Genomic DNA, 111,953 nt, shown 5'->3' with positions numbered 1-111,953 from the left:
CCGAGCCCGCCTCGGCCATGTTGAGGGCGACGAGTTCGGGCAGGCGGCGCTCCATCTCCTCGGCCATGCGCAGCAGCGCCGCGGCCCGCTCGGCGGGCTTCATCCGCGGCCAGGGCCCCTCGTCGAAGGCCTTCCGCGCCGCCGCGATCGCACGGCGCACGTCCGCGAGCGAGGCCTGGGGGACCTCCGCGATCGGCTCCTCCGTAGCGGGATTCCGTACGACGACGATCGCGTCGGAGCCGCCGTCGGTCCGGCGGCCGTCGATGTAGAGCTGCGAAGAGAACGAGTTCGCCGTCGTCATGAGCCGTCTCCTGCGGTTGTCTTGTTCCGGAGTCCGTGATGTCGAGCGGTGGGCAATCGCGGGCCGGGTCAGGCCTGTGCCGGTACGGCGTCGATCAGGGCGAGGCTCGAACGGGCGTACGCGGCGCGGCGTTTGGGGCTCACCAGGAAGCTCGGGGGAGCGAAGTGGCCGACGTCGCGGGGGAGTGAGCCGGCGCGGTCGGCGAGCATCGCCTTCGCGTCGGCGGTGGTGCCGCAGAGCGCGATCTCGGCGAGCATCTCGTCGGTGACGGCGGTGGCCATGGCGTCGGTGTCGCCGGCCCCGAACGCCTCGCGCAGGCGCGCCACCGGTTCCTCCCAGCCGTGGTGGGCGACGAACGGGTCGTACGTCTTCACCGTGAGATAGAAGGCGATCATCCGGCGGGCGTCGGCGATCGCCCGCTCGGGAGCGGCGTCGTCGACGGCGGTGATGATCCAGCCGTGCTCGACGGGAGGTACGGTGCGCGGGCTGTCGGCCGTGCCCTTCTCCACCGCCGGACGCACGACGTCGTTCCACCAGGAGCGGGTGAACAGGCCGTGCCCGATCACGCCGTCGGCGACCCGGCCCGCGGTCCGCGCCATGCGCTTGTTGAAGGCGGCGAGCAGGATCGGGATGTCGAGACGGCCGAGCACCGGGGCGCGGACGTCGGCGTCGGTCGAGTAGAACTCGCCCGAGTAACGGACCCTTTCGCCGTTCTCCGCGTGCAGCCAGGCGCGGACGGCGCCGACGGTCTCGGCCACCCGCTCCACCGGACGGTCGGCGGGAACGCCGAACCAGTCGCGGTTGATCCGGAACGCCGCGGTGCCCAGCCCCAGGAACAGCCGGCCCGGCGCCCGGGCGTGCAACTGCCGCAGCGCGGTGGCGTGGGCGTAGGGGGTGCGGGCGAACGCGTAGGCGATGGCGGGGCCGACCAGTGCCCGCTCGGTGCTCGCGACCATCTCGGCGAGCGTCGTGTACGCGTCGTGGTCGACGAAGTCCCCGGTGCAGAACGCGCCGACGCCGGCCTGCTCGGCCTCGCGGGCGATGTCGGCGCCGGGCCACGGCATTCCGAAGCGCATCAGTGCCTCCTTAAAAGTGCACTCTTTTTCGGAGCGTACGGGAGTGTCAGCGCAGCGTCCACTGTCTGCGCGGCACCGCGGAGCGGTCGACCGCGGCCTTTCCGGCCGGGTTGCCGATCTGGGTGTACGACAGCCCGGTGCGCAGCGCCTGGGTGCGAGTGGCGTCGAGCGACTCCCAGACGGCCCGGACGGTGCCCTGGATCGCGGCGGGCGGTTTGGCGGCGATGATGCGGGCGAGCTCGTCGGCCCGCTCCCACAGTTGCTCGCGCGGGAGCACCTCGCTGACCAGGCCGATCTGCAGGGCGCGGGCGGCCGACAGGCGTTCGTCGAGACCGAGCAGCGCGATGCGCAGGGTCTCGCCGAGCGGGATGCGCCGGGCGAGGCCGATCGGCTCGAGTGCCGCCGTGAGTCCGTAGCTGACGTGCGGGTCGAAGAAGGTGGCGTCGTCGGAGCAGATGAGGATGTCGGCCTCGTTGAGCCAGTAGAACGCACCGCCGGCGGCCATGCCGTGCACCGCGCAGACCAGCGGTTTCCACACCTGGTTGAGCTTGGGCGACAGGTACTCGCCGGGGTCGGTCCGGCTCCAGACGTTGGGGTGGCGGTCGATGCCCTCCTTGACGTCCATGCCGGTGCAGAAGGCGCGCTCGCCCGCGCCGCGCAGCACCACCACGTGCACGTCGTCGTCGGTCTTGACCGTCCGCCAGATGAGCTCGAAGTCGTCGAGCATCTCCTGGTTGAAGCCGTTCATGACCTCCGGTCGGTTCAGGGTGATCGTCGCGACGTGGTCGGTCACCTCGTACAGGACGGTCTTGGGCTCCATCCGGCAACTCCTCTTGTGGGTCGGCCGATCCGCACGCACTTCCCGTGGGTGTCGAAATAGAGTACAACCAATTGCATGACCGAAGCCGTTCTGTTGTCAGCCTGCCGCACCGCCATCGGCACCGCTCGCAAGGGCGCGTTGCGCGAGGTGAGTGCGTTCGACCTCGCCACCGCCGTCGTCCGCGAGGCCGCACAGCGGGCGGGCCTGCCACCGGAGAGCATCGACGACGTCGTGCTCGGCGAGTCGCTGGCCGGCGGCGGGGACATCGCCCGCTACGCCGCGCTGGAAGCCGGGCTGACGCACGTACCCGGCCTGGCGCAGAACCGGCACTGCGCGTCCGGGCTGGCGAGCGTGGCGACCGCCGCGGCGAGCGTGCGGGCCGGGATGGACCGCGCGGTGATCGCCGGCGGAACCCAGTCGACCTCGACGGCGCCGGTCGCACGGCGGCGGATCCCCGGTACCGAGGACTGGCAGGACCCCTGGAGCTCGCCGTCGCACGTGTCGACGCCGGACGCGCCCCACAACGACATGTCGGTCCTCGTCGGCTGGAACACCGCCCGGCTGCTCGGCATCTCCCGCCAGGAGATGGACGCGTGGGCGCTTCGCTCGCACGAGCGCGCGATCCGGGCCATCGACGAGGGCCGCTTCGTGGACGAGATCGTCCCGGTCAAGGTCACGGACCGGGACGGGGCCGCGTCGGTGTTCGACGTCGACGAGCACCCGCGGCGCGACACCAGCATGGCGAAGCTGGCGGCGCTGAAGGCGCTGCACCCCGAGATCGAGGGCTTCTCCATCACCGCGGGCAACTCCAGCGGCGTGAACGACGGCGCGGCCGCGGTGGTCGTCGCCGACGCCGGACTCGCGGCCGAACACGGCCTCACCCCGCTCGCGACGGTCCGCGCCTGGGCCAGCGTCGGCGTCGACCCGGTGGAGACCGGTCTCGCCCCGATCCGGGCGATCCGCAAGGCCCTCGACCGCGCCGGGATCGGCGTCGACGACGTCGACCTGTTCGAGGTCAACGAGGCCTTCGCGGCGGTCGCCGTGGCCACCACCCGTGAGCTGGGACTGGACCCGGAGCGGGTCAATCCGTTCGGCAGCGGTTGCAGCCTCGGGCACCCGATCGCGACGACCGGGGCGCGGATGGTCACCACCCTCGCCCACGAACTGCGCCGCCGCGGCGGCGGTACGGCGGTCGCGGCGATGTGTGCCGGCGGTGGCATGGGCTCGGCTCTGGTCCTGACGGCCTGAGCGGCCGTGATCGAAGACCTCGGCGTCGACGGACTCCGGTGCCGATGGGCGGACGGCGTGCTCCGGCTGACCCTGGACCGTCCAAAGGCCCGCAACGCCCTCACGATCGCGATGCGGCGCGGCCTGATCACCGCGATCCGGGCGGCGGACGCGGACCCCGCAACCCGGCTGGTCGTCCTCACCGGCACGGACCCGGCCTTCTCCGCGGGCGTCGACCTCAAGGAGTCCCTCGGCGGCGGCCACGGTTCGCCGCCCGGCGCCCGTACGGACCCGGCGGCCGCGCTGCGGGCCGCCCGCACACCGGTGCTCGGTGTGATCAACGGGCCCTGCTACACCGGGGCGTTGGAGCTGGCGCTGTCCTGCGCCTTCCTCGTCGCCTCGGAACGGGCGCGGTTCGCCGACACGCACGCAGCGGTCGGCCTGCTGGCGGGCTGGGGAATGAGTGCCCTCCTGCCGCGGGCCGTGGGGGCACGGCTGGCACGGCAGATGATGCTGACCGGCGAACCCGTCGACGCAGAACAGGCGTTGCGGGCCGGGCTGGTCAACGAGGTCGTGCCGCACGACCGGTTGGCGGTGCGCGCAGGGCAGATCGTGGACGGGATCCTCGCCGCCGAGCCGACCGCCGCCGGCACCACCCTCGAACTGCTCGCCGCCGGCGAGGGCGCGACCTTGGCGCACGCCCTCGCCCTGGAGGCCGAGGCGAAGCTGCGCCGACGGACCGATGTGGCGCAGGTGGCCCGCCGGTTCGCGGCCCGGACCGGCCGGCGAGACGCAATCTGATCGGCCGGCGTGGGTCCGGCCAGGGAAGGAGACCGATGAACGGCGTTGATGTGGCGCGATACGCGCTGCGTGCGGTGATCGGCGGCACGATGATCGCGCACGGGGTGCGGCACGGCCGCACACTCGAGGGTACGGCGGGCTGGTTCGGGTCCGTCGGGTTCCGCAGACCGCGGCTGCAGGCGGCGGCCAGTGCCGTCGTCGAGATCGGGGCGGGCGCCGCTCTGGTGGCCGGAGCGGCGACCCCGCTGGCGGCGTCGGCGGTCGTCGGCACGATGGGGGTGGCCGCGCGCTCGGTGCACCTGCCGCACGGGTTCTTCGTGGTGAACGAGGGCTGCGAGTTCGTCCTCAACCTGAGCACGGCGTCCGTCGCGCTGGCCGCGCTCGGGCCGGGACGGTTCAGCGTCGACCGGGCGCTCGGGCTGGACGAACGGCTCGGCGGCCCGCAACGCGCGGCGCTGGCCGCAGGGTTGGGACTCGCCGCGGCCGCCACCCAGCTGGCGGTCTACTGGCGTCGCCCGGAACCCGAGCCCGAAGAGAATTAGAGCGCCTCTATTTCCGATGTGAGCGAAGGAATCCGTGACAGTGCTGCTCGATCGCGATAAACCGTATACTCTTTTCCCGTCTCGGGTTGGGACAGTCACGACGAGATCCGCGGAGGAACTGCGATGAAGCCGCGCGTGGGGCAGACGCTCGTCAGCACGGTCGACGCGACGACGGTGGTCGTCGTCCGTTGGCCGGAGAAGGACCTGGAGGTCACCTGTGGCGGGGCGGCCATGGTCGATCCACGTGGGCCGGAGGCCGGAGCGATCGGCACCCCCGACCCCTCGCAGATGGGCGGTTCGCAGCTCGGCAAGCGCTACGCGGACGAGGAACTCGGCGTGGAAGTGCTCTGCACGAAGTCCGGGCAGGGCACGCTGGCGCTGAACGGCGTACCGCTGCCGCTGAAGGCCGCCAAGCCGCTGCCGGCCTCGGACTGAGCGGGGGCGATCCGGCGATGAACGTGTCGATGCTGCTGGACATGGCAGCCGAGGGCTTCGGCGAGCGGGTCGTGGTCGGGCGCGCGGAGGACGGGCTGACCGCCTCGGGACTGCGTGCGCTGTCCGCCGGTGCAGCGCGGTTGGTGCGCGCGGCCGGCGCCGACGCGATCCTCTATCTGGCGGTCAACGGCCCCGCCTTCCCGGTCGCGCTGTTCGCAGCGGCCCGGGCCGGGGTGCCGCTGGTCCCGGTCAACTACCGGCTGGGCGGCGAGCAGCTCGACGCCCTGCTGGCCAACCACCCCCGCGCGCTGGGCATCGCCGAGCCGGAGCAGGCCGACGCCCTGCGCCGAGCCGGAGTGCCGGCGGTGAGCCCGGCGGAATGGCTGGCGGCCGCCGCCGGCAGCGACACCGAGAACACCGAGACCATCAAGAGCACTGAGAAGGCCGAGAACACCAAGAACACTGAGAAAGCCGAGCACGCCGAGGACACCGAGGACGAGCCCGCGGACCCCGATTCCCCGGCGGTGCTCATCTACACCAGCGGAACGACATCGGCGCCCAAGGGCGTGGTCCTGCGCCACCACCATCTGGTCTCCTACGTGCTCGGCACGGTGGAGTTCGCAGGGGCGGGCGCCGACGAGGCGGCACTGATGAGTGTGCCGCCGTACCACATCGCCGCCGTGTCGAACGTGCTGACGAACCTGTACGCGGGCCGTCGTGTCGTCACCCTCGAACAGTTCACCCCGGACGGCTGGCTCGACCTCGTACGGCAACAGCGCATCACGAACGCGATGGTCGTGCCGACGATGCTCGCAAGGATCATGGACACCGAGGGACTCGACCGGTCGGTGCCCTCGCTTCGGGCACTCGCCTACGGCGGGGCCAAGATGCCGGTGCGGGTCATCGAGACCGCGCTGCGCGCGTGGCCGCGCGTCGACTTCGTCAACGCCTACGGCCTGACCGAGACCTCCTCCACGATCGCGGTCCTCGGCCCGGAGGAACACCGGGCCGCCGTCGCGAGCGACGATCTGGCGGTGCGGGCCCGCCTCGGGTCGGTCGGCAGGCCGGTGCCGTCGGTCGAGCTGGAGGTCCGCGACGAGACCGGCGCGGTCGCCGCGGCGGGGGAGCCCGGGCAGATCTGGGTGCGGGGCGAGCAGGTCTCGGGCGAATACGCGGGCCAGGGTCCGAGCGTCGACGAGCGGGGCTTCTTCCACACCCGTGACCAGGGCCGTCTCGACGCCGACGGTTACCTCCACGTCGAGGGCCGGGTCGACGACACCATCATCCGCGGCGCGGAGAACATCGCCCCCGCGGAGATCGAGGACGTCCTGCTGCGGCACCCGGACGTGCTCGACGCCGTCGTCGTGGGCGTCCCGGACGAGGAGTGGGGCCAGCGGATCGAGGCCGTGGTCGTGCCCCGCGGCGGCGCGAACGTCGACACCGAGGAGTTGCGGGAGTCGATCCGCGCCACCCTGCGCGGGTCCAGGACCCCCGACCGCATCGCCTGCTGGCCCGAGCTTCCCCGCACCCCGACCGGCAAGTTGGTGCGCCGCGACATCGTGGCGGGACTGACGGCCGACGAGACGGCGGAGCGTCAGCCGACCGGCGGCTCCTGACCCCGGCCCGCCCTTCATGCCCGTCAGCCGGAGGCGACGTCCGTCGTCCGGAGGCACCGCAGACAGCTCGCCCCGCCCATGGGCCCGACCGAAGGACAAGGCAGTGCCGATCCCTGATGACCGACCGCTTCCGGTCCGGCTGCGCCGGGTGCTCTCCGCGGTGCCGGAAGCGACCGCGTTGACCTTCGAGAACCGCGACTATCCCTGGGCGTACCTGCGGCGCGCGGTCGACGACCTCGACCGGCTGCTCGCCGAGGCCGGCGCACCCGACGCGCACCGGATCGGCATCGTCCTGCGGAACCGGCCGGGACACCTGGCCGCGCTGGTGGCGGTCCTCGCCACCGGCCGCCAGGTCGTGACACTGAGCCCGTTCCACGGGGAGGTGGCCCTGGGCGAGGACATCAGGACCCTCGCCCCCCAGGTCGTGGTGGCCGGCGCCGAGGACTGGGCCCGTCCCGGGGTGCTCTCCGCGGCCGCCGAGGTGGCGGCCGTACCCCTTCAGACCGGTGAGGAGGACCGGCCGCTCGAGGCGCGCGCCGCCGACTGGACGCCCGCGCCGCGTGCGGCGGAGCGCGGCGACGTCGCCGTCCTCATGCAGACCAGCGGGACCACCGGTCGTCCCAAACGCGTCGAGCTCACCTACCGCAAGCTCACCGCCGCGTTCGAGGCGTCGGGTACGCCGGTCGCCTCGGACGAGGTGCGGTTGCGCACGCATCCGTCCATCCTGTGGACCTCGCTGGTCCACATCGGCGGTCTGTACTTCGCGATCGCCAATGTGGCGGCCGGGTTGCAGACCGCGCTGCTGGAGCGGTTCGACGTCGAGAAGTGGGCCGCGCTCGTCCGCCGGACCCGGCCGCGGCGCGTCCGGCTGGCACCCACCCCGCTGCGGATGGTGCTGCAGTCGGATCTGTCGGCCGACGTGTTCGAGGGAGTGGAAATGGTGTCGTCCGGCACCGCTCCGCTGCCCCCCGAGGACGCCGAACGGTTCACCGACCGGTTCGGGGTCCCGGTGCTGTCGGTGTACGGCGCCACGGAGTTCGCCGGAGCGATCGCGGGCTGGGACCTCGGGCTCCACCGGGAATGGTGGACGGCGAAGCGGGGCAGCGTCGGGCGCGCCTTCCCGAGCATCGCCCTGCGCGTCGTCGACCGTACGACGGGCGAGCCGGTCTCCGCCGGTGCCGTGGGGGTGCTGGAGGCGAAGGGCGCCCAACTGCCCGGTGACGGCTGGGTCCGTACGACCGATCTCGCCAGCCTCGACGACGACGGGTTCCTCTACATCCACGGACGCGCCGACGACGCGATCAACCGGGGCGGCTTCAAGATCGTCCCGAGCGTCATCGAGGACGCGCTGCGGGCGCATCCGGCCGTGCGTGACGCGGCCGCGGTGGGCATTCCCGACGAACGGCTCGGTGAGGTGCCGGTCGCCGCCGTGACGGTCCGGCACGGGGCCGTCGGGCCCTCCGAGGCCGAGCTGCGGCAGTGGCTGACCGAGCGGCTGGCCCGCTATCACCTGCCCACCGAGATCAAGGTCGTCGACGAGCTGCCCCGCACCCCGTCCATGAAGGTCAGCCGGCCGGACGTGCAGGCGTTGTTCGAACCGGCCCGGCGCACCACGGCCTGACCACGACAGGAGCGAGCCGATCGTGAGCATCGCCGCGAGCAGCGCGGAACTGGTACGGGACCTGACCACACGTACGTCGGCGGCCGTCCGCGGCTGGGTCCCCGAAGCCACGGTGCGGGGTGTCGAGCCGCTCACCGGCGGCACGTCGAGCCTGACCTACGTGGCCGAACTGTCCGGCGTTCCGGCCGGATACGAACGGGTGGTCCTCAAGGTGGCCCCGCCCGGACTGCCACCGGTCCGCAACCGGGACGTGCTCCGGCAGGCGAGGCTGATGCAGGCCCTGGCGGGCCGGCCCGGGGTACGGGTGCCGGCGGTGCTGTTCTGCGACGCGGGCACACCGCCCTTCGTGGCCATGGAGCTCGTGCCCGGGCAGTGTGTCGAGCCGGTGCTCGCGCCGCGCGGCACGGTGCCCGCCGACCTGGTGCGGGCCCGCGCCTTCGACGCCGTACGGATGCTTGCGGCCCTGCACCGGGTCGACCCGCGCGGCACCTCGCTCGCGGCCGAGTCGGTGTGCTCGCCCGATGCCGAAGTCGACCGCTGGACGCGGGCGTTCACGACCGTTCCCGACGACCTGCGCACGGGATACGAGACGGTCGCCGACCGGCTGCACGCCATGCGCCCCGACGCGATGGCACCGGTGGTCACCCACGGCGACTACCGGCTCGGCAACACGCTGTGCGAGGCGGACCGGATCACCGCGATCATCGACTGGGAGATCTGGGCGCTGGGCGACCCCCGCATCGACGTGACCTGGCTGACCTTCTTCACCGACGAGGCGCGCCACCCGGCGTCCCTGTCGGACGAGCCGACCGGGATGCCGGGCAAGGCGGAGCTGGTCGAGGCATACCAGGAGGCACGGGGCGAGCGGCTGCGGGACCTGGCGTGGTTCGAGGCGCTGACCAAGTACAAGGAGTCCGCCGCGACCGCGCTGCTCATCAAAAGGGCCCGGAAGACAGGCCGGTTCACCGAGATGCACCGGCGCATGCTGCCCGCACTGCCGGTGCTCCTCGACGAGGCGCTGGAACTACTGGGCTGACCGGACCGTCAGCCGTCAGCGCGGGGCCATCCGGATCGCTCCGTCGAGACGGACCGTCTGGCCGTTGAGGTACGGGTTCTCCAGCATCTCCACGGCCAGACGGGCGAAGTCGTCGGGGGCGCCGAGCCGCTTGGGATGGGGCACGGTGGCGGCGAGGCCCTCGCGGATGTCGTCGCGCAGCCGGGCGAGCATCGGGGTGTCCATGATGCCCGGGGCGATGGTGTTCACCCGGATCTGACGGCTCGCCAGGTCACGGGCGGCGACCAGGGTCATGCCGTGCACGCCCGCCTTGGACGCGCTGTAGGAGGTCTGCCCGATCTGGCCGTCGAACGCCGCCACGGACGCCGTGAGGACGACGGCGCCGCGGTCGCCGTCGTCGAGGACGTCGTTCTCGGCGATACGGGAGGCGGCCAGGCGCAGCACGTTGTAGGTGCCGATCAGGTTGATCCGGACGACCTCGGCGAAGGTGTCCAGGTCCGCGGGCGCACCGTCCTTGTCGAGGATCCGGGTACGGTCACCGCCCCGGCCGGCACAGTGCACGACACAGCGCAGCGGCCCGTGCTCCCGCGCGGCGTCGAGGGCGGCCTCGACCGCGGACGCGTCGGTGACGTCCGCGCGGACGAACCTGGCTGCGTCACCGAGGTCGGCGACCGCCTTGGCGCCCTGCTCCTCGGAGATGTCGGCGATGACCACACGGCCGCCGCGGTCGGTGATCCGGCGTGCGGTGGCCAGACCGAGCCCGGAGGCGCCACCGGTGACCAGCGCGGAGGAACCGTCGATGCGCATACCTACCCCTTACAGACCGAGGGACCTGCTGATGATGGTCTTCATGACCTCGCTGGTGCCGCCGTAGATGCGGGTGACACGAGCGTCGGCGTACAGCCGGGCGATCGGGAACTCGAGGATGTAGCCGTAGCCGCCGTGCAGTTGCAGACAGCGGTCGACCACACGGCCCTGTACCTCGGTGCAGAACAGCTTGGTCTTGGCCGCGTCCACGGCACTCAGCTCGCCCGCGACGAGCCCGGTGACCGCCGCGTCGAGCATGGCCTGGGCGGCCTCCAGTTCGGCGGCCATGGCGGCGAGTTCGAACTTCGTGTTCTGGAAGTGCGCGACCGGCTTGCCGAACACCATGCGTTCGCGGACGTAGGAGACGGTCAGATCGATCGCGGTCCGGGTCTGGGCGACCGCGCCCACCGCGATGGCCAGCCGCTCCTGCGCCAGATTGCGGCCGAGCTGCGAGAACGCGGCCCCCTCCGCGCCGAGCAGGTTGGCGGCCGGGACCCGGACGTCGGCGAAGGACAGTTCCACGGTGTCCTGCGTGGCCAGCCCGATCTTGTCCAGCTTGCGGCCCACGGTGAACCCGGGCATGCCCTTCTCCACGACGAGCAGCGACAGGCCGGACCGCCGGTTCTCCGGATCGGTGGAGGTGCGGGCCACGACGATCACCAGGTCGGCGTGGTGGCCGCCGGTGATGAAGGTCTTGGCCCCGTTGAGCACGTAGTGGTCGCCGTCGCGGACCGCGGTCGTGGCGATGCCCGCCAGGTCCGAGCCCGTGCCCGGCTCGCTCATCGCGATCGCCGTGTAGAGCTCGCCCGAGGCCAGCCGCGGGAACCAGCGCTCCCGCTGCGACTCGTTGGCCAGCCCCGTGAAGTAGGGGACGACCACGTCCAGATGAGTGCGCAGGCCGCCCAGCGTCACACACGCGCTGGCGCACTCCTCCTGGATCACGACGTTGTAGCGGTAGTCGTCCTGCCCGCCGCCCCCGTGCTCCTCCGGTATCGCCGTACCGATGATGCCGAGCTTGCCCAGCGAGGTGAACAGCTCACGGGGGACGAGGCCGGCCCGTCGCCACTCCTCGTACACCGGGACCACTTCACGGGTGAGGAAGTCGCGGACCAGGAGGCGGAAGTCCTCGTGGTCCTGGGTGAACAGCGTGCGGCGCATCGGCATCCCCCTCCAGCGTGGGCGAATTGAGTATACGCATTTACCTCGACGCGGGCTACTCTAAGGGAAGTGCCGGGTCTTACGGTGAGACTGGTGCACTGAATTGACCGCAACTTCCGTACGAAGGAGGGGACGTGTCGGACGAGGTGCTCGTCGAACGTCGTGGCGCCGTCCAAGTCGTGACGATCAACCGGCCCACCGCGAAGAACGCCCTGACCGCAGCCGTGGCCCGGGCCGTGGCCGACGCGGTCGACGAACTCGACGCGTCGGACGAGCTGCGGGTCGGAGTGCTCACGGGGAGCGGCGGGACGTTCTCCGCGGGAATGGACCTGAAGGCGTTCCTGCGGGGGGAGAGGCCGTCGATCGAGGGCCGGGGACTGTGCGGGATCACCATGACCCCGCCGCGCAAACCGCTCATCGCCGCGGTCGAGGGCTGGGCGCTCGCCGGCGGGTTCGAGCTCCTGCTCGCCTGCGATCTGGTGGTCGCCGCGCGCACGGCCCGGCTGGGAGTGCCGGAGGTGAAGCGGGCCCTCGTCGCCCGCGCGGGGGCGGCCCTGCAGCTGCCGCGACGGGTCCCCTTCGCCATCGCGCTGGAACTGCTGCTGACCGGCGAGCCGATCGGCGCCGAACGGGCCGCCGGGATCGGCCTCGTGAACCGGCTCACCGACGAGGGCGGCGCCCTCGACGGCGCGCTCGAACTCGCCGCGACCATCGCGGCGAACGGTCCGCTGGCGGTGGCGGCGACCAAGCAGATCGCACGTTCCACCGCGGACTGGACCCTGGAGGAGTCCTGGGCGAAGCAGTCCGCGATCACCGACCCCGTGTTCGCCTCCGAGGACGCCCGGGAGGGCGCCACCGCGTTCAAGGAGAAGCGGCCGCCGGTCTGGAAGGGGCGCTGACATGGGCACGGGACCTCTGGCGGGTTGCCGGGTGGTCGAGCTCGGCGGCATCGGTCCGGGCCCGTTCGCCGGGATGTTCCTCGCCGACCTCGGGGCCGAGGTGGTCCGGGTCGACCGGCCGGAGAGTCTCGACGAGGTGGGCGTGGGCGGCCCGTTGGGCGGCCCCACGGACGTCATGAACCGCGGGAAGCGGTCGGTGCTGCTGGACCTGAAGCACCCGGCCGGTCTCGCCGCCGTACTCGAACTGGTCGGGCGCGCCGACGTGTTGGTCGAGGGGTTCCGCCCGGGCGTGACCGAACGCCTCGGCATCGGACCGCACGCGTGCCTGGCGCGCAATCCCCGGCTGGTGTACGGCCGTATGACCGGATGGGGCCAGGTCGGACCGCTGGCCGCCGCGGCCGGACACGACGTCAACTACATCGCCCTCACCGGGGCGTTGGGCGCGATCGGGACCGCGGGCGGGCCGCCGCAGATCCCGCTCAACCTGCTCGGCGACTTCGGGGGCGGCGGCTGCTACCTCGTGATCGGTGTGCTGGCGGCCCTGTACGCCGTCGAGCGGACGGGACGGGGGCAGGCCGTCGACGCGGCCATCGTCGACGGCACCGCCCACCTGCTCGCGAGCACCTTCGCCAAGTTCGCCCGCGGCGCGTGGACCGACGAGCGGGGAGTCAACCAACTCGACGGCGGGTGCCCCTTCTACGCCGTCTACGAGACCGGGGACGGCCGGCACATGGCGGTCGGCGCGCTGGAGCCGAAGTTCTACCGGCGCCTGGTCGGCCTCCTGGAGCTCGACGTCGACCCGGACCGGCAGTACGACCGGTCCACCTGGCCGGAGCTGCGGAGCCGTCTGGAGAAGCGGTTCGCCGAGCGGACCCGGGACGCATGGGCGCAGCTGTGCGAGGGGACCGATGCCTGCGTCGCCCCCGTACTGGGCCTCGGCGAGGCGTCCGCCCACCCGCACCTGGCCGCACGCGGGAGCCTGGTCGCCAGGGACGGCGTCGTACAGCCGGCCGCGGCACCGCGGTTCTCGCTGACGCCGTCGAATCCCGGCGCCCCGCCGCCGGCCCTCGGCGCCGACACCCGCGCCGTGCTCGGCGACTGGGGAGTCGGCGGCATCGACGAACTGCTCGACAGCGGCGCCGCCGTACAGACGCCCGTCGACTAGACGAGCACCATCACGGGTCTGGGCCGCCACCAAAGGACCGGGCCGACCGATCGAGAGGATCCGTTCATGAGGGACGCCGTCATCGTCGACGCGGTGCGCGCACCGATCGGCAAGCGGAACGGCTCGCTGTCCGAGACACATGCCGCAGACCTGTCGGCACTGGTGCTCAACGCGCTCGTGGACCGCACCGGGGTGGACCCGGGCACCGTGGACGACGTCGTCTGGGGCTGTGTGACCCAGATCGGCGACCAGTCGAGCAACATCGGCAGGTTCGCCGTCCTCGCGGCCGGATGGCCCGAGCACGTACCCGGGGTGACGATCAACCGGGCCTGCGGATCGAGTCAGCAGGCGGTGGACTCCGCCGCGCACGCCGTCATGGCGGGACAGTACGACCTCGTCGTCGCCGGCGGTGTGGAGACGATGACCAGGGTCCCGCTCGGCGCACACCGGACAACTGGCCAGCCCTACGGGCCCGCCGTCCTGGCCCGCTACGCGGGGTCCGAGCTCAACCAGGGCCTCGGAGCCGAGCTGATCGCCGAGCGGTGGGGCCTCAGCCGCAGGCAGCTCGACGAGTACGCCGCCGGCTCGCACGCCAAGGCCGCCGCGGCGATCGACGAGGGCGTCTTCGACGACCATGTCGTGCCGATCGAGGTCGAGGGCACCAAGTTCGCGGTGGACGAGGGGCTGCGGCGGGGCACGTCCGCCGAGACGCTGGCCGGCCTCAAGCCGTCGTTCAAACCCGACGGCGTGATCCACGCCGGGAACGCCTCCCAGATCTCCGACGGGGCGGCCGCGCTGCTCATCACGACCACCGAGCGGGCCCGCGAACTGGGCCTCACCCCGATCGCCCGCTATCACAGCGGAGCCGTCAGCGGCGCGGACCCGGTCACGATGCTCACCGGCCCGATCCCCGCGACGGAGAAGGTGCTGCGCCGAACCGGGCTGTCCATCGACGACATCGGGGTCTTCGAGGTCAACGAGGCGTTCGCGCCGGTCCCGTTGGCCTGGCTGGCCGAGACCGGCGCCGACCCCGAGCGGCTCAACCCACTCGGCGGAGCCATCGCCGTCGGGCACCCGCTCGGCGCCTCCGGAGCCATCCTGATGACCCGGATGCTCGCCCGGATGCGGCAGCGGAACCTGCGCTACGGCCTGCAGACCATGTGCGAGGGCGGCGGCACGGCGAACGCGACGATCATCGAACTGCTGCGCTGACGGCGGTAGCGCACACGGAACGGGCGGCGCACGCGGAAGGGGCGGTGGCGCACGCGGAAGGGGCGGTGGCGCACGCGGAAGGGGCGGTGGCCCGGCCACCGCCCCTTCCGTATACCTGCGACCTGCCTCCGACCTGCCCCCGATCAGAACTGCGGCTGCTGCGGCCGCCGTTGGACGATCGCGCCGGCGTCGACGCGCATCTGCATGCCCGTGACGTAGCGGGACTCGTCGGACACGAGGAACAGCACCATGTCGGCGATGTCGCTCGGTTCGACGTACGGCAGGCCCATCGCGGTCATGACGTGGAACGCGGGCAGGGCGTCGTCCCGCGTCGGGTTCTCCAGGTCCGGGCGGAATTCCCGGTACATCTGCTCGTTGTTGAGCATGTCGGTGTTGCAGTTCGTCGGGTGCACCGCGTTCGCCCGGATCCTGCGCGGGGCGAGCGCCACGGCCAGGTCGTTGACGAACGCCGCCACCGAACGCTTGGCGAACGAGTAGCCGAGCTTTCCGAAGTCCGGCCTGCTCGTCATGTCGGCGGAGGGCATCATCGCCGCCGTCGAACCGGTCGCGACGACCGAGCCCCCGTCGGGCAGATGCGGCAGCGCGGCCTGGATCGCGTTCACCACGCCGTTGAAGTTCACGGCGACGACGTCCATGAACGCCTGCGCCTCGGCGCGGCCGAGAGGACAGATCCCGGCCTGCGCGACCACGGAGTCGAGCCGGCCCAGCTGCGCCACGCCCTCGGCGACCGCGTTCTGCAACGCGGCGGTGTCACGGACGTCCGCCGGCAGCGCCACGATCCGGCGGCCCAGCTTCTCCACCAGACGTACGGTCTCGTCCAGGTCCACGCGGCCGGCGAGGGGGTAGTCGACGCTGTCGATGCCCTCGCAGATGTCGATCGCGATGATGTCCGCGCCCTCTTCGGCGAGCCGCACGGCCTGTGCGCGGCCCTGTCCCCGAGCGGCTCCGGTGATGAAGACGACTTTGTCCTGTACCCGGCCCATGCGGGTCTCCTCTCTGATTGCTCCGGCGTTGCTGTTCCGGCGTGGGGCGGGCCCCTACCAGCCGATGAGCTGGTCCAGCAGGAGCGAGGTGGTCGAGAAGTAGTCGCCGTAGCCGCCCCGGAAGAACAGCAGCGGTGTCTTCGCCGACTCGACGCGCAGATCGTGGACCTGTCCGACGACCAGGAAGTGATCGCCGATCTCGACGACCTGCTCGATCACGCAGTCCACCCAGGCGACGGCTCCGTCCAGCACGGGACTTCCCGAGGCGGACGGCTCCCAGGTGACCCCGTCGAACCGGTCGGTGCCCCGGGCCGCCAGCTTCCGGCTCACAAGCTCCTGGTCGGAGGCGAGCACGTTGGCGCAGAAGCGCCCGACGTCGAGGATCTTCGGCAGGGTTCCCGAGGAACGGTCCGCCAGGAACGACACCAGGGGCGGATCGAGGGAGACGGAGGTGAAGGACCCGACGACCATCCCCTCCGGCCGCTGATCGGCCCCCTGAGTGGTGATGGCGACCACGCTGGTGGGGAAGTGCCCCAGCACGTCACGGAACCGCCGTCCGTCGATCGCGCCGTCCGGCTGGCTCATCCGACGTCCTCCCAACTGTTGTTGCCGTGCACGAGCGGTTCGTCAGATCCCGATCCGCATCGGCGGCGACAGCTCCAGACCCATCCGGGCCAGGGTGTTCGCGTGATACGTCGAACCGGGAACGTGGATCATGTGGTTGAGTCCCCCGTGCGCGTCCCGCCAGAGCCGCTGCAGCGGGTTGTTGCGCCGGAACGCGTTCCCGCCGGACCGCGCGACGATCTCGTCGAGGGCCGAGACGGCCCGCCACGCGCAGCGGATCTGATTGCGCCGGATCTCCGACCGGTCCTCGACGCTCACCGGCTTTCCGGCATCGACGAGGTCGTAGATCCGGCTGATGCCGTCGATCAGCTGCACCCGGGACGCGGCGATCTCCGCGGCCGCCTCTCCGGCGGCGGAAAGCACATACGGATCGTCACGGATCTGGACCCCGGTCACGGAGACCCGCTCGCGCTGCTGGCTCACATGAACGGCCAGCGCGCCCTCGCACATTCCGATGACGGCCGACGTGATCCCGAGCGGGAACATCGAGGTGAAGGGCAGTTTGTACAGGGTCTCGTCGGCGCCGTTGCGTTCCGCGGCCACCGCGTCCTGGACGTCCTCCTGGTTGATCGCCCTGTGCTCGGGGATGAACGCGCCGTTGACGACGACGTCCTTGCTGCCGGTGCCGGACAGGCCGACCACGTCCCAGGAGTCGTCGATGATCTCGTAGTCCGACCGTGGCAGGACCACGTGCAGCACCGTTATCGGCTGCGCCGGCTTGCCCTTGCCGTCCCCGAGCAGCGCCCCCAGGAAGTCCCACTGACAGTGGTCGGCTCCAGAGGAGAACGGCCAGCGCCCGCTGAGGACGTATCCGCCCTCCACCGGGTCGGCGATGCCGTTCGGCATGTACGGCGACGCTATCCAGGTGTCGGGGTTCTCGCCCCAGATCTCCTGCGCGAGCCGCGGGTCCATCTGCGCGGCCTCCCACGGATGGACCCCGACGACGCCGGCCACCCAGCCCGCCGCGCCGTCGTGCCGTGCCACCGCCATGATCGCTTCCGCGAAGTGACGGGGATGCGCGACGTCGCCGCCGAACTTCGCGGGCTGCAACATCCGCATCACGCCCGACGAACGCAGCAGAGCGACGGTCTCGTCGCTCAGCTTGCCGAGCTTCTCGTTCTCGTCGGCGAGCGCCGCCAGCTTCGGCCCGAGCTCCTCGACACGGTGGACCACTTCATGCGCCATGCCGCATACCTCCTGCTTCTCGGTGGATCACGTACGGGCGTCCGCAGCGGGCGCCTTGCGGGTGAGGAACTCGAGCACGACGCGCTCGAAGTCGTCCTTGCGCTCGACCTGCACCCAGTGCCCGCAGTGGGCGAAGGTGTGGAGCTCGATCTCGGGCAGCCACCGGTTGGCGAAGTGGGCCTGGTCGTAGGGGAGCATGCGGTCGTCGCGGCCCCAGAGCATGAGCGTCGGGGTGGTGAAGCTCGCGGCGCGCGTCCACAGCGGCGTGTACGTCTCGCGCCGACGGGGGTCGAACATCGAGCCGAAGATCGCCTTCATACGTCCGATCACGCCCTCGGCGGTGGCGTTGCGCATGCGTTCGTCGACAAGCTCGTCGGTGATCAGTCGCGGGTCGTGCACCATCGTCCTGATCCACGCGACCATGCGCTCGCGGGTCGGATCCTCGAGGAACTCGAACAGGCGCGAGAAGCCCTCGCTCGGCTCGGCGGCGAACATCCCGACGGACAGTCCGCCCGAGCCCATGATGGCCATCCGCCGTACCCGCTCGGGGAATTGGGCCGCAAGCTCCGCGGCGACCGCGCCGCCCATGGAGTTGCCGACGAACACCGCGGAGTCGATGCCCAGTTGGTCCATCAGGCGTGCGATCCACCGGGCCGCGACCACCGGATAGACCTCGTCCAGCTCGGGCAGCCGGGTTCCGCCGAAGCCCGGCAGGTCGGGCATGACCGTCCGGAACGTCTCGGCGAAAACGGGCAGGTTGTACTGGAAGTTGGACCAGGCACTGACACCCGGCCCCGACCCGTGAAGCATGATCAGCGGCTCGCCCTCGCCCGCCTCGTGGTAGGCGAACGTGAGCCCTTCGACGTCCTTGGTCACCAACGTCGATTCATAGGTTGCACTCGTCATCGTCGTGGCCCTTTCAGGCAGAGAAGAGATCGGTGCGACGACGGTCGCGGGGCACGGCACGTCCCGGCATGCCCCGCGACCGTCGTCCGCTCACGGAGTCAGGCCCGCCGACGGCGAGGTGGACAGGAACTGACCGCCGGGGCCCACGTCGAGGACGTCGCCGTACCAGGTCTGGCCGAACTCCAGCTCGGGCAGCTTCCATTCGAGCGCTTCCCAGTCCGGGTCGAAGATGTGGTAGCCGCCGGAGTAGAGCTCGATGCGGTGGCCGGAGCCGGGGTCGTGGATGTACAGGTACATCGCCTGACCGATTCCGTGCTTGCCCGGGCCGGCCCCGTAGGCGATGTCGAGATCGCGGATCTGGTCGGCCGCCGTCAGGATGTCGTGGAAGTTCTCCACGTTGAACGCCACGTGGTGGAACTGGCCCGGCGCGTCGTCGGCGCACACCCCGATGGCGAGGTCGTGCACCTGCGGCGTCACCGACAGCCAGGACGCCATGAGGATGTCCGGGGCCTGCGGAATCCGGGCGAACTCACGGCGCTTGAAGCCCAGTGACTGGCGCAGCCAGCCCTCTGCCTGGTTGACCGTGCTCGCGCTGGTCTGCAGGTTGATGTGGTCCAGACGGCGCACGCCGAGCCCGCGGCGGCGCGAGCTGTTGCTGGGGATCTTCGAGCGGAGCGACTCCTCGGCCTCGGGCCTGTCGATCTCGTAGTACAGCTCGAAGGGGTGCTCACTGCCCGGCACCAGGAAGCGGACGGCCTCGCCCCGGCCGGTCTCGTGCCCGGCGGCAAGCTCCAGTGTCTGTAGGCCCTGCTCGGTGAACTGCTTGTGGAACAGCTCGACGTCCTGCTTGCGCTTGACGCGGAAGCCGTACGCGTTCACCTGGGCCTCGGCCTGCTGGGTGAGGACGAGGGAGTGGTGGACGAGTTCCTGGTAACCGCGCAGATAGGCCACGCCACCCACCTGCTCGACGACCTCCATGCCGAGCAGGTCCCGGAAGAACCAGAGCGAGCGCTCCAGGTCCGGCGTGCCGAGGTTGATGATGCCCGCGTAGGCGATCTGCGGACCCGGGTCGTAGTCGGGCTGAGTCATCTGCGCTCTCCTTCGAGTCGATAGTCAGCAACGGGAGTTGGTAGGAGCGAGCGGGGCGTGGGTGGCGGGCTCATGCCTCGGCGCGCAGCGTCAGCGCGATGTCGGTGAGCATGTCCTCCTGGCCGCCGACGAGCCTGCGGCGGCCGGCCTCGACGAGGATGTCGCGGGTGTCGACCTTGTAGAGCTGCGCCGCGTGCTCTGCGTGCCGCAGGAAGCTGCCGTAGACACCGGCGTAGCCGATCGTGAGGGTCTCCCGGTCGACCCGCACCGGCCGGTCCTGCAGCGGGCGGGCGAGATCGTCCGCCGCGTCCTCCAGCTGGAACAGGTCGCAACCGGTCTCCCAGCCGAGGAGGTTGGCCACCGCGACGAACGGCTCGATCGGCGCGTTCCCCGCGGCCGCGCCCTGGCCGGCGAGCGAGGCGTCGACCCGGAAGGCGCCCTCCTCGACCGCTGCGACCGAGTTGGCCACCGCGAGGGAGAGGTTCTCGTGGGCGTGGATGCCGATCTGCGTCGCCGGGTCGAGGACGTCCCGGTAGGCGCGGACCCGGTCCCGGACGTCCTGGGTGGTGAGCCGGCCGGCGGAGTCGGTGATGTACACGCAGTGCACCCCGTACGACTCCATGAGGCGGGCCTGCGCGGCGAGTTCGGCCGGGCCGATCATGTGGCTCATCATCAGGAAGCCCGAGACGTCCATGCCGAGCTTGCGGGCCTCGTCGATGTGCTGCGCCGCGACGTCCGCCTCGGTGCAGTGGGTGGCGATCCGCACCGAGCGCACGCCGAGCTCGTAGGCCCGGCGCAGTTCGGCGATCGTGCCCACCCCGGGCAGCAGGAGCGTGGTGATGACCGCGCGCGAGGCGTTCGCGACGGCGGCCTCGATCCACTCCCAGTCGGTGTTGCTGCCGGGCCCGTAGTTGAGGCTCGCGCCCGCCAGACCGTCGCCGTGACTGACCTCGATGGCCGCGACGCCGGCGGCGTCGAGGGCCGCGACGATCCGGCCGACCTGCTCGGGGGCGATCCGGTGGCGGATGGCGTGCATGCCGTCCCGGAGGGTGACGTCCTGGACGTAGACCTTCGTGGTCATGCCGCCACCTCCGCGGGCCGTTCGGCTATCCGTTCCGCGACGCGCTTGGCGGCGGAGGTCATGATGTCGAGGTTGCCGGCGTAGGCGGGCAGGTAGTGCGCGGCCCCCTCGACCTCCAGGAACACCGACACCTTGGTGTCGACCGGACCGGCCCCCTCAGGCACGAGGGTCGCCACCTCGTCCGCCTCGACGGGGGTGAACTGCACCTCCTGCACCAGCCGGTAGCCGGGAACGTAGGCCGCCACCTCGGAGACCATCCGCTCGATCGAGGCGCGCACCTCGTCGTGGTCGGCCCGGCCGATCAGACAGAAGACGGTGTCGCGCATGATCAGGGGCGGCTCGGCCGGGTTGAGGATGATGATCGCCTTGCCCCGGCGGGCACCGCCGACCGCCTCGATGGCGTGCGCGGTCGTCTCGGTGAACTCGTCGATGTTCGCCCGTGTGCCGGGCCCCGCGGAGCGCGAGGCGACCGACGCGACGATCTCCGCGTACGGCACCTCGGCCACCCGCGAGACCGCCGCGACCACGGGGATGGTGGCCTGGCCGCCGCAGGTGACCATGTTGATGTTCGGGGCGTCCAGGTGCTCGTCGAGGTTGACCGGCGGGATCACGTACGGTCCGAGCGCCGCCGGGGTCAGGTCGACCAGCCGTCGCCCATGGGGTTCGAGCAGCCGCGCGTTCGCCTCGTGGGCGGCCGCGCTGGTGGCGTCCAGGATGATCCGTACGTCCTCGAACTCGGGCATCTTCAGCAGCCCCGCCACACCGTCCGACGTGGTCGCGACGCCCATCCGGGCGGCCCGGGCGAGGCCGTCGGAGGCGGGGTCGATGCCCACCATCGCGAGTACCTCGAGGGTCGGTGAGGTGCGCTTGATCTTGATCATCAGGTCGGTTCCGATGTTGCCGGAGCCGACGATCGCGACTCCCACGCGATCCGTCATGAGTCGTCCTCTCCAGAGAAGCGTGCGGTGACCGTGCCCAGTGGCTCGATCGCCACCTCGAAGACGTCGGACGGCCGCACCGCGACCATCGGTCCGAGGGCGCCCGAGAGCACCAGGTCGCCGGCCCGCAGCGGGGAGCCGAACTCGACGGCGGTGGCCGCGAGCCAGGCCAGCGCGTTGAGCGGATCGCCGAGACAGTCGCGCCCGGTGCCCTTCGACACGACTTCGCCGTCCCGCCGCATCGTCATGCGGGCGTCGGCGGGTTCGAAGGAGTCCAGGGGCAGTCCGCGGTCACCGATCACGAACACGCCGGAGGAGGCGTTGTCGGCGACCGTGTCGGTGATGCCGATCCGCCAGTCGGCGATCCGGCTGTCGACGATCTCCACGGCGGGGAAGGCCAGTTCGACCGCGGCGCGCACCTCGGCCAAGTCCTCTGCGACGGGGATGTCGCGGCCGAGGAGGAAGGCGATCTCGGCCTCGGCCTTCGGCTGCAACAGCCGACGGTAGGGGACGACTTCGCCGTCCGCGTACCGCATGTCGGCGAAGAGTACACCGAAATCGGGCCGGTCGACCCCGACCTGCGACTGGACCGCCTCGGAGGTCAGCCCGATCTTGCGGCCGATCAGACGGGCGCCGGCGGCCAGCCGTCGGGCGGTCACGGCCTGCTGCACCTCGTAGGCCAGAGCGATGTCGCTCGGGCCGATCAGGTCGACGACGGGCGGGCACGCCCGGCCCGAACCGCTCGCCCGTTCCAGGCGTTCGGCCGCGGCGCGCACGGCATCCGCCCGCGCGCTCACGAGGCCCTCCCGGAGTTCCTGCCGGTGTCCGGGACGGACGCGGCCGGGCGGCCGAGCCCCCGCGAAGCGGCGTCGATCAGCCGTTTCGCGTCCTCGACCAGGATGACTTCGTCCATTGCACTTCCAACGTCTTCGTCCATCACGGCGCCATCGTTCCGTCTGCGACCCGACGACGGACGCTCTGTGTCCGCTGAGCGGGACAGCATCGATCACGCGGCCGGGACGGGGTGGGTGGTGGCCGTGAGACGCCGGGATATCTCCGCGGCGGTCCACATGACCCGGTACTTGAGCTCGTCGACGCGCACCCGTTCGCGGGGACCGCACACGGAGATCGCCGCCACTGCCGTGTCGAGTTCGAGGATCGGCGCGGCGACGCACGCGACCCCGGGTACGACCTCACCGATCTCTGTTGAGTATCCGCAGTTGCGGATTCTGACCATTGCTGCCTCGAGGGCCTCGTGGGTCCCGATGCTCGCGGGCGTCCGGCGGCACAGACTGCCCTTGAGGTACTGGTCGACCACCGCTCTGGGGGAGTAGGCCAGGAGCACCTTGCCGACCCCGGTGCAGTGGGCGGGGAGCCGGCCGCCGACACGGGACGGCAACGTGCTGCCGAACGCCCCGCCCACCTTCTCCAGATAGACGACGTCGTGCTCGTCCAGCAGCGCGAGGTGCACGACATGCCCGGTGGACGCGCGCAGTTGCTGCAGGAAGGGCCGGGCGACGTCGGTGATCCGGGTGCGGTGCACGACCAGGCTGCCGATCTCGAACATGCGCAGACCGAGCGTGTACTCGTTGTCGTGCCGTTGGAGCCACCGGGCGCTGACCAGCTGTTGGAGGATCCGGTGCACGGAGGAGCGGGGAAGGCCGCTGCGGGAACTGATCTGCCCCAGGGTCAGCATCCCTCCGGATCGCTCGAAGACGCCCAGGATCAGGACGACCCGATCGACCATGCTCGCCGGACCATCGGACATGTGCGACCTCCTTGTGCACACCTCACGTCGCCCGATTGCTGCACCTCCTTGTGCCGCCAATCGGACGACTGACTCCCATAATGCTCCGCAGCCCAACAAATCAGTAGCCCTAATAGGCATTGACACTGCCGTCGATGGCAGCCACCATCCGTGCAGTACGCGATGGTGTCAGGCGGCTCCGCCCAGGGATGGGGCAAGGAGCGGCCCGGTCGCGGCACTGTCACTCGTGCCGTGCTTCACGACGACTCAGTCGGATTCCGGATCACTAATTACCGTGGGCGAGGCCGTCGGCCTCCGCGGGTCCGTTCCCTACGTGGAGGTCAATGGTGACTCTCAATGAGGACAACCACGACGAGACGTATGACGTCATCGTCGTCGGATCGGGCGGAGGCCTGGTCGGAGCCTATGTGGCGGCGTCGCGCGGCCTGCGCACGCTCGTCATCGAGAAGACCGACCTGGTGGGCGGCACGACCGCCTACTCCGGTGCGGGTCTGTGGTTTCCGGGCTCCGCGCCGCTGCGGCGGGCCGGCGTCGAGGACGACGTGGAGGACGCGAGGACGTATCTGCGCAGCGTCGTCGACGACAGCTCCCGGGAGCGGCTCCAGGACGCCTATCTCCGGGCGGGCGCACAACTGATCGACGAGCTGGAGAAGAACGAGTGGTTCCAGTCGTTCGTGTACGGCCCCGTGCCGGAGTACTACCCGTCGGCCCCCGGTGCTTCCCCCGCCGGGCACACTGTCTTCCCGCCGCCGCTTCCCGTCGCCGACCTCGGAGAACACCTCCGGCTGATGCGCACCTCCATCCCCGCCGAGCGGTGGGGCATCGACGAGGGCCCGGTCCTCAGCGGTGGCCGCGCGTTGATCGGCAGGGCGCTCGCGGCGTTCCTGGAGACCGGTAACGGCACGCTCCGCCTCAACACCGCGTTGGAAAGCCTGGTCGTCGAGCAAGGCAGGGTCGTCGGCGTGGAGGCGGTGAGCGACGGCGAACCGGTGAGGTTCCGCGCCGAGCGGGGTGTGGTCCTCGCGGCAGGCGGCTTCGAGCGCAATCGCGAGCTTCGCGGGAAGCACCAGCCGGTGGCGCGCAGCAGCGAGTGGTCCCATGGCGCCCCGGGCAACACGGGCGACGCCCTCCAGGCAGGCATCGCGATCGGTGCCGCCACCGATCTGCTCGACGAGGCCTGGTACGTGCCGGGCCTCGTGCAGCCGGACGGCCGCCCGACCTTCCACACCGGCACGCGAGGCGGGATCTGGGTCAACGCCGCGGGCGAACGCTTCGTCAACGAGACGCGTCCCTACGACCAGGCCGGGCACGAGATAGTCCGGCTCCACATGACCACGGGCGTCTCGCACATCCCGGCCCACTGGGTGTTCGACCAGCGGCAGCTCGACCGGGACAGCTTCGGCGGCCCGTCCGACCAGCCGGTCAGCCCGGAGTGGTTCGCATCGGGCGCGTTGAAGAAGGCCGACACCCTCGAGGAACTGGCGAAGCTCATCGACGTGCCGCTCGAGGCTCTGCGCAAGACGATCGACGAGTTCAACGGCTATGCGCACGCCGGGGTCGACGAGAAGTTCCATCGTGGCGAGACCGCCTGGGACCAGATGTTCCACCACGTGCTGGGCGCCGCCGTCGAGCCCACGCAGAACTACCCGGCGCCGCCCACGCCCGACTGGCCGAACCCGCTGCTGCTGCCGCTCGACACCCCGCCGTACTACGTCGCGACCATCGTCCCGTCGGACATCGGCACCAAGGGCGGCCTGAAGACCGACGAAAACGCGCGGGTGCTGCGCGAGGACGGCCGGCCGATCGCCGGGCTGTACGCGGCCGGAAACACCGCGGCCGCGATGTCGGGGCACGTCTACCCGGGCGCCGGGACCCCGATCGGTTCGAGCATCGCCTTCGCGTATCTCGCGGTGCTCGACCTCGTCGGCACGGTCGGCTGACTCCTCCGGAACGAGATCAAAGGAGATCCGTTATGCGGCAAGACCTGTACATGAGACTGCAGCGCTACTCGGCGTGGTGCGGGTTCATTCTGATGGCGGGCTTCATCGTCGCCTACGCCGTCGGCAACCTGCTCACGCCCATGGACCCGACGATGACCCCTGACGAGGTCGTCACGTTCCTGAAGGACAATCAGACAGGGATCCTCACCTGTGTGGCGATCATGGTGCTGACCGTCCCGTTCGAATACCCCTTCGTCGTGGTGACCAGCCTGCAGCTCAAGAGGATCGAAGGCGGCTGGGGCCTGCTGTCCATGACGCAGGTCCTCACCGGCGTCGTCGCCCCGATCGGGTTCTTCTTCCCGCTGGCCATCCTCTCGGCCGCCGCATACCGGCCGGAGGTCCATTCCGCCGACGTCCTGTCCGCGATGACCGACACGTTCAATCTCATGCTGGTGGGCAACGCCTGCATCTTCGTCCTGCAGGTCTGGTCGATCGGGTACGGAGCATTCATCGACCGCCGCGACAAGCCGGTCTTCCCCCGCTGGTTCGGCTGGCTGAACCTCGTGCTCGGGGTGTTCCTCATCCCGGGAGCCTTCGTCTTCATCACCAAGACCGGGCCGTTCGCGTGGAACGGACTGCTCGCGAACGTGATTCCCACCTTGGTGTACTTCGTCTGGAAGATCGCCACGCCGATCGTGCTGTTGCGCGCGATCAAGCACGAGGAGGCGGAGCTCGCGGAGGGGAAGGGGCGGTCGGAGGCCCAACTGGCGACCTCGTGACGGTTTTGCCCACCGGTTTCACCGAGGCGTTGGGGCCCGGCGTCGTCGACGCCGGGTCACTGCGCCTTTCTCAACAGCATCGCCCCGGACGGCACTCCGCCGCCCGAGGTGACCACGGCCGCCCGGGCGCCCTCGACCTGCCGTCCGTGGGCCTCGCCGCGCAACTGCAGCATCGCCTCGCGGACGAACCCGTACCCGTGCAACCGGCCCGCCGACAGCTGCCCGCCGTGCGGATTGAGCGGGAGTCTGCCGTCGAGCGCGATCGTCTTGCCGCCGTCGATGAAGCCGGTCGCCTCGCCCGGCCCGCAGAAGCCGAGGCCCTCCATCCAGGACAGCGCGTTGAACGTGAACCCGTCGTAGAGCAGGGCGACATCGACGTCGGCGGGGGTCAGGTCGGTGCGGGTCCACAGATGGGCCGAGGGGCCGAAGGACTGCGGGGTGTGGGTGAGGGTGTCCTGGTCCCAGCTGAGCCGTTCGAGGATCGCCGTGCCGACGGCCTCGACCAGGACCGGCGGCTTCGGGCGGTCGGCGGCGGTCTCCACCGCCGAGACGACGACGGCCACCGCGCCGTCGCACGGCACGTCGCAGTCGTACAGCCCGAACGGCGTGGTCACCATGCGGGCGTCGAAGTAGTCGTCGAGGGTGAGCGGTTCGCGGTAGAGCGCCTCCGGGTTGCGTGCCGCGCCCGCCCGCGCGGTGACGGCGATGGCGCCGAGGGCCTCCCGGCCGACACCGTAACGATGCATGTAGTGCGAGGCGTTGCAGGCGATCCACTGCGCGGCCGACACGGCCCCGAACGGGGTGCGCCACTCGAACATCCCGGTGGCCCGGCCGCCCGCGGGCGGCCACTCACCGGAGCGGACCAGAGCGGCGTGCGAGGACTCCCAGACCGTACGGAAGCACAGCACATGCCGGCACAGCCCCGAGGCGACCGCGAGCATGGCGGCGGTGATGGAGCCGATCTGCCCGGGCACCTCGCTACCGCCGTTGACCCACGCGGGGCGCAGCTGCAACGCCTCGGACAGCGCGGTGATCCCGCCCTCGCTCAGACCGGTCGGGGTCACCGCCGGATACGTGGACAGCCCGTCGATCTCGTCGAGTTCGAGCCCCGCGTCCGCCACCGCGGCCAGGCACGCGTCGACGGTCAGCGAGACGGGGTCGGCCATGAGCCGCCGGCCCACCCGGGACTGCCCGACGCCGGTCAGCGCGACCCTGTCCTCGTACTTCCGGGGGGAGGCCATGGGCCGCAGGGCCGAGCGGACCTCGCGGGGGGCCGGCAGCGGGCCGGGCCCCTCGGCGGCCTCGGTCTCCAAGTCGGGCTCGAACAGGGGGATGTGAAGGTCCTCGTGATGCTCGAAGCGCACCCGGATCCGCATCCCGACGCGTACCTCGTCCGGCGCGCACCCGACGATGTTGGTCGTCAGCCGCGCCCGGTCGTCCTCGGCGAGGGCGACCACGGCCACGACGTACGGCGGCGGGAAGCGGGGCAGCCAGGTCTGGTGGGTGACGCTGAACCCGACGACCACCGCCTTCCCGGAGGTCGGTTCGAGCGAGACCGCACGGCTACGGCAGGACGGGCACACCGGCAACGGCGGATGGAAGCGGCGCCCGCAGTCGCCGCACCGGGAGATCCGCAGCACGCCGTCGGCACCGGCCTTCCAGAACTCGGCGCTGGCGAGCGTGGGTTGGGGCAGGGGGCGGACCGGTGCGGGGACGGCCATGTCGTGCTCCTTCGCATCACTCAAGATATGGGTGACCTTAATGTGTAGAGGGTGTGGCCCGTGGCCCCGCAGAACGCCGCTCTTTCCCAGGAGGCGATTCAGAACAGTATACGTAATCCACCTGTCGATGTAGAGTCTGGATGCCAGCGCGCCTGCTGTGCGGCTGTGCACTGCGTGTGTTCGGGGCGATCACGACGAGGGAGCGCGACGATGCCGTTGCAGCCTTGGATGAAACTCCTGTCGACCGACGACCATCTGATCGAGCCCCCGCGGTTGTGGTCGGACCGGTTGCCGGCGAAGTACCGGGAGACAGGTCCGCGGATCGTGGAGCAACCGCGAGGAGAGGGCCAGGCCCCGGCCGAGGTGTGGGTCTACGAGGACCGGATCTACCCCTACATCGGCCTGAACGCGGTCGCGGGCAAGAAGCCCGAGGAGTTCGGCATGGAGCCGACCCGCTACGACGAGATGATCCCGGGGTGCTACGACCCCAAGGCCCGACTGCGGGACATGGACCTGGACGGGGTGTGGGGCGCCCTGTGCTTCCCGTCCTTCCCGGGGTTCTCCGGCCATGTCTTCCTGGACGGCAAGGACCGTGAGCTGGCACTGCTGTGTGTGCAGGCGTGGAACGACTTCGTCCTCGACGAGTGGTGCGCCACCGCGCCGGGGCGGCTCATCCCGCTGGTCATCATGCCGATGTGGGATGTGCAGCTCTGCGTCGAGGAGATCCACCGGACCGCGGCCAAGGGGGCGAAGGCGATCTCCTTCCCGGAGAACCCCGCCCCGCGCGGACTGCCCTCCTTCCACACCGACTACTGGGACCCCATGTTCTCGGCGGCCGAGGAGACCGACATGCCCGTGTGCCTGCACTTCGGCACCTCGGGCAAGCCGCCGAAAACGGCCGAGGAGGCCCCGTTCGCGGTGACGATCACCCTGTTCGGCTGCAACGCCATGTTCGCCACCGCCGACCTGCTGTTCTCCCCGGTGCTGCACAAGCACCCCAAGCTGAAGATCGGCCTGTCCGAGGGCGGGATCGGCTGGATTCCCTATCTGCTGGAGCGCGCCGACGGCACCTGGGAGCGGCACCGCTTCTACCAGAACGTCAACCAGAGCGTGCGGCCCTCGGAGCTGTTCCACAAGCACTTCCACGGCTGCTTCATCGACGACCGTTTCGGTGTGGAGGTACGGCACCACGTCGGCGTCGACAAGATCACCTGGGAGTGCGACTACCCGCACTCCGACTCGTACTGGCCCAAGAGCCGCGCCTACGCCGCGGAGGTTCTCGCCGACGTACCGGACGACGAGGTGCACAAGATCGTGGAGCTGAACACCCGCCGTCTCTACAACCTCCCGGCATGAGCAGGCTGCCGGAGTCCGAGCGGTCGGACTGGACGGACCTGGACCTGCTGACCCGCGAAGAGGCCTCCGGGCGGTTGCGGGCGGAGATCACCGAGACGGAGGCACGCCTCGCCGAACTCGGTGACGGCGACCGGGCGGAGCGGGAGCTCCTCGAACCGCGGCTGCGGGCCCTGCGCGAGGCAGTCGACGAACTGTCCGGGCCGAACGGAGGCTCACATGGGGCGAGTTGAGGGAAAGGTCGCGCTCATCACGGGAGCGGCCCGCGGCCAGGGCCGGTCGCACGCGGTGCGGCTGGCGGAAGAAGGAGCGGACGTCGTCATCACCGACGTCTGCCATGACATCAGCGACGAGCTGCGGTACACGCTCGCGACGAAGGAACAACTGGAGGAGACCGCGGAGTTGGTCCGGGCAACGGGCCGCCGGTGCGTCGCCGTGCAGGCCGACGTCCGTTCGGTCGCCGAGGTCCGGGCCGCCGTCGACGCGGCGACAACCGAATTCGGCCGGCTCGACGTGGTGGTGGCGAACGCCGGCATCATGACCATAGGGCGCGCCTGGGAACTGTCCGAAGAGGCCTGGGACGTCGTCGTGGACGTCAATCTCAAGGGCGCCTGGAACACGGCACGCGCCGTGATTCCCGGGATGATCGAGGCCGCCGCGGGCGGGTCGATCATCATCACCAGCTCGGCCGCCGGTATCCGGGGCCACGTGCCGTACGCCCACTACGTGGCCAGCAAGCACGGGGTGGTGGGCCTGATGAAGGCGCTCTCCAACGAGCTGGCACCGCACCGGATCCGGGTGAACACTGTCCATCCCACCGGGGTGAGCGACACGGGGATCACCGTCGGCGAGCCCATCGAGCAACTCGCCGCGCGCGAACCGCTCTTCGCCTTGGCCGCGATGAACCCCCTCGCGCCCTTCGTCGAGCCGCGGGACGTGTCGAACGCCGTCCTGTTCCTGGCCTCGGAGGAAGCGCGGTACGTCACGGGCCTGCAGTTCACGGTCGACGCGGGGTCGACGAACAAGCCGTAGCGACGGCATCCGACGGCATCTCGTGCGAAGGGGCGGAGATGAGCGCAGTCCACACGATCGGGTTCCTCGGCGCCGGGCAGATCGGCGAGCCGATGGCGGAACGCCTGCTGGCGGCCGGCCATCGGGTCCGCCTCCACGCCCGCCGGGCGGAGGTCCGGGACCGGCTCTCGGCCGCCGGCGCCGAACTCGTCGACCGGGCAAGGGACGTCGCCGCCTGTGACGCCGTCGTCAGCTGCCTGTACAGCGACGACCAGATGCTCGACGTGCTGCCCGAGATCGTCGCGGCCATGGACGCCGGCACGGTGCTGCTGTCGCACACCACCGGGACTCCGGCGACGCTGGACCGCCTGGACGCGTTCGCGCCCGGCGGCAGGGCCGCGATCGTCGACGCGGCGTTCAGCGGAACGGCGGACGCCGTCCGCGCGGGCCGCCTCACCGTCTTCCTCGGCGGCGAGCCCGAACACCTCGTGACGGCACGTCAGGTGGTCGGCGCGTACGCCGACCCGGTCGTCACGACCGGCGCGCGCGGTTCGGCGCTGCGGGTGAAGTTGCTCAACAACCTGCTGTTCGCCGCGATCACCCAGGTGACCCTGCGCGGGCTGGCGGCCGGCAGCGCGATGGGCGTCGCGGAGAACACCCTGCTGGAGGCCCTCGCGGTCAGCAGCGGGGGAAGCACCGCCGGGCGGTACATCGCCGCCCGAGGCGGAGTCGAGCGCTACGTCGCCGCCGTCGCGCCCTTCCTCCGCAAGGACCTGGCGGCCTGCGGGGCCGCCGCGGCCGAGGCGGGCGTGGACCTCTCGGAGCTGCTGGCCGCGGCGCAGGACGGGCCGATGAACCTCGGCGAGGTCACCGCCCTCGAGAACGGAGTGGTTCGATGAAGATCACGATTGACACGCAACTGTGCTCCGGGCACGCGCGCTGCGCGGCCACCGCCCCGGAGCTGTTCGAACTGGACGACAGCGGTTACGCCGTGCCCCTCGACGGGGAGGTCCCGGCGGGGCGCGAGAAGGAAGCCCGCGAGGGCGCATGGGCCTGCCCGGAGCGAGCCATCACCGTCGAGTGACGTCCGGCCGTCTTTTCAAGGAAGCAGACAAGGAGGCCGGTGGGATGCACCGACCGATGGAGGGCGTACGGGTCCTGGAAGTCGCGCAGTTCACCTTCGTGCCCGCGGCGGGCGCGGTGCTCGCGGACTGGGGTGCCCAGGTCATCAAGATCGAGCACGCCGAGCGGGGCGACGGCCAGCGCGGTCTGACGCGGGTGCTCGGGCTGCCGGTGGCGAGTGAGGACTCGTCGTTCTTCCCGATCATGGAGGGGCCGAACCGTGGCAAGCGCAGCATCGGGCTGTCCCTGGAGAAGCCGTCCACGCGGCGGGTCTTCGAGGATCTGGTCCGGTCGAGCGACGTGTTCCTCACGAACTTCCTGCCCGGGGCGCGGGCCAAGCTGAAGATCGACCTCGAGGATGTCAGGGCCATCAACCCGGACATCATCTACGTACGGGGAAGCGGCTTCGGCGTCCGGGGCGCGGAGAGCAACAAGGGCGGCTACGACAGCACCGCGTTCTGGTCCCGCGGCGGCAGCGCGGCGGGCGTGACCCCGCCCGGAGCCGACCGGATGACGCGAATGCCGTCCGGTGCCTACGGCGACTCGATGGGCGGCATGACCATCGCGGGCGGAATCGCCGCGGCGCTCTACGCACGCCAGGTCACGGGTGAGCCGTCGGTGGTCGACGTGTCGCTGCTCGGTGTGGGCGCGTGGGCCACCCAGTACTCGGTCAACCAGGCGCTGATGGTGGGGGGACCGGTGCCGCCGCGGGAGTACCCCAAGCACGGTTCGGCGACCAATCCGCTGGTCGGCGCCTACCGGACGTCCGACGGCCGGTGGCTGGAGTTCTCGATGCTCCAACCGGGCCGCTACTGGCCGGAGTTCTGCCGTCTCGCCGGCCGGGAGGACCTCGCGACCGACGAACGCTTCGACACCGTCGAGAAGATCACGGCGAACGCCGGTGAGGCCGCCGGGATCGTCGCCGAGATCATCGGCGGGCGGACCTTCGCCGAGTGGACCGAGGTGCTGTCCCGGGGCGAGGGCCAGTGGGCCGCCGTACAGAACGCGTGGGAGGTGGGGCAGGACGAGTCGCTGAGGGCCAACGGCCTGATCGCGCCGATCGAGGACGCGGACGGACGACAGCGCGAACTGGTCGCCAACCCCGTCCAGTTCGACGAGACACCGGTCTCCCTCACCCGCGCGCCCCAGTTCGCCGAGCACACCGACGAGGTCCTGCGCGAACTCGGTCTCTCCGACGAGGAACTCATCCAGCTGAAGATCGACGGCGCGGCGACCTGATCCGTCGCCCCGCCCCCTGCCCGGTGCTCCGCGCACCGCTCTGCGCCGCCCCACCTGGCCCTCCACAGCCAGTCGGCGTCCGTTTGTTCCTCTCTTCTCTTCGACACTTCGGGATACAGACATGGACGAGTCGGTCAGGCGTGTCATCTCCTCACCTCGAATCAAGCTGTCCGTAGCGCTGGTCGCCGGCGCGGGACTGCTGCTTGGCGGATGCGGAAAGAGTGGCGGCTCCGACGCCACGGAAAGCAAGGAGGTACCGGCCGCGCTGACAAGCGCCTTCCCGGGCACGAAGGCCGCCGGCACACCGGTGAAGGTCGGCCTCATCACGAACGAGGGCGGCGCCGGCATCAGCCAGCCGGAGACCCGGGAGGCCGCCGAGGCAGCCAGGAAGTACGTCAACGACAACCTCGGCGGCATCGCGGGCAGACCCGTCCAGTTCGTGGTCTGCAAGACGAAGGAGGAGCCGGCCACGGCACGGGACTGCGCGAACCGGATGGTCGAGCAGAAGGTCGCCGCGGTCGTCCTCACCAGCAGCGGTCTGGGCGGTTCCATGGTGCCGATCGTGACCCAGGCCGGCATCCCCTGGGCGACCGCCATCGCCACCAGCAGCGCCGAGGGCACCAGCACCGACTCCTTCTCCTGGACTGGCGGTTTCCCGGCGACGCTCACGTCGATGGCCGAGTTCGCCAAGGAGAAGGGCTACAAGAAGGTCGCAGCGTTCGTCATCGACGTACCGTCGGCGGTCGGCGGAGCCGAGACGATCGGCAAGCCGGTCTTCGCCAGGGCCGGCGTCGACCTGCAGATCGTGAAGATCGCGCCGGGCACCCCGGACGCCTCGCCCCAGGTGAGCGCCGCGCTGCGCAGCAAGCCCGACGCCATCAGCATCGTGGGGGAGTCGACCGTGTGCACGTCCGTGCTCCAGGCGATGACCTCGCTCGGCGGCAGCACCGAACGGATGGTCCTCCAGCCCTGCATGGCCCCCGAGGTGGTCGACGCCGTGGGCGCGGGCATGGAGGGGGCCCAGGTGTTCAGCAGCTTCGACGCGGTCAGCGACGACCCCGAGGCCCAGCTGTACCGGCAGGTGATGAAGCAGTACAGCCCCGACACACCCGTCGAGGGCTACGCGGCGGTCGGATACCAGGGCGTCCTCGGCCTGGTGCGCGCACTGCACGACCTGAAGGGCGAGGTCACACCGGCGGCCGTCGCCAAGACGCTGAAGTCGGCCAAGAACGTCGTACTGCCCGCGGGCCACGGCACCACGTTCACCTGCGACTCCTCGGCCGTACCGGGGCTGAAGGCGGCGTGCTCGGCGAAGTCGGTCACCGGCACGCTGACCGGGGGCAAGCTCGAGGACGTGCACACCGTCGATCCCAGCGCGCTGTTCGCGAAGTAGCCGGAACACCGGGAAGGACGGTCGCGCCGATGAGCCAGTACGTCGTGTTCCTGCTGCTGGGACTGGGAAACGGTGCCGTGTTCGCCGCACTCGCGCTGGCACTGGTCCTCACCTACCGCAGTTCCGGCGTGGTCAACTTCGCCACCGGGGCGATCGCGCTCTACACCGCGTACACCTACGCGTTCCTGCGCCGGGGTGAGCTGATGGTGCCGATACCGGGCCTGCCGCACACGGTCGGGCTCGGCGAACCGCTCGGGCTGGTCCCGGCCGCGGTGCTCGCGCTGCTGCTCGCCGCCGTTCTCGGGGTGGTCCTGTACGGGCTGGTCTTCCGGCCGCTGCGGGCCGCGCCCCCGGTGGCGAAGGCCGTCGCCTCGATCGGCGTGATGCTGGTGATCCAGGCCGTGCTCGTGGCGCGCGTGGGCACCGCGCCCGTCTCGGTCGAGGCCATCCTGCCGAACGACCCGCTGGACTGGGGCGGGACGCGCATCCCCGGCGACCGGCTGTGGTTCGCCGCGGTCGTCGTCGCACTGACCCTGGTACTGGCCCTGGTGTTCCGCCTCACCCGGTTCGGGCTGGCGGCCCGGGCCGCGGCGGAGTCGGAGAAGGGCGCCCTGGTCAGCGGGCTGTCGCCGGAGCGGATCGCGACCGCGAACTGGGCGCTGAGCTCGGCCATCGCCGGCCTGTCCGGCATCCTGATCGCGCCGATCGTGCCCCTGGTGCCCATCTCCTACACCCTGTTCATCGTGCCGGCCCTCGCCGCGGCGCTCGTCGGCAACTTCACCGCGCTGCTCCCGGCCGTCGGCGCCGGACTCGTCATCGGGATGCTCCAGTCGGAACTGCAGTTCCTGCAGGGCACCTGGTCGTGGCTGCCGCAGAGCGGCCTGGCCCAACTGGTGCCGCTGGCCGTGATCCTGGCCTACCTCGTGGTCCGCGGACGGCCGCTGCCCACCCGGGGCATGCTGGTCCGCCAGACGCTCGGGCGCGCACCCCGGCCCGACCGCATCCTGGTCCCGGCCGCCTTGAGCGTGCTCCTGGGTGTCGTCCTTCTCTTCGCCACCCAGGGCAGCATCCGCGCCGCGGTCATCACCTCGCTGACGCTGGGGGTCATCTCCTTGTCGCTGGTGGTGGTCACCGGCTTCGCCGGGCAGATCTCCCTGGCCCAGCTCACCCTGGCCGGGGTCGGCGCCTTCAGCCTCAGCAGGCTGACCACGGAGTGGGGTGTCCCCTTCCCGGTCGCGCCACTGCTGGCGGCCGTGGTGGCGATGGTGATCGGCGTCGTGATCGGGTTGCCCGCCCTGCGTATCCGCGGGCTTCCGGCCGCGGTGGTGACGGTCGCGCTCGCGGTGGCCCTTGAGGCCTTCTGGTTCCGCAACACCGAGTTCAACGGCGGCCTGGACGGGGCGACCGTCTCCGCGCCGCACCTGTTCGGGATCGACCTGGGTATCGGCGCCGGCGCGGACTACCCGCGCATCCCGTTCGGACTGCTGTGCCTCGCGGTGCTGTTGCTGGTCGGGCTGGGCGTGGCGTGGCTGCGCCGCAGCCGGCTCGGGGCGGCGATGCTGGCCGTGCGGGCCAACGAGCGGTCGGCCGCCGCGGCCGGGATCGACGTGGCCCGCACGAAGATCATCGCTTTCGCGATCGGGGCTTTCGTCGCCGGGCTCGGGGGCGCTCTCATCGGGTACCAGCAGACCGTGGCCGACGCCGAGATGTTCACCGCGATCGGCGGACTCGGCCTGTTCGCCACCGCGTACCTGGCGGGCATCACCGCCCTGTCCGGTGGCGTCGTGGCCGGTGCGCTGGGGGCCGGCGGGCTGGTGTCCGTGGTGCTGGACCGGGCCCTGTCACTCGGGGACTGGTACGGCGTGATCATGGGCGTCGGCCTGGTGCTCACCGTGATCACGAACCCGGAGGGCATGGTGGGCCCCGCACACGAACTGACGGCGAAGCTGCGCCGCGGGCGCCGGACCGTGACCGCCGACCAGGACGCCGACGTGCCGACCGGTACCGCGGCGGAGATCCGCCCACCGGTTCCCGAACCGGGCGAGGTCGTGCTGTCGGTGCGCGACGTGGGCGTGCGCTACGGCGGTGTGGTGGCCGTCGACGCGGTCTCTTTCGACGTGCGCGCGGGCGAGATCGTCGGAGTCATCGGGCCGAACGGCGCCGGCAAGACCACGCTGCTCGACGCGATCAGCGGGTACCACCGCAGCACCGGAACGGTCGAGTTCGACGGGCGGTCGATCTCCTTGCTGAAGCCGCACCGGCGCAGCAGGGCGGGCCTCGGCCGCACCTTCCAGGGCATCGAGCTCTACGAGGATCTCAGCGTGGAGGAGAACATGCTGGTCGGCGAGACCGCGGCCCGGCACGGCGGCGACCACGTCGGCCCTCCGCGGGAGCAGTGGTTCGAGGCGCTGCACCTGAGTCGCTTCCGCGACCGGCCGGCGCGTGAACTCTCCCAAGGCAGACGGCAGTTGGTGTCGGTCGCCCGGGCCCTGGCCGGCCGACCCCGGATGCTTCTGCTGGACGAGCCCGCGGCCGGGCTGGACAGCTCGGAGAGCCGCTGGCTGGGCGACCGCCTGCGCGCCGTCCGGGCCGCCGGAGTGACGGTCCTGCTCATCGACCACGACATGGGCCTGGTGCTCGACGTGTGCGACCGGATCGTCGTACTGGACCTCGGGCAGGTGATCGCGGAGGGGACCCCCGCCGAGATCAAGGCCGATCCACGGGTCGCCGCCGCGTACCTCGGTACGCCCGAAGGGACGCCCGAAGTGCGCAAGGAGGGTGTGCAGTGACCGTGTTGGCCTGTGAAGGAGTGGACGCCGGCTACACCAGGGGACGGCCGGTGGTGCGCGCGTTCGACCTGGAACTGCTTCCGGGCGAGGTCGTCGCCCTGCTGGGGCCCAACGGAGCCGGGAAGACCACCCTGTTGCTGACCCTGGCGGGCCTGCTGCCGTGGCTGAAGGGGTCGGTGACTCTCGACGGTCACCAGGTCCGTGGCGGACGGGCCCGGGTGGCGGCCCGGCGGGGGCTGGTCCTCGTACCCGACGACCGGTCCCTGTTCACCCAGCTCACCGTGCGGGACAACCTGGCCCTCGCCAGGCGGCGGCACGGCAGCACCGTGGACCAGGTGCTCGACTACTTCCCGGCGTTGGGCAAGCGTCTGAAGGTCGCGGCCGGGATGCTCTCCGGCGGGGAACAGCAGATGCTGGCCCTGGGCAGAGCCCTGATCCAGGATCCGCGGGTGCTGCTCGTGGACGAGCTCAGCCTGGGGCTGGCGCCGGTGATCGTCGAGGAGCTGCTTCCGGTCGTCCGGCGGATCGCCGACGGCACCGGTACGGCGGTCGTGCTGGTCGAGCAGCATGTCCGGCTGGCCCTGGAGGTGGCGGACCGGGCGGTGGTCCTGGTGCACGGCGACACGGTGCTGAACGGGTCCGCCGCGCGGCTCGCGGCGGACCCCGGGTTGCTGGAACGGGCCTATCTGGGTGAGCAGTTGGCTGAGCCGCCGGCCTGAGAGGAAAGTCGGGAAGTCGGCAGCCTCCGGCCGGAGCGGGTGAGTTGGCCGTGCCTCCGGCCGGAGGAAGACCGTTGGCAGAGCCGCAGGCCTGAGGGGCAGTCGGCAGCCGCCGGCCTGGTGGGGGCCGACGGCTCCGATCGGCCTGTCAGTAAAGGCCGCCGTCCACCCGGATCAGCGCCCCCGTCGTGTAACTCGACGCGTCGCTCGCGAGGTAGAGCGCGGTGCTGACGATCTCCTCCGGCCTGCCGGGCCGGCCGAGCGCGCTGCGGGTGCTCTGCCGTTTCTCCTTGGGCCAGGCCTTGGAGATGTCGGTGAGGAAGGGACCGGCCGAGATGGTGTTGACCCGCACCTTCGGGCCGTACTCCAGGGCGAAGACGGTGGTCAGCGCGTTGAGCGCGGCCTTGGCGCCCGCGTACGGCCCGAATCTGGGCTGGGGCATCAGCGCGCCCGAGGAGGAGACGTTGATGATCGAGCCGCCGTCGCCCTCGGCCATCCGCGCGCCGATCAACGAGGCGAGCCGGAACGGCCCCTTGAAGTTGACCCCGACGACCTTGTCGAAGAGTTCCTCGCCGGTCTCGGCCGACGAAGGCGCCACCGGGGACATTCCGGCGTTGTTGACCAGGACGTCCACCGTGCCGAACTCGTCGTAGGCGGCATCGGCGAGCCGGCCCAGGTCCTCCCAGTGCCCCACGTGCGCCGCGACCGGCAGGGCGCGCCGGCCCAGGTCGCGGACCTCCTTGGCGGCCGCCTCGCACGCGTCGGGCTTGCGGCTGGCGATCACGACATCGGCGCCCGCGGTGGCGAAGGCCCGCACCATCTCCAGGCCCAGGCCCCGGCTGCCTCCGGTGACCAGCGCGACCTTGCCGGACAGGTCGAACAGGTTGGACGCGGCGAACTTCACGGGTTCGCTCGTCATGCGTTCACCCGGCCCGAGAGGCCGTCGTCGTTGATGATGTGCGCGTACCGCTTGCGGACGGCGTCGAGCTTCGGCGGGATGTGCTCGCTGGGGAACAGCCCCTCGGCCGGGCGGTAGTTCTTCAGGAGCTGTTTGGCCACCGTGGTGCGGTGCACCTCGGTCGGGCCGTCGGCGAGGGCGAGGTTCGGCACGGACATCCACCACTGCGCGAGCGGCAGTTCGCCGGTGGTGCCGAGCGAACCGTGCAGATGCAGGGCCCGCTGGATGACGTCGTGCAGCACCCTGGCCATCGCGACCTTGCACATCGCGATCTGGGTGCGGGCGGCGCCGTGCGGCTGGGTGTCGATGATCCACGCCGTGTTGAGCACGAGCAGCCGGAACTGCTGCAGCTCGATCCAGGAGTCCGCGATGAACTGCTGCACGGCCTGCTTCTCGGCGAGAAGGGTGCCCTGAGTGCGGCGGGACATCGCGCGTTCGCACATCATGTCGAAGGCACGCGTGCACTTGCCGACCGTGCGCATGGCGTGATGCACCCGGCCGCCGCCGAGGCGGGCCTGGGCGACCTTGAAGCCCTCGCCGGGGCCGCCGAGCATGGCATCGAGCGGCACCCGGACCTGGTGGTAGCGGATGTAGGCGTGAATGCCCTCGTCGAGGGAGTCACGTTCGTCCATCGTGCCGACGTTGCGCTTGATCTCGATGCCGGGTGTCTCGGACGGCACGACGAACATCGACATCCGGGCGTGCGGCGGCGCGTCCGGATCGGTGACGGCCATGACGATGAGGAACGACGCGAAGCGGGCGTTGGAGGAGAACCACTTCTCCCCGTCGATCACCCACTCGTCCCCGTCCCGCCATGCCCGGCACGCGAACTCCTTCGGGTCGGCACCGGCCTGAGGCTCCGTCATCGAGAAGGTGGAGACGATGTCGCCGTTCAGCAGCGGCTCCAGATAACGGTCCTTCTGCTCCTGCGTACCGAACATCGCCAGGATCTCCGCGTTCCCCGTGTCGGGGGCGGCGGTGCCGAAGACGGTGGGTGCCCAGTAGGAGCGGCCGAGGATCTCGTTGAGGTGGGCGAGCTTGACCTGGCCGTAGCCCGGTCCGCCCAGCTCCGGCCCGAGATGGCAGGCCCACAGACCCTGCGCCCTGACCTGTTCGCGCAACGGCCCGAGGATCGCGCGGGCCTTCTCGTTGCCCGTGTCGTACGGATCGCCGCCGTGCGGGAACAGCAGGTCCAGCGGCTCGACCTCCTCCCGTACGAAGGCCGCGGCCCAGTCCAGTTTGGCCTGGAACTCCGGTTCGATCGAGAAATCCAGCATCGCTCCTCCGAAGGGGGATCAGCGGGTGAGACGGGTGAGCGCGGCGGCGAGCAGCAGCGGAACGCCGTGGCGCATCCGTTCCACCCGCTCGGTGACCTGGTCGCGGCGCACGGCGTTCTTGACCAAGAGCGCGGACGCGGCGGCCTGCTTGTAGCGGACGAGGGCGTCGAACCAGCCCAGGTCCGCCACCGGTTCGCCGCTCGCCGTCTCGTAGACGGCCAGCAGCTCGTCGGGTTCCAGGGCGGGGGCATCGGGTGCGACTGCCGTCGGGTGCTCGGGGTCGGACATCAGCCGCAGCCATGCGAGGTCCAGCCGCGGATCGCCGACCGACCAGATCTCCCAGTCGATCACCGCGCGGATCTGCGCGCCGACGCACTGCATGTTGCCCAGTCGCCAGTCGCCGTGCAGCACCGCGGGCCGCAACGGCGCCGGGAGCGCCGCGGTGAGCCGGCTCCGGCACTCCGACTCGGCCTGTGCGGCGGCCGGTTCGAGCTCGCACGTGGCCAGTGCCGCGCACCATCGCTCGACCTCGGCCTGCGGCGACACCGCTTCCTCCGCGATGCCCAGCTCGGCGGCGCCGACGGTGTGCAGCGCCGCCAGCATGCGGGCGGCGGCCGCGCCCCGCTCGCGCACCTCGGCGGCAGGCGGACGCCGTGTGAGCTCGGTGTGGCGGGGTTCGTAACTCTCGCCTTCCGCGAAGGACATGACGAACAGCGGCGGTACGTCCGGCGGCTCGCCGGAGTCGGTCCCCAGCACCTTCGGCACGGCCACGTCCGCCACCGCGGTGAGCGCGGTGAGCGCACGGGCCTGGCGCAGCACGTCCCGGTTGCGGACCGGGGGGAGGCCGGGCGGGGCGACCTTCACGACGACGCGGACGCCCGCGTCCGTGGTGGCGGCGTAGGTGAGGCTGGAGTTGCCGCCGGGCAGCGGTGCCAGGTCGCGTACGGGCCGGCCGACCGCCCTCGTCGCGCGTCGTACGACGTCGGAAGGATCGGCGATGCCGATCCGCGGGCGTACCGCTGGTCGTCCGTCGGGCATGCCTGCTCCGTCCGTCGTGATCGCTGAGGGAGCCGGACGCGGACCGTCCGGAATGCCGTTCTGGATGGTCGGCCCCTAAAACGTATACTCTTTTATGCGGTGAGTCCACGGCAAGGCCGTCGGAGCGGCCGCCCGCTCGGAGGAGGAAACGTGTCGGACGAGGTAGTTGTCGAGCGCCACGGCGCCGTCCAGGTCATCACGATCAACCGCCCGGAGGCGAAGAACGCACTCAATGGCGCCGTGGCCGCCGGGGTGGCGGCGGCGGTCGACGAGCTGGACGAGTCGGACGACCTGCGGGTCGGCGTGCTCACCGGCACGGGCGGGACGTTCTCCGCCGGGATGGACCTGAAGGCGTGGCTGCGCGGGGACAGTCCACTGATCAAGGGCCGCGGGGTGTGCGGCATTACGGTGACGCCGCCGCGCAAGCCGCTGATCGGCGCGGTCGAAGGCTGGGCGCTGGCCGGCGGGTTCGAGCTGCTCCTCGCGTGCGACCTCGTCGTCGCGGCGCGTACCGCGCGCTTCGGAGTGCCGGAGACGACGCGGTCGCTGATCGCGGCCGGGGGTGCGGCGCTGCTGCTGCCCCGGCGCGTCCCCTTCGCCATCGCGCTCGAACTGCTGCTCACGGGGGAGCCGTTCGGGGCGGAACGGGCGGCCGAGGTCGGTCTGGTGAACCGGCTGACCGACGAGGGCGGGGCCCTGGAGGGCGCGCTGCGGCTCGGTCGGACCATCGCGGCCAACGGTCCCCTCGCCGTCGCGGCGACCAAGCGGATCGCCCGGTCGAGCGCCGACTGGACGCTGGACGAGGGCTGGGCGAAGCAGACCGAGATCGCCGACCCGGTGTTCGCGTCGGAGGACGCCAAGGAGGGAGCCAGGGCGTTCGCCGAAAAGCGGGCACCGGTCTGGAAGGGCCGCTGAGGTCCCGCAGGACCTCGCGAGAGCCGCAAAATTCACCCTGTGCTCGGGGATTGCCGTTCTCGGCGGTGCGATGGCATGGTGAGGGAAACCTCGAAAGAGGAGCCTCAATAGGGCGCGACGGCGGAAGCCCGGCGCTGTGCGGGACTTGGGGAGCTGTCGCCGGAGCTCTGCCGGGAGACCGGCCACCCGCCGCGCCACCCTTCCCGGAGAGGAACCGCGATGAGCGCGACGCTCGAGCCCGAGGGCACCTACGAAGGCGTGCCCGCGTACTACTTCGACAACACCGCCGGCGGCCCGGTCCTGAGCCACCAGCGCCGATGGGACGAGATCGCCCGCACCCACTCCGGGTTCAGGAGCAGCATCGCGCGCGGCTACTGGGTCGTCACGGACGGCGGGGCGGTGCAGGCGGCGCTGCAGGACTGGCGGACGTTCTCGAACACGTCGGTGACGGCTCTCGATCCCGACCCGAAGTTCCTGTGGATCCCGGAGATGCTGGACCCGCCGCTGCACACCGAGTGGCGGCGCCTGCTGGGCCGCGAGTTCTCGCCCAAGTCGATCGCCGCCCGGGAGCCGGAGATCCGGCGGGTCGCGGTCGAGATGATCGACCGGCTGAAGGACAGTGGCGGGGCCGACGTGCTCGACGAGTTCGCACGCAGGTTCCCGACCCTGATCTTCATGCGCCTGATGGGCCTGCCCGAGGAGGACCTGAACACGTTCCTCGACTGGGTGCACAACATGCTGCACCTGTCCTACGAACAGGACCCGGACCGGAGCAGGCAGCTGGCGGCGATCACCGCCGTGTCGGCCTACTTCGAGGAGCAGATCGCCCTGCGGCGGCAGGCCCCGCGGGACGACCTGCTGTCCCGCGCGATGACGTGGGAGATCGACGGCGAACCGATCAGCGACCGGGACATGCACGCGTTCTGCGTCCTGATGTTCCAGGCCGGCCTCGACACGGTCCCGATCTCGATCGGCTGGGCGCTGTACCACTTCGCCAGTCACCCGGAGCACCGCAAGGCGATCGTCGCCGACCCCTCGCTCATCCCGACGGCCGTCGAGGAGACCCTCCGCGTCTACTCGTTCGTCGTCCCGGCCCGCAAAGCGACCAAGGACGTCGAGATCGGCGGCTGCCCGGTCAAGTCCGGCGAGATGGTGATGCTGCCGCTCGCGGTCAGCAACCGTGACCCCGAGCGGTACGAGAACCCGCTGAAGGTGGACCTGGACCGCAAGGTGAGCAACCACATCGCCTTCGGTTCCGGCCCGCACCGCTGCCTGGGCTCGCACCTCGCCCGGCTCGAACTGAACGTGGCGGTCGAGGAGTGGCACAGGCGCATCCCGGACTACCGGATCGCCGACGGCCAGGGCCTGGAGCAGACCGGCAACATGTACGGCATCAAGTCGCTCCGGCTCGAGTGGTGAACGCGGTGACGACACACCCCCTCAGCGCTGCCGACTTCTACCACACGGGCATCGTCGTACCGGATCTCGAGGCGGCCATGGCCCGCATGAGCGAGGTCGCGGGATATCGGTGGACGGAAATCGTGGCCTACGAAATGCCGGTGCGCCTGGCGGAAGGCGAGCGGGTGCTGCTTCTGCGTTTCGCCTACTCGCTCGACGCCCCGCACCTCGAACTGGTGCAGGAGATCCCCGGCACCCCCTGGTCGACGGCACCGCAGGGCGCGGCACATCACCTGGGCTACTTCTGCGACGACGTCGCGACCACGTCGAAGCGGCTCGAAGCGGCGGGATTCGCCCTGGAAGCCTGCGCCACGGTCGATGGCACGCCGTCGATCTTCGCCTATCACCTGGCCCCCTCCGGCATCCGCGTCGAGATCGTGGAGCGCGAACGGATTCCGGACTTCGCCGCCTACCTGCGCGAGAGGACGCCGGAGCCACAGGACTCCTAAATAGAGTGTCCTCTTTATGTTCTGGCGGGGTATCGTGTCCGGAGAGCTCGGCCGAATCGACCGCAATCGTGGAGGAGCCAGGTGACCCTCACGTTCACCGAGGAGCAGGAAGAGCTGCGGGCGTCGTTGCGACGCTTCCTGACGGACAAGTCGCCGAGCGAGGCCGTACGTCGGTGGATGGAGGCCGAGGAGGGCCACGATCCCGCGCTGTGGCGACAGATGGCCGAACAGCTCGGGCTGCAGGGCATCGCGCTGCCGGAGGAGTACGGCGGGGCGGGCGGCGGCCCGGTCGAACTGGGGATCGTGCTGGAGGAGATGGGGCGGGCGCTGCTGCCCTCGCCGTTCTTCGCGACGGTGGCCCTGGCCGGCCAGGCGCTCGCCGCCTCCGGCGACGACGCGGCCAAGTCGCGGTGGCTGCCCGGCATCGCCGCCGGCTCGCTGACCGCGACCGTCGCCATCGCGGAGGAGAGCGGCTCGTGGAGGCTTGAGGACGTCGCGGCCACGGCGACGACGGCCCCCGGCGGAGGCTGGACGGTGTCCGGTACCAAGATGTTCGTCATCGACGGCCACACGGCCGGCCTGCTGCTCGTGGTCGCGCGCACCGGCGCAGGGCCGGGGCTGTTCGCCGTCGAGAGCGACGCGGCCGGGATGACCCGGACCCGGCTCGACGCGCTCGACCCGACGCGACGGCTGGGCCGGATCGACCTCGACGGCACCCCGGCCGTGCGGGTCGGGCCGGACGGCGGGGCGGATGCCGCGCCGGCGTTCCTGCGGGAGGCGCTCGATCTGGCGGTGGTCGCCCTGGCCGCCGAGCAGGTCGGCGGGGCGCAGGCGTGCCTGGACACGGCGGTGGAGTACGCGAAGATCCGGGTGCAGTTCGACCGGCCGATCGGGTCGTTCCAGGCCATCAAGCACAAGTGCGCGGACATGCTGCTCGCGGTCGAGGCCGCACGATCGGCCACGTACCATGCCGCGTCGGTGGCGGCCGAGGGCTCGGCCGAGCTGCCGGTGGCCGCGGCGCTGGCCGGGGCGTACTGCTCGGAGGCCTGCACCCACGCGGCCAAGGAGAACATCCAGATCCACGGAGGCATCGGCTACACGTGGGAACACGACGCGCACCTGTACCTGAAGCGGGCCAAGTCGTCCGAGCAGTTGTTCGGGGCGCCCGCGGCGCACCGGGCCCGTCTGGCCGACCTGGTCGGGATCTGAGGGGGCACAGGTGACATCGACGACCGTGCGGAACCGGCACGACGACGCGCTCGAGACCGACGACGAGTTCCGGGCACGCCTGCGGACCTTCCTGACCGGGAACCACCCCGGCCGCCGGCCCAAGGACCCCAGCGAGCGCCTGGCCTGGCGCAAGGCGTGGCTGGCCACGCTCTTCGACGCCGGGTACGCCGGCCCCAGCTGGCCGCGTGAGTACGGCGGGATGGAGCTGAGCTTCGCCCGGCAGGTGATCTACCAGGAGGAGTACGCGAAGGCCAGGGTGCCGGGGCCGCTGGGCACCGGGCTCGGCATCGCCGCCCCCACCCTCATCAAGTACGGCACGACGGAGCAGAAGGAGCGCTTCCTGCGCCCCATGCTGCGCGGCGACACGGTGTGGGCCCAGGGCTACTCCGAACCGGAGGCCGGTTCGGACCTCCCGGCGCTGCGCACGACGGCCCGGCGTGAGGGCGACGAGTACGTCGTCAACGGACAGAAGGTGTGGAACAGCGCGGCCGACCTGGCCGACATCATCTTCACCCTGGTCCGCACCGGCACCCGCGAGTCACGGCAGCAGGGCATCACCTATCTGCTGATCGACGCGCACGCACCCGGCGTCACCGTGCGGCCGCTGCGCGACCTGACCGGGGACGCGCACTTCTGCGAGATCTTCTTCAACGACGTACGCGTGCCGGTCTCCCACCGCATCGGCGAGGAGAACGGCGGGTGGCCGCTCGTACGCACGAGCCTCGGCCACGAACGCGCCGCCGGGACGATGAACCAGGCCGCGATGTACCGGCGCGTGCTCGACGAGCTGATCGAGCTGGCCCATGAGCGCCGGGCGACCGCGGATCCGCTGGTGCGCGACCGGCTGGCGGACTTCGAGGTGCGGGTGCGGATCATGCGCTACACCGGGATGCGGACGATCTCCGACATCATGGCCAAGGGCGAGCCGGGTCCGGCGTCGTCGACGTCGAGGCTGTTCACCGTGACCTTCGAGCAGGACCTGCACGAGTTCGCCGTCGAGATGCTCGGCTCCCACGGGGTGCTCGGCCGGCACGATCCGCACGCCGTGCAACGGGGGCGCTGGGTATGGGGTTTCCTGCGCACCCGGGCATCGACGATCGGGGCCGGTACCGCGGAGATCCAGCGCAACACCATCGCCGAGCAACTGCTGGGCCTGCCCCGCGACCCGGCCATGCCCCCCATGGTGAGGTCGCAGTGAGGGCCGCGCGCTGTACGGAGTACGGGCCGCCGAGCGGAATCTCCGTCGTCGAAGTCGACGACCCCGAGCCGGGCCCGGGGGAGGTCCTGGTCCAGGTGCACGCCGCGGCGGTCAACTACCCCGACGTGCTGATCGCTGCGAATCGCTACCAGGTCTCCGCGCCCCTGCCCTTCACGCCCGGCAGTGAGTTCGCCGGTGTCGTCACCGCTCTGGGGCCCGGGGTGTCCGGGCCGGCGGTGGGCTCGCCCGTGGCCGGGGCGGTGCTCAGCGGTGCGTTCGCCGAGCAGGTCGTGGCGCCCCTCGCGGCGCTGCGCCCGGTCCCCGACGGCCTCGACATGGTGCATGCCGCCGCGTTCCACGTGACCTACAACACCGCCTACCACGCTCTCGTGACGGTCGGCGGTGCCACGGCGGGGGAATGGGTGGCGGTGCTCGGCGCCGCCGGCGGGGTCGGCACGGCCACGGTCGACGTCGCCAAGCGGCTGGGGTTGCGCGTCGTCGCGGCCGCGTCGAGCGAGGACCGGCTCGCGGTCGCGCGCAAGCTCGGTGCCGACGCCGGGATCGACTACGTCCGGGAGGACTTCAAGGCCCGGATCCGTGAGCTGACGGGCGGAGAGGGCGCCCACCTCGCGATCGACCCGGTCGGCGGCGACTACGCGGAGGCCGCCCTGCGTGCGTTGCGGCGGGACGGCCGGTTCGTCACGGTCGGCTATGCCGACGGGCGCATTCCCCGTGTCCCGCTGAACCTCGTACTGCTCAAGAACCTGGTCGTACGGGGATTCGAGGCGCGGACCATTCGCCAGACCGACCCGGATGCCACGGCCGCGGCCGCGAGCGCCCTCGCAGGCATGGTTCGTGACGGGCTGCGCCCCCTCGTCTCCCGCGTGCATCCCCTCTCCGATGTCGCGGTCGCGCTGACCGACGTGGCCGAACGCCGGACCACCGGAAAGATCGTCCTCGACATGGAGGCCGGGTCATGAGCAGTCCCGCCGAAGCGGCATCGACGGGCGGGCCGCTCGCCGGCCGACGCGCCGTGGTGTCCGGGGCGGCCAGTGGAATCGGTGCGGCCGCCACGGCCTCGTTCCTCGCGGCCGGGGCGGAGGTCGTCGGTCTGTTCCACGCGACGCCGCCCCCGGACGACCTCAGGGAACGGTGTGCCTGGGTGGCGTGCGACGCGCGCGACCGCCGCTCGGTCGATACGGCTTTCGAGCAGGCCACGTCGATCCTGGGCGGTCTCGACGTGCTGCTCCACGCGGCGGGTTCTTGGCGGCCGGGTACGCCTGAGTCACTGTCCGACGACGAACTCGACCTGGTCCTCGACATCAATCTCCGGTCGACGGTCCTCACCAATCAGGCGGCGTTCGCGCGCATGCGTCACGGCGGCGGGCAGATCATCAACCTCGGATCGGCCGAGGGGGTCCGTGGGAATCCCCTGGCGCCGCACTACGCGGTGGCGAAGGCCGGCGTCCACGCGTGGACCCGGTCGGTGGCTGCGGCGTGGGGGAGATTCGGGGTCACGGTCAACGCCCTGGCGCCGGCGGTCGGCACGCAGGGCGCCGAACGGCTGTGGGAGCACCTCGGCCCGGAGCGTGCCGCCGCGTTCAAGGAGCGCTTGCGGACGACCATGCCACTGCGGGGTGAACTCGGTGACCCGGAGACGGATCTCGGGCCCGTCATGGTGTTCCTGGCCGGCACCGGGGCGCGGTTCATGACCGGTCAGCTGATCGCTGTGGACGGTGGACTGCAGATGCTCGGCGCCTGACCTGACGCCGCAGTGTCGCTCACCCAGACACCGGATTTAGTCTCCTCTTCTTGAGGTGTGGATGAACATGAATCGACTCGACGTCGATGAGCGGCCTGGTGTGTCGGTCGGTCTCGAGCACCTGAGCCTTCGCGAGGAACCCTTGTCCGTCTTTGTCGAGGCAGCCGCCGCGGGCGGCGCCGAGACCGTTTGTCTGAGCGTCGCACACCCCGGTGTTCACGATCGGCGGGTGTTGCGTGAGACTCTCTCGCAGCTGGATGCGCTGAATCTCTCGGTGGCCATGGGGGACGGATTCCTTCTCGCGCCCGAAGAGGGGCTGGACGGTCTGAGGCGCAAGCTGGACGTCCTTGCGGAACTGGGCGCCCCCTTGGCCAACACCTGCGCGTTCGAGCCCGACGCGGGTCTGCGGCGCGGGCCGGGTCACATCGAGGACCTCCTGGGCGAGTTCTGCCAGGTCGCCCGAACCGCTCAGGTGGACGTGCTCATCGAGTTCACACCGCTCTCGCACGTGCCCTCTCTGGCGGCGGCGGTCGAACTGGTGGAACGGCTTGACCAGCCGAACCTCAGGATTCTCGTCGACACGCTCCATCTCGCGCGGGCCGGAGAAGGCCCGGACGACGTCCGGAACGTGGATCGCCGGCTCTTCGGATACTGCCAGCTGAGCGACGGCCCCCGTGTTTCCGAGAGCCTTTCCGCCTACCTGGATGAGGCCGTCAACGAGCGAGCCATTCCCGGGGACGGAGAGTTTCCGCTGGGGGAAGTGCTGTCCTTCCTGCCCCGGGGCATCACCGTCAGCGCTGAAGTTCCGCTTCGTGGACTCAAGCAGGCCGGAATCTCGCCGAAAGAGCGTGCCCGCCGGATTCTTGACGGGAGCCGGCGCCTCGTGGCCCGCGCTTGGATGTGAGTGACGACTGACGGACGCCTTAATTGAGTATACTCTGTTGGTCGGCGTGGTGATCTGGCGTGACGGATCCGCGCGCGAAAGGGAGGGATCGGAGTGATGGTCCGCACGGACGAGCGCGTCGTGGCGGGGACCGCCGCCGCCGAGCTGCGGACCTACCTCGACACGGTGGTGCCGGGGTATCGCGCGCAGTGGGGTGCCGGCGAGTCCTTCGAGGCGGCGCTGGCCTGGCAGCGGCTGCTCGCCAAGGGCGGCTGGGCCGCGCCGTCCTGGCCGGTCCACGCCGGCGGGCGTGGCCTCGACGTGGTCGACCGGATCGCCTGCGACGCCGAACTCGCGCGCGTGGACGCCCCGATGCCCGCGGGTGTGCTGGGGCTCGACAACGTGGGACCGGCCCTGATCCTGTTCGGCGACGAGACGCAGCGCGCGTCCCTGCCGCGCATCCTGAACGGCGAGGAGATCTGGTGCCAGGGCTTCAGCGAGCCCGGCGCCGGCAGCGACCTGGCCGGGCTCGGCACCCGGGCCGAGCCGCTGGGCGCCGACGGGGCCGACGGGTTCGTCGTCAACGGCCAGAAGGCGTGGACGTCGGCGGGGATGCACGGCACGCACATCATGCTGCTGGTCCGTACCGACCCGCGCCCCCCCAAACGCGAGGGCATCTCGGTACTGCTCGTGCCGATGGACGCACCGGGCGTCGACCGCCGCCCGGTGCGTCGGCTCACCGGCGAGCCGGACTTCGCCGAGGTGTTCTTCAACGACGTGCGGGTGCCCCGCTCCGCGCTGCTCGGCCCCCTGAACGAGGGGTGGCGGGTCACCATGACGACGCTGGGCTACGAGCGCTCGGGCGTGATCTCGACGGCCGCCGCGCTGCAGCGCGAGGTGGAGATCCTGGTACGGGATCTGCGCATCACCGACCCGCTCCTGCGTGACGAGGTCGTACGCCGCTGGATGGACGCCCGCCTCACCGGCCTGCTCGGGGCGCGCGCCCTCGCCGCACTCGGCGAAGGCGGCACACCGGGTGCCGCCCAGTCGGTCATCAAGCCGGCATGGAGCCGGACCACCTCCGAGCTCGCGGAGACACTGCTGCGCGTCCAGCGCTCGGACGGCCTGCTCGCGGACAACCCTGCCGTGCACCGCTTCCTGCGCAGCCGCTCGGCGACGATCGCCGCGGGCACCACGGAGATCATGAAGAACCTCCTTGCCGAGCAGGTGCTCGGCCTGCCGAAGGGCTGATCACGTGGCAGTTCGCGACCCGGTGCCGGTGCCGGTGCCGGTGGCGGCGTCAGAGGCCGATCCGGGACGGACCCGGGCCGGGGATGTGACACAGGCTCTGAGCAATCGAGGAGGATCTGCGATGACGAGTATCGAGGAGAAGCCGGCCGAGCGGTTCGGCGTGCTGACCGACGAGGCGATCGAGCGGTCCCGCCGCCGCCTCGGCATCCCCAATCCGCAGCGCAACCCGCCGCACAACTACGAGGTGACCTGGGACGGCGTACGGCACTTCGCGTACGGCTACGGCGACGACAACCCGCTCTACTGCGACCCCGGGTACGCCTCGGGCACCCGCTGGAGCGAGCTGGTCGCGCCGCCGACGTTCCTGTACACGATGGGCGAGGACGCCGCTCCGAAACCGGACCCGGAGACCAAGGCGCTGCTGCGGGGCGACCCGTTCGCCGGACTGGGGTCGTACCAGGCGGTCATGGAGTTCGAATGGTGGCGGCCGCTGCGGCTGGGCGACCGCTGCCGGATGCTGCAGACCCAGGTGGGCGTGCAGCCCAAGCGCAGCAGTTTCGGCGGACGCACCGCGCACGTCACCCACGACTACCTCTACACCAACGGCGACGGCGAGATGCACGCGCTGCGGCGAGGCACGTGGATCAACGCCGAGCGGCACACGTCGAGGAAGCGGGCGAAGGAGACGCTCGAGCAACCGCCCTACACGCCCGAGCAACTCGCCGAGATCGACGCGGCGTACGCGGCCGAGACCAGGCGCGGCGCCGAGCCGCGGTACTGGGAGGACGTCGAGATCGGCGAGGCGCTGCCCGCCAAGGTGAAGGGTCCGCTGACCACCACGGACGTGGTCGTCTGGCACCTCGGCTGGGGAATGCAGCTCACCCCTCCGGGAGCGTTCGGGATCGCCGCGCGCATCCGCCGCAAGGCCCCGGGGCTCTACCCGCCCAACAGGCTGAACATCCCGGACACCGTCCAGCGCCTGCACTGGGAGCCCGAGCGCGCCACGGAACTCGGCCTGCCGAACTCCTACGACTACGGCGGCATGCGCGAGACGTGGCTGTGCCATCTGCTCACCGACTGGATCGGCGACGACGGGTGGCTGTGGAAACTGCGCTGCGAGCACCGCAAGTTCAACTACCTGGGCGACACCACCTGGGTGCGCGGCGAGGTCGTGGACAAGAGGCAGGCCGACGGCCGCAACGAGGTGCATCTGGCGGTGCGTTGCGAGAACCAGCGGGGCGAGGTCACCACGCCGGGCACGGCGGTCGTCCTGCTGCCGACCCGCGACCGCGTCGTGGAACTGCCGGCGCCGCCCGCCCCGGACCTGCCCGGGATGGTGGCGCACGAACTGGCCCGGTTCAGCGTCGCCGACTGAGCGCCGCTCAGTGCCACCACGGCACGAGCGCGTCCAGATGCCGGCGCATCCGGTGCCGGGCGACTCCGGCGTCCGACCCGAGGATCGCGTCGAGGATGCGCTGGTGCACGTGCTGGACCTCCTCGGCCGCCGCGTCGCCCGGCAACTGGCGGTCCTGGCCGGCCGCGTGCCTGCGGAACAGCTCGGTGATGATGCCCAGGAACAGCGACAGCACGGGATTGCCGGACAGTTCGGCCAGCTCGGAGTGGAACAGATCGGCCTTGCGCGGATCGTCGGCCGGCCCCTCGGTGGTCCAGCGGACGGCGGCGGCGAGACGCTCGGCCACTTCCTGGTCGCCCTCGGCGTGCCGGGCGGTCACCCGGGCGACGGTGCCCAGTTCCAGGGCGTCGCGCACGGTCCGCAGATCGTCGGCCGTGACGCCCTGGTACTCCAGGAAGAGCGCCATCGTGTCGATGCTGGCCTGCGGCTCCGGTTCGGTGACGATGAGCCCGCCGCCGGGGCCGCGGCGCATCCGGGCCACCGCGTGGTACTCCAGCAGCCGGACGGCCTCGCGCAGCACCGCCCGGCTGATGCCGTAGCGGGCGAGCAGATCGGCCTCCGAGCCGAGCACCGAGCCGACCTGCCAGCCGCGCGCGGCGATGTCGTCGTGGATCCAGGACGCTACGACCTCGGCGAGCTTGGCCCGCGGCCCCTCGGACACCTCCGGCTCGATCACGTTGCCCGCGATCCGCGTGCGGCGCACCCGGTGCTTCTCGATCCAGGCGGCCACCCACTCCAGGTGTGCGGTGAGCGCCGTCTGGGCGCGGGCGCCGTCGCCGGCCACCACGGCGTCGACGATCGCCTGATGCGCCTCGTACGACTCCTCCGCGGAGGCCACCAGCTCGGCCTTGGCGATCCGGCGGGAGGTGTGCGCGTACCGCGCGGTGAGCCGGGTGAGCACGTCGATGAAGAGGTGCAGCACAGGATTCCCCGACAGTCTGCCGAGCACCGGGTGCAGGGGGTCGTGCGACTCGACGCCCTGGTCCTCACGGTGCGCGCGCTCGTCGTCGAGGGTGGCACGCAGCGTCTCGATGCCCTCCTCGGTGATCCGGTCGGCGGCCAGGCCGGCGGCGATCGGTTCGAGCAGGAGACGGGCGTGGAGCAGGTCCGTGACGCTGGTGCCGACGTACTCGAGGTAGATCACGATGGACCGGGTGGCCGGGCCCGCGTCGGGTGCGCAGACGATCAGACCGCCGCCCGGTCCCCGGCGCATCCGGGCGACCTGGTGGTGCTCGACCAGCCGCACCGCCTCACGCAGCACCGAACGGCTCACCGAGAAGCGCTCGCGCAGTTCCAGCTCCGAGCCGAGCGACTCGTCGACGGGCCAGCCCCGGCGCATCACGTCCGCTTCGATACGGTGCGCGATCTGCGCGGCGAGCTTGCCGACCGGGGCTTCGCTCCCGCTCGCGGCGAGGTCCGACTCCCGCTCGCCGTCGGCGGGTTCGAGGTCGGCGGCAGTCGCCATGTGGCCAGCTCCTCAGAAGACGTTGCGTATCCTCAGTATATGTGGCCGACATGGCGCCGCCGTGCACGTCAGGCAGGCCGACCGGACTGAAATGTCGGGTTGCGGGTACTGTTTTCCGGCCCCGTTCCGCGGAGGACGGCGTGGCGTGGAAGACGGCTCACCGCGGTGCGAAGCGCTGCCCGGCGTCGAGGCGCAGACACTGCCCGTTGAGCATGGGGTTGTCGACCACGGCGAGCACCAGTTTGGCGTACTCCTCCGGGCGACCCATGCGCTTGGGGAACGCGGCGTCCTTCACCAGCGCGGCCCTCGTCTCGGCCGGGACCCTTTCCAGTGCGCCCGTGTCGAACAGGCTCGGCGCGATCGCCAGCACGCGGATGCCCAGCGAGCCCAGGTCGCGGGCCATCGTGAGGCTCATTCCGGCGATGGCGGCTTTTGCGGCACTGTAGGCGACCTGGCCGATCTGGCCCTCGAACGCGGCGATGGAGGCCGTGTTGACGATGACCCCGCGTTCACCGGTCACCTCGGGGTCCTCGGGTTCGTTCCGGCTCATGTGCGCCGCGGCGAGCCGACTGATGTTGAACGTCGCGACCGCGTTGAGGTCGAGGACCTGGCGGAAGGCCGTCAGGTCGTGCGGGCCCTCTTTGGTGAGGGTGCGCATGGCCCTGCCGCCGCCCGCGGTGGTGACGGCGACGTGCAGCCCGCCCAGGCCCTCGACGGCCGCGGCGAGTGCCTGCTCGGTCCCGTCGAAGTCGGTGACGTCGACCGGGTGGAAACCGCCGCCGAACGCGGCTGCGACCTCGGCGCCGGCGGAGCCGGGGCGGTCCAGCACGGCCACGTCGGCGCCCCGGGCCGCGAGCAGTTCGGCGGTGGCCCGGCCCATGCCGGACGCCCCGCCGAACACCACCGCCTTCTTGCCTTTGATCTCCACTGACAATCCTCTCGTTCCTCGAACGCTCCACGAGGGCTGACGGTCACCCGCTCAGACCGGCACCGGGGACCGCCGGATCAGCTCGCACAGCCGTTCCCGATGGATCCCGGCGTCGCCGTACAGCACGCCGTCGGTCTTCGCCCGGCGCAGGTAGAGGTGCAGGTCGTGCTCCCAGGTGAAGCCGATCCCGCCGTGCAGTTGCAGCGACTCGCCCGCGACGTGCCCGGTCGCCGCGCTCGTGTACGACGCGGCGACGCACGCGGCCCGGGCGGCGTCCGCGGTGCCGGCGTCGGCGGCCATCGCCGCGTAGTGGGTGGCGGCCCGGATGCCGTGGACGAGCAGCGCCATCGTGGCGCACTTGTGCTGGACCGCCTGGAAGGTGCCCAGCGGCCGGCCGAACTGGACACGTGTCTTCATGTACTCGACGGTCATCCCGAGCAGACGGTCCAGGACGCCGAGGGTCTCGGCCGACAGCAGGACCGACGCGTCGTCGAGCAGCCGCTGGATGTCGGTGGCGCCGCCGTGCAGGCGGCGGTCCGGGGAGACCCGGACGCCGTCGAACCGGACCTCGCAGAACGTGCGGGTCAGGTCGAGGACCTTCTGCCGCCGGACGGTGACGCCGGGCGCGTCCCGGTCGACGAGAAACGATGCCGGTGCGCCCTCGTGTCGCGCGGTCACCAGCAGCCAGCGCGCCCCGTCGGCGTCCTGCACCGCCGTCTTGACGCCGTCGAGCACGACGGCGTCGGCATCGGTGCGCGCGGTGGTGTGCACGCCGTCGAGCGTCCACGGCGAGCGGTGTTCGGCGAAGGCCCAGGTGGCCCAGGCGGTGCCCGCGGCCAGGGAGGGCAGCACGTCCGCCCGCAGCCGCTCCGAACCGCCGCGGGCCAGCGCCTGTCCGACGAGCGCGGTGGGCAGGAAGGGCCCCCGTGCCGCGGCCCGGCCGATCTCCTCGGCGACCAGGGCGAGTTCGACCAGCCCCTGGCCGGCGCCGCCGTACTCCTCGGGCAGGGCGAGCCCGGGCCACCCGACCTCGGCCGCCGACCGCCACAGCGCCGGGTCGACCTCCGCGTCCTGGTCCGGTTGCGCCCGCAGCGCCTCCGTCGGAGCACGGTCGCGGAGCAGGTCGCGCGAGGCTGCGCGCAGCATCGCCTGCTCCTCGCTGAGTTCGAAGTCCACCAGTCACCACCCAGGTCGGAACGTCGCCGTGCCGGTTACGGTGTCGCAGTGAAGAAAGTATCCTCTTTTATGGATCAGGTCGAGCTGCTTCCTTGGTAAAGGTGGTTACGTCTGATTCGATCACGTGGTTAGAGTAGCCCCATAAGGCAGGACGACCGTGGCTCTCGACGAAGGGCGGATGGCGATGCGGCTGGAGTCCACGCCGGAGCTGGAGGCGTTCCGGAAGCGGGTGCGGGCGTTCGTCGCCGAGCACGCGCCCGGCGTCAAGAAGCACGCGGGCGTGCGCGCACCCGAGCCCGCGCTGATGCCGGCGATCCGGGAGTGGACGGCGAAGCTGTACGAGGCGGGCTTCCTCGGCATCGACTGGCCGGGGGAGTACGGCGGTCGGCCCGACGCTCATCCCCTCGAACCCTTCGTCGTCGCCGAGGAGATCGCCCGCGCCCGCACCTGGCCGCCCGTCGGGGCGGCGGCGCTGGCGTCGGCCGCGCTGATCGAGTTCGGCAGCGACGAGCAGCGGGCGCGCTTTCTGCCCCGCATCCGCACCTGTGCGGACGTGTGGTGCCAGTTGTTCAGCGAACCGGGCGCGGGCAGCGACCTGGCCGCGCTGCGGACACGGGCGCGTCGCGAGGGCGAGGGCGACGACGCGGTGTACGTCGTCGACGGTCAGAAGGTCTGGACGACCAACGGCCAGTACGCCGACATGGGTTACCTCCTTGCGCGTACCGACCCGGACGCCCCCCGGCACCGGGGCATCACGGCGTTCGCACTGGACATGCGCAGCCCGGGCGTCGAAGTCCGGCCGCTGCGCGAGATCACCGGGACCACCGACTTCAACGAGGTCTTCCTCGACGGCGTCCGGATCCCGGCGGCCCACGTCATCGGCGAGGTGAACGCGGGCTGGCGGGTGGCGATGAGCAGCCTCGGCCACGAGCGCTCCGGTGTGGCCGCGCGCGGCGTGGAGCTGTTCGCCGCGCTCGACGACCTGCTGCGGCTCGCCGAGGGGACGTCGGTCGGCGGGCAGCCCGCCCTCGAGGACTCCGCCACCCGGCAGGACATCGGCGAACTGGCCACGCGGGTGTACGTCAACGCCGCGATGGGCGCACTCGCCCAGTCACGGACGCTGCACCGCACCGAGCAGCCCGCCGACGCCCCGGTCGGCAAGATCTTCTTCAGCGAGCTCAACCACGATCTGACCGCCTTCGGCATGCGGCTGCAGGGCCCGGACGGAATCCTCACCGAGGGCGACCCGGACGTCGCCGCGGACGGCTGGTGGCAGGACGCGTACCTGTACGCGCGCGCCTACACGATCGCCGGCGGCGCCAACGAGGTCCTGCGGACGCAGATCGCGGAGCGGGGGCTGGGGCTGCCCCGGGAGCCTCGCGGGGGAGCGGGACGTGGCTGACAGCGTGATCCTCCAGGAGTTGTTCGGCCGGCTCGCGGTCCTGGGCGCCACCGCGGTGCTGGCCGTGACCCTGGGCCTGGTGGCCGGCCGACACCTCGAACCCGCCACCGTGCCAAGGCGGTTGGTCCGCCGGGTGCGCTGGCTGAACACCCACGGACCTGTCGTTCTCGCGTGCGGTGTCGCCCTCACGCTGGCGTCTTTGTTCGGCCTGGCGATGGCGCATGCCTGAGGGCCGCCTCGCCCGCCCCGGGGCCGGGTTCGTGCTCCTGGAAACCGACGGAGAGGGCGCGCAGCGCCCCGTCCAGGGTCTCGCCCGGGTCCGAGTCGTCGTACCGCAGCCACTGCTCGTAGGCGGCGACGGCGGCGCCCAGGCAGGCGTGGGCGATCACCTGGGGCAGCAGAGCCTGGGCCGCCCGGCCGAGACGGCCGGCGGCGAACTCCGCGACGACGGCCCGCCATTCGGCGTACCGGAGCGTGGCGTCGTCGCCCCCCGCATCCTGGGCCTGGCCGACTCCGGCTCCTGGATCTCGCGGCTCCCCGACATCCGCGGGCGGGCCCGGTGACGGGGGATGCCGCCGAGACCGTACGACGATGGCTGCGCGCCCTCGGCGACCTCGCACCGCCTCCGATCGCCCCCGGATGCCCGTTCCTCGACTGGGCCGCATCCGGAGGCATGGCCCTGACCGGTGAGGCGGACGGCCCGCCCGACCTCTCACCCGCACCGATGCTGTCCCTGATCGGCGCCGTCCGCAGTGCCCTGTCCCGGCTGGGCGCCGACATCGGGCCCGGCCTCCTGCTCGGCGGCAGGGCGGGCGCCATGAACCTGACCCGGCGGGGCCGCACGTCCGCGGGCGGCGCGAGCCGGCTGCTTCCCGCGGCCGACGGATGGCTGGCGGTGACGCTCAGCCGCCCGGACGACGTCGACCTCGTCCCCGCGATGCTGGGCCGCGCCGACGTGTCCGACCACTGGCAGGACCTCGCCACTGCCGTACGCGCCGCCCCCGCACGGGAGTTCGCCGCGCGCATCCGCATGCTCGGCGTCCCCGCGGCAGCTCTGCCGACCGCACCTTCCCCGGTCTCCGCGCCGTGGAAGGTCACCTCGATCGCCGCGCCCCACAGGACCGACCGGCCCCTCGTCGTCGACCTCTCCTCCCTGTGGGCCGGCCCCCTGTGCGCCCACCTGCTCGGCCGGGCCGGCGCCCGAGTGGTCAAGGTGGAGAGCACCCGACGGCCCGACGGGGCGCGGTCCGGGAACCGGCGGTTCTACGACTGGCTGCACGCCGGCCACGAGAGCGTCGCCGTGGACTTCACCTCCGCCGCGGGACGCGCGGCGCTCGCCCGACTGGTGGACGCCGCCGACGTGGTGATCGAGGCGTCCAGGCCCCGCGCGCTCGCTCAGTTGGGCCTGGCCCCGGAACACCTCGACCACCGTCCCGGCAAGGTGTGGGTCGGCATCACGGGATACGGTCGCGGTCGGCCCGACCGGGTCGCCTTCGGGGACGACGCGGCGGTGGCCGGCGGGCTGGTCGGCCGGCACGAGGGGCGGCCGGTTTTCTGTGCCGACGCGATCGCGGACCCACTGACGGGGCTGGTCGCCGCACTGGGCGCACTGGGCTCGCTGGCCGGTGGAGGCGGACGGCTGATCGACGTCTCGATGCGGGACGTCGCGGCGGCCTTCGCCGGGGCCGGGCCGGGCTGCCCCGGGCCGCACCCGATACGGACGGACGCGGCCGGGCCGGTGGTGGTCGAATGCGGGCGGACCGGCCGCTCGCAGCCGGTGCTCCCTCCGCGCGCACCGGTCCCCGGAGGGACGGCGGCTCCACCGGGCCGCGACACCGGACCACTGCTCGCCGAACTGCACGACCGGTGACGGCCGTTCTGGCTCGGCCCGCTCAGATTGGCCGCTCAGACTCGGCCCGTTCAGTCCGGGTCGTTGAGATCTGCCCGTTCAGACTCGGCCCGCTCAGGCTCCGTGCACGATGCGCCCGTCGATCAGCGTGGCGCGCACGTGTCGGGCGTCAGGCGCGCGCAGTGCGTCCGCCAGCGGCCGGTCCAGCAGAACGAGGTCCGCGGGCCCACCCACCGCGATCTCCCGCGGTGGACCCCCGGCATCGTGCAGCGGCGAGAGCATCCCGCGCAGCACCGCCCCGGCCGGCACCCGCTCCCCGGGGCCGAGCACCCGCCCGGACGGCGTCAGCCGCTCGGCCGCGGCCCGCAGCCCCGCCCAGGGATCGGGGTCCCCGTACGGGGCGTCGCTGCCGGCCGCCACCTTGACGCCCGCCCGCAGCAGTCCGGCGTACCGCCACAGGTCAGGCCGGTCCTCGGGCTCGACACGCGCCCAGTAGTCGTCGCCGCGCAGGGCCACCAGCGTCGGCTGGGTGACCACCCGGATTCCGCGTGCCGCCAGCTCCTTCGCCGCGGACAGGTCGGCCACGGCACAGTGCTCGACACGGTCGCCGTCCATCACGCCGGCCTGGTCGAAGGCCGCCAGGGTCAAGGCCAGCGCCGTCCGGGTCACGCAGTGCACGGCGACCGGACGCCCGCCCGTGTGGGCCCGTTCCATCCGGCCGGCCAGGTCGTCGAGGTCCGGCAGGGCGTGGTCGGCGACGACCAGCTTGACCGGCCCGACGCTCAGGCGCGGGTGGGCCGGCACGTCCGCATCGGCCGCCATCACCATGACGTGCTGGGGGAGTTCGTCCCGTCGTACGGCTTCGGCCACGACCTGGGCGGCGCCCGCGTCCGGCGTGGCGTCCGCGACGTGGGTGACTCCGAGCGCGGCCAGCCGTGTGCCCACGACCCGCAGGGACGGCGGCCGCCCGCCGAGTGCGTCCCGCAGCCAGGCGTCCGCACGCCACAGCCGGCCGGTCGGCCGACCGGCACGGTCGCGCTCGACGCCCTCGTGCGAGGCCGCCCCGGCCCCGAGCCGTTCTAGTCCTGCCGAGTTGACCACCCACAGCGCACCGGACCGATGCTGCACCCGCACCGGCACCGCGCGGCTCCAAGCGTCCAGGGTGTCCCGGTCCAGGTCACCGTGGACCACCTCGTCGTAGTCCACCACCCGCACCCACCCGTCCTCACCCGGCACCGCCCCGCCGAGCAGCGCGGCGAAGCCCTCGCGGGAGGCGGCGGACAGGTCGAGTGAGGCGTCGCGGGCCGCCGTCGCCGCGAGGTGCAGATGGTGGTCCGCCAGGCCGGGCAGCAGGGTCCCGCCGTCTCCTCGTACGACCGACTCGGCCGAGCCCGCCCGCAGTTGAAGTCCGATCTGCGTCACCACACCGCCGCTGATCCGGCAGTCGACCAGGCGGCCCCGGAGCTCCACGCCGCGCAGCAGCACGTCACCCGTCATGGCCCTCGACCTCGTCCACCAGCCCCCACCGCAAGGCGGTCGCGGCGTCGACGCGGGTCCCGCTCAGCATCATCCATGCCGCCCGCCACCGGCCGATGCGCCGCGGCACGCTCACCGTCCCGCCGGCGCCGGGCACCAGGCCCATCGCCACCTCGGGCAGGAGGAAGAACGCGTCGGGCGAGGCCACCACGCGACCGGCGAAGGCGGCCATCTCGATGCCGGCGCCCACCGCCGCCCCGTGCACCCGGACCGTCACCCGCTCCCGCATCCGGTCGAGCAGCCGCCACGGCGCCCGCTCCAGCCGCACCAGGTACGCCGCGACGAGATCCGTCGCCGTACCGAACTCGGCCAGGTCGCCTCCGCTGCAGAACACCGGCCCGGCGCCGGTCAGTTCGACCTCGTCGACCGTGTCGTCGAGAGCGGCGATGTGCAGCGCCTCGAACAGCTCCTCCCGCATCCGGAAGCTGAACGCGTTCCGTCGCTCCGGACGGTCCAGCAGGACCGACAGCGTGCCGCCGTCCCGCCGTACGCGCACCAGCGGCAGGTCCGATTCCGCGGGACGGGCCGCCCCCCGTCCGGCGAGCCAGGCCGCGAACTCCGTCCCACCGAGCAGCATCGAGTACGCCGCGGCCTCGGCCGCCAGGCCTTGAAGCGTGCCGAGCGTCGGTGTCTGGCGCAGCAACTGCCCCAGGGCAATGCTCGCCCGGGGGTGACGCTCGACGATGTCGGCCAGCTCCTCGAACGCCTTCCGCGGATCCGCCACGGACACCAGCTGCCGGGCGTCGGTGTCGGTGTCGGCGCTGCCGTCTGCGTCGGCTTCGACGTGCGGTGCGGCCAGTGTCAGGGTCAGCGCCTCCAGCAGGGGCCGCAGCCGGTCCGGCGGCCGCCGGGTGGCGATGCCCACGGTCGGCGACAAGGACTCGGTCACGCGGGCGGCGGCGGCCGCGACGCGGCTCGGGTCGGCGCCGTGCCAGTCGTCGAGAACCAGGTGCCGCAACGGGTTCCCCGGGTGCCCGTCAGGACGGAGCAGCAGCCCCTCGTCGATGTCCACGTGGCATGTCTACCCCCGCAACACAGGCGGGCGCACCCCTGACGGGCGAACGTGTCCGCGTGCCGACAGCGGGCGCGCGGCTGGGAAAGGTGCTGGTCAGCCTTACCCCGCAGACAGACAGGGACGGGGTGCCGGCCACGGGACCGGTTGCGGTGGGTCCGGACGCTTTTCACGGTGAGCGCAGGAACAGCGTTTTGGAAAGGAACGTGCGCTGCTCGTACCGGTCGGCACTGCCGCTGCCACGGGCGACATCCACGGAGAGGCCGCGGACCGTGCCGCCGTCGCACGGTCCGCGCCTGCGGCGGACGCGGTCGTGGAACGGCTCGACGCGCTGGAGAGAGCGGACCGCGGTGACGTGTTCGCCCCGCTCGTCGAGGCGGTGGAGTCCATCGCCGTGACGGAGGGCCGTCGCCTCGACCCGGCAGAGGCAGCCGCGTACGAAGACACCGTACGGACCGCGCACGCTGCTGTTCAGCAGCGGTTGGCCTCCTCCGTTCCGGAGGCCGCGGCTGCCGATCCGCTCTCGGACCTGTCGGCCACGGTCAAGGCGGCGGTCGACGGACTGCTGGAGTCACTCACCTCGCTGGACAGGGGCGCCGTACCGGGCGTCTTCACAGGACTGGTGACGCCGGTGATCGACCTGGTCACGGGAGTGCTGGGCGGCGGAGTGCCCGAGCTGTCCGCCGTATCCGAGCCGTCGGCAGTGCCCGAGCTGTCCGCCGTATCCGAGCCGTCGGCAGTGCCTGAGCCGTCCGCGGTGTCCGAGCCGTCCGCAGTGCCGGAGCCGTCCGCAGTGCCTGAGCCGGCCCCAGTGCCTGAGCCGTCCGCGGTGTCCGAGCCGTCAGCGGTGTCCCAGCTGTTCGGAGTGTCCGAGCTGTTCGGAGTGTCCGAGCTGTCCGCACTGCTTGCGGCACACTTCCCGGCGGTGGCACCGCCGACCGGCTGAGTCGCGGGCACGACGCGGCAACGCGCCGTGCGTCGGCGGCGACCTGAGGGTGAAATCCCGTACCCCACCAAGGGAGTTCACCATGCGCACCCGCATTGCGCGTCTGGTCGCCGTCCTCGCGGCCCTGGCCGCGCTGTTCGCCGCACCGGGCCTGACGACGAGCCCGGCACAGGCCGCGGCGACCTCGGCGCAGGCAGCCGACGACTGGAACCCGCCCGCCAACCTGGTCCAGCCGCTCAACGAGGTCTGGAACCACGTCGAGTCGACCTATCCGGACCTCTACGGTTTCCGGAACTACGGCTGGGACCAGGTCATGGCCAACAAGGGCAGCATCAACTACTGCGTCCGCTGGGAGTCCGACGCCCCCGTCACCGCCGCCCTGCGCGACCGCATCCACACCGCGCTGAAGAAGCAGTTCGGCAAGTGGACCGCGGCGATGGTCGAGGGCGGCACGGGGCACAACGCCTGGCCGTACACCACCGTCCCCGTCAACATCGTCGGCTGGGCGGTGAAGGACCGGTCGACCCTGCAGTGGACCGACAACTCCGTCCACATCTACGCCGGAAACCTCGACGGCGGCGGCGCCCCGCAGTGCGCGCCGGACTGCGGCCGCTTCTTCCACCAGGACGGCAACTACTCCAAGTGCCCGGGCGGCGCGTCCCGCCACTACGACCAGTCGCTGTGGCTGACCAAGGGATTCCAGGGCGGCGCAGGCGGCGACTGGGGCCAGCGGGTCGGCCAGGAGTACTTCACCGGCGCGCTGGACCAGGAGAACATCCACATCTACCTGCACGAAGTCGGCCACACCTTCGGCCTCGACGACTTCTACGACTGGACGCCGACCGGCCAGTGCTGCTTCCTGATGAACGCGGGCAGTGCCGTCCAGATCACGGAGTTCGACAAGTGGATGTTCCGTGACTTCTGGCGCCATGTGAAGAGCCGCTACGGCTTCTGAGGCCCCTGCAAGGGCCTTGGCCCCGTTGGCCGGTTTTTGAGTCAGTTGCTCGACCTCGCTCCTGTGGGGTGGGTCGGCCGGGGATCCGGAGCCCGGCATTCCCCCCACAGGAGCCCCTTCGTGAGCGACGTACGCATCGAGCAGCCGCAACTGCGCAGTGTAGTGGCGGGCTGATTCTCGGCTGCGGTATTGGCATTCTCTTTTCTCGCAAGTAGCGTATCCGGCGATGGATGACTTCGCCCAGACCTCGTCCGGCATCCCGCTCAAGCCGGTCTACGGACCGGCGGACCGGGTTGCCGAGCCGCCCGACCCGGGCGCGTTCCCGTTCACCCGCGGCAACTACGCCTCCGGCTACCGGGGCCGGCTGTGGACGCTCAGGCAGTACTCGGGGTTCGGCACCGCGGAGGAGTCGAACCGCCGCTACCGGTATCTGCTGGAGCAGGGCGGCACCGGGCTCTCGGTGGCCCTCGACCTGCCCACGCAGTGCGGCTACGACTCGGACGACCCGGAGGTGCGCGAGGAGGTCGGCCGGGTCGGGGTCGCCGTCGACACCCTCGCCGACGCGGAGGTCCTGTTCGAGGGCATCCCCCTGGACCGGATCAGCACCAGCTTCACCATCAACGGGACGGCGGCGATCCTGCTGGCCTTCTACGTGGCCGCCGCCGAACGCAGGGGAGTACCCCGGGCGAAGCTCACGGGGACCATTCAGAACGACATTCTCAAGGAGTACGCCTCCCGCGGCACCTGGATCTGGCCGCCGGAACCGTCCCTGCGGCTGATCGCCGACACCATCGAGTTCTGCGCGGCCGAGGTGACGAAGTTCAACGCGATCTCGGTGGCCGGCGCGCACTTCCGGGACGCGGGCGCCAACGCCGTGCAGGAGATGGCGTTCACACTTGCCGACGGCGTCACCTACTGCGACACCGTGCTCGAACGCGGCCGTATGACCATCGATCGGTTCGCTCCGCAGGTCTCCTTCTTCTTCTACACGCACGGCGACTTCTTCGAGGAGATCGCCAAGTACCGTGCAGGACGCAGGCGTTGGGCGACGATCGTCCGCGAGCGGTACGGTGCGAGCTCCGACAAGGCCGCGATGTTCCGCTTCGGGTGTGTCGCGGGCGGCGCCTCCCTCTATGCCCCGCAGGCCCGCAACAACACCGTCCGGGTCGCCTACGAGGCGATGGCCTCCGTACTCGGCGGCGTGCAGTCGATGTTCACGGCCGCCTGGGACGAACCGTTCGCCCTGCCCAGCGAGGAGTCGGCGACCCTCGCCCTGCGCACCCAGCAGATCCTCGCCCACGAGACCGGCGTGGCCCGCGTGGCCGACCCGCTCGGCGGCTCGTACTTCGTCGAGGCGCTCACCGACGCCACCGAGGAACGCATCGCCCGGATCATGGACGACCTGGACCGGCACGGGGGAATGGTCCGGGCGATCGAGGACGGCTATCTGCAGGGGCTCATCGCCGACGAGGCCTACCGGATCCACCAGGAGGTGGAGGCGGGTACCCGGCCGGTCATCGGCGTCAACCGCTTCGTCGACGAGGACGAGCCGGCACCGGACGTCGCCACGTACGAACTCGACGCCAAGGGACGCGAGGTGCAGCTGCAGCGGCTGGCGCGGGTGAAGGCCGAACGCGATCCGGCCGCCGTGCGCACCCGCCTCGCCGACCTGTCCCGCGCGGCGGAGGGCGACGAGAACCTCATGGGCCCGCTGGTCGACTGCGCGAACGCGTACTGCACGGTGGGCGAGATGGTCACCGCCCTCAAACAGGTCTGGGGCGAGTTCCGGCAGCCGGTGGTGTTCTGATGGGAACCCGGATCCTGATCGCCAAGCCCGGTCTCGACGGCCACGACCGGGGCGCCAAGATCGTGGCGCGGGCGCTGCGCGACGCGGGCTTCGAGGTCGTCTTCACCGGCATCCGGCAGCGGGTCGAGGACATCGTGGCCGCCGCCGTCCAGGAGGACGTGGCGATGGTCGGGCTGAGCATGCTGTCCGGGGCCCATCTGGCGCTGACGACGCGCACCGTCGAAGGGCTCAAGGCCGCCGACGCGGGTGACATCACGGTCGTCGTCGGCGGGACCATCCCTCCGGCCGACGTGCCCCGGCTGAAGGCCGCGGGCGCCGCCGCCGTGTTCCCCACCGGAACACCCCTTGACGTCGTGGTGGCGGACGTCCGCGCCCTCACCTCACCCTGACCTTTGGAGGGATCGTGCGGATCGGAGTGATGATCGGGCCCGAGCGGGGGGACTCCGCCCGGAAGGCCGAGCGGATGATCGCCGACGTGGAGTGGGCCGAGGCCGCCGGGATGGACACCGCCTGGGTGCCCCAGATCCCCACGGACTTCGACGCGTTGACCGCCGTCGCGCTGATGGGAGCCAGGACCACCCGGATCGAGCTGGGCACCGCCGTCGTGCCCCTCCAGGCACAGCACCCGATCGCGCTCGCCCGCCAGGCGCTGTCCACGCAGGCTGTCACCGGCGGCCGGCTTGCGCTGGGACTGGGCCCCTCGCACCACTGGATCGTCCAGGACATGCTCGGGCTTCCGTACGAGCGTCCGGCCGGCCTCACCCGTGACTACCTCGACGTCCTGGACGCGGCCCGAAGCGGCCCCGGACCCATCGACGTCGAGAACCGCACCTACACCGTGCACAACCCCCTCGACCTGGCCCCCGTCGCCCCGCTGCCGATCCTGCTCGCCGCCCTCGGCCCGGTCATGCTGGCGCTCGCGGGGGAGCGGGCCGACGGGACCGTGCTGTGGATGGCCGACGAACGGGCCGTCGCCGACCACGTCGTCCCCCGCATCACCAAGGCGGCCGAGGCGGCGGGCCGACCGGCACCGCGGATCGTCGCGGGCATTCCCGTCTGCCTGTGCCGCCCCTCGGAGGCCGAGGCGGCACGCGAGCGCGCGAACCGGATCCTCGGGGAGGCCGAGGTGTCCCCGAACTACCAGCGGCTCCTCGATTACGGCGACGCCGAGGACGTCGGCGACCTGTGCGCGGCGGGCGACGAGGCGGCCATCGCGGCCCGGTTCAAGCGGTTCGCGGACGCGGGGGTCACCGATCTCTCCGTACGGCTGCTGCCCATCGGCGAGGGACGGGACGAACTGGTCGCCTCCAAGCGCCGTACCAGGGAGATGATCGCGGGACTCGCGGCGGAGTTCCGGTGACCACCACGCCCGGGCCGCTCGCGGGCATCCGCGTCCTGGAGGTCGGGCACATCCTCGCGGGTCCGTTCGCCACGATGCTCCTCGCCGACCTGGGCGCCGAGGTCACCAAGGTCGAACCGCCCGGCGGGGATCTGTCGCGCCAGGTCGGCGACGCCTACTTCGCCAGCCTCAACCGCAACAAGCGCAGCCTCTGCCTCGACCTCACCACCGAGGAGGGGCAGGAGCGGCTCGGTGAACTGGTCGCCGGGGCGCACGCGTTGCTGGTGAACCTCAAGCCGTCGGTGACGCGGCGGCTCGGGCTGACGTACGACGCGCTGCGCCGGTGGAACGAACGGATCGTCTGCGTGGCCGTCACGGGCTACGGCCTGGCGGCGGGCGACGATCCGGCCTTCGACTACGTCATCCAGGCGGCCACCGGCGTCGCCGCGCTCACCGGCGACCCCGACGGCCCGCCGACCCTGCCCGGGTACTCCTCGGCCGACAACTCCGCCGCGCTGACCGCAGCGCTCGGCCTGCTGGCCCAGATCGTGTCGGGGCGCGGCGGCCAGGTCGAGGTGGCGCTGCGCGACGTGATGCTGGCCCAGCTCAACTACCGGGCGGCGGCCTACCTCAACGACGGGGTCGAGCCGCGCCGCCTGCCCCATGGGGCGCACTCCTACTACGTGCCCGCCCAGCTCTTCCCCACGGCCGAGGGGCACTTGGCACTGTTCGTCACGCACGACGGCTTCTGGAAGACCTTCGCCGCCGAGGCCGGGATCCACGGCTTTTTGACGATGGCCGAACGGGCGGCGCGCCGCGACGAGGTCCTCGCCGTCGTCACGCGAGCGCTCGCCGCGGATACGGCCCGGGGCTGGGAGGCGCGGCTGAGGCCGCTCGGCGTCCCGGCGGCCGCCGTGCGGACGCTGCCGGAAGCCCTGGCGGCAGCCCCGGAGATGATCGTGCGGGCCGGTGACCACCGGCTGGTTGGCAGCCCGATCCGGATCGCCGGATACGAGCCCGAGCACCGGCCGCCGCCCCGGCTGGGGGAGCACGGGGCCAGGTAGCACGAGGCCGGGTAACACGGTCACTCGCAGTGGACGGTCACCCGTAGTGGACGATCACTCGTAGTGGACGGTCACTGACCCCTCGTCCGGCACGCCCTGGCAGGTGAGGACGTATCCCTCGGCGACCTCGTCCTCCGTCAGGGCGTCGTTCACGCGCATGGTCGCGCCGCCCTCGGTCACCTTGGCCATGCAGGTGGCACAGTTGCCCGCCTCGCAGGAGAACGGCGGGGTGAGACCGGCCCGGCGGGCGCTCTGCAGGAGCGTCTCGTTCGGCCGCTTGGGCACCGACACACGCTGACTGCCGAGCACGATGGTGACGGTGCCCTGGTCCTCGGGCGACGGGGCAGCAGGCACCGCCGGTGCCGGTACCGGTGCTGGTACCGACGCCGCGCCGAACCGCTCGCTGAACACCCGCCCCGGCCCCGGCAGCGCGTTCTCCACGAGCTCCATGAACGGCTCCGGCCCGCATACATATGCGTCCGCACCCCCGTCCGACCCCACGAACGTCCGGACGGCCGGCGCGTCGACGAACCCCCGCTCGGCGTCGAGATGCCGCACGACCGTCAGCCGGCCGGGGTGGCGCGCGGCCAGCTCGGTCAGGGCCGCGTCGAAGATCGCCGACGCCCGGTCCCGGTCGGCGCACAGCAGCCGGACGCCCCGGTCGGTGGTCGCCAGCGTGCTCTTGGCGAGCGAGAGGATCGGGGTGATCCCGCTGCCGCCGCTGAAGCCGAGCAGCGGCGTGTCGGCCGGACGCAGACAGAACCGCCCCCTCGGCAGGGTCAGTTCGAGTTCGTCGCCCTCGTTCACGTGGTCGTGCAGCCAGTTGGAGACCTTGCCGCCCGGCACGCGCTTGACGGTCGTCATCAGCTCGGCGTCGGTCTCGGGGGCGCTCGACATCGAGTACGACCGCAGCAGATCCCGTCCGGCCACCCGGACCCGGAAGACGCAGAACTGTCCCGCCAGATAGGAGAACGGCACCTCGTGAGGGTCGAGCACAAAGGTCCGGGCGTCCTCGGTCTCCTGGACGATCTTGATGACGGTCGCGCGCTGGAACAGGGCGGGGATCGCCATGGACGCCCTCCTCTGGCTCTGGTATCAAGGTTCTGTTACTGCGAGAATACTATTCTCGCCAAGCAGATGGGACCCTCTCAATGTCTGGGGACGAGAGATGAGCGGGCCGACCGCCCTGGTCTTCGAGGACCGGCAGTACAGCCTGGCCGAATTGGAGGCCCTCGCGGACGGGCTGGCCGCGACGCTGGCGCGGCGGGGCGTACGGGAGGGGGAGCGGGTCGCCCTCATGTCCTCCAACCGGCCGGAGTTCGTGATCGCCGTGCAGGCCCTCTGGCGGCTCGGAGCGGCGGTCGTCCTGCTCGGCCCGGCATGGAAACGGGGCGAGGTCGAACACGCCCTGGACATCACGAAACCGGCCCACGCCGTCGGTGACCACCCGGTGCTGGCCGACCTGATGCCGATGCTGCACCTCGACGAGCCGATCGAGGCCGGGACCCCGTCCTTCGGCAAGCCCGCACCGGCCTTGGACGCCGTCCTCGTGTTCAGCTCCGGCACGACCGGCATGCCGAAGGCCGTACGGCACACGCACGCCTCACTCGCCGCCGCCGTACGCCACTGGCGGGACGCCCTCGGGCTCACCTCCCGGGACCGGATCCAGATCGCCACCCCGCCCTCGCACATCCTCGGCCTGCTCAACATCGTCACGGCCCTGGAGGCGGGTGCCTGGCTGCGCCTGCACCGCCGCTTCGACCTCGACCGGCTGCTGCACCACATCGAACTCGACCGCATCACCGTCGAGATGGCCGTCGCACCGATCGCCCTGGCTCTCGCGTCCCACCCGAAGCTGGAGTCGTACGACCTGTCGTCGCTGCGGTACATCATGTGGGGCGCGACACCCGTGACGCCGAGTGTCGCCGAGACCGTCACCCGGCGCACCGGCGCCGGCTGGGTGCCCGCCTACGGCGCCAGTGAACTGCCCGTCATCGCCTGCAACCCACTCGACGGGGCCCGCCTGGACACCCCCGGGCGGCCGGTGCCCGGGGTGAGCGTGCGGGTGGTGTCCCTGGAGACCGGCCGGCCGGTCGGGCCGGACGAGCCCGGGGAGATCGAGGCGCGCTCGGACTCCCTGATGGCGGGCTATCTGCCGGCCGAGGCCACGGCGGACGCCTTCCACGACGGCTGGTACCGCACCGGAGACGTCGGCAGCCTCGACGCGGACGGCTGGCTGCGGCTCACCGACCGCTCCAAGGAGATGATCAAGGTGCGGGCCTTCCAGGTCGCACCCGCCGAGGTCGAGGCCGTGCTCCACGGCCATCCGGCGGTCGCCGACTGCGCGGTGTTCGGCATCCCCGACCCGGCCGCCGGCGAGGCGGTCGTCGCGGCCGTCCGGGCGAGTGGCCCGGTCGGGGCCGCCGAGCTGGTCGAGCTGGTCGGCGACCGGCTGGCCTCCTACAAGCGGCCGAGCCACGTGGAGTTCGTGGCCGAGATCCCCCGTCTGCCGTCGGGAAAGGTGCTGCGGCGAGTCCTGAAACAACGGTTTCTCAAGGAGCGTGATGGACGCACGGCTGACCGCTGAACAACGCCAACTCCGAGACACCGCAGCCCGGTTGGCCGACGACCTCGGCCCCGGATCGGTCCTCGACCTGGACGACGAGGACCGGATCGCGCGGCTGGAGAAGGCGGTCGGGTCGACCGGCTGGCGGACCCTGCGCTCCGACGGCGCGTCGGGGGTCGAAGTGGCCCTGGTCGTCGAGGAGTTCGGGCGGAGGCTCGTCGATGTCCCGTTCCTCGGCCCCGTACTCGCGGACGACCTGGGCCGGCACGTCGGGGTCTCTTCGGCGACCGTCGTGGTGGGGGCCACGGCGCGGGACGCCCGTGGGGTGCGGCGGGCCCTGGCACTCGACGGCAACCGTGTCCTGACCGCCGAGGTCGGCCCTCCCGCCCCGGGCGCCGACTTGACCAGAGGGAATGCCTCATTGCACGGCCGACCGGAGCCGGTCGGCGTCCTGCCCGACGAAGTCGCCGAACGCTGGCGGGCGCTGGCCCTGGTGGCCACCTGCGCCGACCTGGTGGGGACGGCTCGCGGTGCACACGCCCTCGCCTGCGACCACGCCAAGGTCCGCGAGCAGTACGGCAGGACGATCGGCTCCTACCAGGCCGTGGCCCACCTGCTGGCCGAGGGCCTGGCGCTGATCGAGGGCTCGGTGAGCGTCCTGCGGCACGCGGCCTGGGCCGTGGACGAGCTTCCCGTGGCCGAGGCCCTCCGCGCGGCCCGCATCGCCAAGCTGTACTGCGCCCGCGCCGCCCGCACCGTCTGCGAGACGGCCGTACAGGTGCACGGCGGCATCGGCAACACCTGGGAATGCCTCGCCCACGTCCATCTGCGCCGGGCTCTGACATCCGCCGAACTGTTCCCCGCGCGCCTGGAGGAGATCGACTGTGGACTTTCGTGACTCGCCTCAAGAGGCCGCTTTCCGGGACCGGTTGCGAGGATGGCTGGCCGAACGGGCGGGCACGTTCCCGACCTCGGGCGACGAGTACTGGGCCCGCCAGGGCGAGTGGCACCGCGCCCTGCACACGGCCGCGTTCTTCGGTCTGTCCTGGCCCGAGGAGTACGGCGGCCATGAACTGCCGCCCGTCTACGACGTCATCCTCGACGAGGAACTGGCCCGCGCCGGAGCCCCGCCCCGCCCCGGCCTCGGCTACCTGGTCCAGGGCCTCGGCCGGCACGGCGGCGAGGAACTGCGCCGCCGCTTCCTCCCCGGGATGATCGACGGGACCGAGCGCTGGTGCCAGGGCTTCAGCGAACCCGGAGCAGGATCCGACCTGGCCTCCCTGACGACCGCGGCCACCCGCGACGGCGACACCTACGTCGTGCACGGCCATAAGATCTGGACCAGCTACTCCGACGTGGCCGACTGGTGCCTGCTGCTCGCCCGCACCGACCCGGACGTCCCCCGGCATCGGGGCATCTCGGCGTTCGTCGTCTCCATGCACCAACCCGGCGTAGAGCAGCGTCCGTTGAAGACGATGAGCGGGGTCACCAAGGAGTTCGGGCAGGTCCACTTCGACGGCGCACGGGTGCCCGCCGACCAGATGGTGGGCGCGCCGGGGGAGGGCTGGGCACTGGCGATGACGGTCGTCGGGCACGAGCGCGAGCCCGCGACACTCGGCTTCTCGGCCCGGTACGGCAAACTCGTCCGCCAACTGGCCGCACGTACCCGGGGAACCACCCCGCCGCCCGAGCTCGCCTGGGCCGCGGTGGAGACCGAGATGCTGCGGCTGCACGTACGGCGGCGGCTGTCCGAGCAACTGGACGGCGTCTCGCACGGACCCGAAGGCTCCCTGGACAAGCTGCTGATGACCTGGGCGGAGCAGGCGGTCGGCCACGCGGCCCTCGCCGTCGGCGGCACCGAGGACCCCGAGCTGCTGAACGCCTACCTCTACAGCCGCGCGCAGAGCGTGATGGGCGGGACCTCGCAGATCCAGAAGAACATCATCGCCTCGCGGATCCTCGGACTGGGAGCCTGACGTGACGGACGCACAGGGCAAGACGGACGCACAGGGTAGGACGGCCGGACAGGGCAAGACGGACGCACACGGTATGTACGGCATGCCGGAGGAGATCGATGTCCGCGCGGACGGCCCGCTGAGGATCATCACCCTCAACCGGCCCGACGCCCTCAACGCGGTCAACGACCCGCTGCACACCGGCCTCGCCCGGCTGTGGCCCCGGCTCGGCGAGGACCGGGACGCCCGCGCGGCCGTGCTCACAGGGGCGGGCAAGGCGTTCTCGGCGGGCGGCGACTTCACGTATCTCGACGAGCTGCGCCGTGACGCCGACCTGCGCGCCCGGACCATCGCGCACGGCAGGGACCTGGTCCTCGGCATGGCGCGTTGCCGCGTCCCCGTGATCGCAGCCGTCAACGGCCCCGCCGTCGGCCTCGGTTGCAGCCTGGTCGCCCTCAGCGACATCGTCTATCTGGCCGACTCCGCCTACCTCGCCGACCCCCATGTACAGGTCGGTCTGGTCGCGGCCGACGGCGGCCCGCTGACCTGGCCCCTGCACACCAGCCTGCTCCTGGCCAAGGAGTACGCCCTCACCGGCGCCCGCATCCCGGCCGAGCGGGCCGTCGCGATGGGTCTGGCCAACCATGTGGTGGCCGATCCGCTGGCCGAGGCGACGGCGTGCGCGAAACGCATCGCCGGGCTGCCGCGACAGGCGGTGGAGAGCACCAAGCGGGTGCTGAACATGCACCTGGAGCGGGCGGTGCTGGCCACACTCGACTATGCGACGACGGCCGAGGAACAGTCGTTCCGGACCGAGGACTTCCGCGCCACCATCGCGCGGCTGACCGGAGGGGACACCTGACGCGGCTCACTTCGGCGGGAACCGCAACGCCCCGTCCAGGCGCACGACCTCCCCATTGAGATAGTCGTTCTCGCAGATGTGCTGGACGAGGGAGGCGTATTCCGGGGACCGGCCCATGCGCCTGGGATGCGGCACCTGCGGGCCCCAGTGCGCCTCCAGTTGGTCGCCCGCCTTGCCGTAGGCAGGAGTGAGGAAGGTGCCGGGCGCGATGGTGACCACCCGGATGCCGAGCGGGGACAGGTCGCGCGCGGCCACGAGGGTCATGCTGACGACTCCGCCCTTGGCGGCGGCGTAAGGGAGCTGCCCGATCTGCCCCTCGTACGCCGCGATCGACGCCGTGTTGACGATGACGCCCCGGCCTCCGTCGCCGTCCACCGGTTCCTGGCGGGCCATCGCGGCCGCGGCCAGCCGCATCACGTTGAAGACGCCGGTCAGATAGATGTCGACGGTCTGCCGGAACCCGGCGAGGCCCAACGGGTCGCCGTCCCTGCCGACGAGCCGCCCGCCGCTCGCCGGCCCGCCGTGCGCGTCCACCGAGATCCGCAGCGGGGCCAAGGCCTCCGCTTCGGCGACAGCGGAGCGGACATCGGCCTCGTCGGTGGCGTCGGTGCGTACGTATCGCACGCCCAGCTCCTCCTCCAGGGCCTTGCCCTTGTCGTCGGCCAGGTCGGCGACGACCACCGCCGCTCCCGCCGCGTGGAGCCGGCGGACCGTGGCCTCGCCGAGACCCCCCGCCGCACCGACCACGAGCGCCGACGTCCCCGCAATCCGCATCGCAGCCCCTACCTCTTGTGAGTGTGGTTCTATTTTTGCGAGAGTAGCATTCTCGCAAGGTGATGTGACCCCCTGCGAAACCCTGTCCGGCCCGCCGAGTTGGTTGGAGACCGTCCATGCCCGAGGCAGTCATCGTGAACGCCCTGCGCACCCCCGTCGGCACCGCCTTCAAGGGGACCCTGCGCGACACCACGGCCTTCGACCTGGCCCACCGCATCGTCGGTGCGGCGGTCGGCGGCCTCGACCCGGACCGCGTGGACGACGTCGTCCTCGGCGAGGGCCTGTACGGCGGCGGTGTCCTGGCCCGGCACGCCGCCCTGACCACCGGGCTCACCTCGATCCCCGGACAGGCCGTCAACCGGCACTGCGCCGCGGGCCTCACGGCCGTGGCCGGCGCGGCGGCGAGCATCCGCGCGGGGATGGACGAACTCGTCGTCGCCGGCGGTGTCAACTCGGCCTCCACCGCGCCGAAATCGCGCTTTTGGATCGACGGAGAGTGGGTCGAGCCGTGGCTGCCGCCCACCCACCCCGACCGGCCCGACGCCCCCAACTCCGACATGTCGATCACGATCGGCTGGAACGTCGCCGTACGGGCGGGCATCGGCCGCGAGGAAATGGACGCCTGGGCGCTGCGCTCGCACCGCAACGCCGTACGCGCCATCGACGAGGGCCGGTTCGACGCCGAGATCGTCCCGGTCGAGACCGTCCACGGCCTCTTCTCCGTCGACGAACACCCGCGCCGCGACACATCGCCCGAGAAGCTGGCCGCGCTCAAGCCGCTGCACCCGGAGATCGAGGGGTTCAGCATCACCGCGGGCAACGCCTGCGGCGGCAACGACGGCGCGGCCGCCCTGGTGGTGGCGAGCGCCGAGGCGGCCGCCACCGAAGGCCTGCCCGCCCTGGCCACCGTACGATCCTGGGCGTCCGTCGGCGTCGACCCCGCCGAGACCGGACTGTCCCCGGTGAAGGCGATCCCCAAGGCGCTGGCCCGCGCAGGCCTGACGACCGCGGATGTCGACCTGTTCGAGATCAACGAGGCCTTCGTCTCGGTCGCCGTCGCCGCCGTACGTCTCCTCGACCTCGACCCGGACCGCGTCAACGTCAACGGCAGCGGCTGCTCCCTCGGTCACCCCGTCGCCGCCACCGGCGCCCGCATGCTGGTGACCCTCGTCCACGAACTGCGCCGCCGGGGCGGCGGTATCGGTGTCGCGTCGATGTGTGCGGGCGGCGGGATGGGATCGGCGATGGTCGTCGAGGTGCCGGCACCCTGAGGTCAGCCCAGTCTCGCCGTCACCTGCGGCAGGTCGAGCGACGAGCGGATCCCGGGCGGTGCCGCGCAGACCAACGGCACCGCGTTCACAGCGCGGTTCGCGGTGTACGACGGTGACACCTCCGCCATCCGGTCGAGCGGCACCGGCAGTCGGAGGTCGACCTCCAGTGGCGCGTCGCCGTCGACCGAGAGGTGCCAGCCGGTGGCGCGGACGTCCCAGGCGGGTTCGAGGTCGGTGGTGCAGTACCAGGTCGCCCGGAACCGCAGCAGCGGGCGGCCGTCGCGCATCCCGGACACGGTGAGGCGCTGGGCGGCCACCGTGTCCGCCTCCAGCGTTCCGGCGGCGATACGAACCCGGCGTCGCGCTGTCGCCACCTCGCCACCCGCCTCCAACGAGTCCAGCGGCAGCCCGAGCGCGTCGGCGACCAGCCGCAACGAGGGGCCGAAGCTGGTACGCGCCTGGGACAACCGCGCCTCGTCGAACTCACCGGCCCCGGCACCGAAGCCCATCACCCCGAACAACAGCTCGGGCGAGGGGCGTTGGGAGAGGTCGGCGAACTCGTCGATGGTCAGCCCGTCCAGTCTCCGCGCGATCGACGTGAGGACGAGCGGCACCGCCTCCGTGATGAAGCCTGGACTGCTGCCCGTGCTGTGGATCGAGGTGCCGCCGCGTTCGCACGCGGCCTCGACGCGCTTGCGTACGTCCGGATCCATGCTCGCCGGATGATGGAACTCCCCGCGCGTGGTGACGATGTCGGCGCCCGACTCCAGGATCCGGCACACCTCGTCGATGTCGCACAGGAGCGGCATGTACAGCACACAGTCCGCACCCAGCCCCAGGATGTGCTCGACGTCCCGGGTGGCGGTGACCCCTGTCGACCCGAGCCCGCACAGCTCGCCCGCGTCCCGTCCGGCTTTGCCGGGCGCGTGGACGCGGACGCCGACCAGGGTCAGGGCGGGATGCTCGACGACGGCTCGCAGCGCGCGGGCGCCGATGGTGCCGGTGGCCCACTGGACGACCCGGTGCGACCGGGCGGCGGTCGTCATTCTGCCTCCCGCGTCAGCCGCAGCAGCGCTTCCTGGGCGTAGGACGCGACCAGGGAGCCGTCCTCGGTGAAGACGTCGCCCCGGCCGAAACAGCGGCCGTGGGCGAGGATCGGGCTGTGCTGGCGCAGCAGCAGCCACTCGTCGGCGCGGAAGGGCCGGTGGAACCACACCGTGTGCGAGGTGACGGCGGAAGTGAAGGCCCGCCCGGCGTCGCGCTGGCCGATCCCCTTCAGGGGGCGCAGCGCCGTACCGATCAGGGTCAGGTCGGTGGCGTACGCCGTGAGGGCCGACGCCAGTTCCGCGTCGGCCGGAGGGGTGCGCATCCAGAGGTCGAGTTCGGGAGGCGCTGCGTCGGGCGAGTCCAGGTCGACGGCCGACCGGGTCTCCCAGGGCAGCAGGTCGAGCTCCAGGCGGTGCTCGGGGCCGAGAACGGGTGGCAGGGCTGACGCGGACTGGTGGTCCGGTCCCTCCTCCATGGCGTTCAGGGACACCGACGCGGTGGCCACGACGCCCTTCGGCTGCCGGGCGACGATCGCCAGCGTGGCGAAGGTGCCGCCCTCGTGATGGCGTTCCACCTCGTAACGGACGGGTTCCCCGGGGTGGCCCGCGCGCGGGAACAGGGCGTGCAGTGACTTGACGGCCTTGTCCGGGGAGGCGAGGAGCGCCGCCCGGACGAACTGGGCCAGCAACTGCCCGCCGAACAGGCGGTGGTAGCCGAGTCGCTGGTTGGGCCCCTCGTACACGGGGCCCACGTCATCGTCGTCCAAGTGCAGGTCGAGGCAGGCGAGCAGATCGTCCCAGGGTTCGATCGAGGCAGGCGGCATGCCTGCGAGCGTAAGGGAAATTTCCCTCCGCGAGAATGGGGTTCTCATATCGCGTGCTCGCCACGCCCTCACGTGCTCACCGTGATCGCCGCGATCTCCCTGGCTGGGTGCCCTAGCTCAGGGTGAACCCCTTGGCGCAGAAGTCCCAGATCTCGTCGGCGGTGAGCGGGTGGGTGCCCTCCTGGCCGCTGGACTGCGCGTTGAACATGACGGTCTGCATGGTCAGCGCGGCTGCGCGCCGGGCTTTGAAGCCCGAGCGCAGCAGGTTGGCGTCCTCGAGCTCCGTCATCAGATCGGTGAACAGGGCGAGGAGCGGGGCGTTCGCGACCCTCATCTCGGCCGGGTGCGAGACCAGCAGGCGCAGGGCGAAGTCGGTGAACAGCGGGCGCTGGGCGCCCGACGGGTCGGGTCGCGAGCTCTCGAACAGGTCCTGGATGACGACCCTGAGCCGGTCCAGCGGGTTCGTCTGCTGGGCCGCGGCGGTGCGCAGTTCCTCGGCCGACTTGCTCATGGCGTCCTCGAACAGTGCGAGCAGCAGCTCGTGCTTGCCGTCGAAGTGCTGGTAGAAGCTCCGCAAGGACTGGCGGGACCGGTCGACGACCTCCTGGACCGTGAAGTCCGTGGTGCCCTTCTCCGCCATGATCGCCTGTGCCGCATCGAGGAACCGCTCGACCCTTTGCTCGGCCCGACGTTTCGCCGCCTGGGTGGAACGTTCGACCGCGCGCTGCTTCCAGGCCGGTTCCTCGATCGGGGTGCTCACGGGCTGGTCCGCCTTCTGTGCCATGAGGAGAACATTACTGCAGTCTAACGGCAAGCTCACGCGCCCAGCCTGGACACCTCCGACGATGTGCGGAAGACTCTGAATTGCACATAGGGAGAATTGCATTCTCGATACGCGTGACTTGAGACGCGTGACTTGAGGAGCCCCGATGCTGTTTGAGTTCGACGCGGAACAGCGCCTGTGGCAGGACACCGTGCACAAGGCCGTCGCCAAGGAATGCCCGCCGACGCTGGTCCGCGCAGTCGTCGACGACGGCGCGGACCCGGCTCCGCTCTGGCGGGTCTACGGCGATCTGGGCTGGACCGAGCTGACCGACCCCGCGGACGCGGTCGAGCTGGCGATCGTCCTGGAGGAGCTCGGCCGGGCGACCGACCCGACGCCCTACCTGGCGACCACGACCCAGTTCGCCCCCTTGGCACCCGGCTTCACCGAACCGGGACACTCCGGTGCGGCCGCCTTCTCGGGCGTCACCGCCCGCCCCGCCGACGGCGCCTGGGTGCTGGAGGGCGCGGCGCGTCACGTGCTGGACGGCGACCGGGCCGACCGGCTGGCCGTGGTGACGGACGCGGGCGTCTTCGTCGTACCGGCCGCCGAGGTGAGTGCCGTACGGACGCCCGTCTTCGACCCCGTCCTGCACATCGCCGAGGTCACCTTCCACCGGGTGCGGGTCACCGACCGTGAGCGCGGCGGCGCCGACCCGGAGCGCGCCCGCCACCTCGCCCTCATGGGCATGGCCCTGACCATGGTCGGCGCCTGCCGCCGGGCCCTGGACCTGGTCCTGGAGTACGTGCGCACCCGCCGGCAGTTCGGCGCCCCCATCGGCTCGTTCCAGGCCGTGCAGCACAAGGCGGCCGACATGCACGTGGCGGTGGAGCGCGCCCGCGCCCTCGCCTACTACGCGGCGCTGACGATCGCCGCCGACGATCCGCGGCGCCGGTCGGCCGCCGCCATGGCCAAGGCGGGGGCGGGGGAGTGCCAGGCCCTGGTGTTCCGCCACGCCGTGCAGCTGTTCGGGGCGATGGGGCACACCTGGGAGAACGACCTGCAGTTCGCCGTCAAGCGGGCCAAGGCCGGCGAGCTGATGCTGGGCGGCGCCGCCCGGCACCGGGAGCTGATCGCCGAGGAGAGCCTGGCCCAGGGAGTGTCATGAGACTGACCTTCGACACCGACGTCGAGGCCTTCCGCGCCGAGTTCGCGGCGTTCCTGGAGGCCAACCTCCCCAAGGAGGCGGAGGCCACCGAGCGGTCCCGCTCTACCGGCCACATCCCCGACTGGGCCAGGCGCTGGCAGTGCCTCCAGTTCGACGAGGGCTGGCTGCTGCCCGGCAATCCGCCGGAGTTCGGCGGGCGTAACGCCACGGTCCTCCAGCAGTACGTCCACCGCGAAGAGCTGTCCCGGCGCCGCATCTGCCACAGCTTCAACCCCCAGGGCGTCGGCATCATCGCCGCCTCCCTCATCTCCTTCGGCACCGAGGAGCAGAAGCACCGCTGGGCCGTGCCCATCCTGCGCGCCGAGATCACCGCCGCCCTCGGCATGAGCGAACCCGGCGCCGGATCCGACCTCGCCTCCCTGCGCACCCGCGCAGTCCCGGACGGCGACCACTTCACCGTCACCGGGCAGAAGGTGTGGACCTCCGGCGCCCACGACGCCGACGTCCTGCTCACCTTCGTCCGCACCGACCCCGACGCCCCCAAGCACCAAGGAATCAGCGCGCTGCTGATCCCCACCGACACCCCCGGGGTGCGCCGCCGGCCGTTCGCCTCGTACACCGGCCCCGAGGACAAGGACTTCAACGAGGTCTTCTTCGAGGACGTCCGCGTCCCCGCCGAGAACCTCGTCGGCCCTCTCCATCAGGGCTGGCGCGTGGCCAACGGCTCGCTCGGCCACGAACGCACCCTGATGTGGCTGGGCGAGGCGGAGCGGATGGACGCCATCGTGCGGGACTTCGCGCCCGCCACAGCCCTGGAGAAGGACTGGTACGCCACCCTGGTCATGGACCTGCAGGCGCTGCGTCTGCTCGGCTCGGCCGCCCTGGCCCGAGCCGCCCGCGGCGAGCAGGACGTACCCGCGCTGTCCGTGCTGAAAGTGTTCGGTTCGGAGGCCGCGCAGAGCGCGCTCGAGCGGGTCCTGGAGGCGTCCGGGCCGGACGGCCTCGTCCATCCGGCGCCGACCGCGCCGTACTGCCACATGAGCTTCGACGACGACTCCGCCAGCTGGTTCAACCGCTTCGCCCGCAGCTTCGGCGGCACCATCGCCGGTGGTACGTCCGAGATCCAGCGCACGATCATCGCCGAGCGTGTGCTCGGTCTGCCCCGACGCTGAGGAGACGTTCGTGCACATCCTGTACGAGGTGAAGGACCGCATCGCGACCCTCACCCTGAACCGCCCCGAGGCCGCCAACGCGCAGAACATGGCCCTTCTCGACGAACTCGACACCGCCTGGACACGGGCCGCCGAGGACGAGGACGTGAAGGTGATCGTGCTGCGCGCCGAAGGCAGGCACTTCTCCGCCGGGCACGATCTCAAGGACCGCTGGCCGGCCCCGGACGAGATCACCCTGGAGTGGATCTACCGAGCCGAGAACCGCCGCTATCTGGAGTACACCCTGCGCTGGCGCAACGTGCCCAAGCCGTCGATCGCCGCGGTCCAGGGCCGTTGCATCGCGGGCGGGCTGATGCTGTGCTGGCCGTGCGACCTGATCGTGGCCGCCGAGGACGCCCTGTTCTCCGACCCCGTGGTCCAGATGGGCATCGGCGGGGTCGAGTACCACGGCCACACCTGGGAGTTGGGCCCCCGCAAGGCCAAGGAGATCCTGTTCACCGGGCGGCCCCTCACCGCCGAGGAGGCCGAGCGGGTCGGAATGGTCAACCGGGTGGTCCCCCGCGACGAGTTGGACACCGAGACCCGCGAACTGGCCGAGCAGATCGCGAGGATGCCGGCGTTCGGGCTCCGCCAGGCCAAGCGGGCCGTCAACCAGACCCTGGACGTGCAGGGCTTCTACGCCGCGATCCAGTCGGTGTTCGACGTCCACCAGACGGGGCACGGCAACGCCCTCAGCGTCAGCGGCTACCCGATCCTGGCCAAGCTCGACGAGATGAAGGAGAAGCTCCGGTAGGGAGCCGTGTTCGAACCCGCGCTACTCGACCAGGCTCTGGGTGCCGACCACGGAGAGCAGCTCCAGCTTCTCGGCGGCCTCGGTGCCCGGCTCGGCCGAGTAGACGAGGATGTGCAGGTCGTTCCCCTCCACCCTGAGCAGGTCGCAGTCCAGCGTCAGCAGGCCCACCTGCGGATGCTCGATCGTCTTGCTCGAGGCCTCCAGCCGACCGACCACGCCCGCGTCCCACAGCTCGGCGAACCGCTCACTGCCCGCACGCAACTCGACGATCAGGCACCGCAGTTGCCGGTCAGCGGGATACCGGGCGGCGGTCGCGCGCAGTTCGGCGACCATGCCGGCCTCGAAGGCGCGCCGTTCCTCCGGTGTGTGCCGCACCCGGGTGGGAGCGCCCATGAAGTTGCGCCACACCCCGTTGCGTTCGAAGCCGCGCCTGCCGGACGGATCGCCCAGCAGCGCCGCGTACATCGGGTTGGCCATCAGCAGTGTCATCGCGGCGTCGGAGACGCCGACTGGGGTGTCCACCAGTCTGTCCAACAGCCGCTGGACGCTGGGCGTGATGTGCCCGGGCACCATCTCGGGCCCCGGGGGCACCAGCCCGGCCCGCCGGAACAGGTACGCCCGCTCGTCCCCCGACAGCCGCAGCGCCCGGGCCAGGGCCTCGACGACCTGCCCGGACGGGTTGGCGGCCCGGCCCTGTTCGAGGCGGGTGACGTAGTCGACCGAGATACCGGCCAGCAGGGCCAGTTCCTCGCGCCGCAGCCCGGCCGCGCGCCGCTGTCCGCCGGACGGCAGTCCCGCCGTCCCGGGGGAGACCCGGTCCCGCCAGCGCCGCAGCGCGTGCCCGAGTTCCGTCGCCGTCATGCCCCCAGTGAACACCGTCGGCCGAACCCGTGCCTGGTACCGGGAGTCCCAGGAAGAAGGGTCTTCTGGCTGATCGCGCCGCCGCGCAGGAACGTGGAGGCATGACGACAACACTGATCACCGGAGCGAACAAGGGGCTGGGCCTCGAGTCCGCCCGACAGCTCATCGCCGCAGGTCACACGGTCTACGTCGGCGCCCGGGACGCCGGGCGCGGGCGCCGCGCCGCCGAACGGATCGGCGCCCGGTTCGTCCAGCTCGACGTCACCGACGACGCCTGTGTGCAGGCCGCCGTGAAGACCGTCGAGGCCGACGGCGGGCTGGATGTGCTGGTCAACAACGCCGGCATCGAAGTGAGGGGCGAGGGCAACAGCGTGCCCGGCGCCGCGGACCTCACCGCCGACGACATGCGGACGCTGTTCGAGACGAACGTCTTCGGCGTGGTCCGCGTCACCCACGCGTTCCTGCCCCTGCTGCAGAACTCGGCCGCGCCGGTCGTGGTCAACGTCAGCAGCGGGCTGGCCTCGCTGACAGCCCTCTCCGACCCGGGCCATCCGGCGTCCTTCTACCCGGGCGTCGCCTACCCGGCGTCGAAGACCACGGTCAACATGATCACCGTGCAGTACGCGAAGGCGTTCCCGGCCATGCGGATCAACGCAGTGGAGCCCGGCTTCACCGCGACGGACCTCAACGGGAGGACCGGCACGCAGACCGTCGAGGAGGGCGCCGGGATCATCGTCCGCATGGCGCAGGTGGGCCACGACGGTCCGACCGGCGGCTACTTCTGCGCCGAGGGGACCCTCCCCTGGTGAGATCACTCTGATCACAGGTCACAGGTCACAGGTCACAGATGCACGAGCCGGGGCGCCGAGCCCGCCGCCCGCAGCAGCGCCCCGGCCTCGCGCGTCAACTCCCGTGAACTGCCCAGCAGTCCGTCCAGCACCAGAGCCCGCCGCACATGCCGGTGCAGCGGGTGCTCGGCGGTGAATCCGATCCCCCCGAGGACCTGTTGACAGTGGCGGGCCGCGGTCAGCGCCGCCTGTCCGGCCGCCGCCTTGGCCAGCAGTGCGGCGAAGGAGTCGTCGGCGGCGGCCACCAGGGTCGCCTCGGCACCCTCCAGCGCGACGAGTGTCTCGGCGAGCCGGTGCCGTACAGCCTGGAAGGCGGCGAGCGGACGACCGAACTGGACCCGGTCCAGGGCGTGTGTCCGGGCCAGCGCGAGCATGGCCCGCCCGCTCCCGACCAGCCACCAGCCGAGCGCCCGGCGGCCCGCGGCGAGCGGCACCGGGCTCCCGGCCGGCACGGACCGCAGCGGCAGCTCGCCGTCCAGCACCTCGCTCGGACCGCCGTCACCGGTGCGCTCCCAGACGACCCACCCGCCACCGGCGTACGGCAGTACCGGCGCCCCGCCGAGAGGCAGCCCGGCCGCGTTCAGCACCACGTCGTTGAGGAGCGGCGCGTGCGCCCCGGTCTCGCCGAGCAGCCGGAACACGGTCGGGATCGCCACCTCGGGACACTCCGCCAGCAGTTCGGGCCAGCCGAGCTCGGCCAGTGCCGCGTCGAGGGCGGGCCCCGACGCCCCGGCCATGGTCTTGCGCAGCGTCCCGGCGAGCAGTTCCACCTCGGCGGGGTCCATGGTCACGTGGTCACTCCTTCCCCAGGTCGAGCAGTCGGCGGGCGATGATGTTCCGCTGGATCTCGGCGGTGCCGCCGTAGAGCGTGGCCGCCTTGGCATACAGGTACTCCGACCGCCACGGCGACTCGGTGAGCTCCAGCACTCCGGGCAGCAAGTCCCTTGCGGTGTCGAAGAGTTGCTGTTCGGCCGTGGCCAGGAGGACCTTGTCGACCGAGGTCTCCGGGCCGAGCCGGGCCCCGTCGGCCAGCCGGCGCTGGGTCGCGTGGGAACGGCAGCGGAGGGTGTGCAGGGAGAGGTAGGCGGCGCCGAGGGCCGCGTCGTCCACGGCGTCCGTCTCGTCGAGCAGTCGGTCGAGGCGGGTGTAGAGGTGGGCGATGCGGTGCCAGAAGCAGGTGGAGCGCTCGTGCGGGAGGAGGTCCATCGCGAGCCGCCAGCCGTCCCCCGGGCGGCCCAGCATCCGGTCGGCGGGGACGACGACGTCGTCGAGGAACACCTCGGCGAACTCGTCGACGCCGTGCATCGTGCGCAGCGGCCGGACGGTGATGCCAGGGGTGTCCATGTCGACGAAGAAGGCGGTGATCCCGTCGTGGCCGGGTGCGGTGCGGGTGAGCAGGACGCAGCGGGCCGCGTACTGGGCGAGGCTCGTCCAGACCTTCTGCCCGGTGACCACCCAGGAGCCGTCGGTGCGCGGGGCCGCCCGCGTGGTCAGGGACGCGAGGTCGCTGCCGGAACCCGGCTCGGAGAAGCCCTGGCACCACTGCTCGCGGCCGCCGAGCAGCAAGGGGACCATTTCGGCTGCCAATGGGGGACGGGCGTACGAGATCATCGTCGGGGCGAGGACCTCGACCATCGAGTAGATGCCGGGCTCGGCCAGGCCGCGCGTGGCGACCTCCTCGCCGAGCACGGCCCGGAACGCGGCCGGTCCGCCGAGTCCCCCCACTTCGGCGGGCCAGCCGTAGCGCATCCACCCGGCGTCGAAGAGCGCCCGGCGTACCCGTGCGAGCTGCGCCACCTGGGCGTCGAGCGAGTGGTCGGGGCCGGGGGAGAGGTCGTGGTCGGCGAGCCAGGCCCGCAGCGCGGACCGGAACTCCTCCACGGTTGTCGGGCCTGTCATACGGCGGGACGCCCGAAGGCGTGCGGGCGCCCCGAGTCGTGCGCCCCGTTACGGCGGATGAACGTCATGGCGCGGGTCCGCAGCCGCCATCCGTCCGCCGTACGGACGTAGGTGTCGCTGTAGTAGCCGATGCGCAGGTCGTGTGTGGCGTGGTCGACGAAGCACAGGGGCTGGGTGCCGGTCGCGGTGTCGTCGTCCGACAGTTCGATGGCGGGCGTCCCGGTGAGGAACAGTCCCTTGGGTGCCGCCTCGACCAGCGCCGGGAAGTCGGCGAGGGGGTAGGTGTCGCCGAAGGCGCTGTAGGAGCCGTCGGGCGTGAACACCGCGAGCAGTCCCTCCATGTCGCCCCGGGTGATGGTGACCGCGTACCGGGCGAGGAGCTGCTCGATCTCCACGAGGTCGTCAGTGGTCATGGCCGCTCCCTTCGGGCAGGAGGCGTTCCTCGTCGTCGGGCGGCACGTCGAAGGTGTTGAAGGCCATGGCCAGTACGGCGTACGCGCCGACCGTGAAGACCAGGTCCATCCGCTGCTGTTCGTCGAGGTGTTCGCCGAGCGCCGCCCAGGTGCGGTCCGACACGGTGGAGTGGTCCTCGAGTTCGTCGACGGCGTCGAGGACCGCGGCGTCCAGCGGATCGACCGCCTTGCCCCGGCCCGCCGCCTCGATCTCGGCCTCCGACAGACCGGCCTGTCGGGCCAGCCCCACATGGCTGGCCCATTCGTAGGCACAGTCCCTGCGCCGGGCGACGCGTAGTGTCACCAGCTCGCGCAGCCGGGGTGGCAGCGTCGAGCGGAACAGCACGTAGGTACTGAAGGGGAGGAATGCCTCGGCCAGATCGGGGTGGCGGACGAGCGTGGCCATCGCGTTTCCGGCGCCGCGCGGGTTGCGCAGTCTCCTCGGGAGCAGGGCGGCCAGCGCGTCGCGCGTCCGATCGTCCCACTGGTCGTCCGGCAACGGGGCAAGGCGCGGAGGCATGCCATGACTCCCTCAGCTGTGAGAATGTCATTCTCGGTATCGGGGTCACAGGTTTCCATGGTGGTCTCGCGGGCGTCAACCTTCAGACGCGCAGCTTGCCGAAGTCCCAGCTCACGATCTTCTCCGGGCGGAGCCTGAGCCAGGCGTGCCGGCCGTCGTACCGGAACGTTCCGCCGCCCGAGTACTTGTCCGCGAACCGTCGCTCGACGTCCGCGAGGTCGTCGCACCGCTCGCCCTTGCGCGGCACCTCGCCGACGACCTCGGCGCTGCCCAGCAGTTCGACGCCGCGCAGGCTCAGGAAGTCGAAGCCGCCGTCGTCGACGATCACGCCGATCCTGGGATTGCTGCCGATGTCAGCCCATCGTCGGCTTTTTGTCAGGGAGTTGAGCCACAATACGGTCCCGTCCCAGACGAACCAGAGCGCGCTGGCGTGCGGGTGCTCGCCCGTCCTCGCGGTCGCGACACGGCAGACCGGCTGGGCGTGCAAGAAGGCGTCCCGTTCCTCGTCCGTCATGGCGATCCTGGTGCCCCTGCGCTGACCGGGCATGATTCCTCCCGCTCTCAAGTGAATGTCTAATTCTCCTGCACGAATGGTTGCTTCTCCATTAGTGAGAAGCTACTTTCCACCGCAGGCAGGACCGTCGCAAGCGGGGGCCCTGCGAAACGGGAAGAGATGGGGAGCCGTGAGTCTTTTCCATGAGGACCGGCTGTTGATCGACGGAGAGCTGGTGCGCACGGAGCGCAGCTTCGAGACCGTCGATCCGTCCACCGGAAAGGTGCTGGGAACGGCATCCGACGCGGACGCCGACCACGTCGAGGCGGCGATCGCCGCCGCCCGCCGGGCCTTCGACACGACCGACTGGATGCGCGAGAGCGACCTGCGGCTGCGCTGCCTGCGCCAGCTGTACGACGCGCTCCTCGAGCACCGCGAGGAACTGCGCGAACTGACCATCGCCGAGGTGGGCGCCCCGCGCTCGCTGACCCACGGGTCGCAGCTCGACGAGCCGATCGAACTGGTCAAGTGGTACGCCGACCTGCTCGAACACCACGAGTTCCGCGAGGAACTCCCCGCACTGGACAGCCGCGGCCGGCGCAGCCGCCGCTGGGTGGAGAAGGAGGCGGTCGGCGTCGTCGCCGCGATCCTGCCGTACAACTTCCCCAACCAGCTGGCCCTCGCCAAGCTGGCCCCCTCCCTCGCCGCCGGCTGCACGGTCGTCCTCAAGGGAGCGCCCGACACCCCGTGGACGACGCTCGCGCTCGGCCGGATCATCGCCGAGCACACCGACATCCCCGCCGGCGTTGTCAACGTCCTCACCTCGTCCGGGCCCGGCACGGGCGAACTGCTCACCACCCACCCCGATGTCGACATGGTGACCTTCACCGGCTCGACCCCGGTCGGCAGGGCGATCATGGCCGCCGCCTCGGCCACCCTGAAGCGGGTGTTCCTGGAACTCGGCGGCAAGTCCGCGATGATCGTGCTGGACGACGCCGACTTCACGCAGGCCGCGATGATGGCCGCGTTCACCGTCTGCACCCATGCGGGCCAGGGCTGCGGGATCACCTCGCGGCTCCTGGTCCCGCGCGCCCACCACGACGAGATCGTCGGGCTCGTGACCGCCATGCTCGGCCGCGTCACCTACGGCGACCCCGCAGACCCCGCCACCCACATGGGCCCCCTGATCAGCGAACGGCAACGGACCAAGGTGCACGGGCTGGTCGAACGGGCCGTCGCCGCCGGCGCCCGCCTGGTGACCGGCGGCCGCCCCGCCGACCGTGAGGGCTTCTTCTACGAGCCGACCCTGCTGTGCGACGTGGACCCGGCCTCCGAGATCGCCCAGGAGGAGGTCTTCGGACCGGTCCTCGTCGTCCTCCCGTACGACGACGAGGACGACGCCGTCCGCATCGCCGACGACTCCGTCTACGGGCTGTCCGGCGCGGTGCTGAGCGCCGACGAGGAACGGGCCGTGGCCCTGGCCCGACGGATCCGCAGCGGCAGCTTCAGCATCAACGGCGGCATGTTCTTCGCCCCCGACGCACCGTTCGGCGGCTTCAAGCAGTCCGGCATCGGCCGGGAGATGGGTGTGGCGGGGCTGGAGGAGTTCCTGGAGCTCAAGACCTTTGGCGCGGCGGAGAAGCAGCGAGCGCACGCGCAGCCGTTCGGGGACAGCACCGAGGAGGAAATCCCGTGAAAGTCCACGCAATCCCCGCCACCCTGCTGGCGGCCGCACTGCTCGCCGTCGCCGGATGCGGCGGCCACGACGACACCACCGATTCGGGCGGCGAGGAGACGCCCACCAAGGCCGCACAGCAGGCCTCCACGGCCGACTTCGGCGACCTGAAGAAGGTCTGCGGACCCGGCGACGCCAAGAGCGCCTCCGCCCAGGGCGTCACCGCCGACTCGATCAAGCTCGGGGTCTTCTCCGACATCGGCTTCACCAAGAAGTCGGAGTTCGTGGACGCCGCGAAGGTGTTCACCTCCTGGTGCAACGCCGCCGGCGGCATCAACGGCCGCAAGCTCGTCGCCACCACCCGCGACTCCAAGCTGATGGAGGTCCGCCAGCGGATGCTGGAGGCCTGCAAGGAGGACTTCGCCCTCGTCGGCGGCGGCGCGGCGTTCGACGCCCTGGGCGTCAAGGACCGGCTGAACTGCACGCTGCCCGACTTCCCCGCCCAGGTGGGCCAGATTCAGAACATCGGCTCCGACCTCCAGGTCCAGGCGACGGGCGGCGCCTCCTACAACCGGTACGCCGGCTACTTCGAATGGCTGGTGAAGGAGGCCTATCCAGAGTCCGCGAATGCCGTCGGCGTCATCGGCGGCGACGTCCCGATCACCAAGGTCATCAGCGCCCAGGTTTCAGAGGCTCTCCCGGCCGCCGGAGCGAAGCTCATCTACAAGGACCTCTACCCCGCGCAGGGTGTGTCCGACTGGACGCCCTACGCCCAGTCCATCAAGAACAAGAAGGTCAAGGGCCTGATCTTCAACGGCGACTTCGTGAGCCTGGCCAAGCTCGAACAGGCCCTGACCAACCTCGACTACAAGCTCGACTGGATCGACGCCAACAACAACGCCTACGGCCCCGCCTTCGTCCAGCTCGCCGGCAAGTCCCTCGACTTCCAGAACAACCTCGCCGACCTCAGCGGGGTGTACCCGCTGGAGAAGGCCGCCGACAATCCCGCAACGCAACAACTCGTCGACCTGTTCAAGAAGTACGCCCCGAAGGCACAGGTCACGCTTCCCGCGGTGCGCGGCTTCGGGGCCTGGCTGCTGTTCGCCAAGTCCGCGTCGAGCTGCGGCGACGCCCTCACCCGCACATGCGTCTACGAGGCGGCCCGCAAGGAGAGCGCGTGGACGGCCGGGGGCCTGCAGGCCCCCGTCGACCTCACCAAGTCGGACGCCCCGCTGACCTGCTTCAACGTGGAGAAGGTCACGTCCAAGGGCTGGGAGCCCGCTGACAGGTTCGAGCCCGACCAGGGCGCCTACAAGTGCGACGCGACCGCCTACAAGTTCAAGGGGAACTACGGCAAGCCGCTCACCCTCGCCGACGTCGGCAAGAGCATGAGCGACGTGAAGTGACGTGATCTGATGGAGCAGTTCCTCACCTTCGGGATCGTCGGCCTGAGCACCGCCGCCATCTACGCGGTGATCGGCAGCGGACTGGTGCTCACCTACGTCACCACCGGCGTGTTCAACTTCGCGCACGGGGCGGCGGGCATGCTGGCGGCGTTCTGCTACTGGCAGTTCACCGTCGGCTGGGGCTGGCCCGTCCCGGTGGCCCTGGCGGTGGTGCTGCTCGTCCTGGCCCCCGGTTTCGGCCTCGCCGTCGAACGGGTCCTGATGCGGCCCGTGCAACGCCTCGGCGAGGCCGAACGTCTGGTGATGACGGTGGCGCTGCTCAGCGGCGCCATCGCCGCCGCCCGCTGGATCTGGGACCCCAACGTCCCGCGACCGCTGCGGGTGTTCTTCGCCGACCGGGAGCCCTTCCGCATCGGCCCGGCCGCGGTCACCTGGCACCAGGCCCTCACCATGGCCGTCGCCCTGGCGGTCGCGGCGGGCCTGTGGTTCGTGCTGAACCGCACCCGCACCGGCGCCGAGATGCGGGCCACGGTGGACGACCGCTCCCTGGTCCAGCTCACCGGCGCAGACCCGGTCCGGGCCAGCCGGGTCGCCTGGATCCTGGGCACCCAACTCGCGGCAGTCGGCGGCATCCTGATCGCCCCGACCGTCGCCCTCGACGCCTCCCAGCTCTCCCTCCTGATCGTCAGCGCCTACACCGCCGCCGTCTTCGGCCGCCTGCGCAGCCTGCCGCTCACCTTCGCCGGCGCGGTCGTCGTCGGCTGCCTGGAGAGCTACCTCACCGGTTACCTCCCGCAGAACGACTACCTGCCGGGTCTGCGCCTGGCCGCCCCGGCCCTGCTGCTCTTCCTGGCCCTGCTGCTCTTCCGCCACCCCCGGCTGCGCCACCGAGACCGCCGCCTGGTCCAGGTCCAGGCACCGACCCTGCGCGGGACCCTCGTCTTCGCCGCGTCGACCGTCGCCTTCGCCGTGGTCCTCGCCACGGTGCTGGGCGAGGCCGACCTGATCACCTACGGGCCGGTCTTCTCGCTCGGCATCGTCGCCCTGTCGTACGTCCCCCTGGCCGGGTACGCCGGCCAGATCTCACTCTGTCAGCTGAGCATGGCCGGGATCGGCGCGGTCGTCTGGGGGCACCTCGGCTCGCACGGCCAACTGTGGGCGCTGGCGGCGGCGATCGCGGTGACGGCCGCCGTCGGGGCGCTGATCGCGCTGCCCGCGCTGCGGTTCTCGGGTGTGTACCTGGCACTCGGCACGGCCGCGGTGGCGGTCGTCCTCGACCGGTGGATCTTCACCCTGCCGTCGTTCGAGGTGCTCGGGGTGCGGATCGCGTTGTTCGACCAGGGCTCGGTGGAGATGGCGGGCCCCGGTCTCCTCGGCCTACGGCTGGACTCCGCAGGGGAGTTGATGGTCCTCGCCGCGACCTGCCTCGGCCTGGCCTCCCTCGGGGTGGCATGGCTGCGCCGCAGCGGTTTCGGGCGGCGGCTGATCGCGCTGCGCGACAGCGAGGCGGCGTACGCGACCCTCGGCGGCAACCTCCTGGTGGCCAAGGTGCTGGTGTTCGCGCTGGCCGCCGGGATCGCCGGACTCGGCGGAGCCCTGTACGGCATGCAGCAACGGTCCATCACCGCCGAGCAGTTCAACCTGATCGCCGGACTGCCGATCTTCCTGGTTGCGGTGATCGGGGGCCTCGGTGCGGTCGGGGGCGGCCTGTTCGCCGGGACCGCCTTCGTCGGCCCGAACATCCTGCTCGGCCTCGCCTCCTGGACGCAGAACGTCATCAGCGTCCTGCCCGCCCTGGCCGGCATGGGACTGGGCCACAGCCCCGAGGGGATCATCGCCCGGTTCCGCCGCGCGTGGGAGCCCCTCGGCCGCGACCGGATCGCCCTGCCCGCCCTCCTCGCCACCCTGGCGCTGGGCTGGGTGCTACGGCTGTCCGACGTGATCAACGGCTGGACGTTCCTGCTCGGTTCACTGGTTCTGGCGTACGCCCTGCGCGGCTGTGCCGCCGTGCGCCGGGCCCCGAAGACCCCACCGGACGTCCCGGTGGAGTGGTGGGGCGTACGACGCCCCTGGAGTGCGCAGGACGGGGAGGTGCTGGCCCGTGGCATTGCTGGAGGTTAGCGGGGTGACCGTCGCCTTCGGCGGGAACCGCGCGCTGGACGACGTCGGCATGAGCGCCGACCGCGGCCGGGTCACCGGCCTCATCGGGCCCAACGGGGCAGGAAAGAGCACCCTGTTCGACGTCGTGTCCGGGCTGCGCAGGCCCTCGGCCGGACGCGTGGTCCTGGGCGGCCGGGACGTCACCCGCCTCGGCCCCGCCCGCCGCTCCCGGCACGGCCTTGCCCGGACCTTCCAACGCCTGGAACTCTTCGGCCGGTTGAGCGTCCGCGACAACCTGCTGGTCGCCGCGGAACTGGGTCCCGAACGCAGGCGCGCGGCCCGGGCCGCCGACGACATCCTCGAACGGCTCGGCCTGACCGGCATCGCCGACACCTGCGCCGACACCCTGCCCACCGGCGTCGCCCGCCTCGTCGAGGTGGGCCGCGCGCTCGCCGTACGCCCCGGACTGCTGCTCCTCGACGAGCCCGCCGCCGGGCAGGACGGCCGGGAGACCGAACGGTTCGCCGCCCTGCTGCGCTCGCTCGCGGACGACGGCACGGCCGTCGTCCTCGTCGAACACGACATGGGCCTGGTCATGGCCGTGTGCGACGAGGTGTACGTCCTGGACCTCGGCAAGGTCGTCGCCGTCGGCCCGCCCGAGCGGATCCGCACCGACGAAGCCGTGCTGGCGGCCTATCTGGGGGACGTATGAACGCTCTGCTCGAACTGCGCGACGTACGGGCCGCCCACGAGAACATCACCGTCCTGCACGGCGTCGACCTGGCCGTCGCCGCCGGCCAGGTGGTGGCGCTGCTCGGCCCGAACGGCGCCGGCAAGACGACCGCGCTCCGGGTGGCCGCCGGCCTCCACCCGCTCCAGTCCGGTCGACTCCTGCTGGGCGGACGGGACATGAGCGGGGCGATCCCCGCCGAGCTGGCACGGGCCGGCGTCTGCCTGATCCCCGAAGGGCGCGGAGTCTTCCCCAACCTGTCGGTCCGCGACAACCTCCTGATGATGACCTTCACGGGCCGGAGCCGCGCCGAGATCGAGGAGAGGGCCTTCACCCGCTTCCCCGTCCTCGCGCGGCGCTCCGGACAGGCGGCCGGCACCCTCTCCGGCGGCGAACAGCAGATGCTCGCCCTCGCCCGGGGCCTGGCCACCGACCCCGCCGTACTGCTGCTGGACGAACTGTCCATGGGCCTCGCCCCGTTGGTCGTGACCGCGCTGTACGAACAGGTCGCCGAGATCGCCCGGCAGGGCGTGGCGGTGCTGGTCGTCGAACAGTTCGCGGCCGCCGTCCTCGGCATCGCCGACCACGCCGCCGTCCTCGTCCGCGGCCGGGTGGAACGACAGGGCAGTCCCGACAGCGGGCTGCGCGACGAACTGTCCGCCCTCTACCTGGGGAGCTCCGTATGACACCGACCGAGCCGCGCGCGGATGTGAAACCGAAACCGGATGTGTCGCCCCCGGACCCGACATCCACCGAACCCACCTCGGCCCAGTCCCGTGCCGACCGCTTCGTCCGCGACCTCGCCGCCCTCAAGATCCCCGACCCGGCCGCCGCCCGTGCCGGCCTCTGGCTGCGCCTCGGCGGCACGCTGATGGTGCTCGGCCTGGTGCTCGCTCTGTCGGCCTATCTCGTCTCCCACAACACCCAGAACCCGCTCGACCAGCGCGACGGACTCGCCCTCGGCCTCGGCGGGATCGCGGCGAGCGTCGTGGGCGGCGCCCTGTTCCTGCGCTACTCGCTCACCGGTTTCCTGCGGTTCTGGATGGCCCGTCAGTCCTACGACCTCGCCGTGCTCGCCGACCGGCTGTGTGCCGCGTCAAGCGAAAGGGACCCGCACCATGACCGCACCAGCACCGACGCCGCGCCCCGGTGACCAGTTCGCCAGCACGGTCTGCACCACGCGCGTGGTCGTCGTCCGGGCCACGGCCGACCGTCGGCCGGCGATCACCTGCGGAGGCAGCCCGATGGTGCCCGCGGCCGCCGCGCCGCCCGCGCCCGCTCCCGCGCCGGGCATCGCGCCGGTCACGCTCCTCGGCAAGCGCTACGTCGACGCCGACGGCACCTTCGAGGTGCTGTGCACCAGCGCCGGACCCGGTGAACTCGCCTGCGACGGCATCGCCATGACCCTCAAGGCCGCCAAACCCCTCCCCGCGTCCGACTGACCCCGCGTCCGAACTGAAAGGGACTTCGGTGAACAAGGAAGACATGATCCTGATCAGCGTCGACGACCACATCATCGAGCCGCCCGACATCTTCGTGAACCACCTGCCGAAGCGGTACCTGGACGACGCCCCCCGGCTCGTCCACCTCGACAACGGCACCGACGTATGGCAGTTCCGCGACAGCAGGGTCGGCAACTCGGCCCTCAACGCGGTCGCCGGCCGCCCCAAGGAGGAGTACGGCGTCGATCCCCAGGGCCTCGACGAGATCCGCCCCGGCTGCTACGACGTCCACGAACGCATCAAGGACATGAACGCGGGCGGCATCCTGGCCCAGATGAACTTCCCGTCCTTCCCCGGCTTCTCGGCGAGGATGTTCGCCACCGAGGACTCCGACTTCTCCCTCGCCCTGGTCCGGGCCTACAACGACTGGCACATCGACGAGTGGTGCGGTGCCTACCCGGGCCGGTTCATCCCCATGGCGCTGCCCGCCATCTGGGACGCCGAACTGTGCGCCGGCGAGGTGCGCCGGGTCGCGGAGAAGGGCTGTCACTCGCTGACCTTCACCGAGAACCCGGCCGTGCTCGGCTACCCGAGCTTCCACGACCCCTACTGGAACCCGCTGTGGCGGGCGCTGTGCGACACCGACACCGTGATGTCGGTGCACATCGGTTCCTCCGGCCGGCTCGCCATCCCGTCCGCCGACTCGCCGCCCGACGTGATGATCACGCTCCAGCCGATGAACATCGTCTCGGCGGCGGCCGACCTGCTGTGGTCCCGGCCGGTCAAGGACTACCCGGACCTGAAGATCGCGTTGTCGGAGGGCGGCACCGGCTGGATCCCGTACTTCCTGGAACGTCTGGACCGCACCTTCGAGATGCACTCCACCTGGACCCTCCAGGACTTCGGCGGAAAGCTCCCCAGCGAGGTCTTCCGCGAACACTTCCTGACCTGCTTCATCACCGACAAGCTCGGCATCCGGCTGCGTCACGACATCGGCATCGACAACATCTGCTGGGAGGGCGACTACCCGCACAGCGACTCCCTGTGGCCGGACGCCCCCGAGCAGCTCCACGACGTACTGGAGGAGTACTCCGTCCCGGACTCCGACACCGCGAAGATCACCTTCGAGAACGCGATGCGCTGGTACTCCTTCGACCCCTTCACCCACATCCCGCGCGACCAGGCCACCGTAGGCGCGCTGCGCAAGGCGGCCGAGGGCCACGACGTCAGCATCCGATCCAGCAGCCACCAGCTCATCGAACCGGCCGAGAAACTGGAGTCGTTCCGTGCCAAGGCGCGCGCGGCCGTGGCGGCGGCGAGCAAGTAGTGGCGGAGCAAGTAGTGGCGGAGCAAGCAGTGGCGGCGCAAGCAGTGGCGTACGACACCGACTCACCGGTGATGTGATGCCGCCTCCGCAGCAGCCGGGACCCCTGTCGGGTGTCACCGTCGTGGCCCTGGAGCAGGCGGTCTCCGCACCGATGTGCACCCGCGCCCTGTGCGATCTGGGAGCCCGGGTGATCAAGGTGGAGAACCCCGAGGGCGGTGACTCGGCCCGGCACATCGACGACGTGGTGGGCGGCCTGGCCGCCCACTTCGTGTGGTGCAACCGGGGCAAGGAGTCCGTGGCGCTCGACCTCAAGTCCCCGGCCGGGATGCGGATCCTGCACCGCCTGCTCGACCGCGCCGACGTCCTCGTCTCCAACCTCACCCCCGGCACCACCGCCAAACTCGGCATCGCCCCCGAGGACCTGGCGACCCGTCACCCCGGCCTGATCGCGCTGGAGATCGACGGTTACGGCCAGGGCGGCCCGCTCTCCCACAAACGGGCCTACGACCTTCTGGTCCAGGCCGAGTCCGGTGTCTGCGCCGTCACGGGACACCCCGGCGCACCGGCCAAGCCCGGCCCGCCGATCGCCGACGCGAGCACCGGCCTGTACGCCGCGCTGTCGATCCTGGCGCTGCTGTACGCCGGCGAACGCAGGGGCGGGTGCGGCGGCACCGTCGCGGTGAGCTTGTTCGACACGATGACCGAGCTCATGGGCTATCCGCTGACCCACACCCGGCACTCGGGCGTGGAGCAGCAGCCACGCGGCATGGGCTCGCCCGCGGTCGCCCCCTACGGCGCCCACCGCACCGCCGACGGGCAGACCGTCGTCCTCGGCACCACCAACGACCGCGAATGGCAGCGCTTCGCCCGTGACCTGCTCGGGCGGCCCGACCTGGCCGACGACGCACGCCTGCGCACCAACCCCGGCCGGGTCGAGCACCGGGACCTGCTCGACGCTGAGGTCGGCGCCTGGTGCGCCCGGCACGACCTGGCGTACATCCAGCGCTGCGCGGACGAGGCGGGCATCGGCAACGCCCGCTACAACACCCCCCGTGACGTCCTGGCCCACCCGCACCTGGCGGCCCGCGACCGCTGGCGCCGCATCGACACGCCGGCCGGCCCGGTGCCGGCGCTGCTGCCGCCCCCGGTCATCGCCGGTTTCGAGCCGCCCATGGGCGCCGTACCCGCGCTGGGGGAGCACACCGACAAGGTCCTCGCCGAACTCGGCCTCCCGGACGCGGAGATCGCCGAGCTGACGGGGAGGAGCAGGTGACCGACGACCTGCTGTCGAGCGACACCGGGGGCGTCCGGACCCTGACCCTCAACCGCCCGCACCGAAGGAACGCGATCGACCCGGGACTGTGGGCCGCGCTCCGCGGTGCCCTCACCGAGGCCGCGCACGACCGCGCCGTACGGGCCCTCGTCCTCACCGGCGCCGGGGGAGCCTTCTGCTCCGGCGCCGACCTCACGGCCGCCGGCGACGACCACCGGCATCCCCTGGACAAGGTGCGCGACCTGAACGACGTCGCCGTCCTGCTGCACGAACTGCCGGTCCCCACCGTCGCCAAGGTGACCGGCGCGGCCGTCGGCGCGGGCTGGAACCTGGCCCTCGGCTGCGACCTGGTGGTGGCCACACCGGAATCCCGCTTCTCGCAGGTCTTCGCCCGCCGCGGACTGTCCCCGGACTGCGGCGGCTCCTGGCTGCTGCCGAGGCTCGCCGGACTGCAGCAGGCGAAACGGCTCGCGCTGCTGGCCGAGACGATCGACGCCGAGGAGGCGCGATCCCTGGGCCTGGTGACATGGGTCGTGCCGGCCGAGGGGATCGACGCCTTCGTGTCCGACCTGGCGGGACGACTGGCCTTGGGCCCACCCGTTGCCCTCGGGCAGACCAAGGCCCTCCTGAACGAGGCCGCCGGCCGCACCCTGCGCGAGGCGCTCGCCTCGGAGGCCCGCGCCCAGGCGGTGAACTTCGCGACGGCCGACGCACCCGAGGCGTACTCCGCGTTCGCCGAGAAGCGCGAGCCCCGCTTCACCGGCCGATGGCACCGACAGCCCCCTTCGGAGGACACGCCATGACCGAAGCAGTGATCGCCGATGGCCGAGCGACACTGCGGACCACGTGCGCGGGCGGCGGCACGGCCGGCGCCGCGCTCGTCGACCGACAGGGGGCATCGTGCGCCGAGAAGTCTTCGACACCGACCACCAGGAATTCCGCAAGCTGGTGAGGGAGTTCGTGGCCAGGGAGGTCGTGCCGAACTACGCCGCCTGGGAGAAGGACGGCCGTCTGCCGCGATCGGTGTTCGAACAGCTCGGCTCGCTCGGACTGCTGGGCATGGCGATCCCCGAGGAGTATGGAGGGACCGGCCTCGACGACTACCGCTACAACGTCGTCCTGCAGGAAGAAGCGGCCCGTGCCCTGGTCACCCTCGGCACGGTCCGCACCCAACTCGACGTCGTCCTGCCGTACTTCCTCGCCTACGCCGACGAGGCACAGCGCCGGCGCTGGTTCCCCGGGCTCGCCGCCGGGAAGCTGCTCACCGCCGTCGCCATGACCGAACCCGGCACGGGCTCCGACCTCGCGGGCATCCGCACCACCGCCGTACGCGAGGGCGACGCGTATGTCCTGAACGGTGCCAAGACGTTCATCACCGGCGGCCTGCTCGCCGATCTGGTCATCGTGGTGGCGCGCACCTCGACGGACCCCGGCGACCGACGCGGGGGTCTGACCCTGCTGGTCGTCGAGGACGGGATGCCCGGGTTCACCCGGGGACGGGTGCTCGACAAGATGGGCATCAAGGCCCAGGACACCGTCGAACTGGCCTTCGGCGACGTACGCGTACCGGTGGCGAACCGGCTGGGGGAGGAGGGGGCGGCCTTCGGCTATCTGGGCCACAACCTGCCCCAGGAGCGGATGACGGTCGCGGTCGGCTCGGTCGCACAGGCGCGGGCCGCCCTCGACACGACGATCGCCTACGTCAAGGACCGCGAGGTCTTCGGAAAGCCTCTGGCGTCCTTCCAGAACACGAAGTTCGAACTCGCCGCCGTCGCCGCCGAGATCGAGGCCGCCCAGGCGATGCTGGACCGGGCGGTCCTCGAACTGGTGGCGGGTGACCTGTCCGGCCCCGACGCGGCGAAGGTCAAGCTGTTCTGCACGGAGATGCAGGCCCGCGCCGTCGACCGCTGCCTCCAGCTCTTCGGCGGCTACGGCTACATGGCGGAGTATCCGACATCCCGGCTGTACGCCGACGCCCGCATCACCCGCATCTACGCCGGCACGAGCGAGGTGATGAAAGTGATCATCGCCAAGTCGCTGGGGCTGTGAGGCTGTCGCTGGCTACCGCCCGTAGCGTGTCGTCTCCGCCAACTCGGCAGCGCCCTGCATGAGTTGCAGGACCAGCGGGCCGAAGGCCTGCAACTTCTCGTTGTCGCCGGCCCGTTGGTAGCCCTGTTCCAGGACGACGGCCAGCTTCCACTGGGCGAGGACGTCGTAGTAGTCCATGTCGTCGACCTGCCGGCCCGACACCTCGGCGTAGTGCCGGATGAGCGCCGAACGCGACGGCATGCCCGTCAGGTCGACGTACAGGGCGGTGGCCGCCTCGGGCGCGTCGGTGTCCTCGGGCCAGCCGCGGAGCATCCAGGCGAGGTCCAGCTTGGGGTCGCCGACGGTGCCCATCTCCCAGTCGACGATCGCGGCGAGCCTGGCCGGGGCGCCGTGGCGGTACATGACGTTGGCGAACTGGTAGTCGCCGTGCATGAGGCCGGGGACGTAGTCGAGTGGCTTGTGGGCGCGCAGCCACGCGGCGGCGACGTCGAAGCCGGGCAGCTCACGGCCCTTGATCCGGTCCAGGTAGCGGGTCCAGCGGTCGACCTGGCGCTCGTGGAAGCCGTCGGGGCGCCCCAGGTCGTGCAGCCCCTTCGCCCGCCAGTCCACCCGGGACAGCAGGGCGATTCCCTCGGCCAGCCGGTAGGCCAGGCCCGCCCGTGCCGCGAGGTCCGTGTCGAAGGGCTCCGGCCAGCCGCGCACGCCCATGGGGGACCAGCCGTCGACGAACTCCATCAGATAGAACGTCCGGCCCAGCACCGCGGCGTCCGTGCACACGGCGACCGCCTCGGTGTGCGGGACGTCCGTGCCGTTCAGCGCCTCGGTGATCCGCCACTCCCGCAGGATGCCCTCGTCCCGGGCGGCCGGTGCGGCGGGCGGCGGGATGCGCAGGGCGCAGTGGAGTTCGCCGCGGCGGATCTCGTAGATCTCGTTCTGCGCGCCGCCGGAGACGTACCGCTGCTCGATCGGCTCCCCCTTCCCGGGAAGCCCGGACTCGTCCAGCCAGCCGGCCAGCCGCTCGACGTCGATCATCGGCCGACCGCCTCGTCGTCCAGGAACTCCGCGTACTTGGCGCGCGCCGCGGCCACTCGCGTGGGCAGGTACCCGCTGGGCCACAGGTCGTCGCTCGCCTGGTAGCCGCGCAGCACCTGCCGGGCGACCGTGACCTTGTGGACCTCGGTCGGACCGTCGGCGATGCCGAGGACGCTGGCGCCCAGCAGCATCCGGAACAGGGGCATGTCGCCGCTCACGCCGAGCGCGCCGTGGACCTGGATCGCCCGGTGCGCGATGTCGTGCAGCACCGCGGGCAGTTGCGTCTTGACCATGGCGATGTCCTTGCGGACCTTGCGGTAGTCGTTGTACTTGTCGATCTGCCAGGCGGTGTGCAGCACGGCCAGCCGGAACTGTGTGAGCTGTGCGTACGAGTCGGCGATGTGCCCCTGCACGAACTGCTTGTCGGCCAGCACACCGCCCTGCGTCCGACGGCTCAGCGCCCGCTCGCACATCATGTCGAAAGCCTTCCTCGCCAGCCCGATCGACCGCATGGCGTGGTGGATCCGCCCGCCGCCGAGCCGTGTCTGGGCGATCACGAAGGCCTGGCCCTCACCGCCGAGCAGCGCGTCCGCGGGCACCCGTACGTCCTGGTAGTGGACGAGCGCGTGCGAACCGCGTTCCTCGGGCTCGCCCGCGAGAGCGACGTTGCGTTCGATGACGATGCCGGGGGTCTCGGCCGGGACCAGGAACATCGACATGCTCTTGTACGGGTCCCCGTCCGGGTCCGTCACCGCCATGACGATGAAGAAGGCGGCCGTCCTCGCGTTCGAGGAGAAGTACTTCCAGCCGTTGACCACCCAGTGGTCGCCGCTCCGCACCGCCCGGGTGGTGAACTCCTTGGGGTCGGAGCCGGCCTGCGGCTCCGTCATCGAGTAGCAGGAGAAGATCTCGCCGTCGAGCAGCGGGCGCAGATAGCGCTCCTTCTGCGCCTCGGTGCCGTAGTGGGCGAGGATCTCGGCGTTGCCGGTGTCCGGGGCCTGGCAGCCGAAGACGACCGGGGCCCAGGAGGAGCGGCCCAGGATCTCGTTGAGCAGGCAGAGCCTGACCTGTCCGTGGCCCTCGCCGCCGAGTTCGGGGCCGAGGTGCGTCGCCCACAGGCCGTGGGCGCGCACCTCCTTCTTCAGCGGGTCGAGGACCCGGCGGAGGGTGTCGTCGGGCGGTGTGAACTGCAGGCCGTCCCACAGGAGATCGAGGGGCTCGACCTCCTCGCGCACGAACCGGTCGGCCCAGTCCAGCTGAGCCTGATAGTCCGGGTCGGTTTCGAAGTCCCACGACATTGTGTCTCCTTCCGGCGGCTGTCAGAATAGCGTTCTCATGAAAGAGAACACAATTCCCCCGACGCGGAACGACGTTGCGGACCGGATCGCGCAGCGCGCGCTGGCCAGGCGTGGCGCCCACTACGCGTCCGAGGTGCGCGCACTGCTCGACGCCGCGCTGGACGTCATGCGGGGCTGCGGCACCGCGTCCCGGCCGCGCGTCGCCGACATCGTGGCGGCGGCCGGGTTGTCGAACGAGGCGTTCTACCGGCACTTCCCGTCGAAGGACGCACTGGTCGCCGCGATCATGGAGGACGGCGCCGAGCGCCTGCGCGGCTACATCGCCCATCAGATGGCCAAGGAGGCCACCCCGGAAGGCAGGGTGCGGCGCTGGGCGGAGGGTGTCCTCTCGCAGGCGATGGACGAGGAGATCGCGGCGACGACGCTGGCCGTCATGTGGAACGCGGGCAGCGTGGGGGAGCGGTTCACGGCGGGCCCACCGTCGGCCGCCGGCCCGCTGGCGACGCTGCTGCGCGAGCCGTACGCCGAACTCGGCAGCGCCGACCCCGACCTGGACGCGTCCCTCGCCGCGCACGCGACCGTGGGCAAGCTCGCCGACCACCTGTGGCAACGGGTCCGGCCCACTGGTGCCGAGGTCGACCACATCGTCCGGTTCTGCCTGCGCACGGGCACCCGGCCGGGGTGCGACGAAGGGGCGTACTGATGAAAGCCACCGACCAGTTCCACGTCGGCATCGTCGTCGACGACCTCGCGGCGGCGTCGGCCGAGCTCGCGGAGGTGTTCGGGTACGCGTGGTGCGAGGCGATCGGCGCGCCGTCACAGGTCGGCCTTCCGGCCGGTGACGCGGTCCTCGACCTCAGGTCCACGTACTCGATGTCGACGCCCCGGGTGGAGCTCGTCCAGAGCATCCGGGGGACCCTCTGGACGCCCGCCGACTCCGGTGTCCACCACCTCGGTTACTGGTCCGACGACGTGACCGCCGACTCGGCCCGGCTCACCCGGCGCGGCCACCCGCTCGAAGCCCTCGGCACGCGCCCCGACGGCACCCCGTACTGGGCGTTCCACCGCGGGAGCACCGGCCCGCGCATCGAACTCGTGACCCGGGCGCTGCAGCCGGTGCTGGAGCGGTACTGGGCCACCGGAAGGAAGCCCTCGTGACGAAGGAGGAACGGATGACGACCGTGGGGATCGCGACCGGCGCCGGCCGCGGGATGGGGCTGGAGTGCGGGCGGCGACTGACCGGCATGGTGGACCGGCTGCTGCTGGTCGACCTGGACGAGCCGACGGTGACCGCCGCGGCCCGGGACCTGTCGGCCTCCGGGCAGAGAGCTGTGGTCGAGCCCTTCGTCCTGGACGTCACCGACGGCGAGGGCCTTGCCCGGCTCGCCGCCCGCACCCGCGAACTGGGCACCCTCCGGGCCGTGGCCCACGCCGCCGGCATCTCGCCCACCATGGCGGACTGGCGCCGCATCCTCCTGGTCGACCTCGTCGGTACGGCACTGCTGGCCGAGGCGCTGCGACCGCTCGCCACCGAGGGTACGGCGATGGTGTGCTTCGCCTCGATGGCGGCCCACCTCGCTCCCGTCGAGCCGAACCCCGCGGCGGAGTCGGTCCTGGCCGACCCGCTGGACGAGGGCTTCCTCGACCGGCTCCGCGACGAGGTCGGGCCGGCGGTCGAGGACCCTGGCGTGGCCTACACCTGGGCCAAACGCGGAGTGCAGCGCTTCGTCCAGCGGGAAGCGGTACGCCTCGGGCAGGTCGGGGCGCGGGTGTGCGCGGTGTCGCCCGGCATCGTCGCCACCCCGCAGGGGCGGCAGGAGGCGGCCCACCACCCGTCGATGAAGGTGCTGTCGGAGCAGTCGGCCCTCGGGCGGGAAGGCCGCGCCGAGGAACTCGCCGCGGTGGTGGCCTTCCTGCTGTCGGACGAGGCTTCCTTCCTCACCGGCGTCGACATCCTCGTCGACGGCGGGGTGTGCGCGGCACTGTCACTCAGGACGTGAGGGCAACTGGAAGCCGGTCACGATCACCGCGTCGGTGTGGGCCGCCGCGTGCCCCAGGGGCCTGGCCCGAAGGTGACCTACGCCTTCGGCGCGGCCCTCCTCAGCTCACGGTGATGGCGCGCTCGGGGCACATGCCGGCCGCGGAGCGGACCGCTTCCTCGAACTCGGCGGGTACGTCAGGGGTTTCGACCACGGTGTAGCCGGCGTCGCTGAGCTCGAAGACCTCGGGGCACAGGGTGCAGCAGACCCCGTGGCCCCGGCAGCGGTCGTCGTCGACGGAGACCTTCATCAGGCCTCGCCCCACTCCAGGTTCAGATGGGTCAGGCCCCGCAGGATGAAGGTCGGCACGTACGGGAAGCGGCGGGCGTCCGCGGGGCCGTGCACGGACTCGGCGATCCTGATGTCGGACGTACGGTCCAGAAGCCGCTCGATGGCCACCCGGGCCTCGGCGCGGGCCAGCGGTGCGCCCGGGCAGGTGTGGATTCCCCGGCCGAAGGCGAGGTGCCGGCGCACGTTCGCCCGGCCGACGTCGAAGGCCCCCGGATCCTCGAACTGGCGCGGATCGCGGTTGGCGGCCCCGTTCAGCACCATCAGCGTGGTGCCGGCCGGGACGGCGACCCCGCCGACGGTGGTCGCCCGCTTCGACAGCCGGAAGTCGCCCTTGACCGGGCTCTCCGCCCGCAGCGTCTCCTCGACGAAGTTCGGGATGCGCTCGCGCTCGGCGCGCAACAGCCGTTGCGGCTCGGGTCGTTCGGCGAGGAGCCGGAGCGCGGATCCGAGGAGCCGGACAGTGGTTTCCTGGCCCGCCGCGAACAGGTTGGCGGCGACGCGGACCACGTCCGCGACCGCGGGCGTCGAACCGTCCGGGAAGGTCGCGGTGGCCAGGCCCGTGAGCACGTCCTCACGGGGGTCGCGGCGGCGGTCCTCGACGTACGCCGCGAAACGGCCGTAGAGGAACTCCAGCGGCGAGTGGTGCAGCGTGTCGTCGCCGGTGCTCCCGACGCCGGCCTCCGTGCGCGGCCGGTGCTGGATGTGCTCCATGAACTCCTGGCGGTCCTCCTCGGGCACGCCGAGCAGGTCGGCGATGACGAGCAGGGTGAAGGGGCCGGCGAAGCCGCCGATGAACTCGCCCTCGCCCGGGGCGAGATAGGTGTCCAGGAGCCCGTCGGCGAGGTGCCACATGGACGCCTCGTTCTCCTTGAGGCGCTTGGGCGTGATCAGCCGCATCAGCAGCGCGCGGTGATCGGTGTGCCGGGGCGGGTCCATGGTGGGGAGCTGGTCGCTCATGGGGAGTTCGTCGCGGTGCTGTTCGATGAGCTCGCTGACGTCGTCGCCCTCCAGTCCCTCCAGCGGGACCGGGAACCCGGGAAAGGGGCCGGTGACCGAGGTGCACGAGGAGAAGGCCTCGGTGTCGTTGTAGACGTGCACCGCCTCGTCGTACCCGGTCACCATCATCACGTCGTGGTGGTTCTCGCGCTTCACGGGGCACTGTCCGCGCAGGGCGTCGAAGTACGGATAGGGGTCCGCGACGAGCCGCTCGTCCCGGAAGAAGTCCATCGCCTCGAAGTCGGTCACGGTCTGTTCGACTCCTTCTCGTCGGCACCCTGGCGACGAGGAACGGTAGCACAATTCTCCGCATGCTGGAATCTCACCTGCGCATTTGAGAGAGTGACATTCTCGCTTCTTCATCGCCCACCCAGGGAGACCCGTGGAAGAGACCGAGAAGACCGTCGGATGCGTGGGCCTCGGCAACATGGGCAGTGTCCTGGCCGCGAACCTGGTGCACACCGGCCACCGGGTCGTCACGCACGACGCCCTCGGCCCGGCGCGGTCCCCCGCAGGCGCGATACATGTGCCCTCGGTCGCCGAAGTCGCCCGGCGTGCCGACGTGGTGGTGCTCAGCCTCCCCGACGGGGCCGTGTCCGAGAAGGTGGCCCGCGAGGTCCTTGCCGCCGCGGCCCGCCGCGTCCGGTGCGTGGTCGACACCTCGACGATCGGCGTGAGTGCCGCCCGCGCGGTCGCCGCGCTGCTGGCCGAGGAGGGAATCGGTCACGTCGACGCCCCGGTCTCGGGTGGCGTGGCAGGCGCCCGGGCCCGCACTCTCACGGTCATGTACGCGGGCACCGACGAGGCCTGTTCCGGCGCCGAGGGTGTACTGGCCGGTCTGAGCGACCGCCGCCACCGCGTCGGTGAGCGCCCGGGCATGGCCCAGGCGCTCAAGCTCGCCAACAACTTCCTGTCCGCCGTGACCCTCGCCGCCACCAGCGAGGCCGTCGCCTTCGGCCTCTCCGCGGGGCTCGACATGGCCACGATGCTCGACGTGCTGAACGGCTCCAGCGGCCGCAGCGCCGCGACGGACGACAAGTTCCCCCGCCACGTCGTGACCGGGCGCTATGCCGCCGGCTTCACCAACTCCCTCATGGCCAAGGACATACGGCTCTATCTGCGCGAGGCCGGGGAGAAGGGCGGCCCGGTCGCGATCGGGCAGGTCACCGCGGCGCTCTGGGAACGGTTCGCGGCAGCCGAACCCGGGGTGGACTTCACCCGGATCTTCCCCTTCACGGAGGCTTCTTGACTGCCGTTCACAAGCGAGAATACGATTCTCTTTGAGAGAGACGAAGATTATCGCTCCTCCGTACCGTCGACTGAAGGGCCAGACCCCATGGCGCACTTCAAGAAGCCCGACGAGGGCAGCTGGACCGAACACCTCAAGATCGACACGGAGCCGGTCTCGTACGAGGACTCGATCACGCCCGAGCACTACGAGCTGGAGCGGGACGCGATCTTCAAGCGGACCTGGCTGAACGTCGGCCGCGTGGAGCAACTCCCCAAGCGGGGCAGCTTCTTCACCAAGGAGCTGGACGCGGCCGGAACCTCGGTGATCGTGGCGCGGGGCACGGACGACGAGGTGCGGGCCTTCCACAACGTGTGCCGGCACCGCGGCAACAAGCTCGTGTGGAACGACTTTCCGCGCGAGGAGACCAGCGGGGTCTGCCGCCAGTTCACCTGCAAGTACCACGCCTGGCGCTACGACCTCGAAGGCCAACTGGCCTTCGTCCAGCAGGAGCAGGAGTTCTTCGACCTCGACAAGTCGAAGTACGGGCTCCAGAAGGTCCAGACCGACGTCTGGGAGGGGTTCGTCTTCGTGAACCTCGACCCGGAGAACACCACGCCCCTCAGGGAGTACCTGGGCGAGTTCGCCCACGGCATCGAGGGCTATCCGTTCCACAAGATGACCCAGGCCCACAAGTACCGGGCCGAGATCGGCGCCAACTGGAAGCTGTTCATCGACGCGTTCGCCGAGTTCTACCACGCGCCGATCCTGCACGCCGGCCAGTACGTCTCCGACGAGGCCCGCAAGATCCAGAAGTACGGCTACGAGGCGCTGCACTACGACACCGACGGCCCGCACAGCATGGTGTCCTCCTGGGGCGGCATCGCCCCGCCGCACGACCGCACGATGGTCAAGCCCATCGAAGCCGCCCTGCGCAGCGGCCTGTTCGGCCCCTGGGAGGCACCGGACATCGGCCTGGCCACCCAGGAGCTGCCGCCGGCGATCAACCCGACCCGGGACCGGCGCTGGGGCATGGACTCGTTCGTCTTCTTCCCCAACTTCATGCTGCTGATCTGGCGGCCGAACTGGGTGCTGACCTACCACTACTGGCCCACCGCGTACAACACCCACATCTTCGAGGCGACCTGCTACTTCGTCCCCCCGGAGAACGCCTTCCAGCGGTTGCAGCAGGAGCTGGCCGCCGTGTCGTTCAAGGAGTACGGCCTCCAGGACGCCAACACCCTGGAGGCGACGCAGACCATGCTCGAGTCGCGCGCGGTACGGGAGTTCCCGCTCAACGACCAGGAGGTGCTCCTGCGCCACCTGCACAGCACCGCCCGCCAGTACGTCAGCGAGCACCAGCAGCACACCTCCGGCGCCCCGGCCGCGTCCTGACCCGAGGAGATCCTGAGTATGGGAACCGTCTTTCCCCCCGAGTTCGCCGCCCTGGAACCCTTCGCCGACTGGGCCGTCCCCACCGAGAAGGCCCGCTACGCCAAGCGGATCGCCAGCACGATGGACGAGCTCGACGCCTTCTACAACACGGCGTTCCCGCTGCTGGAGTCCGGCACGGACTACCTCCAGCAGGTTTCCATGGACGGCATCTCCGAGCCGGACAAGCGGCTGCTGTGGGCGTTCTGCGCGCTGGTCACCGTCGCCTTCCCGGTGGAGGCCTGGCGCCAGCCCAAGGTCCCCGACACCGGCGCGGCGTGCATCGACGCCGTCCTCGAACCCGCCGTATGACGTCCGTGGGAGCCGCCTGATGCCCCGTCCGCGCACCCCGCAGCCGCCCGTCCGCCTCCGTGCCGCCCGCATGCTCGACGTCGACAAGGGGGAACTGGTCGCCCCCGGGGACCTGTTGATCGAGGGCGAGCGCATCGTCGAGGTCGCGCCCGCCGCCGTCCCGCCGGACACCGTGGAGATCGACCTCGGCGATCTGACCCTGCTGCCCGGGCTGATGGACATGGAGGTCAACCTCCTGCTCGGCGGTCCCGACCACCGAAGTCCCCTCAACCCGGTGCAGGACGACCCCGCCGTACGCACCCTGCGGGCCGTCGCCAACGCCCGCCGGACCCTGCGGGCGGGCTTCACGACCGTACGCAACCTCGGTCTGTTCGTGCAGACGGGCGGGCTCCTGCTCGACGTGGCCCTGCAGAAGGCCGTCGACCTCGGCTGGATCGACGGGCCGCGGGTCGTCCCCGCCGGGCACGCCATCACGCCCACCGGCGGACACCTGGACCCCACGATGTTCCAGGCGTTCGCGCCGCACATCATGCCCCTCACGGTCGAGGAGGGCATCGCCAACGGCGTCGACGAGGTGCGCAAGGCCGTCCGCTACCAGATCAAGCACGGGGCGCGGCTCATCAAGGTCTGCGCGTCGAACGGCGTCATGTCGCACACCGGCCCGGCCGGCGCCCAGCAGTACTCCGACGAGGAGCTGCGCGCGATCGCCGACGAAGCCCACCGCGCCGGACGCAGGGTGGCCGCCCACTGCATGGGGGACCGGGCGATCCGGGCCGCGCTGGACGCGGGCATCGACTGCATCGAGCACGGCTTTCTCGCGAGCGACGAGACCCTCGACCTGATGGTGGAGCGCGGCACGTTCCTGGTGGCGACCACCTACATCGCCGACGGCATGGACGTGTCGAAGGCGGCGCCCGAGCTCCAGGCCAAGGCCGCCGAGGTGTTCCCGCTCGCCAAGGCGACGATCCGGCTCGCCATCGAGCGCGGGGTACGCGTCGCCTGCGGCACGGACGCCCCGGCCATCCCGCACGGCCGCAACGCGAAGGAGCTGATCGCCCTCGTCGACCGGGGCATGACCCCGCTGGCGGCGATCCGGGCCGCCACCACGGTCGCCGCCGAGCTCATCGAGGCGGACGACCGGGGCCGCCTGGAGCCCGGCCTGCTGGCCGACGTCATCGCCGTGCCAGGCGACCCGCTCACGGACATCGGCGTGACCGAGGACGTCCGGTTCGTGATGAAAGGTGGTCAGGTGTACCGCCGCCCGCCCTCTCCGGAGACGGGATCGCTCTGAGCCGACCGCATGATCCAGCCAATCGATCTCTTGTCAGCCGGGTGGCGGGAAAATGTCAGGTTCACAGGGTTCGCTGTCGTGGACTCCCCTCCCCCCACCGAGGAGCGACATGACCAACGCCCTTGCCGACATGCAGGACGAGGCCGTTCCCGACTTCCCGATGCCCCGGGCGGCCGGATGCCCGTTCGCCCCGCCCCCGGAGATGATGAGACTGCACGCCGAGAGCCCGGTCTCCAGGGTCCGGCTGTGGGACGGCAGCGTGCACTGGCTCGTCACCCGCTACGACGACCAGAGGGCCCTGTACGGCGACCAGCGCCTCAGCGTCGACACCGGCAGGCCGGGCTTCCCCTTCTCGAACGAGGCCTTCCGCAACAGCGTCACCCAGGCCCCTGCGTCCTTCCTCAACATGGACGACCCGGACCACGCGCGGATCCGCCGGATGGTGACCGGCGCGTTCACCATCAAGCGCATCGAAGCCCTGCGCCCCACCATCCAGAAGATGACCGACGACCTGATCGACGCGATGCTGGCCGGGCCGAAGCCGGTCGACCTGGTGGAGGCGTTCTCACTGGCGCTCCCTTCGCTGGTGATCTGCGCGCTGCTCGGAGTGCCGTACGAGGACCACGAGTTCTTCCAGGAGAACAGCTCGGTGGGGCTGCGCCGGGACGTGAACCCCGAGGAGGTACGGGCCGCCACGGTGGCGCAGCTCAAGTACCTGGAGGACCAGCTCGACGCGAAGGCCGCCGACCCCGCCGAAGACCTGCTCTCCGACATCGCGGCCAGGATGGACGCCGGCGACCTCACCCGCCTGGAAGCCTCCATGCTCGGCGTTCTGCTCCTCGGCGCGGGGCACGAGACCTCGGCCAACATGATCGCCCTGGGGGTCCTCGCGCTTCTGGAGCACCCCGACCAGCTCGCCATCGTGCGCGACACCGACGACCCGAAGGTCCTCGCGGACGCGGCGGACGAGCTGCTGCGCTACCTGACCATCGTGCACATGGGCCAGCGCCGTCTCGCTCTCGAGGACATCGAGGTCGGCGGCCGGGCCATCCGCGCCGGGGAGGGCATCATCATCCCGGGAGCCACCGGCAACTGGGAGGCCGGCCACTTCCCCGAGCCCGAACGGCTCGACGTCACCCGGGACGCCCGCCGCCACATGGCCTTCGGCTTCGGCATCCACCAGTGCCTGGGGCAGCCGCTGGCCCGCCTCGAGCTCCAGATCGCCTACCAGACGCTCTTCCGCCGTGTCCCGACGCTGCGCCTGGCCACCGACATGGAGAAGCTCCCGTTCAAGGACGACGGCCTCGTCTACGGCGTCTACGAACTGCCGGTGACCTGGTAACGGGCCATCGCTTGCTCCGAGGAGGCCGCCGGTCCGCCTCCTCGGAGCTCACACCTTGCGCGTGATCCCACCGTCGACCCGGACGATCGCCCCGGTGGTGAAGGCCGACGCCGCACTGGCGAAGTGCAGGGCCAGCGGCGCCACGTCGTCCGGCTGCCCGAGCCGGCCCAGCGGCACGAACGAGGCGTCGAAGTCCTCGGCCGCCCACGCCTGGTGCGCGTCGGTGAGGACCGGCCCCGGCAGGATGGCGTTGACCCGCACCTTGGGCGCGTACGCCTCCGCCAGGCCCACGGTGAGGGCGTTCAGGCCCGCCTTGGCGCAGGCGTACGGCAGTTCGTGCACGCTGGCCAGCAGGGATCCGGCCGTGCCGATGTTGATGACCGACCCGCCGCCGTGGTCCGCCATGTGCGTCGCGGCGAGGACCGCCAGGCGGAACGGCCCCTTCAGATTCACCGCGAGGGTCTTGTCGTAGAGCTCCTCGCTCACCGCGTCGAGACTTTCGTAAGTCGGCGACATACCGGCGTTGTTGACCAGGACGTCGAGCCGGCCGAACTCCTCCAGCGTCTCGGCGACGAGCCGCTCGCAGTCGCCCCAGCGGCCGACGTGGCAGGCGACGCCCACCGCACGCCGCCCGGTCGAGGCACGCACCTCCCCGGCCGCCGCCCGGCACGCCTCGACCTTGCGCGAGGCGATGACGACATCGGCGCCGGCCTCCGCCAGCGTCTGCACGATCGCCCGCCCGATGCCGCGCGACCCCCCGGTCACCACCGCCACCTTGCCCGTCAGGTCGTGGAGCTCCGCGAAGGACGTCACGTGCCTCAGCCTCCCTGCATCGTCGTCGGCAGCTCGCGCCGCAGCAGCTTTCCGGTGGGTGTGTACGGCAACTCCGGGCGGAAGACGACCACATCGGGCGTCTTGGAGCCGCGCAGCCGGCCGCGCACCCAGGCGCGCAGGTCCTCGGCGTCGACCGCCGCCCCCGCGCGTACGACCACGAAGGCGGCGATGCGCTCGCCCCACATCGTCCGGCACGCCCACGACGGCCGCCTCGCGCACGGCCGGGTGCCGCAGCAGGACGTCCTCGACCTCCGCGGGGGCGATGTTCTCCCCGCCGCGGATGATGGTGTCGTCGGCGCGCCCCTCGACGAACAGGTAGCCGTCGTCGTCGAAGCGGGCGAGATCGCGGGTGCGGAACCACCCCTCGGCGTCGAGCAGCGGGGCGGCGCCCCGGTACTCCCCGGACACCTGCGGCCCGCGCACCCACAACTCGCCCGGAGTCCCGGGCGGCAGTACGGCACCGGTCTCGTCGCGGATCTGCGCCTGAACGCCCGGGACCATCCGCCCGGCCGAGCGCAGCCGGTCGCGGGTCACCGGATCGTCGGAGTCGAGGGCCGAGCGGTGCTCCTGAGGGCCCAGCAGGGCGATGGTGGAGCTGGTCTCGGTGAGGCCGTAGGCGTTGGTGAAGCCGGTGCCGGGAAAGGCGCGCAGGGCGGTCTCCAGGACCGCGTGCGGCATCCGGGCGCCGCCGTACGCCAGTGAGCGCAGCGTGGGCACGTCGGCCGGCCGGCCCTCCAGGTGCTCCACGATCCGGGCCAGCATGGTCGGCACGAGCATCGCGGAGGTGACCCGCTCGGCGCGCACCAGCCGCAGCCACGTGCCGGGATCGAAGGCGGCGAGGTGCACCATGCGCCGCCCGGCGTGGAGATTGCTGAGCACCGAGCCGACGCCCGCGACGTGATACGGCGGAACGCTGCTCAGCACCGCGTCGTCCGGCCCGGCCGAGGCGAACTCGACGGTCTGCAGGACGTAGCTGGTCAGATGGCGGTGGCGCAGGACGGCCGCCTTGGGCGCGGCCGTCGTGCCGCTGGTGAACAGCAGCACCGCCGGGTCGTCCGCAGAGCCCTCCAGCCCTTCGGCCGGCTCGGCCGCGAGCCCTTCCTTCAGCAGCGCATCCGGCGTACGCACGTCGATCCCGGTGCCCGCGAAGACATCCGCCAACCCCTCGTCGGCGACCACCATCGGCCTTTCGGTGTGCCCCAGCAGCGCGGTCAACGCCTCCGCGGACAGGCGGTAGTTGACCGGCACGAGCGGCACGCCTGCCAGCGCGGCGCCGAACAACAGCACAGGAAATGCTGGGCCGTTGACCCCCGCGAACACCAACTCCCGTGCACCCGCGTCGTGGACGACGGCCGCCACGCCCGCGGCCGTCCGCCGCAGTCGCGCACAGGTCGTACCGGAGCCGCGGGGGCCGACGGCCACCCGGTCGGGGGCGTCGGCCACGGCCATGTCGAGCAGCGTCGCGATGTTCAAGGCGAGGTCTTCCTTTCTCGACGGTCGCGAACGGTATTCTACGTATCAGGAAACCTCATTCTCCAGAGGGGGCGGCCCGTGGATTTCGAGCTGACCGAGCAGCAGGAGGACATCCGCGCGGGCGTCCGCGAACTGGCGGCCTCCTTCGGCCCCGGGTACTGGGCCGCGCAGGACGAGAGGGGAGAGTTCCCCTGGAGCTTCTACGACGCCTTCGCCAAGGCGGGCTGGCTGGGCATCGCGGTGCCCGAGGAGTACGGCGGCGGAGGACTCGGCGTGCTGGAGGCCTCGCTCCTGCTCGAAGAGGTGGCCGCCTCGGGAGCCGGGATGAACGGCTGCAGCACCATGCACCTGACCATCTTCGGCCTCAACGTCCTTGCCCGGCACGGCAGCGAGGCACTGCGCCGCGAGGTCCTGCCGCACGCCGCCTCCGGCGAACTGCACGTCTGCTTCGGGGTCACCGAGCCCGACGCCGGCACCGACACCACCAGCATCTCCACCTTCGCCCGCCGCGACGGCGACCACTACGTCATCGACGGCCGCAAGATCTGGATCACCAAGGCGGGCGACTCCCAGAAGATGGTGCTGCTGGCGCGCACGACACCGCGCGCGGAAGTCGACAAGCCGACCAGGGGAATCTCCGTCTTCCTGGTCGACGTCGACCGCACCGCCATGGACATCCGGCCCATCCCCAAGATGGGACGCAACGCGGTGGCCTCCAACGAGATCTTCATCGACGGCCTACGGGTCCCGGCGAGCGCCCGGATCGGCGAGGAGGGCGAGGGATTCCGCTATCTGCTCGACGGCCTCAACCCCGAGCGCATCCTCCTCGCCCACGAAGCCGTGGGCCTCGGCCGCGCCGCCCTCGACGCGGCCACCCGCTACGCCGGGGAACGCGTCGTCTTCGGCCGCCCCATCGGCCAGAACCAGGGCATCGCCTTCCCCCTGGCCGAGGCCCTGACCCGGCTCGACGCGGCCCGGCTCATGGCCCGCAACGCCGCCTGGCGCTACGACCGCGGGCTGGAGTGCGGACGCGAGGCGAACATGGCCAAGTTCCTCTGTGCCGACGCGGGTTTCCAGGCCGCGGACCGGGCCGTGCAGACGCTGGGCGGCATGGGATACGCCCGCGAGTACCACGTCGAGCGGTACTTCCGTGAGTCCCGGCTGCTGCGGCTGGCCCCGATCAGCCAGGAGATGGTGCTCAACTACGTGTCCCAGCACGTGCTGGGGCTGCCCAGGTCGTACTGACCCGGACAGCCCCGGCCCGAACGGGTTCAGCCCTTGCGGGTGTTGATCTCTTCGGTGAGCTGGGGGACGACGTCGAAGAGGTCGCCGACCACGCCGTAGTCGACGAGGTCGAAGATCGGGGCCTCGGCGTCCTTGTTGATCGCCACGATGGTCTTGGAGGTCTGCATGCCGGCCCGGTGCTGGATCGCGCCGGAGATGCCGGAG

Annotated in this window: 109 protein-coding genes and 2 pseudogenes (1 of these 111 running past the window's edge); 69 read left to right on the top strand and 42 right to left on the bottom strand. The window is 71.4% G+C overall.

All coding sequences use genetic code 11. The annotated features are described in order from the left end of the window. From ADK57_RS35300 to ADK57_RS35290, 3 genes are all read right to left on the bottom strand, one after another. Positions 1-301, bottom strand: partial view of an aldehyde dehydrogenase family protein gene (locus ADK57_RS35300; protein ID WP_053753751.1) — the 5' end (the start) only. 1,178 nt of this gene lie to the left of the window's left edge; 301 of the gene's 1,479 nt are visible here — the first part of the coding sequence; its start codon is at positions 299-301; the stop codon falls past the left edge of the window. Between the two features lie 68 nt (positions 302-369). Next, positions 370-1,377 carry an LLM class flavin-dependent oxidoreductase gene (locus ADK57_RS35295; RefSeq protein ID WP_053753750.1) on the bottom strand — a complete coding sequence of 336 codons (1,008 nt, stop codon included), beginning with the start codon at positions 1,375-1,377 and terminating at the stop codon, positions 370-372. A 46-nt stretch (positions 1,378-1,423) separates the two neighbouring features. Continuing rightward, a complete protein-coding gene (locus ADK57_RS35290) occupies positions 1,424-2,197 on the bottom strand; it encodes an enoyl-CoA hydratase/isomerase family protein (protein WP_053753749.1) in 774 nt (257 codons plus the stop codon). 75 nt (positions 2,198-2,272) lie between these two features. Here ADK57_RS35290 and ADK57_RS35285 point away from each other — a divergent pair, with 75 nt between their 5' ends. From ADK57_RS35285 to ADK57_RS35255, 7 genes are all read left to right on the top strand, one after another. Next, entirely contained in the window at positions 2,273-3,445 is a 1,173-nt protein-coding gene (locus ADK57_RS35285) for a thiolase family protein (protein WP_053753748.1), read from the top strand. 6 nt (positions 3,446-3,451) lie between these two features. Beyond that, on the top strand, positions 3,452-4,225 hold the full coding sequence (locus ADK57_RS35280) for an enoyl-CoA hydratase-related protein (RefSeq protein WP_053753747.1): 774 nt from the start codon (positions 3,452-3,454) through the stop codon (positions 4,223-4,225). A 35-nt stretch (positions 4,226-4,260) separates the two neighbouring features. After that, positions 4,261-4,767, top strand: a complete 507-nt coding sequence (locus ADK57_RS35275; RefSeq protein WP_053753746.1) for a DoxX family protein — start codon at positions 4,261-4,263, stop codon at positions 4,765-4,767. Positions 4,768-4,890: 123 nt separating this feature from the next. Then, positions 4,891-5,202: a hypothetical protein gene (locus ADK57_RS35270; protein WP_053753745.1), complete on the top strand. Its 312-nt coding sequence runs from the start codon at positions 4,891-4,893 to the stop codon at positions 5,200-5,202. A 17-nt stretch (positions 5,203-5,219) separates the two neighbouring features. Then, positions 5,220-6,818, top strand: coding sequence for a class I adenylate-forming enzyme family protein (locus ADK57_RS35265; protein ID WP_053753744.1), 1,599 nt, complete (start codon positions 5,220-5,222; stop codon positions 6,816-6,818). Between the two features lie 103 nt (positions 6,819-6,921). Next, on the top strand, positions 6,922-8,439 hold the full coding sequence (locus ADK57_RS35260) for a class I adenylate-forming enzyme family protein (RefSeq protein ID WP_053753743.1): 1,518 nt from the start codon (positions 6,922-6,924) through the stop codon (positions 8,437-8,439). A 22-nt stretch (positions 8,440-8,461) separates the two neighbouring features. After that, positions 8,462-9,475 carry a phosphotransferase family protein gene (locus ADK57_RS35255; protein WP_053753742.1) on the top strand — a complete coding sequence of 338 codons (1,014 nt, stop codon included), beginning with the start codon at positions 8,462-8,464 and terminating at the stop codon, positions 9,473-9,475. 15 nt (positions 9,476-9,490) lie between these two features. Here the strand turns inward: ADK57_RS35255 and ADK57_RS35250 are convergent, their stop codons facing one another. Further along, a complete protein-coding gene (locus tag ADK57_RS35250) occupies positions 9,491-10,261 on the bottom strand; it encodes an SDR family NAD(P)-dependent oxidoreductase (RefSeq protein WP_053753741.1) in 771 nt (256 codons plus the stop codon). Between the two features lie 9 nt (positions 10,262-10,270). Then, positions 10,271-11,419 carry an acyl-CoA dehydrogenase family protein gene (locus tag ADK57_RS35245; protein WP_053753804.1) on the bottom strand — a complete coding sequence of 383 codons (1,149 nt, stop codon included), beginning with the start codon at positions 11,417-11,419 and terminating at the stop codon, positions 10,271-10,273. 134 nt (positions 11,420-11,553) lie between these two features. Between ADK57_RS35245 and ADK57_RS35240 the strand changes: the two genes are divergently transcribed. The 3 genes from ADK57_RS35240 (at position 11,554) to ADK57_RS35230 (ending at position 14,695) form a co-directional block, all read left to right on the top strand. Further along, positions 11,554-12,318: a crotonase/enoyl-CoA hydratase family protein gene (locus tag ADK57_RS35240; protein ID WP_053753740.1), complete on the top strand. Its 765-nt coding sequence runs from the start codon at positions 11,554-11,556 to the stop codon at positions 12,316-12,318. A 1-nt stretch (position 12,319) separates the two neighbouring features. After that, positions 12,320-13,483: a CaiB/BaiF CoA transferase family protein gene (locus ADK57_RS35235; RefSeq protein ID WP_053753739.1), complete on the top strand. Its 1,164-nt coding sequence runs from the start codon at positions 12,320-12,322 to the stop codon at positions 13,481-13,483. A 66-nt stretch (positions 13,484-13,549) separates the two neighbouring features. Continuing rightward, complete coding sequence (locus ADK57_RS35230; protein ID WP_053753738.1) at positions 13,550-14,695, top strand: thiolase family protein; 1,146 nt, start codon at positions 13,550-13,552, stop codon at positions 14,693-14,695. A 143-nt stretch (positions 14,696-14,838) separates the two neighbouring features. Here ADK57_RS35230 and ADK57_RS35225 read toward each other — a convergent pair whose 3' ends face one another. From ADK57_RS35225 to ADK57_RS35185, 9 genes are all read right to left on the bottom strand, one after another. After that, positions 14,839-15,699 carry a mycofactocin-coupled SDR family oxidoreductase gene (locus tag ADK57_RS35225; protein ID WP_053753737.1) on the bottom strand — a complete coding sequence of 287 codons (861 nt, stop codon included), beginning with the start codon at positions 15,697-15,699 and terminating at the stop codon, positions 14,839-14,841. A 54-nt stretch (positions 15,700-15,753) separates the two neighbouring features. Next, complete coding sequence (locus tag ADK57_RS35220; RefSeq protein WP_053753736.1) at positions 15,754-16,284, bottom strand: flavin reductase family protein; 531 nt, start codon at positions 16,282-16,284, stop codon at positions 15,754-15,756. A 42-nt stretch (positions 16,285-16,326) separates the two neighbouring features. Further along, on the bottom strand, positions 16,327-17,508 hold the full coding sequence (locus ADK57_RS35215) for an acyl-CoA dehydrogenase family protein (RefSeq protein ID WP_053753735.1): 1,182 nt from the start codon (positions 17,506-17,508) through the stop codon (positions 16,327-16,329). 27 nt (positions 17,509-17,535) lie between these two features. Next, complete coding sequence (locus tag ADK57_RS35210; RefSeq protein ID WP_053753734.1) at positions 17,536-18,414, bottom strand: alpha/beta fold hydrolase; 879 nt, start codon at positions 18,412-18,414, stop codon at positions 17,536-17,538. Between the two features lie 90 nt (positions 18,415-18,504). Beyond that, on the bottom strand, positions 18,505-19,503 hold the full coding sequence (locus tag ADK57_RS35205; RefSeq protein ID WP_053753733.1) for a VOC family protein: 999 nt from the start codon (positions 19,501-19,503) through the stop codon (positions 18,505-18,507). 70 nt (positions 19,504-19,573) lie between these two features. Next, complete coding sequence (dmpG, locus tag ADK57_RS35200; protein ID WP_053753732.1) at positions 19,574-20,584, bottom strand: 4-hydroxy-2-oxovalerate aldolase; 1,011 nt, start codon at positions 20,582-20,584, stop codon at positions 19,574-19,576. Then, positions 20,581-21,522: an acetaldehyde dehydrogenase (acetylating) gene (locus ADK57_RS35195; protein WP_053753731.1), complete on the bottom strand. Its 942-nt coding sequence runs from the start codon at positions 21,520-21,522 to the stop codon at positions 20,581-20,583. Before ADK57_RS35195 ends, dmpG begins: the two co-directional genes overlap by 4 nt. Further along, positions 21,519-22,319, bottom strand: coding sequence for a 2-keto-4-pentenoate hydratase (locus ADK57_RS35190; RefSeq protein WP_053753730.1), 801 nt, complete (start codon positions 22,317-22,319; stop codon positions 21,519-21,521). Before ADK57_RS35190 ends, ADK57_RS35195 begins: the two co-directional genes overlap by 4 nt. A gap of 209 nt (positions 22,320-22,528) precedes the next feature. Beyond that, a complete protein-coding gene (locus ADK57_RS35185; protein ID WP_053753729.1) occupies positions 22,529-23,290 on the bottom strand; it encodes an IclR family transcriptional regulator in 762 nt (253 codons plus the stop codon). 323 nt (positions 23,291-23,613) lie between these two features. Between ADK57_RS35185 and ADK57_RS35180 the strand changes: the two genes are divergently transcribed. Both ADK57_RS35180 and ADK57_RS35175 read left to right on the top strand, forming a co-directional pair. Beyond that, positions 23,614-25,230, top strand: coding sequence for an FAD-binding protein (locus ADK57_RS35180; protein ID WP_107091719.1), 1,617 nt, complete (start codon positions 23,614-23,616; stop codon positions 25,228-25,230). Between the two features lie 32 nt (positions 25,231-25,262). Then, entirely contained in the window at positions 25,263-26,009 is a 747-nt protein-coding gene (locus ADK57_RS35175; protein WP_053753728.1) for a hypothetical protein, read from the top strand. Positions 26,010-26,065: 56 nt separating this feature from the next. Here ADK57_RS35175 and ADK57_RS35170 read toward each other — a convergent pair whose 3' ends face one another. After that, complete coding sequence (locus ADK57_RS35170) at positions 26,066-27,730, bottom strand: thiolase C-terminal domain-containing protein (RefSeq protein ID WP_053753727.1); 1,665 nt, start codon at positions 27,728-27,730, stop codon at positions 26,066-26,068. A gap of 210 nt (positions 27,731-27,940) precedes the next feature. On the opposite strand from ADK57_RS35170, the gene ADK57_RS35165 reads away from it, so the two are divergent. From ADK57_RS35165 to ADK57_RS35125, 9 genes are all read left to right on the top strand, one after another. Next, a complete protein-coding gene (locus ADK57_RS35165; protein WP_107091718.1) occupies positions 27,941-29,086 on the top strand; it encodes an amidohydrolase family protein in 1,146 nt (381 codons plus the stop codon). Next, positions 29,083-29,316, top strand: coding sequence for a hypothetical protein (locus tag ADK57_RS35160; protein WP_053753725.1), 234 nt, complete (start codon positions 29,083-29,085; stop codon positions 29,314-29,316). Before ADK57_RS35165 ends, ADK57_RS35160 begins: the two co-directional genes overlap by 4 nt. After that, on the top strand, positions 29,303-30,115 hold the full coding sequence (locus tag ADK57_RS35155; protein WP_053753724.1) for a mycofactocin-coupled SDR family oxidoreductase: 813 nt from the start codon (positions 29,303-29,305) through the stop codon (positions 30,113-30,115). Before ADK57_RS35160 ends, ADK57_RS35155 begins: the two co-directional genes overlap by 14 nt. 38 nt (positions 30,116-30,153) lie before the next feature. Then, positions 30,154-30,993, top strand: coding sequence for an NAD(P)-dependent oxidoreductase (locus ADK57_RS35150; RefSeq protein WP_053753723.1), 840 nt, complete (start codon positions 30,154-30,156; stop codon positions 30,991-30,993). Next, positions 30,990-31,178 (top strand): ferredoxin, encoded by a 189-nt coding sequence (locus tag ADK57_RS35145; RefSeq protein ID WP_053753722.1) that lies wholly within the window; start codon positions 30,990-30,992, stop codon positions 31,176-31,178. The genes ADK57_RS35150 and ADK57_RS35145 overlap by 4 nt, the downstream gene beginning before the upstream one ends. Positions 31,179-31,222: 44 nt before the next feature. After that, entirely contained in the window at positions 31,223-32,455 is a 1,233-nt protein-coding gene (locus tag ADK57_RS35140; protein WP_053753721.1) for a CaiB/BaiF CoA transferase family protein, read from the top strand. 121 nt (positions 32,456-32,576) lie between these two features. Further along, positions 32,577-33,848, top strand: coding sequence for an ABC transporter substrate-binding protein (locus ADK57_RS35135; RefSeq protein ID WP_078973521.1), 1,272 nt, complete (start codon positions 32,577-32,579; stop codon positions 33,846-33,848). A gap of 29 nt (positions 33,849-33,877) precedes the next feature. After that, positions 33,878-36,637 (top strand): branched-chain amino acid ABC transporter permease/ATP-binding protein, encoded by a 2,760-nt coding sequence (locus tag ADK57_RS35130; protein ID WP_053753720.1) that lies wholly within the window; start codon positions 33,878-33,880, stop codon positions 36,635-36,637. After that, the gene (locus ADK57_RS35125; protein WP_053753719.1) at positions 36,634-37,356 is read left to right on the top strand and encodes an ABC transporter ATP-binding protein; all 723 of its coding nucleotides are present in this window, start codon (positions 36,634-36,636) and stop codon (positions 37,354-37,356) included. The genes ADK57_RS35130 and ADK57_RS35125 overlap by 4 nt, the downstream gene beginning before the upstream one ends. A gap of 148 nt (positions 37,357-37,504) precedes the next feature. Here the strand turns inward: ADK57_RS35125 and ADK57_RS35120 are convergent, their stop codons facing one another. From ADK57_RS35120 to ADK57_RS35110, 3 genes are read right to left on the bottom strand one after another with little or no spacing between them, the layout of a single operon-like run. Further along, complete coding sequence (locus ADK57_RS35120) at positions 37,505-38,275, bottom strand: SDR family NAD(P)-dependent oxidoreductase (protein ID WP_053753718.1); 771 nt, start codon at positions 38,273-38,275, stop codon at positions 37,505-37,507. Then, on the bottom strand, positions 38,272-39,591 hold the full coding sequence (locus tag ADK57_RS35115) for an acyl-CoA dehydrogenase family protein (RefSeq protein ID WP_053753717.1): 1,320 nt from the start codon (positions 39,589-39,591) through the stop codon (positions 38,272-38,274). The genes ADK57_RS35120 and ADK57_RS35115 overlap by 4 nt, the downstream gene beginning before the upstream one ends. 18 nt (positions 39,592-39,609) lie before the next feature. Continuing rightward, on the bottom strand, positions 39,610-40,629 hold the full coding sequence (locus ADK57_RS35110; protein WP_053753716.1) for a phosphotransferase family protein: 1,020 nt from the start codon (positions 40,627-40,629) through the stop codon (positions 39,610-39,612). A 150-nt stretch (positions 40,630-40,779) separates the two neighbouring features. Here ADK57_RS35110 and ADK57_RS35105 point away from each other — a divergent pair, with 150 nt between their 5' ends. The 10 genes from ADK57_RS35105 to ADK57_RS35060 all read left to right on the top strand — a co-directional run bounded on the left by ADK57_RS35105 (position 40,780) and on the right by ADK57_RS35060 (position 51,150). Next, positions 40,780-41,544, top strand: a complete 765-nt coding sequence (locus ADK57_RS35105; protein WP_053753715.1) for a crotonase/enoyl-CoA hydratase family protein — start codon at positions 40,780-40,782, stop codon at positions 41,542-41,544. A 219-nt stretch (positions 41,545-41,763) separates the two neighbouring features. Beyond that, positions 41,764-42,963 (top strand): cytochrome P450, encoded by a 1,200-nt coding sequence (locus tag ADK57_RS35100; protein ID WP_053753714.1) that lies wholly within the window; start codon positions 41,764-41,766, stop codon positions 42,961-42,963. A 5-nt stretch (positions 42,964-42,968) separates the two neighbouring features. Continuing rightward, positions 42,969-43,451, top strand: coding sequence for a VOC family protein (locus ADK57_RS35095; RefSeq protein WP_234390509.1), 483 nt, complete (start codon positions 42,969-42,971; stop codon positions 43,449-43,451). An 81-nt stretch (positions 43,452-43,532) separates the two neighbouring features. Continuing rightward, positions 43,533-44,660: an acyl-CoA dehydrogenase family protein gene (locus ADK57_RS35090; RefSeq protein WP_053753712.1), complete on the top strand. Its 1,128-nt coding sequence runs from the start codon at positions 43,533-43,535 to the stop codon at positions 44,658-44,660. Between the two features lie 10 nt (positions 44,661-44,670). Further along, positions 44,671-45,879, top strand: a complete 1,209-nt coding sequence (locus tag ADK57_RS35085) for an acyl-CoA dehydrogenase family protein (protein ID WP_234390508.1) — start codon at positions 44,671-44,673, stop codon at positions 45,877-45,879. After that, positions 45,876-46,859: an NADPH:quinone oxidoreductase family protein gene (locus ADK57_RS35080; protein WP_053753710.1), complete on the top strand. Its 984-nt coding sequence runs from the start codon at positions 45,876-45,878 to the stop codon at positions 46,857-46,859. The genes ADK57_RS35085 and ADK57_RS35080 overlap by 4 nt, the downstream gene beginning before the upstream one ends. Next, positions 46,856-47,641, top strand: a complete 786-nt coding sequence (locus tag ADK57_RS35075) for an SDR family NAD(P)-dependent oxidoreductase (RefSeq protein ID WP_053753709.1) — start codon at positions 46,856-46,858, stop codon at positions 47,639-47,641. The genes ADK57_RS35080 and ADK57_RS35075 overlap by 4 nt, the downstream gene beginning before the upstream one ends. A gap of 67 nt (positions 47,642-47,708) precedes the next feature. Next, entirely contained in the window at positions 47,709-48,545 is an 837-nt protein-coding gene (locus ADK57_RS35070) for a sugar phosphate isomerase/epimerase family protein (protein WP_159050206.1), read from the top strand. Between the two features lie 96 nt (positions 48,546-48,641). After that, on the top strand, positions 48,642-49,775 hold the full coding sequence (locus ADK57_RS35065) for an acyl-CoA dehydrogenase family protein (RefSeq protein ID WP_053753707.1): 1,134 nt from the start codon (positions 48,642-48,644) through the stop codon (positions 49,773-49,775). A 121-nt stretch (positions 49,776-49,896) separates the two neighbouring features. Further along, positions 49,897-51,150: an FAS1-like dehydratase domain-containing protein gene (locus ADK57_RS35060; protein WP_053753706.1), complete on the top strand. Its 1,254-nt coding sequence runs from the start codon at positions 49,897-49,899 to the stop codon at positions 51,148-51,150. Positions 51,151-51,157: 7 nt separating this feature from the next. On the opposite strand, the gene ADK57_RS35055 is transcribed toward ADK57_RS35060, so the two are convergent. From ADK57_RS35055 to ADK57_RS35045, 3 genes are all read right to left on the bottom strand, one after another. After that, positions 51,158-52,654 (bottom strand): FadR/GntR family transcriptional regulator, encoded by a 1,497-nt coding sequence (locus tag ADK57_RS35055; RefSeq protein WP_053753705.1) that lies wholly within the window; start codon positions 52,652-52,654, stop codon positions 51,158-51,160. Positions 52,655-52,811: 157 nt separating this feature from the next. Then, positions 52,812-53,582 carry an SDR family NAD(P)-dependent oxidoreductase gene (locus ADK57_RS35050; protein ID WP_053753704.1) on the bottom strand — a complete coding sequence of 257 codons (771 nt, stop codon included), beginning with the start codon at positions 53,580-53,582 and terminating at the stop codon, positions 52,812-52,814. A 51-nt stretch (positions 53,583-53,633) separates the two neighbouring features. After that, entirely contained in the window at positions 53,634-54,758 is a 1,125-nt protein-coding gene (locus ADK57_RS35045) for an acyl-CoA dehydrogenase family protein (protein ID WP_053753703.1), read from the bottom strand. 157 nt (positions 54,759-54,915) lie between these two features. Between ADK57_RS35045 and ADK57_RS35040 the strand changes: the two genes are divergently transcribed. Both ADK57_RS35040 and ADK57_RS35035 read left to right on the top strand, forming a co-directional pair. After that, the gene (locus ADK57_RS35040; protein ID WP_234390507.1) at positions 54,916-56,160 is read left to right on the top strand and encodes an acyl-CoA dehydrogenase family protein; all 1,245 of its coding nucleotides are present in this window, start codon (positions 54,916-54,918) and stop codon (positions 56,158-56,160) included. After that, on the top strand, positions 56,153-56,389 hold the full coding sequence (locus ADK57_RS35035; protein WP_053753702.1) for a hypothetical protein: 237 nt from the start codon (positions 56,153-56,155) through the stop codon (positions 56,387-56,389). The genes ADK57_RS35040 and ADK57_RS35035 overlap by 8 nt, the downstream gene beginning before the upstream one ends. On the opposite strand, the gene ADK57_RS52635 is transcribed toward ADK57_RS35035, so the two are convergent. Then, the gene (locus ADK57_RS52635; RefSeq protein ID WP_159050205.1) at positions 56,346-56,825 is read right to left on the bottom strand and encodes a hypothetical protein; all 480 of its coding nucleotides are present in this window, start codon (positions 56,823-56,825) and stop codon (positions 56,346-56,348) included. The two genes, ADK57_RS35035 and ADK57_RS52635, sit on opposite strands and share 44 nt — an antisense overlap. Here ADK57_RS52635 and ADK57_RS35025 point away from each other — a divergent pair. Continuing rightward, positions 56,720-58,030 carry a CoA transferase gene (locus ADK57_RS35025; protein ID WP_053753700.1) on the top strand — a complete coding sequence of 437 codons (1,311 nt, stop codon included), beginning with the start codon at positions 56,720-56,722 and terminating at the stop codon, positions 58,028-58,030. The two genes, ADK57_RS52635 and ADK57_RS35025, sit on opposite strands and share 106 nt — an antisense overlap. 93 nt (positions 58,031-58,123) lie before the next feature. Here ADK57_RS35025 and ADK57_RS35020 read toward each other — a convergent pair whose 3' ends face one another. Together ADK57_RS35020 and ADK57_RS35015 are read right to left on the bottom strand one after the other, a co-directional pair. Further along, positions 58,124-59,506 (bottom strand): amidohydrolase family protein, encoded by a 1,383-nt coding sequence (locus ADK57_RS35020; protein ID WP_053753699.1) that lies wholly within the window; start codon positions 59,504-59,506, stop codon positions 58,124-58,126. Further along, the gene (locus ADK57_RS35015; RefSeq protein ID WP_053753698.1) at positions 59,496-60,557 is read right to left on the bottom strand and encodes an enoyl-CoA hydratase/isomerase family protein; all 1,062 of its coding nucleotides are present in this window, start codon (positions 60,555-60,557) and stop codon (positions 59,496-59,498) included. The genes ADK57_RS35020 and ADK57_RS35015 overlap by 11 nt, the downstream gene beginning before the upstream one ends. A gap of 313 nt (positions 60,558-60,870) precedes the next feature. Between ADK57_RS35015 and ADK57_RS35010 the strand changes: the two genes are divergently transcribed. The 6 genes from ADK57_RS35010 to ADK57_RS34985 all read left to right on the top strand — a co-directional run bounded on the left by ADK57_RS35010 (position 60,871) and on the right by ADK57_RS34985 (position 66,668). Then, entirely contained in the window at positions 60,871-61,503 is a 633-nt protein-coding gene (locus ADK57_RS35010; protein ID WP_053753697.1) for a hypothetical protein, read from the top strand. 82 nt (positions 61,504-61,585) lie between these two features. Continuing rightward, on the top strand, positions 61,586-62,458 hold the full coding sequence (locus ADK57_RS35005; protein WP_053753696.1) for a hypothetical protein: 873 nt from the start codon (positions 61,586-61,588) through the stop codon (positions 62,456-62,458). Positions 62,459-62,684: 226 nt separating this feature from the next. Continuing rightward, the gene (locus ADK57_RS35000; RefSeq protein ID WP_053753695.1) at positions 62,685-64,265 is read left to right on the top strand and encodes a methylmalonyl-CoA mutase family protein; all 1,581 of its coding nucleotides are present in this window, start codon (positions 62,685-62,687) and stop codon (positions 64,263-64,265) included. Then, positions 64,265-64,654 (top strand): cobalamin B12-binding domain-containing protein, encoded by a 390-nt coding sequence (locus ADK57_RS34995; RefSeq protein ID WP_053753694.1) that lies wholly within the window; start codon positions 64,265-64,267, stop codon positions 64,652-64,654. The genes ADK57_RS35000 and ADK57_RS34995 overlap by 1 nt, the downstream gene beginning before the upstream one ends. A 14-nt stretch (positions 64,655-64,668) precedes the next feature. Further along, the gene (locus ADK57_RS34990; RefSeq protein ID WP_053753693.1) at positions 64,669-65,625 is read left to right on the top strand and encodes a TIGR03564 family F420-dependent LLM class oxidoreductase; all 957 of its coding nucleotides are present in this window, start codon (positions 64,669-64,671) and stop codon (positions 65,623-65,625) included. After that, a complete protein-coding gene (locus ADK57_RS34985; protein WP_053753692.1) occupies positions 65,622-66,668 on the top strand; it encodes a CaiB/BaiF CoA transferase family protein in 1,047 nt (348 codons plus the stop codon). Before ADK57_RS34990 ends, ADK57_RS34985 begins: the two co-directional genes overlap by 4 nt. A 54-nt stretch (positions 66,669-66,722) precedes the next feature. Here ADK57_RS34985 and ADK57_RS34980 read toward each other — a convergent pair whose 3' ends face one another. After that, on the bottom strand, positions 66,723-67,739 hold the full coding sequence (locus ADK57_RS34980; RefSeq protein ID WP_053753691.1) for a ferredoxin--NADP reductase: 1,017 nt from the start codon (positions 67,737-67,739) through the stop codon (positions 66,723-66,725). A 97-nt stretch (positions 67,740-67,836) separates the two neighbouring features. Here ADK57_RS34980 and ADK57_RS34975 point away from each other — a divergent pair, with 97 nt between their 5' ends. From ADK57_RS34975 to ADK57_RS34960, 4 genes are read left to right on the top strand one after another with little or no spacing between them, the layout of a single operon-like run. Next, the gene (locus ADK57_RS34975) at positions 67,837-69,255 is read left to right on the top strand and encodes a class I adenylate-forming enzyme family protein (protein WP_053753690.1); all 1,419 of its coding nucleotides are present in this window, start codon (positions 67,837-67,839) and stop codon (positions 69,253-69,255) included. Beyond that, entirely contained in the window at positions 69,233-70,132 is a 900-nt protein-coding gene (locus tag ADK57_RS34970) for an acyl-CoA dehydrogenase family protein (protein ID WP_053753689.1), read from the top strand. The genes ADK57_RS34975 and ADK57_RS34970 overlap by 23 nt, the downstream gene beginning before the upstream one ends. Then, a complete protein-coding gene (locus ADK57_RS34965; RefSeq protein WP_053753688.1) occupies positions 70,119-71,210 on the top strand; it encodes an acyl-CoA dehydrogenase family protein in 1,092 nt (363 codons plus the stop codon). Before ADK57_RS34970 ends, ADK57_RS34965 begins: the two co-directional genes overlap by 14 nt. A gap of 1 nt (position 71,211) precedes the next feature. Further along, complete coding sequence (locus ADK57_RS34960) at positions 71,212-72,051, top strand: enoyl-CoA hydratase/isomerase family protein (RefSeq protein ID WP_234390505.1); 840 nt, start codon at positions 71,212-71,214, stop codon at positions 72,049-72,051. Between the two features lie 6 nt (positions 72,052-72,057). Here the strand turns inward: ADK57_RS34960 and ADK57_RS34955 are convergent, their stop codons facing one another. Further along, positions 72,058-72,825 carry an SDR family NAD(P)-dependent oxidoreductase gene (locus ADK57_RS34955; RefSeq protein WP_053753687.1) on the bottom strand — a complete coding sequence of 256 codons (768 nt, stop codon included), beginning with the start codon at positions 72,823-72,825 and terminating at the stop codon, positions 72,058-72,060. A gap of 116 nt (positions 72,826-72,941) precedes the next feature. On the opposite strand from ADK57_RS34955, the gene ADK57_RS34950 reads away from it, so the two are divergent. Beyond that, entirely contained in the window at positions 72,942-74,096 is a 1,155-nt protein-coding gene (locus tag ADK57_RS34950; RefSeq protein WP_053753686.1) for a thiolase family protein, read from the top strand. Positions 74,097-74,098: 2 nt separating this feature from the next. Here the strand turns inward: ADK57_RS34950 and ADK57_RS34945 are convergent, their stop codons facing one another. The 3 genes from ADK57_RS34945 to ADK57_RS34935 all read right to left on the bottom strand — a co-directional run bounded on the left by ADK57_RS34945 (position 74,099) and on the right by ADK57_RS34935 (position 76,750). Further along, a complete protein-coding gene (locus tag ADK57_RS34945) occupies positions 74,099-75,142 on the bottom strand; it encodes a dihydrodipicolinate reductase (RefSeq protein WP_053753685.1) in 1,044 nt (347 codons plus the stop codon). After that, complete coding sequence (locus ADK57_RS34940; protein ID WP_053753684.1) at positions 75,139-75,966, bottom strand: acyl-CoA thioesterase; 828 nt, start codon at positions 75,964-75,966, stop codon at positions 75,139-75,141. Before ADK57_RS34940 ends, ADK57_RS34945 begins: the two co-directional genes overlap by 4 nt. A 112-nt stretch (positions 75,967-76,078) precedes the next feature. Then, positions 76,079-76,750, bottom strand: coding sequence for a TetR/AcrR family transcriptional regulator (locus ADK57_RS34935; RefSeq protein WP_053753683.1), 672 nt, complete (start codon positions 76,748-76,750; stop codon positions 76,079-76,081). A gap of 145 nt (positions 76,751-76,895) precedes the next feature. Here ADK57_RS34935 and ADK57_RS34930 point away from each other — a divergent pair, with 145 nt between their 5' ends. Genes ADK57_RS34930 through ADK57_RS34920 form a run of 3 tightly spaced genes read left to right on the top strand, consistent with a single transcriptional unit; the run spans position 76,896 to position 79,862 of the window. Continuing rightward, the gene (locus tag ADK57_RS34930; RefSeq protein WP_053753682.1) at positions 76,896-77,897 is read left to right on the top strand and encodes an acyl-CoA dehydrogenase family protein; all 1,002 of its coding nucleotides are present in this window, start codon (positions 76,896-76,898) and stop codon (positions 77,895-77,897) included. After that, positions 77,894-79,069 (top strand): acyl-CoA dehydrogenase family protein, encoded by a 1,176-nt coding sequence (locus tag ADK57_RS34925; protein WP_053753681.1) that lies wholly within the window; start codon positions 77,894-77,896, stop codon positions 79,067-79,069. The genes ADK57_RS34930 and ADK57_RS34925 overlap by 4 nt, the downstream gene beginning before the upstream one ends. A 10-nt stretch (positions 79,070-79,079) precedes the next feature. Further along, positions 79,080-79,862 (top strand): enoyl-CoA hydratase, encoded by a 783-nt coding sequence (locus tag ADK57_RS34920; protein WP_053753799.1) that lies wholly within the window; start codon positions 79,080-79,082, stop codon positions 79,860-79,862. Between the two features lie 21 nt (positions 79,863-79,883). Here ADK57_RS34920 and ADK57_RS34915 read toward each other — a convergent pair whose 3' ends face one another. Further along, positions 79,884-80,723, bottom strand: coding sequence for a helix-turn-helix transcriptional regulator (locus tag ADK57_RS34915; RefSeq protein WP_053753680.1), 840 nt, complete (start codon positions 80,721-80,723; stop codon positions 79,884-79,886). Between the two features lie 101 nt (positions 80,724-80,824). On the opposite strand from ADK57_RS34915, the gene ADK57_RS34910 reads away from it, so the two are divergent. Continuing rightward, complete coding sequence (locus ADK57_RS34910) at positions 80,825-81,532, top strand: SDR family NAD(P)-dependent oxidoreductase (protein ID WP_053753679.1); 708 nt, start codon at positions 80,825-80,827, stop codon at positions 81,530-81,532. Between the two features lie 32 nt (positions 81,533-81,564). Here ADK57_RS34910 and ADK57_RS34905 read toward each other — a convergent pair whose 3' ends face one another. The 5 genes from ADK57_RS34905 to ADK57_RS34885 all read right to left on the bottom strand — a co-directional run bounded on the left by ADK57_RS34905 (position 81,565) and on the right by ADK57_RS34885 (position 84,989). Next, a complete protein-coding gene (locus ADK57_RS34905; RefSeq protein ID WP_053753798.1) occupies positions 81,565-82,356 on the bottom strand; it encodes an acyl-CoA dehydrogenase family protein in 792 nt (263 codons plus the stop codon). Between the two features lie 10 nt (positions 82,357-82,366). After that, positions 82,367-83,470, bottom strand: a complete 1,104-nt coding sequence (locus tag ADK57_RS34900; protein WP_053753678.1) for an acyl-CoA dehydrogenase family protein — start codon at positions 83,468-83,470, stop codon at positions 82,367-82,369. After that, complete coding sequence (locus ADK57_RS34895) at positions 83,467-83,883, bottom strand: nuclear transport factor 2 family protein (protein ID WP_053753677.1); 417 nt, start codon at positions 83,881-83,883, stop codon at positions 83,467-83,469. Before ADK57_RS34895 ends, ADK57_RS34900 begins: the two co-directional genes overlap by 4 nt. Next, positions 83,873-84,442 carry a carboxymuconolactone decarboxylase family protein gene (locus ADK57_RS34890; protein WP_053753676.1) on the bottom strand — a complete coding sequence of 190 codons (570 nt, stop codon included), beginning with the start codon at positions 84,440-84,442 and terminating at the stop codon, positions 83,873-83,875. The genes ADK57_RS34895 and ADK57_RS34890 overlap by 11 nt, the downstream gene beginning before the upstream one ends. An 82-nt stretch (positions 84,443-84,524) precedes the next feature. Further along, complete coding sequence (locus tag ADK57_RS34885) at positions 84,525-84,989, bottom strand: pyridoxamine 5'-phosphate oxidase family protein (RefSeq protein WP_053753675.1); 465 nt, start codon at positions 84,987-84,989, stop codon at positions 84,525-84,527. Between the two features lie 136 nt (positions 84,990-85,125). On the opposite strand from ADK57_RS34885, the gene ADK57_RS34880 reads away from it, so the two are divergent. The 11 genes from ADK57_RS34880 (at position 85,126) to ADK57_RS34830 (ending at position 96,937) form a co-directional block, all read left to right on the top strand. Further along, positions 85,126-86,631, top strand: a complete 1,506-nt coding sequence (locus ADK57_RS34880; RefSeq protein ID WP_234390504.1) for an aldehyde dehydrogenase family protein — start codon at positions 85,126-85,128, stop codon at positions 86,629-86,631. Continuing rightward, a complete protein-coding gene (locus tag ADK57_RS34875; RefSeq protein WP_053753674.1) occupies positions 86,628-88,016 on the top strand; it encodes an ABC transporter substrate-binding protein in 1,389 nt (462 codons plus the stop codon). The genes ADK57_RS34880 and ADK57_RS34875 overlap by 4 nt, the downstream gene beginning before the upstream one ends. A 9-nt stretch (positions 88,017-88,025) precedes the next feature. Beyond that, complete coding sequence (locus ADK57_RS34870; RefSeq protein ID WP_053753673.1) at positions 88,026-90,137, top strand: ABC transporter permease subunit; 2,112 nt, start codon at positions 88,026-88,028, stop codon at positions 90,135-90,137. 4 nt (positions 90,138-90,141) lie between these two features. Further along, positions 90,142-90,828: an ABC transporter ATP-binding protein gene (locus tag ADK57_RS34865; RefSeq protein WP_199830749.1), complete on the top strand. Its 687-nt coding sequence runs from the start codon at positions 90,142-90,144 to the stop codon at positions 90,826-90,828. Beyond that, on the top strand, positions 90,825-91,532 hold the full coding sequence (locus ADK57_RS34860) for an ABC transporter ATP-binding protein (RefSeq protein WP_053753671.1): 708 nt from the start codon (positions 90,825-90,827) through the stop codon (positions 91,530-91,532). Before ADK57_RS34865 ends, ADK57_RS34860 begins: the two co-directional genes overlap by 4 nt. Continuing rightward, positions 91,529-91,999, top strand: a complete 471-nt coding sequence (locus ADK57_RS34855) for a hypothetical protein (RefSeq protein WP_234390502.1) — start codon at positions 91,529-91,531, stop codon at positions 91,997-91,999. The genes ADK57_RS34860 and ADK57_RS34855 overlap by 4 nt, the downstream gene beginning before the upstream one ends. Then, positions 91,965-92,288 (top strand): hypothetical protein, encoded by a 324-nt coding sequence (locus tag ADK57_RS34850; RefSeq protein ID WP_053753670.1) that lies wholly within the window; start codon positions 91,965-91,967, stop codon positions 92,286-92,288. The genes ADK57_RS34855 and ADK57_RS34850 overlap by 35 nt, the downstream gene beginning before the upstream one ends. 28 nt (positions 92,289-92,316) lie before the next feature. Beyond that, positions 92,317-93,615, top strand: a complete 1,299-nt coding sequence (locus tag ADK57_RS34845) for an amidohydrolase family protein (RefSeq protein WP_078973518.1) — start codon at positions 92,317-92,319, stop codon at positions 93,613-93,615. Positions 93,616-93,691: 76 nt separating this feature from the next. Then, on the top strand, positions 93,692-94,888 hold the full coding sequence (locus ADK57_RS34840) for a CaiB/BaiF CoA transferase family protein (protein WP_053753668.1): 1,197 nt from the start codon (positions 93,692-93,694) through the stop codon (positions 94,886-94,888). After that, on the top strand, positions 94,885-95,691 hold the full coding sequence (locus tag ADK57_RS34835) for an enoyl-CoA hydratase/isomerase family protein (RefSeq protein WP_053753667.1): 807 nt from the start codon (positions 94,885-94,887) through the stop codon (positions 95,689-95,691). Before ADK57_RS34840 ends, ADK57_RS34835 begins: the two co-directional genes overlap by 4 nt. Positions 95,692-95,788: 97 nt before the next feature. Next, positions 95,789-96,937 (top strand): acyl-CoA dehydrogenase family protein, encoded by a 1,149-nt coding sequence (locus tag ADK57_RS34830; RefSeq protein WP_053753666.1) that lies wholly within the window; start codon positions 95,789-95,791, stop codon positions 96,935-96,937. Positions 96,938-96,949: 12 nt separating this feature from the next. Here ADK57_RS34830 and ADK57_RS34825 read toward each other — a convergent pair whose 3' ends face one another. Further along, on the bottom strand, positions 96,950-97,969 hold the full coding sequence (locus tag ADK57_RS34825) for a phosphotransferase family protein (protein ID WP_053753665.1): 1,020 nt from the start codon (positions 97,967-97,969) through the stop codon (positions 96,950-96,952). Then, positions 97,966-99,267 (bottom strand): acyl-CoA dehydrogenase family protein, encoded by a 1,302-nt coding sequence (locus ADK57_RS34820; protein WP_053753664.1) that lies wholly within the window; start codon positions 99,265-99,267, stop codon positions 97,966-97,968. The genes ADK57_RS34825 and ADK57_RS34820 overlap by 4 nt, the downstream gene beginning before the upstream one ends. 37 nt (positions 99,268-99,304) lie before the next feature. On the opposite strand from ADK57_RS34820, the gene ADK57_RS34815 reads away from it, so the two are divergent. Genes ADK57_RS34815 through ADK57_RS34805 form a run of 3 tightly spaced genes read left to right on the top strand, consistent with a single transcriptional unit; the run spans position 99,305 to position 101,267 of the window. Further along, a complete protein-coding gene (locus ADK57_RS34815) occupies positions 99,305-99,970 on the top strand; it encodes a TetR/AcrR family transcriptional regulator (RefSeq protein ID WP_053753663.1) in 666 nt (221 codons plus the stop codon). Continuing rightward, positions 99,970-100,425 carry a VOC family protein gene (locus ADK57_RS34810; RefSeq protein WP_053753662.1) on the top strand — a complete coding sequence of 152 codons (456 nt, stop codon included), beginning with the start codon at positions 99,970-99,972 and terminating at the stop codon, positions 100,423-100,425. Before ADK57_RS34815 ends, ADK57_RS34810 begins: the two co-directional genes overlap by 1 nt. Then, positions 100,422-101,267: an SDR family oxidoreductase gene (locus ADK57_RS34805; protein ID WP_234390501.1), complete on the top strand. Its 846-nt coding sequence runs from the start codon at positions 100,422-100,424 to the stop codon at positions 101,265-101,267. Before ADK57_RS34810 ends, ADK57_RS34805 begins: the two co-directional genes overlap by 4 nt. Positions 101,268-101,367: 100 nt before the next feature. Here the strand turns inward: ADK57_RS34805 and ADK57_RS34800 are convergent, their stop codons facing one another. After that, positions 101,368-101,556: a ferredoxin gene (locus ADK57_RS34800; RefSeq protein WP_053753661.1), complete on the bottom strand. Its 189-nt coding sequence runs from the start codon at positions 101,554-101,556 to the stop codon at positions 101,368-101,370. Then, positions 101,556-102,842, bottom strand: coding sequence for a cytochrome P450 (locus tag ADK57_RS34795; protein WP_053753660.1), 1,287 nt, complete (start codon positions 102,840-102,842; stop codon positions 101,556-101,558). The genes ADK57_RS34800 and ADK57_RS34795 overlap by 1 nt, the downstream gene beginning before the upstream one ends. Before the next feature lie 133 nt (positions 102,843-102,975). On the opposite strand from ADK57_RS34795, the gene ADK57_RS34790 reads away from it, so the two are divergent. The 5 genes from ADK57_RS34790 to ADK57_RS34770 all read left to right on the top strand — a co-directional run bounded on the left by ADK57_RS34790 (position 102,976) and on the right by ADK57_RS34770 (position 108,197). Next, on the top strand, positions 102,976-103,842 hold the full coding sequence (locus tag ADK57_RS34790) for an NAD(P)-dependent oxidoreductase (RefSeq protein ID WP_199830747.1): 867 nt from the start codon (positions 102,976-102,978) through the stop codon (positions 103,840-103,842). 87 nt (positions 103,843-103,929) lie between these two features. Next, on the top strand, positions 103,930-105,216 hold the full coding sequence (locus ADK57_RS34785) for an aromatic ring-hydroxylating oxygenase subunit alpha (protein ID WP_053753659.1): 1,287 nt from the start codon (positions 103,930-103,932) through the stop codon (positions 105,214-105,216). 18 nt (positions 105,217-105,234) lie between these two features. After that, complete coding sequence (locus ADK57_RS34780; protein ID WP_053753658.1) at positions 105,235-105,564, top strand: hypothetical protein; 330 nt, start codon at positions 105,235-105,237, stop codon at positions 105,562-105,564. Positions 105,565-105,583: 19 nt separating this feature from the next. Beyond that, on the top strand, positions 105,584-106,855 hold the full coding sequence (locus ADK57_RS34775) for a metal-dependent hydrolase family protein (protein WP_053753657.1): 1,272 nt from the start codon (positions 105,584-105,586) through the stop codon (positions 106,853-106,855). Positions 106,856-106,964: 109 nt separating this feature from the next. Then, complete coding sequence (locus ADK57_RS34770) at positions 106,965-108,197, top strand: cytochrome P450 (protein ID WP_107091717.1); 1,233 nt, start codon at positions 106,965-106,967, stop codon at positions 108,195-108,197. Positions 108,198-108,245: 48 nt separating this feature from the next. Here ADK57_RS34770 and ADK57_RS34765 read toward each other — a convergent pair whose 3' ends face one another. Continuing rightward, entirely contained in the window at positions 108,246-108,971 is a 726-nt protein-coding gene (locus tag ADK57_RS34765; protein ID WP_267890796.1) for an SDR family NAD(P)-dependent oxidoreductase, read from the bottom strand. Between the two features lie 44 nt (positions 108,972-109,015). Then, positions 109,016-110,480: pseudogene (locus tag ADK57_RS34760) on the bottom strand (class I adenylate-forming enzyme family protein). A 102-nt stretch (positions 110,481-110,582) separates the two neighbouring features. Between ADK57_RS34760 and ADK57_RS34755 the strand changes: the two are divergent. Further along, positions 110,583-111,749: an acyl-CoA dehydrogenase family protein gene (locus ADK57_RS34755; protein WP_053753655.1), complete on the top strand. Its 1,167-nt coding sequence runs from the start codon at positions 110,583-110,585 to the stop codon at positions 111,747-111,749. Positions 111,750-111,775: 26 nt separating this feature from the next. Here ADK57_RS34755 and ADK57_RS34750 read toward each other — a convergent pair. Beyond that, a pseudogene (locus ADK57_RS34750) lies at positions 111,776-111,953 on the bottom strand (electron transfer flavoprotein subunit alpha/FixB family protein); the annotation flags it as partial.

It is taken from the genome of Streptomyces sp. MMG1533, assembly GCF_001279775.1.
Taxonomy (GTDB): Bacteria; Actinomycetota; Actinomycetes; order Streptomycetales; family Streptomycetaceae; genus Streptomyces.
Note: the sequence above shows the minus strand (reverse complement) of the source record. Positions and strands in the feature narration are given on the sequence as shown.

What these genes read in the sequence shown, in the direction of transcription:
- ADK57_RS35295 (WP_053753750.1), bottom strand. Translation starts at nt 1,377, where the DNA reads ATGCGCTTCGGAATGCCGTGGCCCGGCGCCGACATCGCCCGCGAGGCC.
- ADK57_RS35290 (WP_053753749.1), bottom strand. Translation starts at nt 2,197, where the DNA reads ATGGAGCCCAAGACCGTCCTGTACGAGGTGACCGACCACGTCGCGACG.
- ADK57_RS35285 (WP_053753748.1), top strand. Translation starts at nt 2,273, where the DNA reads ATGACCGAAGCCGTTCTGTTGTCAGCCTGCCGCACCGCCATCGGCACC.
- ADK57_RS35275 (WP_053753746.1), top strand. Translation starts at nt 4,261, where the DNA reads ATGAACGGCGTTGATGTGGCGCGATACGCGCTGCGTGCGGTGATCGGC.
- ADK57_RS35270 (WP_053753745.1), top strand. Translation starts at nt 4,891, where the DNA reads ATGAAGCCGCGCGTGGGGCAGACGCTCGTCAGCACGGTCGACGCGACG.
- ADK57_RS35265 (WP_053753744.1), top strand. Translation starts at nt 5,220, where the DNA reads ATGAACGTGTCGATGCTGCTGGACATGGCAGCCGAGGGCTTCGGCGAG.
- ADK57_RS35250 (WP_053753741.1), bottom strand. Translation starts at nt 10,261, where the DNA reads ATGCGCATCGACGGTTCCTCCGCGCTGGTCACCGGTGGCGCCTCCGGG.
- ADK57_RS35245 (WP_053753804.1), bottom strand. Translation starts at nt 11,419, where the DNA reads ATGCGCCGCACGCTGTTCACCCAGGACCACGAGGACTTCCGCCTCCTG.
- ADK57_RS35235 (WP_053753739.1), top strand. Translation starts at nt 12,320, where the DNA reads ATGGGCACGGGACCTCTGGCGGGTTGCCGGGTGGTCGAGCTCGGCGGC.
- ADK57_RS35230 (WP_053753738.1), top strand. Translation starts at nt 13,550, where the DNA reads ATGAGGGACGCCGTCATCGTCGACGCGGTGCGCGCACCGATCGGCAAG.
- ADK57_RS35225 (WP_053753737.1), bottom strand. Translation starts at nt 15,699, where the DNA reads ATGGGCCGGGTACAGGACAAAGTCGTCTTCATCACCGGAGCCGCTCGG.
- ADK57_RS35220 (WP_053753736.1), bottom strand. Translation starts at nt 16,284, where the DNA reads ATGAGCCAGCCGGACGGCGCGATCGACGGACGGCGGTTCCGTGACGTG.
- ADK57_RS35215 (WP_053753735.1), bottom strand. Translation starts at nt 17,508, where the DNA reads ATGGCGCATGAAGTGGTCCACCGTGTCGAGGAGCTCGGGCCGAAGCTG.
- ADK57_RS35210 (WP_053753734.1), bottom strand. Translation starts at nt 18,414, where the DNA reads ATGACGAGTGCAACCTATGAATCGACGTTGGTGACCAAGGACGTCGAA.
- ADK57_RS35205 (WP_053753733.1), bottom strand. Translation starts at nt 19,503, where the DNA reads ATGACTCAGCCCGACTACGACCCGGGTCCGCAGATCGCCTACGCGGGC.
- dmpG (WP_053753732.1), bottom strand. Translation starts at nt 20,584, where the DNA reads ATGACCACGAAGGTCTACGTCCAGGACGTCACCCTCCGGGACGGCATG.
- ADK57_RS35195 (WP_053753731.1), bottom strand. Translation starts at nt 21,522, where the DNA reads ATGACGGATCGCGTGGGAGTCGCGATCGTCGGCTCCGGCAACATCGGA.
- ADK57_RS35185 (WP_053753729.1), bottom strand. Translation starts at nt 23,290, where the DNA reads ATGTCCGATGGTCCGGCGAGCATGGTCGATCGGGTCGTCCTGATCCTG.
- ADK57_RS35180 (WP_107091719.1), top strand. Translation starts at nt 23,614, where the DNA reads ATGGTGACTCTCAATGAGGACAACCACGACGAGACGTATGACGTCATC.
- ADK57_RS35175 (WP_053753728.1), top strand. Translation starts at nt 25,263, where the DNA reads ATGCGGCAAGACCTGTACATGAGACTGCAGCGCTACTCGGCGTGGTGC.
- ADK57_RS35170 (WP_053753727.1), bottom strand. Translation starts at nt 27,730, where the DNA reads ATGGCCGTCCCCGCACCGGTCCGCCCCCTGCCCCAACCCACGCTCGCC.
- ADK57_RS35165 (WP_107091718.1), top strand. Translation starts at nt 27,941, where the DNA reads ATGCCGTTGCAGCCTTGGATGAAACTCCTGTCGACCGACGACCATCTG.
- ADK57_RS35160 (WP_053753725.1), top strand. Translation starts at nt 29,083, where the DNA reads ATGAGCAGGCTGCCGGAGTCCGAGCGGTCGGACTGGACGGACCTGGAC.
- ADK57_RS35155 (WP_053753724.1), top strand. Translation starts at nt 29,303, where the DNA reads ATGGGGCGAGTTGAGGGAAAGGTCGCGCTCATCACGGGAGCGGCCCGC.
- ADK57_RS35150 (WP_053753723.1), top strand. Translation starts at nt 30,154, where the DNA reads ATGAGCGCAGTCCACACGATCGGGTTCCTCGGCGCCGGGCAGATCGGC.
- ADK57_RS35145 (WP_053753722.1), top strand. Translation starts at nt 30,990, where the DNA reads ATGAAGATCACGATTGACACGCAACTGTGCTCCGGGCACGCGCGCTGC.
- ADK57_RS35140 (WP_053753721.1), top strand. Translation starts at nt 31,223, where the DNA reads ATGCACCGACCGATGGAGGGCGTACGGGTCCTGGAAGTCGCGCAGTTC.
- ADK57_RS35135 (WP_078973521.1), top strand. Translation starts at nt 32,577, where the DNA reads ATGGACGAGTCGGTCAGGCGTGTCATCTCCTCACCTCGAATCAAGCTG.
- ADK57_RS35130 (WP_053753720.1), top strand. Translation starts at nt 33,878, where the DNA reads ATGAGCCAGTACGTCGTGTTCCTGCTGCTGGGACTGGGAAACGGTGCC.
- ADK57_RS35120 (WP_053753718.1), bottom strand. Translation starts at nt 38,275, where the DNA reads ATGACGAGCGAACCCGTGAAGTTCGCCGCGTCCAACCTGTTCGACCTG.
- ADK57_RS35115 (WP_053753717.1), bottom strand. Translation starts at nt 39,591, where the DNA reads ATGCTGGATTTCTCGATCGAACCGGAGTTCCAGGCCAAACTGGACTGG.
- ADK57_RS35110 (WP_053753716.1), bottom strand. Translation starts at nt 40,629, where the DNA reads ATGCCCGACGGACGACCAGCGGTACGCCCGCGGATCGGCATCGCCGAT.
- ADK57_RS35100 (WP_053753714.1), top strand. Translation starts at nt 41,764, where the DNA reads ATGAGCGCGACGCTCGAGCCCGAGGGCACCTACGAAGGCGTGCCCGCG.
- ADK57_RS35075 (WP_053753709.1), top strand. Translation starts at nt 46,856, where the DNA reads ATGAGCAGTCCCGCCGAAGCGGCATCGACGGGCGGGCCGCTCGCCGGC.
- ADK57_RS35070 (WP_159050206.1), top strand. Translation starts at nt 47,709, where the DNA reads ATGAATCGACTCGACGTCGATGAGCGGCCTGGTGTGTCGGTCGGTCTC.
- ADK57_RS35065 (WP_053753707.1), top strand. Translation starts at nt 48,642, where the DNA reads ATGGTCCGCACGGACGAGCGCGTCGTGGCGGGGACCGCCGCCGCCGAG.
- ADK57_RS35060 (WP_053753706.1), top strand. Translation starts at nt 49,897, where the DNA reads ATGACGAGTATCGAGGAGAAGCCGGCCGAGCGGTTCGGCGTGCTGACC.
- ADK57_RS35055 (WP_053753705.1), bottom strand. Translation starts at nt 52,654, where the DNA reads ATGGCGACTGCCGCCGACCTCGAACCCGCCGACGGCGAGCGGGAGTCG.
- ADK57_RS52635 (WP_159050205.1), bottom strand. Translation starts at nt 56,825, where the DNA reads ATGCGGCCCAGTCGAGGAACGGGCATCCGGGGGCGATCGGAGGCGGTG.
- ADK57_RS35020 (WP_053753699.1), bottom strand. Translation starts at nt 59,506, where the DNA reads ATGACGGGTGACGTGCTGCTGCGCGGCGTGGAGCTCCGGGGCCGCCTG.
- ADK57_RS35005 (WP_053753696.1), top strand. Translation starts at nt 61,586, where the DNA reads ATGCGCACCCGCATTGCGCGTCTGGTCGCCGTCCTCGCGGCCCTGGCC.
- ADK57_RS35000 (WP_053753695.1), top strand. Translation starts at nt 62,685, where the DNA reads ATGGATGACTTCGCCCAGACCTCGTCCGGCATCCCGCTCAAGCCGGTC.
- ADK57_RS34995 (WP_053753694.1), top strand. Translation starts at nt 64,265, where the DNA reads ATGGGAACCCGGATCCTGATCGCCAAGCCCGGTCTCGACGGCCACGAC.
- ADK57_RS34980 (WP_053753691.1), bottom strand. Translation starts at nt 67,739, where the DNA reads ATGGCGATCCCCGCCCTGTTCCAGCGCGCGACCGTCATCAAGATCGTC.
- ADK57_RS34975 (WP_053753690.1), top strand. Translation starts at nt 67,837, where the DNA reads ATGAGCGGGCCGACCGCCCTGGTCTTCGAGGACCGGCAGTACAGCCTG.
- ADK57_RS34970 (WP_053753689.1), top strand. Translation starts at nt 69,233, where the DNA reads ATGGACGCACGGCTGACCGCTGAACAACGCCAACTCCGAGACACCGCA.
- ADK57_RS34955 (WP_053753687.1), bottom strand. Translation starts at nt 72,825, where the DNA reads ATGCGGATTGCGGGGACGTCGGCGCTCGTGGTCGGTGCGGCGGGGGGT.
- ADK57_RS34950 (WP_053753686.1), top strand. Translation starts at nt 72,942, where the DNA reads ATGCCCGAGGCAGTCATCGTGAACGCCCTGCGCACCCCCGTCGGCACC.
- ADK57_RS34945 (WP_053753685.1), bottom strand. Translation starts at nt 75,142, where the DNA reads ATGACGACCGCCGCCCGGTCGCACCGGGTCGTCCAGTGGGCCACCGGC.
- ADK57_RS34940 (WP_053753684.1), bottom strand. Translation starts at nt 75,966, where the DNA reads ATGCCGCCTGCCTCGATCGAACCCTGGGACGATCTGCTCGCCTGCCTC.
- ADK57_RS34935 (WP_053753683.1), bottom strand. Translation starts at nt 76,750, where the DNA reads ATGGCACAGAAGGCGGACCAGCCCGTGAGCACCCCGATCGAGGAACCG.
- ADK57_RS34930 (WP_053753682.1), top strand. Translation starts at nt 76,896, where the DNA reads ATGCTGTTTGAGTTCGACGCGGAACAGCGCCTGTGGCAGGACACCGTG.
- ADK57_RS34925 (WP_053753681.1), top strand. Translation starts at nt 77,894, where the DNA reads ATGAGACTGACCTTCGACACCGACGTCGAGGCCTTCCGCGCCGAGTTC.
- ADK57_RS34915 (WP_053753680.1), bottom strand. Translation starts at nt 80,723, where the DNA reads ATGACGGCGACGGAACTCGGGCACGCGCTGCGGCGCTGGCGGGACCGG.
- ADK57_RS34910 (WP_053753679.1), top strand. Translation starts at nt 80,825, where the DNA reads ATGACGACAACACTGATCACCGGAGCGAACAAGGGGCTGGGCCTCGAG.
- ADK57_RS34905 (WP_053753798.1), bottom strand. Translation starts at nt 82,356, where the DNA reads ATGGACCCCGCCGAGGTGGAACTGCTCGCCGGGACGCTGCGCAAGACC.
- ADK57_RS34900 (WP_053753678.1), bottom strand. Translation starts at nt 83,470, where the DNA reads ATGACAGGCCCGACAACCGTGGAGGAGTTCCGGTCCGCGCTGCGGGCC.
- ADK57_RS34895 (WP_053753677.1), bottom strand. Translation starts at nt 83,883, where the DNA reads ATGACCACTGACGACCTCGTGGAGATCGAGCAGCTCCTCGCCCGGTAC.
- ADK57_RS34890 (WP_053753676.1), bottom strand. Translation starts at nt 84,442, where the DNA reads ATGCCTCCGCGCCTTGCCCCGTTGCCGGACGACCAGTGGGACGATCGG.
- ADK57_RS34885 (WP_053753675.1), bottom strand. Translation starts at nt 84,989, where the DNA reads ATGCCCGGTCAGCGCAGGGGCACCAGGATCGCCATGACGGACGAGGAA.
- ADK57_RS34870 (WP_053753673.1), top strand. Translation starts at nt 88,026, where the DNA reads ATGGAGCAGTTCCTCACCTTCGGGATCGTCGGCCTGAGCACCGCCGCC.
- ADK57_RS34860 (WP_053753671.1), top strand. Translation starts at nt 90,825, where the DNA reads ATGAACGCTCTGCTCGAACTGCGCGACGTACGGGCCGCCCACGAGAAC.
- ADK57_RS34855 (WP_234390502.1), top strand. Translation starts at nt 91,529, where the DNA reads ATGACACCGACCGAGCCGCGCGCGGATGTGAAACCGAAACCGGATGTG.
- ADK57_RS34850 (WP_053753670.1), top strand. Translation starts at nt 91,965, where the DNA reads ATGACCGCACCAGCACCGACGCCGCGCCCCGGTGACCAGTTCGCCAGC.
- ADK57_RS34840 (WP_053753668.1), top strand. Translation starts at nt 93,692, where the DNA reads ATGCCGCCTCCGCAGCAGCCGGGACCCCTGTCGGGTGTCACCGTCGTG.
- ADK57_RS34825 (WP_053753665.1), bottom strand. Translation starts at nt 97,969, where the DNA reads ATGATCGACGTCGAGCGGCTGGCCGGCTGGCTGGACGAGTCCGGGCTT.
- ADK57_RS34820 (WP_053753664.1), bottom strand. Translation starts at nt 99,267, where the DNA reads ATGTCGTGGGACTTCGAAACCGACCCGGACTATCAGGCTCAGCTGGAC.
- ADK57_RS34815 (WP_053753663.1), top strand. Translation starts at nt 99,305, where the DNA reads ATGAAAGAGAACACAATTCCCCCGACGCGGAACGACGTTGCGGACCGG.
- ADK57_RS34810 (WP_053753662.1), top strand. Translation starts at nt 99,970, where the DNA reads ATGAAAGCCACCGACCAGTTCCACGTCGGCATCGTCGTCGACGACCTC.
- ADK57_RS34800 (WP_053753661.1), bottom strand. Translation starts at nt 101,556, where the DNA reads ATGAAGGTCTCCGTCGACGACGACCGCTGCCGGGGCCACGGGGTCTGC.
- ADK57_RS34785 (WP_053753659.1), top strand. Translation starts at nt 103,930, where the DNA reads ATGGCGCACTTCAAGAAGCCCGACGAGGGCAGCTGGACCGAACACCTC.
- ADK57_RS34780 (WP_053753658.1), top strand. Translation starts at nt 105,235, where the DNA reads ATGGGAACCGTCTTTCCCCCCGAGTTCGCCGCCCTGGAACCCTTCGCC.
- ADK57_RS34775 (WP_053753657.1), top strand. Translation starts at nt 105,584, where the DNA reads ATGCCCCGTCCGCGCACCCCGCAGCCGCCCGTCCGCCTCCGTGCCGCC.
- ADK57_RS34770 (WP_107091717.1), top strand. Translation starts at nt 106,965, where the DNA reads ATGACCAACGCCCTTGCCGACATGCAGGACGAGGCCGTTCCCGACTTC.